The sequence below is a fragment of the Flavobacterium sp. FlaQc-30 genome, assembly GCF_044005885.1.
Classification (GTDB): Bacteria; Bacteroidota; Bacteroidia; order Flavobacteriales; family Flavobacteriaceae; genus Flavobacterium.
This window is the reverse complement of the sequence record NZ_JBIPCO010000001.1, coordinates 865,072-980,414: the sequence shown is the minus strand read 5'-3', so window position 1 is coordinate 980,414 and position 115,343 is coordinate 865,072. Positions and strand designations below refer to the sequence as shown.

Sequence of the window (115,343 nt, the reverse complement as noted above, 5' to 3'; positions counted from 1 at the left end):
GCAAACCACGCAAAGGTTCGCCTTCAAAAGAAACCTCCGCCACATCAATAATCTGCTTATAAATTGCATGAAGTGTATCAATATTATCAATGTGTTTATGCTGCGAATAATAATTAATCAGATTATTAATCACTTTAAAAACAGCATACACAAAAGTCTTAGCAATTTTTTCTTCTTCATTATCACTGCTGAAATTTTCTTTAATCAGCAGCAAAATAGCCGAGATATTTTCCAAAACCGCTATAGATCCATTCTCCCATTTCTGAAACAGTAAAGAAAACAACTTACTCGGATTTGGGTTTAGCTCTAAAATCTTGTTTAAAGTAATAAAAGTATAATTATTCTCTTTAATGATTTTCACCAAATGGTTACTATCAGCATATGGCTCAACTAACGGATGGGTTAAAATATCCAGAACATCTTTATAATAAAAAACATAACTGCCGCCTGCACGAGAAAGTGCATTAGTATGCATTTTGAAAAATTTTGCCACCAATATCTGTGACGGATTATTCTTTCCAGAATATCCCATCGTAATATTTAATGCTCCAACCGACGAAGGAAGTGCATACAAAATCGGAATTAACAGATTTTCTTCACCCAGCACAACTGCAACTTTATCAAGGCTTGCTGCGGGATTAGCAATAATTAAATCCTCAATTATACTACCAGCCAATTTAGCCTGTCCAATTGTTTTTGGAGTGCCAATAACTTGAATATTTTTAGTTTGAGAAAAATCATCTACAATCCATTCAAAAGGATGTGATTTGTAATGCTTCCAATTCTGTTTAAAACGACGAACAAAAAGTCCGGCATCATGAAATGGATCATTTAGAAATGTCTGGTCAACATCCCAGTAAATTCTCGCTTGATCTAAAGCCAAAAGATGCTGTACAATTTTTTCTTCTGCTGCATTCAAAGCATTGAACCCCGCAAAAATAAAATTATGATTCGAAATTGTATTAGAAAAATGATTCAGATTATTTACTGCTTCTCGATAAATTAAGCCCTGATAACCAATCGCTTTATTCAATAAATGGCTATAAAGCGATTCATAATACAATGGAAGAAGTTTCCAGAAATCAATATAATTTTCTAACAGTTTTGTTTTATTTTCAACTTCAATTCCCCATTTTTTAATATCCTCAATATCTTTTAAATAAGACAAAACATATGAAGGATCTAATAAATAGCGATCAATTTCATTAAAATCCTGTAGAAGCGTTTTAGCCCAATTTGCAAAAAGCTCAAAAGATTGTTGATTTTGCTTTTCTGTTATAGACAAATAGACTTCATAAAACTCAAACAATAGCTCTATTGCATCTATAGAACGGATTGACGCAACGTCTTGAACAAAATCTTCAATGCTAATAATATTGGGAGAAAGAATTGTTTTTTGAGTTTCTTTTTTAAGCGCTTCGATTAAAAAAACCTTAGCTCTCTTGTTGGGTAAAATAATAGTAGTTTCCGCAAGTTTATCAGAATAATCTTGAATTACAACCGCTGCTATTTTTTCTAGAAAAGAAGTATTTATCATTTGATAAAAATAAAAAAAGCCATTCAATTAAGAATGGCTTTTCATATTTATTTAGAAAGTAAATTAGATTTTACCTTGGTATTTAGAACCAATGTGTCTAATTTCTGTTCTTCTGTTTTGTGCTTTACCTGCAGCAGTTTTGTTACTTGCAACTGGTTGAGTAGCTCCGAATCCTTTAGACTCTAAGTTTTCTGGATTAACACCTCTTTGAACTAAAGCATCTAATACAGCTTTTGCTCTTTCTTCAGAAAGTTTTTGATTCAATTTAGCAGAACCTGTGCTATCTGTGTGTCCTTCAATAGAGAATTTCGCGTTTGGATAGTTTTTAAGGATTTCTTTAATTGCATCTAATCTAGCCGGAGTTTCTTTGTCTCCTGTTTTGAAAGTAGCTTTACCTGAGTTGAAGTAAACTGCTCTTGCTTGAACTTTAAGATCTTCTAAAGCTTCAGTTGTAACTTCAGGACATCCTCTGTTTGAAGCAGGACCGTATACTGTAGGACAATCGTCATCTTTATCAGCAACACCATCTTTGTCAGCGTCTAAGAAAGGACAACCACCGTTTTCTTTTGGACCAGCAACTGTAGGACATTTGTCATCTTTATCAGCAATACCGTCTCCGTCTGTATCAGGACAACCTTTTAAAGCAGCTAAACCAGCAACATCTGGACAAGCATCATCTTTATCAGCAATTCCGTCTCCGTCAGTATCAGGACATCCGTTTAATGCAGCTAAACCAAATACATCTGGACAAGCGTCAGAAGCATCAACAATTCCGTCTCCGTCAGTATCAGGACATCCGTTGAATTGTTTTAAACCAGCAACATCTGGACAAGCGTCATCTTTATCGTAGATTCCGTCTCCGTCAGTATCTTTACCTCCGAATTTGAAAACTAGACCTGCAGTGTGTTGAAAAACAGATCTATCATAAGCTTTATCCTCATTAGCAGCTACAGCCCATTTGTATTTTGTAGCTAACTCAAGACCAATAGCATCTGTAAACCAGAAAGTAACACCAGCACCTGGGTTAACAGTTCCAAAACTGTTATCTCCAAAGAAAGTGTAACCACCACCTACAGATAACGAAGGATCAATCACTTTAGATTTGATTAATTCTTGGAAGCTGTATTTAATAGTAGCATCAATTCCGTAGTACATTAAGTCACCAGGATTAGTTACAACATTTCCTCTTCCATCGTGTCCTACTGCATTTGGAGCAAAAGTTACCAATTTATCAATTTTGTTTACAGATCCTTGTAAACCAACAGAGAAACCTTTACCTACATATCTATTTACACCAATGTAAGATAATGAAGGAAGAATGTTCCAATTGTCTTTTACAGCGAATGGCTGAGAAAAGTGTTGATCAAAGAAACCACTCCCTGAATTAGAACTAGTTCTTGTATCAACTGCATTAACTCCAAATGAGATCGCCCATGGATTGTTACTGTCTTGTGCGTGAGAACTTAAACCCATCGCCATCATCACAGCAACTAAAAGTTTGTTAAGATGTTTCATACTTAATTTTTTTAATTACAATTTAGTTAATTACAAGCAAAAGTAACACCAAATTTTTTAAATACAAAATCAAATGTTAAAAAAAACCTACAAAAATTTCCCGAATGTGGTAATTATATAACTTTTAACATTTTTCCAACTGATATAAAGGCACTTACAGCCTTATCTAAATGTTCTTTTGTATGAGCCGCAGAAAGCTGCACTCTGATTCTTGCTTTTTCTTTTGGCACTACAGGGAAAAAGAAACCTATTACATATATACCTTCTTTTAAAAGCTCATCTGCCATAGTCTGCGACAATTTCGCATCATACAACATTACAGGCACAATTGCTGAATCACCATCAATTATATCAAAACCGGCATTTTTCATACCTTCCTTAAAGTAATTTGTATTCCATTCTAATTTATCTCTTAAAGAAGTATCTTTTTCTAATAGTTCGAAAACTTTAATAGAAGCTCCTACAATTGCAGGGGCAAGCGAATTTGAAAACAAATATGGTCTTGAACGCTGGCGCAGCAATTCAACAATTTCTTTTTTAGCTGTAGTATATCCTCCCATAGCGCCACCAAGAGCTTTTCCAAGGGTTCCTGTAATAATATCTACACGCCCCATTACTCCTTTTGCTTCAAGAGTTCCCTTTCCGGTTGCTCCAATAAAACCAGCAGCATGACATTCATCTACCATAACCATTGCATCGTATTTATCAGCTAGATCACAAATTTTATCTAGAGGCGCCACTAAACCATCCATAGAGAAGACTCCATCTGTAACGATTAATTTAAAACGAGCACCAGCCTCGTTTGCTTTAATTAACTGTTGCTCCAAGTCATTCATATTATTGTTCTCATAGCGGTAGCGCGCTGCTTTACACAAACGAACTCCATCAATAATAGAAGCGTGATTTAAACTATCAGAAATAATCGCATCGTTTTCTCCTAATAAAGGTTCGAAAACACCACCATTAGCATCAAAGGCTGCTGCATATAATATAGTATCTTCTGTACCATAAAAATCAGCAATCTTTTTTTCTAGTGTTTTATGAATATCTTGCGTTCCACAAATAAAACGAACTGATGACATTCCGAAACCATGAGTATCCATAGCGTCTTTCGCCGCTTGAATCACCTCTGGATGCGAAGAAAGTCCTAAATAATTATTCGCGCAGAAGTTCAAAACTTTCTCTCCTGTCGAAATAGTTATTTCTGCATCTTGCGCAGAAGTTATAATACGTTCCTTCTTAAAAATTCCGTTTTCTTCAATAACCTGCAATTCTTTTTGCAGGTGTTCTTTAATTTTACCGTACATTTCTATTTATTTAAAACGTTAAAAATTAACACTATAAGCCATTTTTGACCGTATAATTCTTTAACATCTGATTAATATTTTCACAAATTTACTACATCGATTTCGGTTCCTATATACACCAAAGCCTTTTTTAACACTTTATACCCTAAATCTTCTACTGCGTCATGATACTCCTGAATTTGAAGCTTATACTTTGAATTAACCGCTCCTGTTTTATAATCCAATAAAAATGCCTTTTTATCTTTTGTCAAAACGATTCGATCTGGCTTCAATATCTTCCCTTCTTTCTGGACAATCGTCTGCTCGTTTAAAATATGATTTTCACCATCAAAACAAACACTTAATTCTGGATGATTAACAATTTCTAAAAGCGTTTTCAAAACTGCTTCCCGCTGCTCAATTGTAATTAATCCATTTTCCATTGATTTTGTGACTGCTAAATCAATATCTGACCTGTCTTTTACAAAAGCCAAGATTTCGTGCACAATATTCCCATACGATATTGCTTCCTGCTGATGAGTTCCCCACATAAGCGCTTCTCTCTGAGCAATCTTAATATTTTTAGGATTCAGAACCTCTTTTACAATCGGAATTGTTTTTACCAAATCGGCAGCTTTTGACGATATCGAAAGTTTTGTTTTGCTTCCAAATTCATATTCCAATTTCTCAGACTCATAAACTCCTTCATGAATTAGGTATTTTATAAAATAGGAAGCCATATTATTAGGCCACTCTCCATCTTTTCTTTCTTTTAAAGATTGCGAAATAACATACAATTGTTCTTCTGCACGTGTTAACGCAACATACAAGACATTTATATTATCTAATAATTCTTCTTGCTTCTTTTCATTAAAAACAGCCGAAGCACTCTCTCCAAAACCTTCAACCGCACTGCTATTATCAACCAAAGCTCTTGGAACTCCCAAATCTTCTGCTTCAGTATCAAGCCATAATTTATCTTTTGGTTTTCGATTATAATCTTCTTCCGCAAATGGCATAATTACAACCGGAAACTCTAAACCTTTAGATTTATGAATCGTCATAATACGAACTGCATTATTTCCTTCTGGAGAGGGAATACTAAATTTCTCAGAATTCTTTTCCCAGTAATTTAAAAAATCAGCAATTCCAGCCTGATTTCTAATATCTCTTTCTAGAACAATATCAAGAAAAAACTGCACATAAGCATTTCCCTCAGATGGAAGAATAAATTTTGAGATAATTATCTCTATAGCTTCGTAAAGTGATTTTTTGCGAATATTTTCAAAAGAAAGTGAAACATCAAAAGTCAAAAGCCATTTCTCAAAATCAGATTCACTTTTATGAGCCATTCCTTGAGCAATAAAATCATGTATTGGCATTTCAACACTCAAAGTATTCCCTAAGAAATGAAGAAAATGTGCTTTTGATTCCAAATCTCTGCTATTGTTCAAATACTTCAATAAATGAACAATCAATCTAACTTCTGTTGCATTTTGAATCATCAAGGTTTCTGATGACAAAAGCGGAATTCGCTGTTCTGTTAGATAATTTGCAATTGCTACTCCCTGACCTCTTTTTCGAGTTAAAATAACAATATCTTTATATTCAAATCCTTCTTGTACAACTTTTCGAATTGTATTTAATGTTTCCAAAACATACAAATCAGATTTTTCAACAGCATCTTCTTCCTCCGCTTCATTTTTTTCAATTATTGGCAGAAAAGAAATATTTACATATCCGCCTTTTTTTGAATTTGTATTTTGAAAACTATGATTTTCATACAAATCTTTATAATCTAAGTTTGAAAACTCACTAGAGATGAGTTTAAAAAAAGTATTATTAAACTCAATAACCTCGCTATAACTTCTATAGTTTGTATTTAAGTGTTTAATTTCCTTATCTGGATTATTAAAAGGATTTGAATCTTTGCTTAATTCAATAAACTGTTCTGCCTTCCCGCCTCTCCATCTATAGATTGACTGTTTTGGATCGCCAACAATCATCAAAGTTCCTTTGTTCCCTAAATCATCTTGACCAGAAAGCGCATTATCAATTAATGGAATTAAATTTTGCCATTGCATTTCTGAGGTATCCTGAAACTCATCAATAAAAAAATGACGATAACGTTCTCCTAATCGTTCATATATAAAAGGTGCGGGCTGATTCTGAATTTCTCGATGAATAATAGCATTAAATTCAGAAATGGACAAAATATTTTGTTCTGCCTGAATCTTCGCCAATTCATTACTAACTGTATTAAGCAATGATAAAGGTGTAATATTTTTCAAGAACGCTTTATAAAAATCTCTTTTCTCAAAGTTCTTATAAATCTTCTTTAAAATATTCAGTAATTCTGGAATCAAGTTTTCTATTACTACTTTATCTTTTGCCGTTTTATTGATTGCAATATCATCAAACTCATGAAAAGTTTTATTTCTTGGATTAAACTTTCCATCACGAATACTTTCAAGATGATTTGGAAATGTCCCTCTTGAAAAAGATTTCAAATCAATACTATTTCCGTCCAGTAACGAAAGTGCTTCTATCGCAAATTGTTCATTTTCTGACTCTAAATCCTTGCACAAAGCAAGCATTTTCTTTTTTATCTCAACAAACTCTTCTATTGTTTTGTCATTAAAGTGCAAAATCTCATTTCGATTATTCTCATTCAAAACCAAACGTCCTGTTTCTAGAATTTCACGAGAAACATCCCAGCTTTTATCATCATCTGTCTTCTCCATCGTGAAGTCGATCAGTAATTTGGTCAGCGTTTCATCTTGACCAGCTTGAGCAATAATTGCATCGACTGCCTCAACCAATAAATTCTCTGTATCGAGCGTAACTTCAAAAGTCATTGGCAGATTTAGATCATGAGCAAAAGCCCTAATCACTTTATGAGTAAATTTATCTATGGTAGAAATATCAAAAGCTGCATAATTATGAATTAAGTGCTTTATAATATTTTGAGATTTTACTTTAATTTGAATAATTGAAAGCCCTGTTTCTCGAGACAAATCTTCCATTAAATCAACTGCTTTTGCAGAAGGCTCTTCTTTTGCAAATTCAGACAAACTCCCAACAATACGGCTTTTCATTTCATGAACCGCTTTGTTGGTAAATGTTATTGCAAGAATATTTCGATAAGCATCATTTTTTGGGGACGAAAGAATAATTTTGAGATATTCTTTAACTAAAGTATAGGTCTTCCCTGATCCTGCAGAGGCATCATAAATAGAGAAAGACGGACTTTGCATAAGTTTAAGCTTTTGTATGGTAAAAATAGCACAATAATATTAAATCCCAATAATGAAAAATTCCAAATTCCAATATTTACCTGCAATGAATGCCTCAAATATTGGAATTTGGAATTTTACTATTTTGAAATATTTATGCGTGTTTTGGGAATGCTCTTTTATTAAAAACTAATAATATTCCAACTCCTGTAGAGATAGCCATATCGGCAACATTAAAAATGGCATTAAAAAACATAAAATGTTTTCCGCCAAAAACGGGTATCCAAGAAGGCAGATTACCCTCCCAAATTGGGAAATAAAACATATCAACTACTAAACCATGAAACCATGTTCCATATGGTTCAGGCGAGAAAATTGTTGCTAAACTATGCGTGCTGTCGTCAAAAATTACTCCATAAAAAACAGAATCAATAATATTACCAGCTGCTCCAGCAAATATTAATGCGATAGAAACAATCAAATAAGTAGAATGGCGTTTTTTTATAGCATCAGAAAGCCACCATCCAATTCCGAATACGGCAAAAATTCTAAAAACGGTTAAGATTAATTTTCCGTATTCTCCTGGTATTTTTGTTCCCCATGCCATTCCTTCATTTTCTATAAAATGAATTCTAAACCAATCAAAAATCACAACTTCTTCGCCTAAAACAAAGTTTGTTTTTACATAGATTTTTGAAAGCTGATCGACAATTAAAACTAAAAATATAAGGAAATACGCTTTTCGTAATGACATTTTAAGAAATTTTGATGGGCAAAAATAGTAATTAAATCAAAAAAAACGTCCCTAAAGGAACGTTAATTCTTTGCAGTAAATCTAAACCTCATCAGTTTTCATTAAACACAGTTCGAAAATCTACTTTTTTGCTGTTGCAGGACTATCAGCAAAAAAATTAGAAATAGATTTTAGCAGCCCTTTTCCTTCTGCTCCTGCGGTACTTTTTTTTGCCGCAGCTTTGCTCAAATCAGATTTAAATTTTGTTCTTAACTTCTCAAATTCCTTCATTCTGCTCTCGACGTCAGAATTTACATCCTTGAATTTCAATACTTTAGCCATAATGTAAGTTTTATAAGTAAAAAAAATAAAATAATAACGATTTGATATTACAATGATACATATTTTAATTTATATTTGTTAATAAAATTAACAATTGTTTAGTTATTACATTAAAAAAATTGCCGAACCAATGTGAAATACCACCTATTTTTAACAACATCCCTAATCCTACAAAAATATGAACGAAATCACTTCTGCATTAAATGACTTTTTAACCAGCACCAAAGCAACTGCGGCTTTAATTTTAAACGGAAAAGGAAAACTCATCACCTCCCTGAATTTAGATTATGGAGACAGTGTTGCCGCTATGAGTGCAGCAATTTTATCAATGAGCGAAAAGTTTCTTCTTGATCTAGAAAAAGGCCTTCTTAAACAACTTTATCTAAAAACCTCTGAAGGTGTAGTCATTGGAAACAAAATCAGCGGCACAAATTTCGTCATTGTGTTTTCGAAAGAAGGAAGCAATCTTGCCTTATTAATGCGTTCAACTGACGAACTATCATCAGAACTTAGTAAAAATTCCCTATTGAAATAACATAAATCTATTAACCACAAACCCAAAAACTATGAGCAACGATTTTTTAAACGTGTTTTTAAATGAAATGAAAACTAATGTAAATGGCTTTATTGCAGTATCTGTAACTGAAATTGAATCAGGATTAAGCTTTGGCAATTTAACTATTGATCCCGCTTTTGACCCAGAATTAGCCGCAGCTTATAACCTTGAAGTTGTAAAGGCTAAATTAAATGCTGTAAAAGCTTTAAACTTAAATCAAGACATTGAGGATATTCTAATTACGCTTTCAAATCAAATTCACGTTATCGACATTTCTCCTAACAAAAAATTCATGATTTATTTGGCTGCTGATGCACAAAAAGCAAATCTTGGAATGACAAGAGCGGTTTTAAGAAAACACAAAGCAGACTTAGAAAAAAATCTTGCTTAATTTTCATTATTCTTAAAATTAGAACTGTCTTAAGTTGGGCAGTTCTAATTTAAACATACTTCTTTTATCTCTGCAATTACGATTCCTACAAAAAAGGAAAACCCAAAAACAGTAACGATCTCTTTCTTTGAAAATAAATTCTTTCAAATAGATCTAAACACTAGTACTACTATTCCTCAAAAACATTAAACAAAAAAAACGCCCCTAAAAGGAGCGTTATTTTTTGGATAGATATGTTTATTATCTCTGCAAATTTTTAGCTTCGATACTCATTGTTGCATGAGGAACGATTTTAAGCCTTTCTTTGCTGATTAATTTACCTGTTACTTTGCAAATACCATATGTTTTATTTTCAACACGGAATAGCGCGTTTTTTAAATCGCGAATAAACTTTTCTTGTCTGATAGCCAACTGAGAGTTTGCTTCTTTAGACATTGTTTCACTTCCTTCTTCAAAAGCTTTAAAAGTTGGAGAAGTATCGTCTGTTCCGTTATTCAAATCATTCATATAGGCACTTTTGATCAAATCAAGATCTTCTTGTGCTTTTTTAATTTTGCTTTGTATTATTTCTTTGAACTCTGCCAAATCAGCGTCAGAGTATCTTGTAATTTCATCTATCATGGTATTTATCTTATTTTGAAATTAATATCACTGTTTTAATATCATCAAACTCAATTTCTGTGCCGTTTTCTAAAGCGTCTACAAAAACCAAGTCGTCTGTTAATGTCTCAGACTTAATATAGTCTTCATTTTTCAAAATAGCTTCTTCTAAAAGTCCATTTCGTTTAATTTGAACTTTGATCTTATCAGTAACTTCAAATCCTGAATCTTTACGGATATTCTGAATTCTGTTTACTAATTCTCTCGCAATTCCTTCATTTTTCAATTCTTCAGATATTGTAATGTCAAGCGCAACTGTAATTCCGTTTGAATTTGCAACCAGCCATCCTTCGATATCTTGCGATGTTATTTCGACGTCTTCTAGTGATAAAGTTACATTATTTCCAGAAATAACAATATCCAGCGTTCCCTGCTTATCTAACTGATTAACCTGTTCTGCCGAAAAAGCTTGTATTTCTTTGGAAATCAGACCCATATCTTTTCCAAAACGTGGTCCTAACGCCTTAAAATTAGGCTTAATTTGTTTCACTAAAATACCTGAATCATCATCTAAAAGTACGATTTCTTTCACGTTTACTTCAGCTTTTACAAGCTCAGAAATAGCTTCAATTTCAGCTCTCTGATTCTCGTCAAGTATTGGTATCATTACCTTTTGCAGCGGTTGACGTACTTTAATCATCTCCTTTTTACGAAGGGATAAAACTAAAGAAGAGATTGTCTGCGCCTTCTGCATTTTGCTTTCTAACGTTTTATTAACAAAGTTTTCGACAAATTTTGGGAATTCAGCCAAGTGAACACTAGCAAAATCCTCAGTTCCCGTCGAAGCGGTCAAATCTCGATATAATTTATCCATGAAAAAAGGAGCGACCGGAGCACTTAATTTGCTTATCGTTAATAAGCAAGTGTAAAGCGTTTGGTAAGCTGCGATTTTATCATGAGCATATTCTCCTTTCCAGAAACGACGACGACATAAACGAACATACCAGTTACTCAAATTCTCCTGAACGAATTCAGAAATAGCTCTTGTAGCTTTTGTTGGCTCATAATCTTCGTAACATTCATCAACAAACTTCACTAAAGTATTCAGCTCAGATATAATCCACTGATCAATTTCTGGTCTTTCGCTTAACGGAATTTCCGCTTCAGCGTATTTAAATCCATCGATATTAGCATATAATGAGAAGAATGAATACGTGTTATATAAAGTTCCGAAGAATTTACGACGAACCTCAGCAATTCCTTCGATATCAAATTTCAGGTTATCCCAAGGATTTGCGTTTGAAATCATGTACCAGCGTGTAGCATCAGGACCATATTCTGCAATTGTTTCAAAAGGATCTGTTGCGTTTCCTAAACGTTTCGACATTTTTTGTCCGTTTTTATCCAAAACCAAACCATTCGAAACTACATTTTTATAGGCAACTTTATCAAAAACCAAAGTTCCAATAGCGTGTAAAGTATAAAACCATCCACGAGTTTGATCAACTCCTTCTGCAATAAAATTCGCTGGAAAATCTTTATTATCGTCAATTTTATCTTTGTTTTCAAAAGGATAATGCCATTGTGCATAAGGCATTGCTCCAGAATCGAACCAAACATCAATTAAATCGCTTTCGCGCTTCATTGGCTGTCCTGAAGCTGAAACCAACGTAATTTGATCAACCACATTTTTATGCAAGTCAATTAAATCATAATTAGATTCAGACATATTTCCGATTTCAAAACCTTTGAATGGGTTTTCTTTTTGAAAACCTGCTTCAATAGATTTCTCGATCGCATTGTACAATTCTTCTACAGAACCAATAAGAACTTCTTCTTTTTTGTCTTCAGTTCTCCAAATTGGCAACGGAATTCCCCAATATCTAGAACGAGATAAGTTCCAGTCGTTAGCATTTTTAAGCCAATTTCCAAAACGTCCTTCACCAGTAGACTTAGGTTTCCAATTGATAGTTTCGTTCAGGTCGAACATTCTATCTTTTACATCGGTTACTTTAATGAACCAAGAGTCTAGAGGATAATATAATAACGGCTCATCAGTTCTCCAGCTGTGTGGATAACTGTGCACGTATTTTTCAACCTTAAAGGCTTTATTTTCTTCTTTTAATCGAATAGCAATTTCAACATCAACAGAACGCTCTGGTGCCTGACCTGCATCATAATATTCGTTTTTCACGTATTTACCAGCAAGCTCACCTACATGTGAAGTGAATTTTCCTTGTAAATCCACCAAAGGAACAGCTGTTCCATTTTCGTCTAAAACCAACATTGGCGGCACTTCCGGCTTTGCTTCTTTTGCTACTTTAGCATCATCTGCACCAAAAGTTGGAGCGGTATGCACAACTCCTGTTCCGTCTTCTGTAGTAACGAAATCTCCTGCGATTACTCTAAATGCATTTTCTGCATTTTGATATGGCAATACGTAAGGCAATAATTGCTCGTAACGAATTTCTACTAAATCAGCTCCTTTTGCTTCGGTTAAGATTTTATATGGAAGTTTTTTATCGCCGTTTTTAACATTATCAAAATCAGCATCGTCTTCACTTAAGAAAAATCCTTTTCCGAATTGTTTTCCAACTAAGTTTTTAGCTAAAACAACATTGATTGGCTCAAAAGTGTATTGATTGAATGTTTTTACTAAAACATAATCGATTTTTGGTCCAACTGTCAAAGCGGTATTTGACGGAAGCGTCCAAGGCGTTGTCGTCCAAGCCAAAATGTGAATATCCCCAAAACCTTGTAAAAAGCTTGGCAATGTTTCTGGCAAAGTTTTAAACTGCGCCACAATAGTAGTATCTGTAACATCTCTATAAGCTCCAGGCTGATTTACTTCGTGAGAAGATAATCCTGTTCCTGCTTTTGGAGAATACGGCTGGATTGTGTAACCTTTATACAACAAACCTTTATCGTAGATTTGTTTTAAAAGCCACCAAACAGATTCCATATATTTTGGTTTATAAGTTACATATGGATCTTCCATATCTACCCAATAACCCATTTTTTCGGTCAAATCATTCCATACGTCAGTATAACGCATAACGGTTTTTTTACACGCTTCGTTATATTCTTCGATAGAAATTGTCTTGCCAATATCTTCTTTTGTAATTCCTAATTCTTTCTCAGTACCTAATTCTACAGGCAAACCGTGAGTATCCCATCCGGCTTTTCTTTTTACCTGAAAACCTTTTTGAGTTTTATATCTGCAAAAAATATCTTTAATCGCACGTGCCATCACGTGGTGAATTCCCGGTAATCCATTTGCTGAAGGCGGACCTTCAAAAAATACGTAAGGTTCTGCACCTTCGCGAGTAGTTACACTCTTTTCAAATATATTTTCTTTCTTCCAAAAATCAAGAACTTCAGACGCTACAGTTGGTAAGTCAAGTCCTTTGTATTCAGTAAATTTTGTGCTCATTTTATCCTTTTCTTAAACGAGGTGCGAAAGTAAGGAATTTTGAGGGAAATAGAGAAAAGATGACGGAAAAAAGACCAATAACAGGTAATTTCACGTGGATTCCGCAAAAAAAAACAGCCTTTTGGGCTATTTAAGAGAAAACTTCCTTTAAAATCTCTAAAGATTTCGGCTTTTTGAATCCGTCTAAATGAAAACTATAGTAATCAATAATAATTTTTAGCAGCATTTGTCTTTCTAAAACATGAAAAACTTTTTGATCGTTATCAAATTTTAAATCGAGTAATTTTTTCAGCAAATTGGTTTCGTGATCAGAAAGTGTATTTCCGCCTGAAAAAAGTGTAAAAACGCCATCATTCATCTCAAAATGAGGCAGATCAACTTCTGAAACATCTGGATAAAAGCCTAGATATTTAGTAATTTCTAAAAGTAAAATTAAATGAAAATTTGAAATTTCTTCATGATGATCCAGCCAAGTCAATGCGGTTTCTAAAAATACAAAAAGCGATTCGTTTTTTTCTTCTTCTTGAATGGAATAATGAAGCATTTCTGAAAGAAACATTACCATAGTGCTTTTTACAAGATCGGTATGAATACTTTGAAAAGGAACTGCGGTTTTTATCTCTTTAAAATTTTCTAAAGTGCCTTTGTTTTTATGTACGGCTTCAATCTCTAAAATCGACAACGGCTGAAAATAAGCAATTTTCTGACTCGCTTTTCGACTGGAAAATGCATCACGCACAAAATAAGACTTCAAGCCGCTTGAAAGCGTAAAGCATTTTACGATCAGGCTTTTTTCCTGAAATTTTAAAGAGGAGATTACTATGGCTTTTGTTTTAACGAGCACTTTTATATTTTTAGATTATGAGACTTCTTAGTTATTTAGCAATTATCTAATTATCTCAATTTTCACATTATCTAATTATCATCACTTTTTTAACTTTTGTTTCTCCTCCGTCTTGCGCCGAGATAAAAACCATATACACACCAGAGGCTACTTTATATTTACCAAAAGCAGTTGTATCCCATTCTATTGTACCGCCTTCTGAAGTGGTTTCGAAAACAAGATTTCCTTCAATATCAGTAATTTTAACATTGGCTTTATCCAACAATCCAGCCACTTTTACGGTTCCTGAATAGGTTGGGCGAACTGGATTTGGATACACATAAACATTGCTCAAATCATCATTAGCTCCAGTTGCAACTCCTTTAAATGAAATCATTCCTTTGTTTGTCGCTATAAAAACTTCTCCGGTTACGCTATTAATCTTAATATCATTCACCATATTACTTGGCATTGGCGAATTATTAATAGTAAAATGATATTTTGTTTCCTGCCCGTTAGGCGAAACCATAAAAACTCCAGAATCAGCCGTTCCAATCCATTTATTATTTGATCCATCTACTGCTATAGAAGTAATAAACTGTTCATACATTAGTTCCTGAGCCAAATTATCCTCCATGATAATAATCGGATTTGCCTTTAACTGACTATCAGATTGAAAACTTCCCACGTTTGACAAAACTCTTAATCCTTTTGTAGTTCCTATCCAAAGTTGATTTTTAGTATCTATTATCACAGATCTCACATCTGCAGACGACAAATTTCCTGCATCGACACCAAATGTCATTTTCTTGAATGTATTTGTACTCTCATTGAAAGCAATCACACCTTCGTTACTTGTCGAAATCCATTTGGTATTATTTCTATCAATAACAATATTAGCATAACTGGTTGTTTCGGCATTATTCAAAATTGAGCTGGTTGCGTAACTCTGCCATTGACCGTTGGCTTTCAAAACCTTCAGTCCATTTTTAATCCTGCTGTTTGTTATCCAGAGATTTCCGGTTTTATCAAATGCAGTTCCATTTATACGAACATCTTTATAATTTGGCCCTTCATAAGTTATACTTTCCAGGCCGCTGTTTTTTTCGTTATATAAAAAACTAGGAACATCATCTTCTACCCGAAGCAAACCCGAGAAAAAAGAACTTGCATAAACTTGCTTTTCATTTTTAGGATTTACAATAATTCTTGTTATAGATTTTGCATCATATACTTGAGAATACGGAATATTCAGCCAATTGGAAGATGCGTATTTACTAATTCCGTAACTATCTAAATCGTACGGATTGTAATAAGTATCATAATCTCCATAAACTGCCCAAAGCACATTTGGCATAACATCTAATGAAAAAATATTATTTCTAAAAGGCCCCGCCGGCGTATTATTTACAAAAACTCCAGCACTGCTGAGCGAAGAAGTCATCAATCCTTTATCTTTTGTTCCAATATATAATAAATCTCCGACCGCTGTGGCGCAAGTAAAAACTAAACTGTTATCTAAAACCTGAGCATTTGAAATCTGACGACTTAAAACCATCTGATTATTATAAACATATACTGTGTTAGGGATTGTAATAAATAAATTGTGGTTTACTGCCCGCATATCAGAGGATGGCTGTGGAAGCTGTAAAAAACCAATAAAACTAATTGAATTATAGCGATGAATATAACCCGAAGCGTTAATTGCTATCAGCTCTGAATCTAAAGCTTCAACACTTGACCAATCGCCGGTATTTACAACAGTCCATTGATTAAAATCATTTAAATTAGCACTTGCTGCATCTGCTTTTCTAATTCCTGAGGAAGTGGCAGCAAAAATAAAACCGTTAAAAAAAGTAGTTTGCTTTACGCTTATTTCAGCACCATTGTCTCCTATAAAATAAGTATCTCCAAACTGCAATGTCGCCAAATTGAACTGTACAATTCCAAAATCGCACGCAACATAGAGCAATCCGTTATGCTCCATTATATGATTGATCTTTTTTAGATTAGAAGGAAGCTGTTTGTTTATAATATCGACTTTCTTTGTTATGCTTCCGTCAGTTTCATTAATAATAGTCATTAAACCATTTTCGTAACCAATGATTGTTTTTTTGAAAGCTTCACTATGATAAACTGCAGAAATTGTTTGTCCAGAAAGACCATCGACGGTTGTTTTTGTCTTCAATACATTTGAAGCGGTGTTTTTAAAAAACAATGCATTTTCTGACGCGGCAAAAACTGTATTTAAAGACTCTGAAATATCTTTAATTTCATTGAAGGAAAAATAACCCTGCCATGACAATTGACTTTGCGCAAAACCAAATTGAAACAAAGTCAAAAACAAAATGTATAGCGCCTTTCTTGTCATTATTACTATATTCAGATAGACAAATATACTATAAACAAGTACATTTAATTTTTGTTGCTGCACAAAAAAAATGCTCTCGATTCATCCTGAAAGACAAATGAGAGCATTTTTCAATTGTAATTAATCTTACACTACACCTTGAGCAAGCATAGCATCGGCAACTTTAACAAATCCGGCAATGTTAGCTCCTTTTACATAGTTTACATAACCATCTTCTTCTGCACCGTATTTTTTACATTGGTTGTGAATTCCCACCATGATATCTTTCAATCTCAAATCTACTTCTTCACTTGTCCAGTTCAAACGAATTGAGTTTTGTGTCATTTCTAATCCAGACGCTGCAACTCCACCAGCATTCGCTGCTTTTCCTGGAGCAAAAAGTACTTTATTATCTAAGAACAATTTAATAGCATCTAAAGTCGAAGGCATGTTTGCCGCTTCAGTTACACATAAAACACCGTTATCGATAAGTTTCTGAGCATCTTCTCCATTCAATTCATTTTGAGTAGCACAAGGAATAGCGATATCCACTTTTACTTCCCAAGGGCTTTTTCCTTTATGGAAAACAGCATTTGGATATTTCTCTAAATATCTTTCGGCTCTATTATCTCCACTTGCTCTCATTTCGACCATATGATCGATTTTCTCTCCAGAGATTCCTTCTTCATCATAAATATAACCATCAGGACCAGAAATAGTAACTAGTTTACCTCCTAATTCGTTTATTTTTAAGGCAACTCCCCAAGCTACGTTTCCAAATCCAGAAATAGCAACTCTTTTACCTTTAATATCATGCCCAATAGTTCTAAGCATTTGATCTGTAAAGTAAACAACTCCGTAACCTGTAGCTTCTGGTCTAATTAAAGAACCACCATAAGCAATTCCTTTTCCAGTTAAAACTCCAGTAAACTCATTTCTAATTCTTTTGTATTGACCAAAAAGGTAACCAATTTCTCTTGCTCCAACACCAATATCACCAGCAGGGACATCTAAGTCTGGACCAATATGACGACATAATTCAGTCATAAATGATTGACAGAAACGCATGATCTCTCCATCAGATTTTCCTTCAGGATCAAAATCAGAACCTCCTTTTCCACCACCCATTGGCAGTGTTGTCAAACTATTTTTAAAAACCTGTTCGAAGGCCAAGAATTTCAAAACAGATAAGTTTACTGTGTGATGAAATCTAATTCCTCCTTTGTAAGGTCCAATTGCAGAATTCATTTGAATTCTAAAACCTCTATTTACAATTATTTCTCCTTTGTCGTCAACCCAAGGAACTCTAAAAATTATAGATCTTTCCGGCTCAGCAATTCTAAGAAGTAAATTTTTTCCGTCATACTTCTTGCGTTCTGCGATAAATGGGATTACGGTTTCTGCAAATTCTCTAACCGCTTGAAGAAATTCTGGCTCATTTGGATTTTTTGACTCAACTTGAGCCATAAATTCATTTATTTTTTGTTCCATTTTTTTAAATAAATTATTCAAATAATAGTTTAACTTTTAACCCTTTAAAATAAGAAAATACGTTTTAAGAAAACGTTTTCGTTACAACTGACAAAGATACATCAAAATGATCATGCATTGTTATTTTTTTTCGTTTTTGAAGAAGAATTGTGTTATTTCTAAACAAACAATCAAATACAATTTTTCCCTTTCGAATTTACATCCAATTGCAGTACTTAAAGTTAGAAAATTAAGTGTTTTGTTACCAATTTTCTAATAGAAGATCATAATATTTTGAATAGATCACGTTTTTTATATATTTACTCAATATTTGAAAGCCTTAAAAATGTGTAAACGCCTATATTTCATTATTTTCGCCTTGCTTGGAATTTCAACAATAAATGCGCAGTCATCTCTTGCACATGAAATAGGAATTATGTTTGGCCCCGTAACTTTTCAATCAGATTATGGTGAGCGAAACAACTTTGACACAAACGCTGGTAATACAGGTTTTGGCATAGGAATCATTCACTTTCTCAACTTTTCATCAAATAATAACAAAGAGCATTTTTTTTCAGAACACTTCAAAGTGCGCACTGAGTTTTCATTCACTAAAACCAATCTTCATCATTTTGGCAAATGGGTTAGTAAAAATCCTCCAACATTAGGAGTCCAAAGACTTAAAGCCATGAGCGGAAGTACAAGCACGATTAATCTTGGACCGCAATTAGAGTTTTCTCCTTTTATGAAAGTTCACGATTACGAAAATAGTCCTGGAAGTTTAAGCCCTTATGTAAGTTTAGGTTTTCTTGTCAGCTATTACTCAACCAAAACAAAATCTGGTTTAGGTGAATTGGGAACTATTGAAACTACACCCTTAAAATACTTAACTCCTTCTGATGGTCGTGAACATGGCTATTCAAGCGAAAGTAATTTAGTCTTATCAGCAACTGCTGCTGCAGGCATTCATTATAAATTAACCAGAATGAGCGATTTAATGCTTGAAGCACGTTTTCAAGCCTTTAATTCTGACTGGGTCGATGGTTTAAATCCAAACAAAGACATCTACAAAGAAAACAAATCAAACGATTGGCAAGTCTGGTTTAATGCGGGATACATTTATTATCTAGATTTCTAAAAAAATAGGAATAAAAAAATCCCAAATTCCAATCTTAATTATTCTGGAATTTGGGATTTTTTATTTGAAGATTTAACCTTTATGCTAAAGCTTGTTCTAGATCGGCAATTAAATCTTCGGCATCTTCAATACCTACGCTTAATCGAACTAAATCATCTGTAATACCAACTTCGGCTCTTTTATCAGCTGGAATAGAAGCATGTGTCATTAAAGCTGGATGATTCGCCAAAGACTCTACTCCTCCCAAAGATTCTGCAAGAGTGAAAACTTTTAATTTTTCTAGAAATGCAATAGAATCTTCTTTTTTACCTGATTTAAAAGTAAAAGAAACCATTCCGCCAAAAGCCTTCATTTGTTTCTTAGCGATTTCGTGAAACGGATGGCTTTTTAATCCTGGATAATAAACAGTATCAATTTTTGGATGATTGCTTAAAAACTCCACCACTTTTTCGCCGTTTTCACAATGTCTCTGCACTCTTAATGAAAGTGTTTTAATTCCTCTTAAAACTAAAAAACTATCCATTGGTCCAAGTGTAGCACCAGTTGCAAATTGTTGAAAATGCAATTGATCTCCCAAAGCCTCATCTTTTACAATTAAAGCGCCGGCAATAACATCAGAATGTCCGCCTAAATATTTTGTAGCAGAATGCATAACGATATCCGCCCCTAAATCAAGAGGTTTTTGCAAATAAGGCGTTGCAAAAGTATTATCTACAGCAAACAAAATTTTATTCTCTTTTGTGATTTTGGCTACTTCCTCAATATCTGCTAATTTCATCAACGGATTTGTAGGTGTTTCTACCCAAACCAATTTTGTGTTTTCATTAATTAATGACTTCAATTTTTCAATATCTGTCATATCTACAAAATGAAATTTAATTCCAGAATCTTTATAAATACGAGAAAACATTCTGTATGTTCCTCCATATAAATCATCCATTGCTATAATTTCATCTCCCGCTTTAAACGATCTTAAAATACAATCTGTCGCAGCTAAACCTGATGAAAAAGCTAAACCGCGAGTACCGTTTTCAATACTTGCCAATGCATTTTCTAAAGCGCTTCGAGTTGGGTTTGACGCTCGGCTATATTCATAATCAGCCAAAGGTTTTCCTGGGCTTGTTTGAATAAAAGTTGAAGTTTGATACACCGGAGGCATAACAGCTCCCGTACTTGGATCATGATGCTGACCACCGTGTATTACCTTAGTATTGAATTTCATATTGTTATAAATTTTAGATCTTTATTTACAGCACAAATTTACCGTTTAATTTATTTTATCGTGACACAACTTCTTACCTTTGTATTTAATTAACACTTATTGATATGAAACATTGTTCTTTTTTAATCTTTTTGTGTTTGATTTTTATAAGCTGCAATAAAGGACTTTCATTTGAAAATGAAACGTTTGAAGAAAAATCAACTATTCCGTGCAAAAATGACTGCCCAAAAATCAGCATCGATATTCCGATAGCAAAAAATAGTTCGCTTGCAGCTGATAGCATCAACAAAAAAGTTTTTGCGGTGGTAAAAGAAATCATTTATTTTGGAGAAGACTCTATAAAAGTGAATGACTATAAATCATTGTCTAAATCTTTTATTACATCCTATGAAGAAATGCATCAAAAATTCCCAAACGACACTTTTGGCTGGGAAGGAAAAATAACTGGAAATATAGAATTTGAATCAGATCAAATTTTAAACATTAAAATAGACCATTATACTTTTACTGGAGGCGCACATGGTTATCAAGGATTTCGATCTTTACTTTTTAATTTAAAAACGGGCAAAACCATTTTTAACAATCAGCTTTTTAAAAATGAAGCAGCATTTCTGGCTTTCGCCGAAAAGGAATTCAGAACTCAATATAACATTCCGCAAAAATCAAATATAAACGCAACAGGATTAATGTTTGAAAACGACAAATTTCATTTGCCTCAAAACATTTTCTATACAGACAAAGGCTTGCTTCTTTACTATAATTCATACGAAGCCGCATCTTACGCCGATGGCCCAAAAAAGATTTTGTTTCCTTATGATAAAGTCAGTAAATATTTGAAATTTCAATAATTCATACAAACAGGCTTAAACTAGACGCACTGCAGTGCGTCTCTCCAGAAAAAACCTTAGAACCTCAGTATCTCAGTACCTTAGCACCTTATCTACTGAACGTCGTATTTCATTTTACGCAAAACACGCAAGGCTTCTTTAAAAGACAAATACACTTGCCCAAAAGGTTTCAACAATAATTTAGCATCTATCAGTTTTTGTTTAGCCTCTTCGAAACCATTCAAATAACAAATCATAAAAGTCGAAGGAAGATTTTCCAGATCTTTTAATTCCCGCTCTGATAAAGCAATGCCTTTTTGCAATTTTTGAAGTAATGCCATATTCGAGTTATAAATATGGTAAAGCATTTTCCTGTTGAATTCTGGAGGCTGAAAAAGTATTTCACGATCAATTTTATAGTAGCCATTATCAAAAAAATGGATAGTTTGCTTTTCTAAAGGATAATAACTCGTTTTATCGTTTAACCCAAGCGGCACATACTCTGTTATTGTAAAACTATCATCGTCGTAAACAATCGTAACAACATCTTGCGCTGAGTAGAACAGCTTAATTTGTTCGTTGATTAATTCAATATCAACTCGAGACAAGAATGTTTTATCTCTAGATTTTTTAGGAACACCAGCCCAGCAAATCACAAATAATTCTTTAAAAACGTAATATTTAGGCGACATGTCTTTGTGCCTAAAATTCATAAAATCAATTACACCATCCAGCGTATATTGAATGCTATTTCGAGAACTATTTTCTATACCAATTACGGTTTCTGTATTTTGATAATTTTTTTCAACTTCTTCACTAATTTCTAAAGGAATCGAATTACTACCACGCCTCACAAAAATACTGTTAGCAAGAATGGTGTGAATTCCTTTTTTAAAATACGAAATTTTGCTTTTAGGTTTAATCGTAACCAATCCAACTACTTTATCTTTTGGAAGATTTGGAAACGGCACGTTTTCGTACTGTATTTTAGGAGGGTTTTCAAGGAAAGCATTTACAAGGTTTTGAATACGGCTGTCATCAAAAAAGTCGTCTCCTACAATCTCATTATCATGATCTTCGACACCAACAACAATATAAGAATTATTGGTTGGATTTGAATTTGACAAAGCACAAATATGCTTCAAAAACTTGCCCTTTCCTTCTCTGGAATGTAAATTCAACTGCCTTTTTTTATCATAAAAACTGCTCTCGTCATTGTGAGCAAGTAGGTTTTTTATTAAAAGGCGTTTATTGATCATTCTTTTTAGATTATTAGACTAGCTTAGACATATTAGACTTCTTAGATTTTTACCGTAATAAACTTCAAATCTAAGAAGTCTAAGTTAGTCTAAAAAATCTAAATTAGTCTCTTTTAACAATAGTCGAAGAGGCTTGCGCTGTACTCATCACAACCAAATCGGCAATATTTACATGATATGGTCTTGAAACTACAAAATGAATAATATCTGCGATATCTTCTGCCTGCAGCGGATCAAAACCTTTGTAAACGTTTGAAGCTCTTTCGGCATCTCCTTTAAAACGTACTTCACTAAATTCTGTTTCTACCATTCCGGGATGAATAGCTCCCACTCTAATTCCAAACGGATTTAAGTCAATTCGCATTCCAGCTGTGATAGCATCAACGGCGTGTTTGGTTCCGCAATACACATTCCCATTCGGATAAACTTCTTTTGCAGCGGTTGAACCAATATTTATGATATGACCCGATTGTTTTGCTGTCATTTTCGGAATTACAGCTTTTGAAACATACAAAAGTCCTTTTACATTTATATCAATCATGGCATCCCAATCGTCTAAATCTCCTGTTTGAATTGGATCTAAACCGTGCGCATTTCCTGCATTGTTAATCAAAATATCAATATCTGAAAAATCTGCAGGAAGAGATTCTATTTTTTTAAGAACATCACTTTTATCACGAACATCAAAAGAAAGCGAATGCACTTCGGTAAAAACAGAAAGTTCTTTTTCTAATTCTTCTAAACGTTCTTTACGTCTGCCGCAAAGAATAATTTTATAGCTATTTTTTGCTAGAATTTGAGCGGTTGCTTTTCCTATTCCGCTTGTCGCTCCAGTAATTAGGGCTGTTTTTTTCATTTTATGTTTTTTCATTTTGCTACAGATTTAAATGATTTAAATGATTTTTTAATCTCTGAAAATCCTTTTAATCTGTGGTAAAATATTCTAATTCTTATTTTTCCAAATCTCCAAATTCAAAACCATATTAAGCGCCGTCCAAGTTTCACCTTCTACTTCTCTTATTAGCTTTTTATCTGGATTTATACTGAATCCTACTTTTTCGTAACATTTTATAGCGCCAATATTAAAATCAAAAACATTCAATTCGATATGTCGCTCTTTTCGGTTTTCAAAAATGAACTTCAACAATAAAATCAACATTTGCTCACCAACACCTTTCCCTCTTTGATTTTTATCAATGACAAGAATTCGTCCCAGTTTTGCAGAATCATCTCTAAAATAAATTTCAGAATGTCCTATCGTAGTATCCTCAGAAGTATTTACAACTCTAAAAGCAATTCTGTTTTCATCAGAAAGCGTTTTATCAATTTGCTCTTCCGTTAACGGAAAAGTAAATTCTGGTCCACCAAACTGCATTAATTCTTTTGCATTTTTAATAGAATTGATCAATTCTGGATAAAACTCTTTAGTAAACTTTTCTAGTCGAATCATTTCAGAATATATCGATTAAGGCACATCATCACCCATGCTTTCAGTCCAAATTGCAAACCAGTCTTCTTTATCCATATCCAGTTCAACAGCTTTCATTAACGCTTGAATTCTGGCAATGTTTACTGTTCCAGCAATTGGAATAACTCCTGATGGATGTTTTAAAATCCAAGCTAGTAAAAGTGTATCAGAACCAAAACCATATTTCTGAACTAAATCTGCCAATAATTTTTTCAAACGACGCGTTTTTTTCGTGTCTTCTCTAAATACTGTTCCAAGCGGATTCCATGATAACGGACGGATTCCGTGTGTTTGCATATAATCTAAACTTCCATCAACCATTGCTTCATAATGAGTTGCCGAAAATTGAACCTGATTGTAACTTACTTCCGTTTTCTGACGGATCAATTCTGTTTGAGAGCTGGTGAAATTTGAAAGTCCAAAATCAACAATTTTTCCTTCTGCTTTTAATTTTTCAACAGCTTCCGCAATTTCGTCAGCCTGCATTAATGGGCTTGGTCTGTGCAATAAAAACACATCAACAAAATCTGTTTTTAATTTTTTAAGAGATTCTTCGACAGACCAAATAATATATTCTTTAGAATAATCGTAATGTTTGATTTTGTTAGTACGGCTTTCAGCAATCATCTGAATACCGCATTTAGTAATTAATTGTAGTTTTTCACGCGAAATTTTGCTGGCTTTAAAAGCCTTTCCAAAATCGGCTTCAGTAGTGTAGCCTCCATAAATATCGGCATGATCAAAAGTGGTGATTTTATTTTCGACACAAATTTGTATCATATTCTCCATCTCTTTAGTTGTTAGGTTTTTATCCCAAACTCCCCAATTCATAGTGCCCGAAATAATAGGCGATAATGCTGTTTTACTCATGGTTTTATTGTATTATTTTTGCTAATATGTATGCTTTTTAAAAGCATAATCATCAAAGTTCTTAAAAATATAAAAATAGATTCACAATTCGTCCTTAAAATTAGAACTTTGGTCGAAGTTTTAACCATTCTTTAACATCTTACTTCTCAAAAAATAGTCAATTTGCACTCTCAAAATTCAGGCATAAAAATCAAGGTTTTAAAAATATTTATATGGAAGAAAATACAACGACTTTAGACATTAGAGCGATAAATGAAAAAATTGAGAGAGAAAGCGCTTTTATAGACCTTCTTACAATGGAAATGAACAAAGTTATTGTGGGTCAGAAACATATGGTCGAGCGTTTGCTGATTGGTCTTTTAGGTCAAGGACATATTTTGCTTGAAGGAGTACCTGGATTAGCAAAGACATTGGCAATAAATACTTTGTCTCAAGCAGTTCAAGGATCTTTCAGCCGTATCCAGTTTACCCCTGACTTATTGCCTGCCGATGTTATCGGAACGATGATTTACAACATTAAAGCAAACGAATTTTCTATTAAAAAAGGGCCAATCTTTGCTAATTTCGTACTTGCCGATGAGATTAACCGTGCTCCTGCAAAAGTACAATCTGCTCTTTTAGAAGCAATGCAGGAAAAGCAAGTTACTATTGGTGACACCACTTTCAAACTAGACCGTCCGTTTTTAGTATTAGCAACTCAAAACCCTGTTGAACAAGAAGGAACTTATCAGCTTCCTGAAGCACAGGTTGACCGTTTTATGCTTAAAACAGTAATTGATTATCCAAAAATCGACGAAGAGCGTTTTGTAATTCGTCAAAACTTAAAAGGATCTTACGAAAAAGTAAATCCTGTAGTTTCTGTAGAACAAATTTTACGTGCGCAAGAAGCAGTTCGTGAAGTTTATATGGATGAAAAAATCGAAAAATACATCTTAGATATCATCTTTGCTACTCGTTATCCAGAGAAATACAAACTTGCCGATTTAAAACCTCTTATCAGTTTTGGAGCGTCTCCGCGTGGAAGTATCAATTTAGCTAATGCAGCAAAATGTTACGCTTTCATCAAACGTCGTGGATATGTAATTCCAGAAGATGTTCGTGCAGTTGTACATGATGTTTTACGTCATAGAGTTGGAATAACTTATGAAGCTGAAGCTGAAAACATTACTTCTGTAGACATTATCAACAAAATCGTAAACGAGATTGAAGTACCTTAAAAAAAGTGCTCAGTGTTCAGGTTTTTAGTATTCAGTTACAACTGATACTTTAATCCTTGAACACTAAAATAAAGAAAGACCTTTTAGAATTTGAACTTAACTGAACACTTTCTAACTGATCACTGAACACTAATAAAAAATGGATACAAAAGAGCTTTTAAAAAAAGTACGGAAAATAGAAATCAAAACTAAAAGACTGAGTAATCATATCTTTTCGGGAGAGTACCATTCTTCATTTAAAGGGCGCGGAATGACTTTTAGCGAGGTGCGCCAATACCAATATGGCGATGATATTCGTAATATAGATTGGAATGTTACCGCACGCTATAATGAAGCCCACGTAAAAGTTTTTGAAGAAGAACGCGAATTAACCATGGTTTTAATGGTTGATATTTCGGGCTCTGAAGGTTTTGGATCTAAAAGTCAGTTTAAAAAAGACATCGTCACCGAAATTGCGGCAACGATGGCTTTTTCGGCTACACAAAATAATGACAAAATTGGTTTAATCCTTTTTTCTGATAATGTAGAATTGTATATTCCGCCAAAAAAAGGACGCTCACACGTATTGAGAATCATTCGTGAATTGATCGAGTTTGAACCAAAAAGTCAAAAAACTGATATTGCTCAAGCTTTAAAATTTTTATCGGGAACTCAGAAAAAGAAAGCAATTGTTTTTATGATTTCTGATTTCATGTCTGAAAATTATGAGCAGACTTTAAAAATTGCTTCTAAAAAACACGACATTACAGGAGTTAGAGTATATGACCTGCGTGAAGAAAAAATTCCAAATTTAGGAATGGTCACAATGCTAGATGCCGAAACTGGTAAAATTCAATTGGTAGATACCGGTTCAAAAACCGTGCGAATGAATTACGAGAAACATTACCTTGAAAGAGTTAATTATTTTAAAGAAATCTTTAGCAAATCTGGTGCTGGTGTTGTAAACACAAGAGTTGACGAAAATTATGTAACCAAATTATTAGGTTATTTTAAATCAAGATAATTTAGATTATTAGACTTCTTAGATTGTTAGAATATTAGATTTCAAACAAGATTGAAGAATAAAAACATCAACAAAAATCCGCTTAAATCTGCGTCATCTGTGTACCATTTTTAAGCTTTCGTTTTAGACTAAAATCTGAAATCAAAAATCAAATGAAATTAAAGTTTTACATATTTTTATTTTTACTTACTTCGACTATTTTCGCTCAGCAAAAACAAGTTGAAACAAGTATTGATACTACAAAAAATAAAATTGGAGCCGAATTTAAGCTGACTCTTAAAACAACTGTAAATTCGAATTCGAAAGTAGTTTTCCCTAAGCTAAAAAAAATTGGTGCTCTAGAAGTAATTCAATCGTACCCAATTGATACTGTTAAGAAAAATGACACTTACGAGTTAATCAAAAAATATGGCTTAACACAATTTGATTCAGGAAAGTATGTAATTCCTAGTGTTCAGATTCTAATCGACAAAAAACCTTATTTATCAGATTCTATTAAAGTAGAAGTTGCCAATGTAAAAGTGGATACGCTGCAGCAAAAAATGTATGACATCAAAGACATTTCGACTGTTGACAACGGCATTGGAGATTGGTGGAAATATGTTTTAGCATTGATTATCATTTTAGGAATTGGTGCTTTTGTATACTGGTATGTTAAAAAACATCAGAAAAAGAAAATCGAAGAAGAAGTTTATAAAACTCCAATTGAAAAAGCGACTAGTTTATTAAACAATCTAGAACAAAAAGAACTGGTTCAAAAAGGAGAAATTAAAGAATATTATAGTGAACTAACTGATATTGCTCGTAATTACATTGAAGAAGCCATTCATATTCCTGCAATGGAAAGCACAACTTCTGAATTAATTCAGGCAATTAGAACTGCTTCAACTAAAAAGAAAATGGCTTTAACGCCTGAAACAGTTGAAAATCTGGAACGTGTATTGCGTCAGGCTGATTTAGTAAAATTTGCAAAATCTAAACCGCTGGATTTTGAAATTACTGATGACAGAAATAAAATTCAAAAAGTAATTCTAACACTGGACAATGCTATTCCAACAGAAGTTCCAGCTGAAGAAGAAGATCAATTATTGAATGAAGCTCAAAAGCAAAAACAAATTCAGCTTCAATTAAAAAAACAAAGAAACAAACGTATTGCAATTGCAGCTGGTTCAGTTGTTTTTTTACTATTCGCAACAACAACTTTCTTTATTGCTACAAAAGGTTTTGCATACGTAAAAGACAATATTATTGGGCATCCGTCTAAAGAATTATTAGAAGGAGAATGGGTAAAAAGTGAATACGGAAATCCGGGCGTTATTATTGAAACTCCAAAGGTTTTAAAACGTATGGATGCTTTAAAAGCACTTCCGAAAGAAACAATGGCTTTGATAAAGGAAATGCAGCTTTTTGCGTATGGCAGTATGATTGATAATTTTTATGTTGCTGTTTCTACCACACAATTTAAAACGCCAACTGAAATCGATTTATCAAAAGCTTTAGAAGGAAGTCTAAAAGTAATCGAACTGCAAGGAGGTCAAAACATAATCGTTAAGCAAGAAGATTTCCAAACCAATCAAGGAATTCAAGGCGTAAAAGGTTACGGAACAATGAGTATTTTAAATCCGACGACTAAAACTAGTACAAAAGCATATTACGAAATCTTGTTGTTTAAACAAGATCAAGGATTACAGCAGATAGTTATTTTACACGAGGAGGGCGATACGTATGCTAACGACATCACAACCCGAATTTTAAATTCTGTTGAACTTAAAAAGGCAAGTAACTAATGAACAATAAGATCACTTTTTTAAATCCAGAATTTTTTTGGTTATTTCTATTAATTCCAATCGCTATTGCTTGGTTTTTTTGGAAAAGAAATCAGCAGTCGGCTACATTAAAAATGAGCTCGACAGCAGGTTTTAAAAACAGCGAATCGTTATTAACAAAATTAAAACCTTTTCTATACGTTTTTAGAATCATTGCTTTATGTTCTTTAATTATTGCTCTCGCAAGACCAAGAACGGTAGATATCAGCAATCAAACAAAAACGACAAAAGGAATTGATATTGTAATGGCAATTGACGTATCTGGAAGTATGCTTGCAAAAGATTTAAAGCCAAATCGTATGGAAGCTTTAAAAAGAGTTGCTGCAGATTTTGTTGAAGAAAGACCAAACGACAGAATTGGTTTAGTATTATATGCTTCTGAAGCGTATACTAAAACACCTGTTACAAGCGACAAACCAATTATTCTTGAAGCAATAAAAGGAATTCGATATGATACGGTTCTGCAAGACGGAACTGGAATTGGAATGGGTTTAGCAACTGCCGTAAATCGTCTTAAAGATAGTAAAGCAAAAAGCAGAGTTGTTATTTTAATGACTGATGGTGTTAATAATGCTGGTTTTATTGAACCAGAAACTGCTGCTGATATTGCCAAACAATATGGCATAAAAGTATACACGATTGGTATTGGAACAAACGGAATGGCAGAATCTCCTTATGCTTACGCACCAAACGGAGGTTTTTTATTCAAAATGCAAAAGGTTGAAATCGACGAAAGATTAATGAAAAATATCGCTCGAAAAACAGATGGAACTTATTTTAGAGCAACAAGCAACGACAAGTTAGCCGAAATATACAATGCAATTAACAAACTAGAAACAACGGAAATCCAAGAATTAAAATTCTATGATTACGACGAAAAATATAGAGGTTTTGTTTTACTAGCTGCCTTTTTACTATTGTTAGAAGTTGGTTTAAGAAACACGGTTTATAGAAGCTTTATTTAAAGAAATTCGAATAAAAATCTCGATAATACAGGGATTGGAATTTTAAAAATTATATGGAATTAGACGAAAAAAAATATTTATATCTCTTATTACTACTCCCAATTGTGGCGTGTATATTTCTTTTCAATATGTATTGGAAAAGAAAAAAACAACTCGAGTTTGGTGATTTAGAAATGGTAAAAAAATTAAGCCCGGAGCGATCTGTTTTTAAACCTATATTAAAAATATCGATCTTGCTTTTGGCATTAGCGTTTTTAATTATCGGTTTGGTAAATCCAAAAATAGGAACCAAAATGGAAACCGTAAAACGCGAAGGTATTGATATTGTTTTTGCTGTTGACGTTTCTAAAAGTATGCTTGCAGAAGACGTTGCGCCTAATCGTTTAGACAAAAGTAAACAACTCGTTTCGCAGATTATTAATTCTCTAGGAAACGACAGAATTGGTATTGTTGCTTATGCCGGAAGTGCCTTTCCAGTTTTACCAATCACATCTGATTACAGTGTTGCAAAAATGTTCTTGCAAAGTATGAGTCCTGACATGGTTTCATCACAAGGAACATCTCTTGACGAAGCAATTCGATTATCAGCTAAATATTTTGATGAAAAGAGCAAAACCAGTAAGCTTTTGATTTTAATTTCTGATGGTGAAGATCATTCAGAAGGAGCTTCACTTGCTGCTGAAGAAGCCAACAAAATAGGAATGAAAATTATTACTGTTGGTGTTGGAACAGAAAAAGGAGGAACAATTCCGTTAAAAGAAAACGGCGTAGTTCGCAGCTATCAAAAAGATCAAAACGGAGAAACTGTTATTACTAAACTTAATCAAGAAGGCTTAAAAACTATTGCAAAAGCAACAAAAGGAGGCTATGTTTACGGCGGTAATACAAAAGAGGTTTTAGAATATATCAAAAATGCTTTAAATAACATTCAAAAAACAGAGTTTGAATCTACGCAAATGGCGGATTTTCAATCACAGTTTCAATGGTTCATCGGATTTGCTTTCTTGCTGTTGTTCGTAGACATTTTCCTTTTAGAAAGAAAAACCAATTGGATTAAAGAGTTGAATTTATTTAACGAGAAAAAATAAAGATTCCGCTTAAAACTCGGAACAAAAAATAAAAACATTAGAATGAAAAATTTACTTCTTTATATTTTACTAACGTTTTCTTTGGCAGTTTCTGCACAGGAAAAAGATAAGACATTGCCTAGTGCCAATGAGGAATATAAGCAGAATAAATTTGTTGATGCCGAAGCTAATTACAGAATCTCTGCCTCAAAATTTCCTAAGCGCGCAGTAGCTCCTTATAATCTTGGAAACTCGATTTACAAACAAAATCAAGTTTCTGAAGCTAAATATGCTTTTGCAAATGCTATAAAAAATGCCAAAACAAGACCAGAAAAACATAAAGCTTTTCATAATCTTGGAAACGTTTTCATGAAAGAGAAAAATTATACGCAGGCAGTTGAAGCTTACAAAGAAGCTTTACGCAACGATCCTACAGATGATGAAACGCGTTATAATTATGCATTGGCGAAGCAAAAATTAAAAGAAAATCCGCCTAAAAACGACAAGAACAAAGACAAGGATAAGGATAAAAAGAACGACAAGAAAGACGATCAAAAGAAAGACGGCGATAATAAAGATAAAAAGGACGGTAAAGACGATCAGAAAAAAGACGACAAAGGAGATAAAGACAAGGATAAAAAAGATGGTAAAAACGATCCGAAGAAAGACGACAAGTCCGACAATAACGGAGAGCCAAAACCAATGCCGGGCGGAATCTCAAAAGAACGCGTTCAAAACTTATTAGATGCTGTAAACAATGAAGAGAAGAAAATTCAAGATAAAGTTAACGCACAAAAGGTAAAATCTAATCCTAAAAAACCAGAGAAAGACTGGTAGAATTTTTAGTTCAATCGTTTAATCGTCGAATCGTTTAATAATAAAACGAGCAAACGAATAAACGATTTAACAGTTAAACCAACAACGATTAAAAAATTAAATGAAAAGATATTTAATTCTATTACTATTCACTTTTCAAGGGCTTTTGGCTCAAGTTCAATTTGAAGCCAGAGTAAGCAAAAATACACTTGGACTAAACGAAAGACTTCGCGTTGATTTCATCATGAATGTTGACGGAGATAATTTCGACCAGCCTTCTTTTGACGGTTTTAAACTTGTTGCGGGACCTAGTCAGCAAATAAGCCAATCGTGGGTAAATGGACGAAGTTCTTTTCAAAAAATATACTCTTACATTTTACAGCCGGCTCAAAAAGGATCTGTTATAATCAAGCAGGCTGCGATCGAATACAATGGGCAGATTTACAAAACTAATCCCATAAAAGTTACTGTAACCAATGCAGTTGCACAAGAAAGAGATCCTAACGACAGACCTCAAGGTTCTGGAAATGAATTATTGCAATTAGTAGCAGAAGTTTCTAAAACAAATCCGTACTTAAATGAACCTATTACAGTGGTTTACAAATTGTACTTTAACGGAATTGGTGTTACTGGTTTTAAAGAAGTTGCAAAACCTAAATACAATGATTTCTGGAATCAGAATATAGAAGTTAAACAATTAGCAATTGAAGAAGGTAATTTTCAAGGACAAAGATGCTATTTTGTTGTTTTAAAGAAAACCATTTTATATCCTCAAAAATCTGGAAAATTAACGATCGAACCTTTCTCTCTAGATATTGGCGTGCAATTACCAACAAATCGTCGTGACATGTTTGGTCAGATGATTATAACCGAAGATAATAAAATTGTCTCTGCGGGAGCAAGAACTATAAATGTAAAACCACTTCCAGAAACTGGTAAACCTGAAAGTTTTACTGGAGCAGTAGGTAAATTTAATTTTACAGTTACTCCAACAAAAACAACTTTGAAAAGTGACGAAAGTCTTGATTTAATGGTAAGCGCAACCGGAAACGGAAATATGAAATTGTTTACTTTACCTAAACCAGTTGTACCAAATGCGTTAGAAATGTACGACCCGGTTCATGATGAAAAAGTTACAACATCATTATCTGGCATGTCTGGAAAAATATCCGACAAATACACCATAGTTCCTCAATACAAAGGAAAATATGCTATTAAACCGATGACATTCTCTTATTTTGATCTTAGTTCTGGTTCGTATAGAACAATAACGACAAAAGAGATTATGATTGATGTTTTAGACGGTCCAACATTAGCCGAAGCAAATCCATCAACGGCTTCTAAAAATGTTATTGCAGAAAAAGAGCAGTTTAAATACAACAAAACAAAAACCATATTAGTACCAATTGCTAAAAATGATTTTTACGGTTCAAACTTGTATTATACTTTGTTATTCCTTCCTTTTGCCATTATACCAATTATTATTCTTGCTAAGAAAAGAAAAGAAGCAATAGATGGCGACGTGACAGGTAACAGAATTAGAATGAACAATAAGCTTGCTAAAAAATACTTATCGCAAGCCAAAAAACAGCTTAACAACAAAGAAGCTTTCTATATCGCATTAGAAAAAGCAATGCATAATTTCTTAAAGGCGAAACTGCATATTGAAACCTCAGAAATGAGCAAAGCCAATATTCAAGAATTGCTGTTATCTAGAAATGCAAATCCAGAAGCTGTTCAAGATTTCATTAACTTGACCGAAAACTGTGAATTTGCTCGTTATGCGCCAGCATCAAGCGCTTCTATTCAGCAAGATTATGATAAAGCAGTTTTAATTATTTCGGCACTAGAAAAGCAGATTGTTTAAATATAACATCAAACTCGAAAGGTTTTAAAACCAATTCAGGTTCAAAGAAAATAAAAATGAAAAATATAGTATATCTATTTTTATTAATCACGCAGGTCTTTTTTGCTCAAAGCGCCTTTGATAAAGGAAACGCTTTGTATCAAAAAGGACAGTATCAGCAAGCAGCTGACGTTTTCGAAAACATCGTTAAAGAAGACAAACAAGAATCGGCAGAGGTTTATTATAATCTTGCAAACTGTTATTACAAGCTAAATAAAGTAGCGCCTTCTATCTATAATTACGAAAAGGCATTAGTTTTAAATCCTCATCACCCGGAAGCTTTAAACAACTTAAAATTCGCTAAAAAAAGAACAATTGATGAAATTAAAGAAGTGCCAAAAGTAGGTTTCGCAAAACTAATTCAAAACTTTACTGGAATTTTTGATTATGACACTTGGGCTAAAATCTCTGTTGCCATTTCATTTGTGTTTCTATTATGTTTTATTGGATACTACTTTTCGCAGCTTACAATTAGCAAAAGAATTTATTTTATCGGAATGTTTATTTTTTTAGTTGCATTACTTCTAAGTGTTTCAGCAGGAATGTCTGAGAAGAATCATTTTGACAACGATCGTCCTGCAATTGTTTTTGCAGAATTAAGCGAAGTTCGAAGCGAACCTCAAAAAGCAGGTTCTCCAGTAATTTTACTGCATGAAGGAGCAAAAGTTTATGTAATCGAGACTGTTGGAAAATGGAAAAAAATCGAATTAACTGACGGTCAAGAAGGCTGGATTGATGCTTCGACTATCAAGGAAGTGAAGTAGACTCTCAACAGAATGCAAATTATAATCTCATTTTAAATTACATTCGAATGCTCAAAAAACTTGTTTTAACGCTATTACTTACTTTCTCTCTTAACCTCTTTGCCCAAGAAGAAAAAGAAGAAATATTTGATATAGATAGTCGTCAAAAAGAAGTGTTTTTAAACGCTGAGACAGCTTTAAAAGATCAAGAACTCAACCGAGCGTATGCCTTTTTTTCTTTAGCCCAAAATTTCGGTTCTAATAAAGAGATAAAGGATCTTTCTTTAAAAAAATCAGATTCGTTAAAAGTTATTTTACGAACAAATTTAACCAAAGAAATTACTGGTAATTGGAAACTGATAACTGCCGAATCATGGGCCATGAGAGAACCTTCAGACAGCGTAGTTGCAAAAATGATTACTATAAATCCTGATCAAATACTGTTTTATGAACTATATCCCAAAACTAAAAAGTGGAGTTTGATTAAAACCGAAAAACTAGTTTTTACAGACAAACCAAACATGTCTTCTGATCCTCTATACATATCTTATTCAAACAAAGATGTTTGGTCTTATTACATAGATAAAACTTCTGGAGGATTGATTGCGTATTTCATCGGGCAAGAGCATAATACTGGTATTTCAGAAATAATTTGCGGCAATACAAAAATAGAATACTTTAAATTGCAATAACTTTTACTAAAATAAAAAATCCCAAATTCCAAGATGAAGAATTGGAGTTTTATTCCACCTTATAAGTGATATAAGTAAACATTAGCTTATTCAAACATATAGTCTTAAATTTTCTTATATCACTTATATGGTTTACAATCAAAAAGTATAAACTTTCTCAGGCGTAACGCAGTAATCCAATCTCACATCAGATTCAAAAACATCATCAATTTGATCTGCTGCTTCAAAAAACGAAAGTCCTATTTTAATGGTTTCGGGTTTACAAGCCGCAAGGAATTTATCATAGAAGCCTTTCCCGTAGCCAATTCTGTTTCCAAAATGATCAAAAGCTAAAAGCGGTACAAAAACCACATCAATAGTTTGAGTTGGAACCTCAAGTCCATTTACAGGCTCAGGAATATTATATTCGTTTTTTTTGATTTTGGTATTATCCGTCAATAAAAAATGAGTCATTCCACGGGTTTCAAAATCGCTTTTAGAAATCACGATTTCCTTGTCTTTTCCAGAAAGCAAATGCAGAATAAATTCAGTATCGACTTCTTTATGCTCTACAATTGGAAGAAAAACATGATAATATGTTTTATCCCAAATAGGCAATTGGATCAAATTATTGGCAATAGCCAGACTTTTTTCTTCAATATCATCTGCCGAAAGTTCTTTTCGAAGATTTTTATAATGTATGCGTAATTCCTTTTTATTCGTCGGCATTTTCAGGTAAAGTTTTAGACATATGATAAATAGCATCACCTTCATATACAATTGGCGAATGATTGGCGTTTATAACAAATCCTTCGTGAGGAGCTTTTACCTTTTGTTCAAATTTACCAAACGGATCTGTAATTATCGCCAAAATAGTTCCCTTAGTCACAAACTTTCCAATCAGGTTATAATCATGAAGCAAACCAGAGCATTTGGCTCTAAGCCAAACTGAATTTTTAATATAAATGGATGGCTCTTCGGCTTTTTCAACGATGTGTTTAGGATCAAGCATTTTTAGGTAATGCAAAAGACGTTTCACTCCCATTACACCTTCGTTTGCAATAGCATCATTTATATCCAGCGATTTTCCGCCTTCAAAAAGCAGCATTTTAATATTGGCTTTTTCGCAGGTATTTCTAAAAGAACCGTTGATATTTTTAGAATATAAAGTAAAAGGCGCATTAAAAACATCTGCCAGAATTTTCAACTCGGGATTATTCTCTGTAACTCTAATTTGCGGCGCATTAAAACGACTTGCTCCGCCTGCATGAAAATCGACAGCATAATCAATAATAGGCAAAATTTCGGCCACAATATGATACGCAAATCGGCTGGCAAGCGATCCTTTTTTACTTCCGGGAAAAACTCTGTTTAAATCCCTACCGTCAGGAAACTCACGAGATTTATTTACAAAACCATACATATTGATAATCGGAATACAAATAATGGTACCTCTTGCTGGACGATTAATTTTTTTACTGATAATCTGGCGAACAACTTCAACTCCATTTATTTCATCGCCATGAATTCCTGCCGAGAATAAAACAACAGGCCCTTCATGTTTTGAACGACGAACAATAACTGGAATATTAAGTTTTGTAGTAGTATGTAATCGAGCAATCTCAACATTTATGGTTCTGCTTTCTCCGGGTAGAATTGCTTCACCAAAAATCACCAAAGGCTTACTATTTTTCATATTTAATAATAAAAGCTAAATATAGAAATTATATTTTAAATTTATATCTTTGATTTTTAACACTTAAATTCTTAACATACAATCTATTCAAAACCTAAAAAAAGAAATGAAAAAAGTATTAGTTTTATTTAGTGCATTAGCCATGTTGGTTTCCTGCCAAAGTAAAGAAGAGAAAATGAAAGAAGCAGAAGCGGATGGAAACGAAGCTGTTGCTGTTAAATCAAAATTAATAGAAGGTGCAGGAAAAGCACTTCAAGAAGAAGGAAAAGAAGCCGCTAAAAGTGCATCAAAAGGAATTGGCGATGTAATAAAAGGCATCAATTCAGGAATGAGCGAAAGCATCAATACCTCAAAAGTAATTTCTGATCCTGCTTTTAAAACCAATTTTGAAGAATGTAAAGCAGAGAAAATTTACGGTGCTGACAGTGACAAACAAAAGAAAGTAACGATTTATCTGATTGCTAAAAAAGACTTTAAAGGCGATGTTTTACTAAAAGCTTTTGATGCTGATAAAAAAGAAATCGGCAGAAGCAAATTAGAAGTTTCTATAAAAAAAGATGATGCAAAATATGTAGATTTCTCATTTGATGAAAGAACACATTTACTGCAAACAGAATACTTTACAATTAAGTAATAGTACCACCCTAAAAAAGCGTCCGTTTCTTAAATAAAACGGGCGTTTTTTCTTTAAGAAAACTAAAAGAATTATTTAATTTAAGCGCAAAAGTTTAAATTTGTTCTATGCAGACTCCTCTCGAACTTCAAATTCTAACTTTACCAGATAATCCGGGCGTTTATCAATATTATGATAAAGACGGAAAGATTTTATATGTTGGCAAAGCCAAAAACTTAAAAAAAAGAGTTTCATCTTATTTCAATAAAATTCACGATACAGCCAAAACAAATGTTTTAGTAAAAAAAATCGTTACCATAAAACACATTGTGGTTCCTACTGAAACGGATGCTCTTTTATTAGAAAATAATCTAATAAAAACATTACAGCCAAGATATAATGTTTTGCTTCGTGATGATAAAAGTTATCCTTGGATTTGTATAAAAAAAGAACCTTTTTCGAGAATATTTTCGACCAGAAGAATGGTCAAAGACGGCTCAGAATATTTTGGTCCTTATACCAGTTTCAAAACAGTACACACTATTCTTGATCTTATCAAAGAATTATATCCGCTCCGAACCTGCAATTACGACTTAAGTAAATCTAATATTGATTCCGGTAAATTTAAAGTCTGCCTTGAATATCATATTGGCAATTGCAAAGGACCTTGCGAAGGTTTAGAATCATTAGAAGAATATCAAAAACAAGTCGATGCAATTCGTGAAATTCTTAAAGGAAATTTCAAAGAAAGTATCAAAGGCTTTAAACGATTAATGATTGAATATGCCCAAGAATTACGTTTTGAAGAAGCACAGAAAATAAAAGAGAAAATAGAAGTTCTAGAAAACTATCAATCAAAATCGACAATTGTAAATCCAAAGATTACCAACATCGATGTATTTTCGATTGTGTCTGATGAAAGTGCCGCTTTTGTGAACTTTCTGCAAATTTCGCACGGATCGATTATTCGTTCGCACACTTTAGAAATGAAAAAGAAGCTTGACGAAAGCGACGAAGAGCTTTTAGAACTTGCTATTGTTGAACTTCGCGAACGTTTTCAGCTTTTATCAAAAGAAGTAATTGTTCCGTTTGAAATAGATTTAGGCGAAAACATCAAAACAACAGTTCCGCAGCTTGGCGATAAAAAACAGATTTTAGATCTATCAATTCGAAATGCCAAATTTTACCGAATTGAACAATTAAAACAATTACAAATTGTAGATCCTGATCGACATACAAATCGAATCATGGCGCAAATGCAGAAAGATTTACGACTTCCCTCAGAGCCGCGCCATATCGAATGTTTTGATAACTCGAATATTCAGGGAACAAATCCTGTTGCTGCCTGTGTAGTTTTTAAAGATGGGAAACCAAGTAAAAAAGATTATCGCCACTTTAATGTAAAAACGGTCGAAGGTCCGGACGATTTTGCCTCAATGACCGAAATTGTATATCGTCGTTACAAAAGAGTATTAGAGGAAAATGAGCCAATGCCGCAATTAATTATTATTGACGGTGGAAAAGGTCAGTTATCTGCCGCTTTAAAAAGCATTGACGAATTGGGTTTACGCGGAAAAGTTGCTATTATCGGGATTGCAAAACGTTTAGAAGAACTATTTTATCCCGGAGATTCAATTCCGTTATATCTCGATAAAAAATCAGAAACACTCAAAGTGATTCAGCAATTACGAAACGAAGCGCACCGATTCGGAATCACTTTTCACAGAGATAAACGCAGCAAAGCAGCTCTTAATTCCTCAGTCGAAAGTATTCCAGGTATTGGCGAAAAAACCATGCTTACGTTAATACAACATTTTAAAAGTGTTAAAAGATTGAAATTAGCATCAGAAAAAGAAATATCTGCCGTTGTAGGGGTTTCTAAAGCCAAAAAAATTGTCGACTTTTACAAAACGAACTAGTAAATTCATATGCGCCCAAACCAGCTGTCAATTTTAAATACTCGGTTAAAAGGATTTTTTTCCGATCCCAACAAGGGAGCTTCTTGGGCCGCTCTTTTTTGGCAGGAAAAAACAATCTTTTCGTTTTCGCAGTTTTCTATTTCCTTCTGGAGTACAGCATTAGTTTTTTCACTTTTATTACTGACTCCACAAAAATCTATTTCACAAGAAAATAAAAGAGACAGTATTAAAAAACCAAAAATTGGATTAGTATTAAGCGGCGGCGGTGCCAAAGGTTTTGCACATATTGGAGTTTTAAAAGTACTGGAAGAAGCCGGAATCAAAATTGATTATATTGGCGGAACCAGTATGGGATCTGTAATTGGCGGACTTTATGCTTCTGGTTACAATGCTTCGCAAATTGACTCTATTTTCAAGAAAACAAATTTCGACGAATTAATAAACGATTATATTCCGCGTTCTTCAAAAAACTTCTACGGCAAGAAAAACGACGAATTGTATGCTATTGTTTTACCATTCAGTAATTTTAAAATTGGTATTCCTGAAGCACTTTCAAAAGGAATGTACAATTACAATTTACTGAGCAGTTTAACTCGTAATGTTCGTCATGTTCGCGATTTCAACAAACTTCCAACTCCGTTTTTATGCATTGGAACTAATATTGAAACCGGCGAAGAAGTATTGCTTAACAAAGGAAATCTAGTTCAAGCCATGATGGCGAGTGCTGCTTTTCCTTCGTTATTTACACCTGTCGAAATCGACGGAAATTTATTAGTCGACGGAGGTGTTGTAAACAATTACCCTATAAAAGAAGTTCGTAATCTTGGCGCCGACATTATTATTGGTGTCGATGTTCAGGATGATTTATTGAATAGAAAAAATCTAAAAAACGCCACTCGAATCTTGGTTCAGATTACCAATCTGCAATCAATTGAAAAAATGAAAAGTAAAGTAAAAGATACTGACATTTATATCAAACCTGATATTCGCGATTATGGTGTAATCTCATTTGACAAGGGAGAAGAAATTATCCGAAAAGGAGAAGAAGCTTCTTTTGCGGTTTACGAAAAAATTAAATCGCTGGTAAACGAAGATAATTTTTATAAAAAACCAAAACTAAAACTTGCCTCAGATACACTTGAAATCGCCGAGATAAACAGTGACAATCTCGAGAATTACACAAAGGAATATATTCGTGGTAAATTACGCTTCAAACCAGGAAGTACGATCACCTATGCTGATCTTAAAACTGGAATCAACAATTTAAATGCTACTCAAAACTTTAGCACTATATCCTATTGTTTAGAGCCCAATGGAGAAAAAAATGACAATTTAGATCTTGTATTAAAAGAAAACCCAACACAGACTTATTTAAAACTTGGTCTTCATTATGATGGTTTGTACAAGAGCGGTATATTATTAAATCTTACTCATAAAAAAACATTCTTAAAAAATGACATTACTTCGCTCGATGTCATTTTAGGCGATAATTTTAGATACGATTTCAACTATTATGTCGAAAATGGATTTAATATAAGTTTTGGATTTCGCTCTAGATTAAATCAATTTAACCGAAATGTAACGACAAACATAAGTACTCTAACAGCACAAAATCCGAATGTAAATCTTATTAATGTCGATTTTATGGATTTAAGCAATCAAGCTTATTTTCAAACCATTTTTGTACAGAAATTTTTAATGGGCGGCGGACTTGAATATAAATATCTTAAAATAAGCTCTCCAACACTAGCAAATATTGACAATGTAATTGACAAAAGCAGTTATCTAAGTGCTTTCGCCTATCTAAAATACGATTCATTTGATGACAAATATTACCCAAATTCAGGATTGTATTTCTCGACAGATCTCCAAACTTATTTAGCATCTTCAAATTATACTAATTTGTTTAAACCATTTTCGATGGCAAAAGCTCAGGTTTCGTACGTAAATACGATCTTCAAAAAGCTTACATTTAAAATAGATGCCGATGCTGGTTTAACGTTTGGAAACGACAGCGTACCATTTTTCGATTATATTTTAGGAGGATATGGATATAACAAAATAAATAATTTCAATTATTTTTACGGCTATGATTTTCTAAGTATTGCAGGAAACAGCTTTATAAAAACCGGAATTACACTCGATTATGAGATTTTCAAAAAAAATCACGTAAATCTTTCGGCCAATTATGCCAATTTGGGCGATGATATATTTAGTACAGTCGACTGGATTTCAATGCCAAAATATTCTGGTTATGCAGTAGGTTACGGACTAGAAACCATTATTGGCCCAATCGAAATTAAACAATCATGGTCGCCCGAAATGTCAAAAAGTTTCACTTGGTTTAGTATAGGTTTTTTATTTTAATTTCGATTTTTTCGAAATATTTTATGTTATAAATAATATAATATGTAATTTTGATCAATAAAAATTACGACATTTGTTATAATGAAAACTAAATGGACAGGTTTATTAGAGTATCTTCAATTCCTCATCAAGAGAAATCCTGAATGAAGCTATCGAATTGAGATAATTAGTCAATACTAATGTTGACTTGATTATCTGTTCACACAATTCACAATTTTCGAATTATCTAATTAATTTTAAAATTATCTAATTGAAAAGCCATGCCATTATACCATAAACTTGGAGATTTTCCTCAAAAGAGACACACCCAATTCGAAAAACCAAACGGAGGTTTTTACTATGAACAATTATTTGGAACCGAAGGTTTTCACGGACATTCGTCACTATCTTATCATGTTCACAGACCAACGCAGGTAAAAGAAATTTTAAATTCCTATTCGGTTGAACCAAAAATTGCAATCGGAAAAAACATAAAATCACTTCTTTTTAAAGGTTTTGAATTAAAACCTGAAAATGACTTTTTAGACAGCCGAAAAGCAATGTTAGTCAACAAAGACTGTATCATTGGTTTGGCTGCACCGAAAAAATCACTTCGAAATTATTTCTATAAAAATGCCGATGCCGATGAAATGCTTTTCATTCATAGAGGAAAAGGAAAATTAAGAACCATGTTAGGAAATATTCCGTTTGAATATGGCGATTATTTGATTATTCCGCGTGGTATTATTTATCAAATTGATTTTGAAACAGAAGACAACCGACTATTTTATGTAGAATCTTATTCTCCATTTTATACTCCAAAACGATATAAAAACCAATCAGGTCAGCATTTAGAGCACTCTCCATTTTGTGAGCGTGATTTTATTTTGCCAAACGAATTGGAAACCTACGACGAAAAAGGAGATTTTTTAATTAAGATTAAAAAAGAAGGCATGATTCACGAAGTGGTTTATGCTACACATCCATTTGATGTTGTGGGCTGGGACGGATACAACTTCCCTTACGGATTTTCAATTCACAATTTCGAACCTATAACCGGGCGTGTTCACCAACCGCCGCCGGTACATCAAACTTTTGAAACAGCAACTTTTGTTGTTTGTTCATTCTGCCCAAGACTTTACGATTATCACCCAAAAGCCATTCCAGCGCCATACAATCACAGCAATATAGATTCTGACGAAGTTTTATATTATGTCGATGGCGATTTTATGAGCCGTAACAATATTGAGCAGGGACATATCACTTTACACCCAAAAGGAATTCCACACGGTCCAGCACCAGGCGCTATGGAACGCAGTATTGGTCATAAAGAAACTCAGGAATTAGCCGTTATGGTTGATACTTTCAGACCTTTAATGGTTACTGAAGAAGCTATGGGTCTTGATGATGGTCAGTACTACAAGTCTTGGTGTGAATAAATTTTACTTTCGATCTAACCGCAAAGTCCGCAAGGATTTTACGCAAAGATCGCTACAAAAAACTTTGCGAACCTTGCGTTTTACTTAGCGTCTTTGCGGTAAAAAATTAACCTAAACACAACATTTCGGAAAAATCAATTAAACGATTAACCGATTAAACAAATAAACATCATGAGTAAAGAAGTTAAATCAGTAGAATACGGATTAGAGAAAATATTTGAAGGAGCACAAGATTTCCTTCCATTATTAGGAACAGATTATGTAGAATTTTATGTAGGGAATGCAAAACAATCTGCGCATTATTATAAAACCGCTTTCGGATATCAGTCATTAGCTTATGCCGGATTAGAAACTGGAGTAAAAGACAGAGCATCTTATGTTCTAAAACAAGATAAAATCAGAATTGTTTTAACTACACCATTAACGGCAGATTCTCCAATAAACGAACATCTTAAAAAACATGGTGACGGCGTAAAAGTGGCAGCACTTTGGGTTGAAGATGCTACAAAATCTTACGAAGAAACGATGAAACGCGGCGCACGTTCTTTTATGGAACCAACCGTAGAAGAAGATGAATTTGGTCAAGTTGTCCGTTCTGGAATTTATACTTACGGAGAAACTGTTCACATTTTTGTAGAAAGAAAAAACTACAACGGTGTTTTCTTGCCAGGTTATAAAGAATGGAAATCAGATTACAATCCAGAACCAACAGGATTAAAATATATTGATCACATGGTTGGAAATGTGGGATGGAACGAAATGAATACTTGGGTAAAATTCTATGAAGACGTTATGGGATTCGTGAATTTCTTATCTTTTGATGACAAACAAATTACTACAGAATATTCTGCATTGATGAGTAAGGTAATGTCAAACGGAAACGGAAGAATTAAATTCCCGATTAACGAACCTGCGGAAGGAAAGAAAAAATCGCAAATTGAAGAATATTTAGATTTTTATGGCGGGCCAGGGATTCAGCATATCGCTATCGCTACAGATGACATCATCAAAACCGTATCACAACTAAGAGCACGCGGTGTTGAATTTTTATCAGCTCCTCCGCATACTTATTACCAAGCAATTCCTGAAAGATTGGGAGTTCATATGGATATGATGAAAGAAGATATCAATGAAATTGAAAATTTAGCGATCATGGTCGATGCCGACGAAGATGGTTACCTTTTACAGATATTTACAAAGCCAGTTCAAGACAGACCAACGCTTTTCTTTGAAATTATTCAAAGAATGGGTGCAAAAGGGTTTGGTGCAGGTAACTTTAAGGCTCTGTTTGAGTCAATTGAGAGAGAGCAAGAATTGAGAGGAACTTTGTAAAATTGCATTATTTTTACATTATGCAAAAAAATTCTCTGTAAAATGATGATTTTTATGCAAATGTTATGTTAAACTTACTATTTGCTATTTTTTTTATGCACTTTGTATCTATCTTTGCACTCGCAAATCAAGAAGGGGTGGTTTCCTTCTAATTTGATATAAATTTCATAATTTATAGTTTTTTGGTTAGTTAATAGCATAAAAACTCAGTCATTCCTTGACTGAGTTTTTTTGTTTTGGTACATTTGGAATAGAATTTGCATTTATTTACCTTTATTATGAAATGTAAAAATTGTACTATGAAAAAGTTCGTCCTCATTATATTGATTATAACGTCATTTAGTTTTGACACTCAAAAAGAAGACGCTTTTGATACTGGAGAATACTTCAAATTCAGAATTCATTACGGAATTGTAAATGCCGGATACGCGACTCTTGAGATTAAAGACGCTACAATAAACAACAAAAAAGTACATCACGCCATAGGAAAAGGCTACACAACCGGAATGTCAAAATTCTTTTTTAAAGTCGAAGACTTATACGAAAGCTACTTTGACAAAGAAACCGGAAGCCCATATCGCTATGTTCGCAAAATTGACGAAGGCGGTTACACTAAAAATCAAGAAGGTTTTTTTAATCTGCCCGATAACAAAGTTTTGGTAAAAGATTACAAACGAAAAACCGAAAAAACAATTGTAGTTACTGATAATGTGCAAGATATTGTTTCGTCTTTTTATTATTTAAGAAACCATCCAAATATCGATAAACTAAAATCAGGAGAATCCATTACAATTGATATGTTTTTTGATGATGAAATCACAAAATTTAAGTTAAAATATGTAGGCCGTCAAGATATTACGACTAAATTTGGAACCGTTTCAACAATGGTTTTCAAACCTCTCGTACAAACTGGAAGAGTCTTTAAAGAAAAGGAAAGCTTAACACTCTGGATAACAGACGACGACAACAAAGTACCAATCAGAATCAAAGCAGATCTTGCCGTTGGATCTCTAAAAGCAGATCTTGATGAATATAAAGGATTAAAAAATCCGCTTAAAGTTAAAAAGAAATGAACCTAACTGATCATTCAGAATCAATTTTAAAAGAAATTGACCTTAAATTTCAAGCCATAAATCAAAAAACTGATGTTCAGTTAGAAGGTTTGCTTTGGTCAAAACCAATTACATATTGGGATTATATACAAACTGATGCTCTTTTAAATTTACAAATACAACGCACCACACTTCCTGACGAAATGGTTTTCATCATGTATCATCAGGTGAACGAATTAATCTTCAAAATGATCTTGTGGGAAATCGATCAAATCGCTGATACAGAAAACATTCAAGCCGATTTTTTCAACGAAAGACTTTCAAGAATTACACGATATTTTGACATGCTTACGAATTCGTTCAGTATTATGGAGAACGGTATGGAAGTAGATCAATACATGAAATTTAGAAATACACTTACTCCTGCCAGCGGTTTTCAAAGTGCACAATATAGAATGATCGAATTTGCATCTACAGATGTTATTAATTTAACAGACCGCAGATACAAAGCAAATTTTGACGAAAACACTGATCTTGAAACAAGTTTTGAGCATTTGTATTGGCAGGCGGCAGGAAAAGATTATCAAACTGGCGAAAAATCTTATTTACTAAATGAATTTGAAAAAAAATATAAAGATCAGTTTTTAAGACAAATGACTTCGTTTAAAACGAAAAACATTTGGCAGAAATTCTCTCAACTACCTGTCGAAGATCAACAAAATAGTGATTTAATTGCAGCAATGCGCCACTACGACAAAACCGTAAATATTACTTGGGTAATGCAGCATTTAAATACTGCAAGAAAATACATCTTAGAAAGCGGAAAAGGAACGGGAGAAGCAACAGGCGGAAGCGACTGGCAAAAATATATGCACCCAAAATACCAACGACGCATCTTTTTTCCTAAATTGTGGACCGAAGATGAATTGTCTAACTGGGGGAACGAATAAACTACTTTAGTTTCCCAAAAAATTTAAAAGTTTGAAAAAAGCATTCGTAATTATAATAGTATTATTTTCAATATTTTCATGCAATAAAACCGCCGAAAAGGTTGAAACAAAAACTATTAAACCAAAAACTAAAAAAGTAGAATTTGGTTTTAATTATGCTGATTTCAATGTTGTTAATGATACTATCGAAAAAGGAGATTCTTTTGGTTCAATAATTCAAGGTCAAAATATTGGCGACAAACAAGTTCACAATATTGTCGAACAAGTAAAAGATTCTTTTAATGTAAGATCAATTCGCTACAACAAACCCTTTACTTTACTTAGAGCTAAAAATAAAACGAATAAATTACAAGTATTTATTTATCAGCCGGATGCATTGTCTTATTATGTAATTGACTTAAGAGACAGTATCGCAAAAGCATATAAAAAAGTAAAACCGGTTACTTTAAAACGTAAAATTATTGGCGGTGTTTTAAAAAGTTCACTATCTGAAACTCTTGGAAACGAGAGTGTAGAAACTGCACTTGCCAGCAGAATTACAAAAGTGTTCTCTTGGTCTATTGACTTCTTTAAACTAAAAAAAGGAGATCGTTACGGACTAATTTTCACAGAACGTTTTATCAATGGCAAAACTTATGATGGTGTCGAAGAACTAGAAGCTGCTTTTTTTGAATATAAAGGCAAAATCGTTTATGCATTTCCATTTGAAAGAGATACCACTTCAGGAAAAATTGAATATTATGATGACGAGGGAAAAACGTTAAAAAACTTTTTCTTAAAAACACCAATCAAATTCAGCCGAATTACTTCTCGCTTTACTGCGAATAGATTCCATCCCGTACAGCATACTTGGAAAGCACACAAAGGAACAGATTATGCAGCGCCAACTGGAACTCCAATTTCAACAACTGCATCAGGAGTTGTCGAAGCAACAGGATACACAGCAGGAAACGGAAATTTTGTAAAAGTAAAACACAACGGAACTTACTCTACTCAATACTTACACATGTCGCGAATTTTAGTTCGACGCGGACAGCGTGTTACACAAGGACAAACTATTGGATTAGTAGGAAGCACAGGACTTGCAACTGGACCTCACGTTTGTTACCGATTCTGGAAGAATGGCGTTCAGGTAGATGCACTTCGACTTAATTTACCAACTGGTGAATCTTTGACTGGAAATGACAGAACTCGTTTCATGAAACAAATCGAACCTTTGAAAAGAGAATTGGACAGTATTGGTAATTTGTAAATTTATCAAATAGAAAACATGAAAAATGCTCGGATTAAAGCAATTTACAATGAAACTTTTTCAGGTTTAAAACTGTTTTACAGAGATACAAATTTACCCGAAAACTTAATTTTGAATTACAAGATCGGACAGATCATTCAGGAAAAAGGTTTTACCGATATGACTTCAATTGGCGGTGGTCTTTTTGGAAATTTTAGATATTTAATTGCCAGCGCTCATCCTAAAGATTTATCAAAATTCAATCCTGATTCAGCAAAAATTGGACATTTTTTACTAGATTCGATTGCTTATTTTAAAGTTTTGGACATTCAAAAAATCGATGACAAAACACAGGTTTTTCTTTTAAATATTCCTGATACTTCAATTTCACTATTTAAAAATTCTTCATCAAATCTTGAAGAAGAAATTATTGAAAAGGCAAGAAAAAAATTCAGCGCCAAAATCAATTCACCCTTAATCCCTGAATTACAAACCGAAAACTGGAAAGAAAGAACTAAGTCTCCAATTGGAATGAGTGATAATGGCGAATTATTTTTTGATGATTCTAAGATTAAAACAGAACCTTTAAAAAGAATAGAAATTAATACCGCCGAGAAAACTATTACTATTAACAAAAAACCTTGGTGGAAGATTTGGTAAAACTTTAATTCAAAAAACATCATTTTATCAAATCACAAGATTAATTAATGAAAAGAATACTATTTGCATTCTCATCGACAATAATACTCGGATGTTCTAATCCAAAGATTTTCATTTTAAAGGATACAAATGAAAACAAATATTACGCATCAGAATTAATCAATAATGCTTTTAAAAATGATCAAATTGATGAATCTCCTCTAATCGTAATAAACGGAATTCCATTTAAATACAACAAACAGCAAGACACCATTTTATTACCGTTGAAAAAATCAGAGATCATAAATTTGGATTTTTTAAACAAGAACAGCAGTCGCATAATATATAACGAAAAAGAAAATGATGGCGCTGTCATAATAACAGCAAAAATTAAAAATTAAAAGCACTAATCTCATAAATCGTTTTCGTAACTATTTGTTATATAATCCCGAACCACTGCCCTTTTAAAAGTTATTTCAGTATTTTTGTGTTTCTAAAAAAAACTAAACTTCAATAAAAATACAAATGGCTTTAAACACAACAAACCCAACCGGGACTGAAGCGTGGAAAAATCTGCAAAACCACTATAACGCAATTCACGAAACTACAATACAAGAATTATTTCAACAAGATAATGCTCGTGCTGCAAAATTTAACTTACAATGGAATGACTTTTTAGTTGATTATTCTAAAAACAATATCAACCAAGAAACTATTTCATTATTATTAGAATTAGCAAATTCTATTGGATTAAAAGATGCAATTGCTCAATATTTTGGCGGAGCAATCATTAATCAAACTGAAAACCGAGCTGTCTTACATACTGCTTTGCGTGCTCCAGAATCGGCAGTTATAAAAGTTGATGGAGAAAATGTAATTCCTGAAGTTTACAAAGTAAAAAACAAAATCAAAAACTTTACAGAGGAAGTAATTTCTGGACAAAGAAAAGGTTTTACTGGAAAAGCTTTTACTGATATTGTAAATATTGGAATTGGAGGCTCAGATCTTGGACCTGTTATGGCTGTTGAAGCTTTACAATTTTACAAAAATCACTTAAAAACACATTTCGTTTCAAATGTTGACGGCGATCACGTAAACGAGATAATCAAAAAATTAAACCCAGAAACTACACTTTTCTTAATCGTTTCTAAAACTTTTACCACTCAAGAAACTTTATCAAATTCTGAAACTATCAAAGAATGGTTTTTAAAATCAGCTTCACAAGAAGATATTGCAAAACACTTCGTGGCAGTTTCAACGAATATTCAAAAGGTAACAGAATTTGGAATTAATCCTGACAACATTTTCCCAATGTGGGATTGGGTTGGAGGAAGATTTTCTTTATGGAGTGCTGTTGGTTTGAGTATTGCCTTAGCAATTGGTTTTGATAACTACAACCAATTATTAGTTGGTGCAAACGAAATGGACGATCATTTCAAATCAACAGAGTTCGACGAGAACATCCCTGTTATTTTAGGATTGTTAAGTGTTTGGTACAACAACTTCTTTGGTGCCGAAAGTGAAGCTTTGATTCCTTACACACAATATCTATCAAAACTAGCTCCTTACTTACAGCAGGCAACTATGGAAAGTAACGGAAAAAGTGTTGGCCGTGACGGAAAACCAGTTAACTACCAAACTGGAACAATTATTTGGGGAGAACCAGGAACAAATTCGCAGCATGCTTTCTTTCAATTAATTCACCAAGGAACAAAATTAATCCCAACGGATTTTATTGGATTCGTAAAGCCACTTTACGGAAATGAAGATCATCATGATAAATTAATGTCAAACTTTTTCGCCCAAACAGAAGCTTTAATGAACGGAAAAACTCCTACACAAGTTCAAGCTGAATTTGACAAACAAGAACTTCCTGCAGAAAAAGCGTCTTACTTATTGCCATTTAAAGTTTTTACAGGAAACAAACCAACCAATACAATCTTAATTCAAAAATTAACTCCTAAAAGCTTAGGATCATTAATTGCTTTATATGAACATAAGATTTTTGTTCAAGGTGTTATCTGGAATATTTTCAGCTTTGACCAATGGGGAGTTGAATTAGGAAAACAACTGGCAAACTCTATTTTAGATGAAATTAACTCTAAAACAGTAAAAAATCACGACAGTTCAACTACATTTTTATTGAACCACTTTTTGAAGAATAAATAAAACCTTAAAAAATAGAGTTTTATAACCTCCTGAAACGCCTTAAATTAACAAAATTTAAGGCGTTTTTTCGCATAAACAACCAGCAAAACGGCAGTTCACCGTAAAAATTTGCAAGTTTAACACTACACAACCGAACACATTCTTACGATTTTAACAAAAAACAGGCGTGTAAAATCAAAAAAACGTTGTTTTATGCAAACAAAAAAGAAAAAATCATTTTAATGCGCAACAAATTTTATAAAACTTACTTTTCTTAACATTTTGATAACACTATCTGATTTAATTGTTATAATTTTGCCAAAAACAAATAACAAAAACAACAAATGAAGAAAATGAAAAATTGGTTACTTACAGGACTATTTTTTATGGTAGTTTCAACTGTATTCTCTCAGGGAAAAATTACTGGTACTATTACTGATGGTATAGTTTCATTACCAGGAGCTAATGTAGTTATCAAAGGTTCTACAACATCAACATCTACTGATTTTGATGGAAAATTTACTATTGATTCGCCTACAGCTGCTGGAGAATTATACATCACTTACTTAGGTTACAACAACTTAACAGTAAAATTCACAGTTTCTAAAGGAGCTACAACTAACTTAGGAAAAATTGTTTTAGAATCTGATTCTAATCAATTAGAAGAAATTGTAGTAATGGGTAAAGGAATTATCGATTTAGCTAAAGATAGAAAAACTCCTATCGCAGTTTCTACTATTAAAGCTGCTGAAATTCAAGCTAAAATAGGTACTGCAGACATTACACAAACAATGGTAAACACTCCATCTGTTTATGTTGCTGGTCAATCTGGAGGTTACGGAGATTCAAGAATCAGTGTTCGTGGATTTGCTCAAGATAACACCGCTTTCTTATTAAACGGTCAACCAATCAACGGTATGGAAGACGGTAAAGTATACTGGTCTAACTGGTCTGGTTTATCTGATATCGCAAATGCTGTACAAATTCAAAGAGGTTTAGGATCTTCAAAATTAGCAATCTCTTCTGTAGGAGGTACTGTAAACTTTATTACAAAAGCTACTGAAAAAAATGAAGGTGGTTTTGTTTCTTTAGGAGTTGCAAATGATAATTACTTCAAAACTACTGCTGCTTACAACACAGGTATGAGCAAAAGCGGATGGGGAACAAGTGTAATGTTATCTCACTGGCAAGGTGACGGATACAATGACGGAACAAAAGGTGAAGGACAAACTTACTTTATTTCTGTTGGATATAAAGCTAATGACAAACACAGTTTCAACTTCTTGTTAACTGGTGCTCCACAATGGCACGATCAAAACTTTACAAAGTCTATTGACAGCTATTTAAAATACGGAAGAAAGTACAACAATAACTGGGGTACTCAAAACGGAGAATACAAATCTGAAAGAACAAACTACTACCACAAACCAGTTGCTAACATAAACTGGGATTATGATATTAGTGACAAAACACAACTTTCTACCGTATTATACGGATCTTGGGGAAGAGGTGGAGGAACTGGAAGCTACGGTACTAAACCAGCTACTGCTGCAGGAGGTCAAATAAATTTTGATGGTATCTTTGCAAGCAATCAAGCTATTATTAACGGTAAAGGAAATGCTGACGGTAGAAGTACAAATGGTGCTTACGTAATTAGAGCTAGTGTTAATAACCACGCTTGGTACGGTTTAGTATCTAACTTAAAAAACCAACTTACTGACAATTTAGCTTTAAATGTTGGTCTTGACTTAAGAACATACAAAGGAACTCACTTCAGACAAGTTTCTGACTTCATGGGATTGTCAAGCTGGACTGATACAAGAAACCTTAAAGATGGTAATAGTAACCCAAGCGGTACTATGAAAAGTAACTATGTTACAGAATCTGGAAGAGCATTGCCTTGGCCTGCAACTTTCAACACAATTGCAGAAGATCAAAGAATTGATTACGATTACGGAGAAACTATTTCTTACGGTGGTGTATTTAGCCAGTTAGAATATTCAAAAGATAACTTTTCTGCATTCTTCCAAGGATCGCTTTCAAACCAATCTCACAGTAGAGTTGATAGATTCGATTACTTACCACAATACCAAGATTCTAAAAAAGTTAACAACGTAGGTTACAACGTAAAAGGAGGAACTAGCTACAAAATTGCTGAACAACATACAATTTATGCAAATGCTGGTTACTACAGCCGTCAACCTTACCACGATAACATCTATTTGAACTTTACAAATGCGGTAAACCCATTAACTAAAAACGAAAAAATATTTGGTCTTGAAGCTGGATATACTTTCGCTTCAAAAATAGTAACTGCAAGTGTTAATGCTTACAGAACTTCTTGGAAAGACAGAGTTACAACTACATCTACTACTGCTACTGCTGCTGATATTATTAAATATCCATCTTTACAATTAGGTGATTTAATTTACAAAACTAACGAAGGTGTTGAGCAGGTTCACACTGGTGTAGAGTTAGATTTCGTTGCAAAACCAACTCACAATCTTAACTTAACAGGATTCTTATCAGTTGGAGACTGGCAATATAAAGGTAATACAGTAACTACAACTAGAGACGAAAGCTTATCTACTTTAGACAAAGTTCAACAAGATGTTGACGGTGGAAAAGTTGGAGATGGTGCTCAAGTAACATACGGTTTAGGTTTCAGATATGAATTCGTTAAAAACCTTTCTATCGATGCTGACTGGAGATATTATGACAAATTATACTCAAATGTTGGTGCCGTAAAAAACAACTTAGAATTACCAAGCTACGATTTAGTTGACTCAGGTATCTCATACAAATTGTTTATTGGAAAAGGAAAACACGATTCTATCGGATTCAGAGTTAATGTTAACAACGTATTTGATGAAGTTTATTTGTCTGAATTGACTACAGCTACAGCTGTAACACCAACTTCAAACAACTACAAAGGAATTAACGTTGCAAACACAGGATACTTTGGTTTAGGAAGAACTTGGAACTTTAGCTTACGCTACAATTTCTAATAAAGAACCAAACTAAATAAGAAAAAACGGCATTGACTTTTAAGTTTAATGCCGTTTTTTATTGCCCATTTTTGTTATATTTGTTTCAATAAAAATTTAATTTATGTACCATTTTTTACAAAAATTTCACTCAGGTTGGGCCTATTTAGCACTATTGCTTTTAGCAATTGCAGTAATAAATGCTATTATCGGATTCTCTTCTAAAAAAGAATTTACAGCAAAAGATCGCAAGATTTCTTTATTTGCTTTAATCGGAACTCATACACAATTGTTGATTGGTTTAATCCTTTATTTTGTGTCTCCGTTAGGAAAAGCAGCTTTTGGACAAATGTCTAATGCTGAACTTAGATTAACTTCTTTAGAGCATCCGCTGATCAATATTATCGCCATCGTTTTAATTACTATTGGATGGTCAAAACATAAAAAGCTAATCAACAGCGAAGCAAAATTTAAAACATTTGCTATATTTTACGGATTAGGATTATTACTTATTTTAAGTAGAATTCCATGGAACCTTTGGTTCTAAAAACACCAATTAAAGCCCTAGAAAAATAGGGCTTTTTTTATCTCGGCATATTATTTGTACAAACTCCCCCAAGTCTGAAAAAAAATAAATCATGAGTAAAAAGAATATCATACTTACCACATTTGCAATAACTTTTTTAAGTTGCTTTACCTACATTATAAGCCAAACAAAACCAGTAATTGAACAAAAATCAACTCAAGATACTGTAAAAAACAACAGACCCAGCATAATTGCTATGCCAACCGATTCTGTTTTTACAGACAAAGGCTTAAAATTAAAATTATACAAAAAAACAGCTCACGCATCCTACTATGCGGATCGTTTTAACGGTAGAAAAACAGCTGATGGAAGCAGATTCAGCAACAGTAAATATACTGCTGCGCATAAAAAACTTCCTTTTGGAACAAGAGTTAAAGTAACTAATGAAGCCAACGGAAAATTTGTAATTGTAAAAATTACAGATCGCGGTCCATTCGTAAAAACTCGTGAAATCGACCTTTCAAAACGGGCCTTTATGGAAATCACCAAAAATAAAGGTGCTGGCGCGATGAAAGTTACAATCGAAACAATAATAGAATAAAAAAATCCCGCTCAAGGCGGGATTTTTTTATTATACAAACTTCTTAATACTCATCATAACTCCCGTATGAAGTCCTTCATGATAATTATTAAAATCCAAAGCCCCTTCAATATTCTTTAAAGTGTAACCTATACTTGTACTGTACTCCATGTAGTTAACAAAAATACCTTTCTCAAAATCGCTTTCAACTTGTTTTAAAGTTGACAAAAGAAGCCTTTTAATATCATCAACCTCATCTTGAGAAACATCACCTTCTGGCTTAGTTCCTTTTTTATACTTTGCCATAAACTCTTCAGAAATATTTCCCGGTAAACCTGACAATTTATAAACTAAAGCTTGTTGAACAGATAAACAATGCCCCGCATTCCAAATTAAATTATTACTAAATCCTTCTGGAATTTTGTTTAATTGTTCTAATGTATAATTATCTAAAATCTTCAAAATAACTTCCCTAATGGTTTTCTGTACATTAAAAACTGATTTCATAAATATTTTTTTTTTTATAAAATTAATGATTTTTAAGTTTTAAATGATTTTTCTTTGCAGTCTAACAAACTTGTAAAAAAAATGAACAAAATATATTATTTAGCTTCTTGCGACACTTGCCGAAAAATCATTAAAAGTTTACCAGAAAATCATAATTTAGTTTTTCAAGACATCAGACAAAACCCGATTACCGAAACGGAACTTGAGGAAATGTATACGCTTTCTGGAAGCTATGAAGCATTATTCAGTAAAAAAGCACAATTGTACAAGTCAATGGATTTAAAAAACAAATCGTTGACTGAAGCCGATTTCAAAAAGTACATTTTAGAACACTACACTTTCTTAAGTCGTCCCGTTTTTATTATTGACGGAAAAATTTACATCGGCAACAGCCAAAAAAATATTGCAGAAGTTATAAAAGTTTTGAGCTAGGATTTTTTCCTCGTTTATACAATTACACAGATTATTGAATTACAGCGCAAGACTTCAAACTTTTAGTTATCTTTGCGCCTTTATACTCAATTATATGATACAATCTATGACAGGGTTCGGCAAAGCTTCTTTGCAATTGCCTACAAAAAAAATTACCGTTGAAGTAAAGTCCTTAAATAGCAAAGGTTTAGATTTAAACGTAAGAATGCCGTCGCTTTATCGCGAAATGGAACTAGGTTTAAGAACTCAAATCGCAGCAAAACTGGAAAGAGGTAAAATTGATTTCGGAATTTATATCGAAAGCACCTCTGAACAAACTTCAACAAAAGTAAATGTACCTGTCGTAAAAAACTACATTGCCCAATTAAAAGAGGTTTATCCTGATGCAGATGAAACTGAGTTAATGAAAATGGCTGTTCGTATGCCAGATACATTAAAAACAGAACGCGAAGAAATCGACGAAAACGACTGGGAACAAATTCAAGTTATTATTGACGAAGCGCTTCAAAACATTCTTGGTTTTAGAAAAGATGAAGGAGAATCTCTTGAAAAGGAATTCAACTTAAGAATTGGTAATATTCGTCAATATATGAATGACGCTTTGGCATTAGATCCAGAACGTGTTCAAGCCATTAAAGATCGTTTACAAACTGCAATTTCAGAATTACAAGTTAATGTTGATGAAAATCGTTTTGAGCAGGAATTAATCTACTACTTAGAAAAGTTGGATATAACCGAAGAGAAAGTGCGTTTAACGAACCATTTAGACTATTTCTTAGAAACTTTAAATGGAAATGAAGCCAACGGTCGAAAACTAGGCTTTATTACTCAAGAAATGGGTCGTGAAATCAACACTATGGGTTCAAAATCAAATCACGCACAAATGCAAAAGCTGGTTGTGATGATGAAAGATGAATTAGAAAAGATTAAAGAACAGGTTTTGAATGTACTTTAAAAGCCGTAAGCTTTAAGCTTTAAGCTATAAGCTATAGGCAACAAAAAATACCGCACAAATATTAAAGCTTAAAGCATATTGCTTAAAGCCTAAAGCATACACAATGAACAAAGGAAAATTAATTGTTTTTTCAGCACCTTCAGGATCGGGAAAAACAACTATAGTAAAACATTTACTAAGGAAAGAAGATTTAAACTTAGAATTTTCGATCTCGGCAGCTTCTCGCGACCCACGCGGAGAAGAAGAACACGGAAAAGATTATTATTTTATTTCGTTAGAACAATTCAAAAAACATATTAAGGCCGAAGAATTCCTGGAATGGGAAGAAGTTTATCGCGATAATTTTTACGGCACATTAAAGTCGGAAATTGAGCGTATTTGGGCTTTAGGAAAAAATGTAATATTTGACATTGATGTTGCGGGCGGATTACGTATCAAACATAAATTTCCAGAACAAACTTTAGCCGTTTTCGTAAAACCTCCAAGTGTCGATGAACTAAAACGCCGATTAAAACAACGTTCTACTGAAAGTGACGATAAAATTAATATGCGAATTGCAAAAGCATCTGTCGAATTAGCTACAGCACCTCAATTTGACACTATTATAAAAAACTACGATTTAGATACTGCAAAAGAAGAAGCATATCAATTGGTAAAAGAATTCATTAATAAGTAATTTATTCCGCCAAAATTCAAAAAGCAAAAGCACAAAGATTCACAAAGTACATTTAAAACTTTGTGAATCTTTGTGCTATCTTAGCGAATTTCTGTGAAACTCTAAAAAATGAAAATAGGACTTTACTTCGGAACGTATAACCCCATTCATGTTGGTCATTTGATCATTGCCAATCACATGGCTGAGTTTGCAGATTTAGATCAGATTTGGATGGTTGTTACCCCTCATAATCCGCTAAAAAAGAAAGCAACCCTACTCGATGATCATCACCGTTTGCAAATGGTCTTTCTAGCGACGGAAAACTATCCTAAAATCAAACCTTCAGATATTGAGTTTAAACTGCCGCAGCCTAATTATACAATCGTTACGTTAGCGCATTTACAAGAAAAATACCCAAGTCATGAATTCTCTTTGATTATGGGCGAAGACAATCTAAAAACGCTTCATAAATGGAGAAACTACGAGGTGATTCTCGAAAACCATGATATTTATGTTTACCCGCGCATCTCTGATGAGCCAGAAAACACCGAATTAAAATCACATCCAAAAATTCATGTAATTGATGCTCCTATTGTAGAAATTTCATCAACTTTTATTCGAAACAACATTAAAGAAGGCAAAAACATTCAGCCTTTACTGCCTCCAAAAGTTTGGGAATATATCGATCACAATAATTTATATAAAAAATAAAAAATCATTTTACATACGATCTTGTCATTTCGAGGAACGAGAAATCACACTCGAAAATGCACAAAGTATGGCAACTTTAGGAACGAAATTTCGTATGTGATTTTTAGGTTGAAATGACAAATAGAACACAAAAAAAAGCCTGAATTTAAAATTCAGGCTTTCTTTTTATTTGTCAGTTCCTAGTTAACCGTTACACTTCTCTTTGGAACAGATGTACATTCTTGACCATCTTTTTTAACCGTAACCTCTGCCTTAGCTTCATACGTTCCAGCAGCAGCATAAGTATGAGAAACATCTTTTCCAGTTGCTGTACTACCATCGCCAAATGTCCATTTTACAGAAACTAAGGTTCCTGTTCCGCTGTAACCAACTGAATAATTCATTATCTTAGGATTATTAGCATCTGTCGAATTATGCAATTTAACAAAAATTGACTCTGCTAAGCAATCTACTATCGCCTCGCTATCACTCTTACTGCAAGAATTACTCATAAAAACAGCTGCAATAAGAACTAACGCTGATACAAACTTTTTCATTTTTGAAAATTTTAGTGGTTTATGCATCAAAATTATTGTTTTAAACAACAAAAACAAATGATTTAAATCATAATCTGTTACCAAAAAACAATTTTAGTTCTTTTGAAATAATCTCAAAAAGCGCATTTAAATTATTGTTTTTGGGCGCTAGTAAATACACATATTCTTCTGGAACGTGAAAACTATTCCACACTAACTGTAGCTTATTTTCTTTAATAAAACTTCTTGCGTTACAATTCCACGTTACCGCCACTCCTTCATTTTTAGACAAAAGTCGCAGCATTTCAGATTCTGAAGGAATAATATAATTAGGAACCATTGAAGGTCTTTTTTTATTAAAAGCATGGAGCCAAAATAATTTTATATACGGAATTCGGGCATCATGGCTGTACCATTTTTGACCATTCAACCATTGTTCTATCTCAACAAAATTATCTGCTTTTAATCTCTGACGAAATTCTGTTATATCTAAAGTTGTTGGCGCAACCACTATTAATTTAATTTTTCCAACAATTTCATAAGTAGTATCAAAAGTGTCGAACCTTTTTGTGGTAATTGCAAAATCAAGTTTTTTAGAATCGACTAATGCAAAAAGTTCGTCGTTCTCTGCAAAAGTAAAATCGATCAAATCAAACTTTGAAATTAAGAGATTCCCTATACACTCAAAATGGTGTTTTGAAATTCCAACAGAAATTAATCGGTTAGCATCTTCAGCTTTAGCTCTAAAACCAGCCTCGACACTTTCGAGCCTGTCCAGCGCATCTATAATCAAATTATTCAGTAACTTAGCATATTCCGTTGGCTCTACTCCTTTTGATTTTCGATTAAATAATTTATTCCCAACATGAGCTTCGAGCATAGAAATTTGCTGACTAACGGCCGGCTGACTCATAAATAATTCCTTTGCAGCCACCGAAAAATTGCCGTTTTTATAAACAGCCTTAAAAGTTCTGTACCATTCTAGATTTACCATGACATAAATTTATTTATAACAAACATAGTTTATTTTATTTTTACTAATATCACTTAAGCTGTAAATTTGTTCAAAATTTAATATTATGAAGAAAATAACTTTACTCGCAATAATTGCATTTACGGCTGTAAGCATTTCGGCTGTTGCTCAAAAATCAAATAAAAAAGAGATGAAAAAAGTATTATTTGTTGTTACCAGTAATGATAAGCTGGGCAATACAGGAGAAAAAACTGGATTTTGGTCAGAAGAATTTGCTGCACCATATTATGAGTTATTAGATCAGGGAGTCGAAATCACAATTGCTTCTCCTCTTGGCGGACAACCTCCAATTGATCCTAAAAGTGCCGATCCGTCATCAGCAACAGAAGACACAAAACGTTTTGATGCCGATAAGGTTTTACAAGAAAAGCTAAAAAACACTTTAAAACTTTCGACTGTTAATCAAAAAGATTATGATGCCGTTTTTTACCCTGGAGGTCATGGACCACTTTGGGATTTAGTTGAAGATAGAAATTCTATCTCCTTAATCGAGTCGTTTTATACACACAACAAACCTGTTGCTTTTGTATGTCATGCGCCAGCTGTTTTGAAAAACGTAAAAGTAAAAGGCGAATATTTAGTAAAAGGCAAAAAAATAACTGGATTTACTAATGATGAAGAAGAAGCTGTTGGTTTAACTAAAGTTGTTCCGTTTTTATTGGAAGATGCTTTATCATCAAATGGAGGGATTTTTTCAAAAGGACCAAACTGGCAGCCATATGCGGTTGAAGACGGACTTTTAATTACAGGTCAAAATCCTGCATCGTCTAAACTGGTAGCCGGCAAATTATTACAAAAAATTAAATAAGATGCTGAGGGACTGAGATGCTAAGACTCTAAAGTTCTTCTCTTAGGAACTAAAAAAAGCTAACGTCTCATAAGCAAATTGACAAATAAAAAAATTAACCAAGATGTTAAGATCTTGAATCCACTAAGAAAAAACCTTAGAGCCTCAGAATCTTAGCATCTTAGAACCTTAAAAAAAAATGCTAAACTTTGAATTATACAATCCGACGAATTTAATTTTCGGAAAAGGACAAATTGAAAAACTATCAACTCTAGTTCCAAAAGAGGCTAAAATTCTTTTGGCTTACGGAGGGGGAAGTATTTTTAAAAATGGTGTTTACGATCAAGTAATCGCAAACTTAAAGGGTTTTGAAATTGTGGAATTTGGCGGAATCGAACCAAATCCAAGATTTGAAACTTTAATGAAGGCAGTTGACGTTATTAAAACTGAAAAAATTAATTTTATTCTTGCCGTTGGCGGAGGATCAGTAATTGATGGTGTAAAATTTATCTCGGCAGCTGTAAATTTTGATGGAAATCCGATTGTTATTCTGCAAAAAAGAATCTTAATTACAGAAAATGCCATGCCTTTTGGAACTGTTTTAACGCTTCCAGCGACTGGAAGCGAAATGAATTCAGGTTCTGTTGTAACTATCGAATCTACTCAGGAAAAACTGGCTTTTGGCGGAAGCGCAATGTTCCCAAAATTCTCTATTTGCGACCCAACGGTTATCGCTTCTTTACCAAAAAGACAAATTCAAAATGGTGTTGTTGATGCTTACACGCACGTAATGGAACAATACTTAACCTATCCGCATGAAGGTTTTTTACAAGACCGAATTGCTGAGGGAATTTTACAGACTTTAATTGAAATAGGTCCAAAAGTGGTTGAAAATCCAACTGATTATGCATTAGCTTCAAACTTTATGTGGAGTTGTACTATGGCGTTGAACGGATTAATTCAAAAAGGCGTTCCTCAAGATTGGGCAACTCATATGATAGGACATGAATTAACTGCACTTTACGGAATTGATCATGCAAGAACTTTAGCTATTATTGGCCCAAGTTTATACAACGTAATGTTTGAGACTAAAAAAGGCAAACTGGCACAATATGGCCGACGTATTTTTAATCTTTCAGGATCTGATGATGAAGTGGCAAAAGAAGCAATTAATAAAACGGTAGAATTTTTCCATACAATGGGAATGGACACAAAACTATCTCAATACACAGAAAATTATAGTAATACTGCCGATTTCATCGTAAATCGTTTTGACGAAAGAGGTTGGAAAGGTCTAGGAGAAAATCAATTAATAACTTTAGACAAAGTAAAATCTATTGTTGAACTTAGTTATTAATTGATCAGTAAAAATCAACTGTAAGTGCTAAAAAATGAGTACTAGCAACTAATAAAAAAAGGCGTTCTTAACTAGTTTAAGAGCGCCTTTTTAAAATACTAAAACAAAACTAACTAACTCAATTCTTGCTAAACTCATTAAATTCTAATTTATAAACAGTTACAACGTAAGGATTTTATTTTTATTGTGTTTCTCAAAAAATATTTTTTACTTTAATTGAAAACTGCTGAAAACCATTGCTATTATATACAAGCAAATAAATTTCTTAAATCAGATTTTGTATTATTACTACTTTATTAAGTACTTTTGTTTTAAATTATTAAAATAATGAGTGAAAAGTTAAAATTTGCAGTAATTGGAGGAGGAAGCTGGGCAACGGCAATTGCAAAAATGTTGTGCGTTAATCTTTCAGAAATTGCGTGGTATATGCGTAATGAATCTGCGATCGAACATATTCAGAAATACAAACACAATCCAAATTACCTAAGCTCTGTTGAGTTTGACACTAACAAGCTTAAACTAACCAGCAATATAAATGAAGCGATCGAATATGCAGATTACATCATTTTTGCTATCCCATCTGCTTTTTTAGATGCCGAATTAAAAAACATGACGGTTTCTTTATCTGATAAAATTATTTTTTCAGCAATTAAAGGTATCGTTCCTGAAACAAGTTTAATTGTTGGCGAGCATTTTCATATTCAATACGATATTCCATATTACAACATAGGAGTTATTACAGGTCCTTGTCATGCTGAAGAAGTGGCATTAGAAAGACTTTCTTATCTGACAATTGCTTGCGGTGATCCCGAAAAAGCTTCTACTGTAGCAAAATCTCTTTCAGGAAATTATATTAAAGCTAAAATTTCAGACGACATTATCGGAACTGAATACGCAGCAATGCTTAAAAACATTTACGCAATTGCCGCCGGAATTGCACATGGTTTAGGTTATGGCGACAATTTCCAATCGGTCATGATGAGTAACGGAATTCGCGAAATGAAAAAATTCATTCGTAAAGTGCATAAAATGAAACGCAACATTAATGATTCTGCTTATTTGGGCGATTTATTAGTTACAGGATATTCTATTTTTTCAAGAAATAGGATGTTCGGAAATATGATTGGAAAAGGATATACAGTAAAAAGCGCCATGATGGAAATGAGCATGGTTGCCGAAGGTTATTACGCCACAAAAAGTGCTTATAAACTAAATCAAGGTTACGGCGCAAAAACACCAATTATAGACGCTGTTTATGCTGTTTTATACGAAGGAAAAGATGCTAAAACGGTTTTCAAGAAATTAACGGAGTCTTTGGATTAAGTATTCAGTGGTCAGTTTTTAGTGATCAGTTAAAATAAAAAAGTCCGAAAAAATATTTTTTTCGGACTTTTTTATTTTAACGCTTAGTTTCAATTTTAAACTGAATACCATGACTGGCCACTAAAAACTGACCACTGAACAACTACTTCACCATAATTCCTTCAACAAACAAAATTGGCACTTCTTCAGTATCATTTTCGTTGATTAAATTAGATTTGAAAGTAAATTTCTTATCGTACAAAGTATTTCCGATGAAAAAAGTCACCATAAATTCATTGTTCATAACCAGAAGACTTTTCTCAATCATCTCAATTTTTACTACAGAAACTGCTGGAACTTCAACAAAAGCATGACGCAAAATTGAGGTTTTTTTCATTTCTCCATCAATAGTTCCAAATGCTTTTGAAACCACCATTACGCTGTCTAAATTAAAATCGCTGTCATTTACAAGATAAGCATACCATACTTTCTCCATAAAATCGTCGCTCCATTCCTGAACCGCCGCTAAAAACACGTTTTCAACTATCGGAATTATTATATCTTTTTTCATTTTAGTCAAAAGTTTAAAAGTCGAAAGTCATAAAGTCGAAAACCTCAAAGTAATGACTTTATGACTTTCGACTTTATGACTTTTAGACTTAGAATTATATATTTGCTTTGAATTGCTCTAAGAAACGAACATCGTTTTCATAAAACATACGGATATCGCCAATTTGGTATAAAAGCATCGCAATACGCTCTACTCCCATTCCAAATGCAAAACCGTTGTATTCATCTGGATTTATATCACAGTTTTTCAAAACGTTAGGATCAACCATTCCACAACCTCCAATTTCTAACCATCCTGTACCTTTTGTAATACGATAATCAGTTTCAGTTTTTAAACCCCAATAGATATCAATTTCAGCACTTGGTTCTGTAAATGGAAAGTATGACGGACGAAGACGAATTTTAGATTTTCCGAACATTTCTTTTGTAAAATAAAGTAACGTTTGTTTCAAATCAGCAAAAGAAACATCTTTATCAATATACAATCCTTCAACTTGATGAAAAATACAGTGCGAACGAGATGAAATTGCTTCGTTACGGAATACACGTCCTGGAGAAATTGTACGAATTGGCGGTTTATGATTTTCCATATAACGCACCTGAACAGATGATGTATGCGTACGCAACAACACATCAGGATTTGTTTGGATAAAAAACGTATCTTGCATATCACGCGCCGGATGATATTCAGGCAAGTTCAATGCTGTAAAATTATGCCAGTCGTCTTCTATTTCCGGACCTTCAGAAACGTTGAAACCAATATTAGCAAAAATATCAATAATCTGATTTTTAACGATCGAAATCGGGTGGCGAGAACCAATAATTACTGGCTCTGCTGCACGTGTTAAATCTCCAAAAACTCCTTTTGTTTCTTGTTTGCTCTCCAGTTCTTCTTGAATAACGCGAACTTTTTCTTCAGCAACAGCTTTTAGAGTATTAATTACCTGTCCAAAATCTTTTTTCTGGTCGTTTGGAATGTTCTTGAACTCTGTAAAAAGTTCTTTCAACAATCCTTTACTACCTAAATATTTAATACGGAATTGCTCTAAGGATTCTTTATTTTTGTCATTAAAGGCTTTAGCTTCCTCTATATGTTCTTTTATCTTGTCTATCATTTTCCTTCAATAATTGAGAATACAAATTTAGTAAAAAAGTGAGATGTTAAGAGTGAGATGTTTGAAGTATTTTCCAAACTTCTGTCATAATTTCAAACTAAAATATAAAATCTACATTCTAATCCCGAAGCATCGGGATAAATTTTCTATTCTATTACTTCTCTTTCTAAAAAATAATTAACGATTGCTTCTTTCATTAAAACTGATTGTTCACCAGCTTTTAAAGCCGGTAATTGTTCTTTTACTGTATAATGCGGCCAGCCCTCGCCATCAAAAAAATCAAATTCATAAAACCCATAAGGCTCCAATAATCTGCAGATTGCAATGTGCATCAAATTTAATTTTTCATCTTTCTTGAACTCTCGATGAACTTTTCCGAGTTCCTGAACCCCAATTAAATAAATAATTGCATCTAAATCTAGGTCTTCGCCTTGCGAAAATTGATTTGAAAGTATATCGACGAGCTTTTCCCAACGCTCTTTTAATTGTGTATCTCTTGACATTTTATTTATGATTTTAGATCTTAGATCTCAGATTGCTGATTTAAAAAATCTAAAATCTGCAATCTGAATTCTAAAATTAGAGTTGCAAAGATAAGAACTTCAAATCCAAAGACCTCAAAAAACGAAAACTTCCGTTTTACGGGATCAAAATGTCAAGAATGTCTATGGATTTTGAAAATTAAAAACTTTACTCCTTTAAAGCTTTGCTCCTTTGAACCTAAAAAAAAGATCTATATTTGCACCTTTATTAAATCCACAGAAAACATGAGTTTTTTTGATATTATTGTTGGTGCACTTTTAGGTTTTAGCTTATACAAAGGCATTAAAAATGGGCTTTTTGTAGAAGTTGCCTCTTTTATTTCGTTGTTGTTAGGAATTTATTTAGCGATTAAATTTTCTTCTTTAATGAAAGATATAATCAGCAAACATGTGTCGTGGAATCCAAGCACAATTCAAATTACAGCTTTTATACTAACTTTTGTTTTAGTTGTAATTGGTGTTTATTTTTTAGCCAAAATCCTTACGGGAATTGCTGATTTTGCTTTTTTAGGATGGGCAAATAAATTAGGCGGAGGTTTTTTTAGGGTTTTAAAATCAATTCTTATTTTAAGTATTTTTATTGCCTTGTTTGAAAAAATTAATTTCAATAATACTTTCGCTAAAAAAGAAACTCTGGATAACTCTATTTTTTATAATCCGGTAAAAAAAGTGGCCGCTTTTGTGTATCCTTCAATCGAAAAATGGTACGAGAATTTTAAAGACAATCAGTCAGAGAATTCCTCAAAAAACAGCAATACATCACCACAGTAATCTGCTTACCGCTTTAAGTTTCTTTTTCTCCTTCTCTTAAATCATTGATTTACATATTTTTAAATTATTAAAAATATTAAATGATCAACAAGAAGAGTTATGCATTTTATTTATTTAATTTGTAAAAATTTACTTCGCAAATGAATAAAAAAGTCGAAACCTGCTCTGTTCCAAAAAGTGAACAAAATGCAATGAAAGCGATTACAATTGACTGTGTTGTGTTTGGTTTTGAAGAAGGAAGTCTAGAAGTGCTATTAGTGCAGCATGCTGAAGGAATCAGCAAAGGAAAATGGGGACTTCCGGGCGGATGGATTAATAAAAACGAAAGCACTGATACTGCTGCTCAACGTTTATTGAGTGAACTTACAGGTCTTGATAACATCTATTTGGAACAGTTAAAAGTGTTTAGCGATCCAGATCGTTTTCCGCTTCGGCGGGTTATTACTATAGGATATTATGCTCTTGTAAAAAGAGAAGATTATAATATTAAAGTTGGTTTCACCGCATCTGATGCAAAATGGTACAAAATAAACAACATTCCTGATTTAATCTACGATCATAACGAAATCCTATCTTACAGTTTACAGCACCTTCGCAGCAGAGTTCGCCATGCTCCTATTGGTTTCAATCTTCTTCCTGAAAAATTTACTTTACTGCAGTTGATGCATCTTTATGAAGAAATTCTTGGTGTTGCATTAGAAAAATCAAATTTTAGAAGAAAAATTCTTCATATGAAACTACTGCTTGAACTGGATGAAAAAGAACAAGATGTTTCGCATAGAGCTGCAAAACTTTATAAGTTTGATGACGAAATCTACAAGAAATTAACTCAAAAAGGGTTTAATTTTGAATTTTAAAGCACTTTTTAAATCTTAGCTTTTAACTATCGGGCTTCTGAATTCCAGAATCCAAAACTTTGCGCTATCTTTGCGGCTTAGTAACATACGCTAAAGCAATTGTTAGAGCGCAATTTACATTAAAAGAAATACTTAAACTCGATTAGAGAACTTATATATTACAATGAAGAAGATTCGTAATTTTTGCATTATTGCACACATTGACCACGGTAAAAGCACACTGGCAGATAGATTATTGGGTGCTACTCAAACCGTTACAGCCCGTGAAGAAAAAGCTCAATTGCTTGACAACATGGATCTGGAGCGTGAACGTGGTATTACCATAAAAAGTCACGCTATTCAAATGGAATACACTTACAAAGGTGAGGAATACATTTTGAATTTAATTGACACTCCTGGACACGTTGATTTCTCATACGAAGTTTCACGTTCAATTGCTGCCTGCGAAGGTGCACTTTTAATTGTTGATGCTGCGCAAAGTATTCAAGCACAAACTATTTCTAATTTATACTTAGCATTAGAAAATGACTTAGAAATTATTCCGGTTTTAAACAAAGTAGATTTACCAAGTGCAAATCCTGAAGAAGTGAGCGATGATATTATCGATTTGCTGGGATGTAAATTGGAAGATATTATTCATGCTTCTGGAAAAACAGGTTTTGGTGTTGAAAATATCTTAGCTGCAATTATCGAAAAAATTCCAGCTCCAAAAGGAAATCCTGAAGAACCTTTACAAGCTTTGATTTTTGACTCGGTTTACAATCCATTTCGTGGAATCGAAGTTATTTTTAGAGTTGTAAATGGTGAAATTAAAAAAGGACAAAAAATTAAATTCATGGCTACTGGCAATGAATATTTTGCGGACGAAATTGGAACTTTAAAATTAAATCAAGTTCCTAAAAATGTGGTTTCTGCTGGAGATGTTGGTTATTTGATTTCAGGAATTAAAGAAGCACGCGAAGTAAAAGTAGGTGATACTATTACAGATGCAAAAGTGCCTACAACAAATATGATTACTGGTTTTGAGGACGTAAAACCAATGGTATTTGCGGGAATTTATCCTGTTGATACTGAAGATTATGAAGATTTACGTTCTTCTATGGAAAAATTACAGCTAAACGATGCTTCGTTAGTATTTACTCCCGAAAGTTCTGCAGCGTTAGGATTTGGTTTCCGTTGCGGATTCTTAGGAATGCTTCACATGGAAATTATTCAGGAACGTTTAGAGCGTGAGTTCGATATGACTGTAATTACTACTGTTCCTAACGTTTCGTATCTGGCTTATACTAAAAAAGAACCAGAAAAAGCTTTAATTGTAAACAATCCGTCAGACTTGCCGGAACCTTCAAAACTAGACAGAGTTGAAGAACCATACATCAAAGCAACTATTATTACAAAATCTGATTTCGTAGGTAACGTAATGAGTTTATGTATTGAGAAACGTGGTGTAATTACCAATCAAACGTATTTAACTACAGAACGTGTTGAATTGAATTTTGATATGCCTTTGGCGGAAATCGTATTTGATTTTTACGATCGTTTAAAAACAGTTTCTAAAGGTTATGCTTCTTTTGATTATTCTCCTATTGGAATGAGAACTTCAAAATTGGTAAAACTGGATGTACTTTTAAATGCACAAACAGTTGATGCTCTTTCTGCTTTAATTCACGAAGATAACGCTTACAATATTGGTAAAAAAATGACCGAAAAATTACGTGAGCTGATTCCAAGACAACAGTTTGATATTCCAATTCAGGCTGCGATTGGAGCTAAAATCATCGCTCGTGAAACGATTAAAGCGCTTCGTAAAGACGTTACCGCAAAATGTTACGGTGGAGATATTTCGCGTAAGCGTAAACTTCTTGAAAAACAGAAAAAAGGTAAAAAACGTATGCGTCAAGTAGGAAACGTTGAGATTCCACAAGAAGCGTTTATGGCTGTTTTGAAATTGAATGACTAGATTTTTATTTAGAAAAAAGAATAAAGAGAATAGAATATAGATAGAAACCCGATGACTTATGTTATCGGGTTTTTCTTTTATACCAAAGTCACTATTAAAAACTAGTAATCAATTCATTACAAAAAAATCAATTAAATTCAATCCAAATAAACATATGTAAAAAGCTACAAAAACAAAAATATTAACACCCTTCGCAGAATTTTGATGCAGTTCGTCGAAATTAACACAGAATTTAACACAAAAATTATAACTTGTAATCTTACAACTTTAAAACCAGATAATTATGAAAACTAAATTTTTTATTATTTTATCGATGTTAACTTTCTCATTTGTTAATGCTCAACAAGAAGAAGTAGAGTCTGAAATGAAAACTGCAAAAGGAATCACTTTTGCGCATGGGGATATGTTTATAGAAGGTTCTATACAAATTAGCACTGGCGGCGACCAGGATTACTATGCTTTCAATCCTAAATTTGGATACTTTCTTAATAACAAATTTGCTGTTGGAGGTCAATTAAATTATTCAAGTAACAAATATGAATCAACAAATACTAAAACAAACATCTTTGGTATTGGAGGATTCGCAAGATATTATGTGCTTGAATTAGATAAAAAACGTTTCAAAGCATATGGTGAAGCCGGTCTTGGCTATGGCCGAAACAAAGTTGAAACAACTGCAGGTTCTAACGACAGCAACAGTCTTACTGCCAATATTAATGTTGGTTTAAACTATTTTTTAACCAAAAATATTGCGGTTACATTTACTCTTGCTAACATTTTATCTTACAATAGTGTTTCTCCAGAAAATGGTCCTTCATCAGATACTTTTCAATTAAACATCAACTTATTTGAAAACATTTTTGACCAACCTAAGTTTGGACTTTTGTATAAATTTTAATTCGTTTCTACGATTTACCTATAAAAGCTGTCTCAATTTGGGACAGCTTTTTTATTTCTTTAAACATCAAACCTTTGTAACTTTGAGCCTCTTAATCTTTGAACCCAAAAAAATGCTCGACGAAACTCCTAAAAGATTTGACCGAATTGTGGCTATCCTAATTCAATTACAATCAAAAAAGATTGTAAAAGCACAAGAATTGGCAGATCGATTTGATGTGAGTTTGCGAACTATTTATAGAGACATTAGAACTCTTGAAGCGTCTGGAGTTCCAATCTACAGTGAAGCTGGCGTAGGCTACGCTTTAATGGAAGGCTACAGACTTCCGCCGGTTATGTTTACGCGCGAAGAAGTAAGCAGTTTTATTGCTGCCGAAAAACTAATGCAAAAGTTTACTGATCCTGCTCTTGGAAATCATTACGCATCGGCAATGTACAAGCTGAAATCGGTTCTACGAAGTACTGATAAGGACTGGCTTTCTAATATTGAATCTAAAGTTGTAATGCAAACTGCAGAACCAATGTTTAATGATAATTCTCCAAATACTTTAGCGGTTCTTTTTGAAAGTATTGCTGAGAAAAAACAAATCCTGCTTTCATACAAAACTTTTGAAAGTGATGAAACTAATGAACGAAATATTGAACCTGTCGGCGTTTTTCACGATCATAATAATTGGTATTTTTTAGGCTATTGCCATTTGCGAAAGGATTATCGCCAATTTAGAACGGACAGAATTCAAAAAATTCAGAAAACGGACTCTAATTTTACGATCGAACATAATTCGCTTGATGCATATTTAACTAAAAACGAAACTATCCCAACTACAAAAGTCAGAATCTTAATTGACAAAAAAATATCCCGCTATTTAGGAACTGAAAAAAAATATCACGGCTTTATTTCAGAAAAAGAAGTGGATGGAAAAATCGAAATGACGTTTATGTGCAAGGATATTGAAAGTGGTTTTCCGCGCTGGTTTTTAATGTTTGGTGATTATGCCGAAATCCTAGAACCTGAAAGACTAAAAACAAGAGCTTTAGAATTATTAGAAATTAACAGACTAAGACTTTTATAAAAAAAACTCCTGAGAGAAATCTTCAGGAGTTTTTTTTTGATTTATTTCTGTTTAACAACGTTATAAAAATTATAATCTGTATTTGAAGCATCAGTAATTCCTATATTCCGTCCCATTGTAACAATCTGCCCTCTGTGATAAGTACCATGATTGATAACCTGAAGTAAATAATCAGAGATTGGAAGTTCGCACTCAAACCAAGGATTACTAATTTTAACTTCTTTAACCAAATCTTCTTCAGACAATGAATGGATAATGTCTTTCAGCTTTGCAGATGAATTTAATAGTCCCGCAAATATTTCCTCTTTCGACAATTCATTTTCTGCTTTCTTTTCTATTGGAGAAGTTTCAGAAATGATCGAAAACCAATATTCTTCTGTAGACCAGATATGATCCAATGTTTTCATAATATTTGAAAAACTAGAAGGAACTTCTGCATAAAGCAATTCATCAGATTTCGGCGAAAGCCAATTCACAAATTGTTGATTTACCCATAAATTATAATCTGCATAATTAGACATTATCTTTTTTAAACTCATAGCTGTTAATTTAGATTTTTAAAGTTAAACGAATTAAAAAGTAATCTGATTATCTTTCCCAGAAAAATGGAGGCTCAATATTTAAAGCTCGCAAATAAACGTAACCTTGCCCACGGTGATGCACTTCATTATCAATAAAATACAAAATATTCTGGATAATTGGAAATTCATATTGTCCAAATAGATTAAAGTTTTGATTAAAATCTTCTATCGACAATTTCTCCCAATATTTATTAATTTCCTCTGTTGCCTCGTCCCATTTTTCAAGATACTGTGCTTTAAAAATCAATTTTTCTGTTCCTTCTGTGTAAGGCTGAACGTCACGATTAACAATTGATTTAAGTGCTGGTGCAGCAATAGCTAAAAGTTCATCGGCTAATTTTGCAAAAGGACGCATACCTCCGATCGAGAATTCAAAAAAATCTTTTTCAGGAAAAGCCTCAATCACATGACGTGTAAGTGCGCGATGTCCTTGCCAATGTTTCAATAATTCTTCTGAAGTAATTACTTGTGCTTCTAATGTTTTCATGATTTTAGTGTTTAATATTTCTATACTTCAAAAGTAAAATGAGCCAGTGACAACAGTTTGTCAGCAGTAAAAAACAATTTTTAAATTATTTTTTTATCTAATTATAGAGATGTCCTTTAGTACATACAACATACCAGAGATCTACACGTAATTTGTACAGTAATGAGACGCACTGCCGTGCGCCTCTACAGTATAAACATGCTAGAAAAAAACTTAGAACCTTAGCCTCTCAGAATCTTAGTGTCTTTAGAAAAAACCTTTGTACCTTTGCACCTTACAAACTTTGGAACTTAAAAAAAATGATCGAAGATAAAAATCCTCAACGTACCAGTATAGCGCAATTAGGCGAGTTTGGTCTAATTGAACACTTAACCAAGAACTTTGATGTTACTCAAGAATCTACTTTAAAAAGTATAGGCGATGATGCTGCTGTTCTTGATTTCAAAGCTAAAAAGGTGGTCGTTTCTACAGATTTATTAATAGAAGGTGTGCATTTTGATTTGGCTTATATGCCTTTAAAGCATTTAGGATACAAAGCTGTTGTGGTAAATATATCTGATATTTGCGCCATGAATGCTAAACCAACGCAAATAACTGTTTCTGTAGCCGTTTCTAATCGTTTTCCACTAGAAGCCTTAGAAGAATTATTTGAAGGGATTACGCATGCCGCAAAAGAATATAAAGTAGACGTTATTGGTGGTGACACTACCTCATCGCAAAAAGGATTAATTATTAGTATAACGGCTATTGGAGAGGCTGATGAAGATGAAATCGTTTATCGTAATGGCGCTAAGCAAACTGACTTATTAGTTGTAACCGGCGATATTGGTGCAGCATATATGGGATTGCAGGTTTTGGAACGTGAAAAACAGGTTTTCCAGGTTAACCCGAACAGTCAGCCAGATTTAGACCCTTATACTTATTTGGTCGAAAGACAACTAAAACCTGAAGCACGCAAAGATGTTCGAACTCTTTTGCATGCGCTTGAAATAAAACCAACTTCGATGATTGACATTTCTGACGGCTTATCTTCAGAGATTATTCACATCTGCAAACAATCTAAAGTGGGTTGTAATTTATATGAAGATAAACTTCCTCTAGATCCGCAATTTATTTCGACTTGTGAAGAGTTTAATATTGACAGCACTACTGTTGCGATTAATGGCGGTGAAGATTATGAACTTCTTTTTACAATAGATATTAATGATTTTGATAAGATAAAAGGAAATCCAAACTTTTCAATTATTGGTCATATGGCTGATGAAAGCGAAGGAATTCATTTGGTAACTCGCGCTAATACGAAAATTGCCTTAAAAGCACGTGGCTGGGATGCTTTGAGTGAATAAATTTTAAAAAATCAAATAAAAAATTCCAAATTCTAATGTGTTTTAAGCCATTGGAATTTGGAATTTTTTGTTTCGAAATTTTATTTTTAGAAGAGTCCTTTGCTCTTTGCTTCTTTTACTAAATCATCATTTGAACCTGATTTTACTTTCAGCAGTTCCATTAAAGCAATCCTGCGTCTTTGAATTTCATTTAAAGAAATAGCAATATAATGGGGCATTTCAGAAAGTTCTGTTCCTTTTGAAAAGTGAAATAAAATCTGCTTATCAAACTCATCAATTTCTATAGAATTGTGCGGTGATTGATTTAGCATTTTTACAACTGATTGGCTATAATACTTTTCACATTTCATTACTTTATCAAACGCAAAAAGCAATTCATCAAAAGTTAAATCATTTTTTATAACTAATCCATTCGGATTAATTGTCCTGATAATGGTTTTGATTTTCAGCAATTCTGTGTACATCGTAAGCAAAACGATTTTACAATGCGGCATTTTTTTAATGATCAATTTTGCCAGATCTTCGCCAGAAAAAAGATCTTTTTCTTCATAAGCCGGCATACTGATATCTAAAAAAGCAATGTCAAACTGAGGTGTATGATCATCTTGCAATAACTCGTAAGCTGATTTACAATCGTAGGCTTGTGCAATTACAAACTCATATTCTTTGGGGTTATATCGAGTTATTGCATTCTTATATCCTTCAATAATAAAAGGATGATCATCGACAATTAATATATTGGGTTTTATTAATTCCGAAATTGGGGCATTGCTATCAGATGTCATTTTTATGTAGGTTAATTTTTTGATCTATCGGAACTTTAACAACTAGAAGTGTTCCTTCTCCTTTGGCAGATTTTATGGCGACTGTACCCTTGCATTCTGCGGCCCTATATTCTATATTATGCAAACCAATACCCTTTTTTTTACGTTTGGTATTAAATCCAACTCCATCATCCATAATTGACAATATAAGATAATCTATTTCGCTTTTAAACTCGACTTTTATGGTTTCTGCATCTGCATACTTATTACAATTTTGAAGTGCTTCTTGAACAATTCTATACAAATTAATTTTAACCGTATTGTTTACAAGCTCCCATTTTATTTGAGAATCAAAAAAAGTAACCAATTTAGAATCGTATGTATTTCTTTGATTTTCAATTAGTTTATTCAAAATTAAAACAAAATTATTGACTAGTTCTGATTTCTCTCGATTTAAATCGTGCGATATTTCTCGAATATCTTCTTCAATACTTTTTAACTCAGCCAAATATTTTTTTCGTTTCGGCGCCGCAAGGCTTTCGTCTACTTTATCTAAACTATCCAAACTAATTCGAATTCCAAACATACGTCCTAAAACACCATCATGCAATTCCTGAGCAACATTTTTCTTTTCTCGAATTCGAGTTGCTTCTATCTCATTTTGCTGCGAAATCATCAGATTATAAATGTCTTCATTTGCCACCTGCTGCTGCTGTTTAAAAAGCAGTTCTCTATTTCTTGCCTGCTGGGTTTTATAAACATAAAAAAACAAACCTAGCAATGTACAAATACTAAAAACATACACCAGGGTTTTGTTTTTTTCTTGCAAGTTCGAGTTCTGGTCTTTTATTTCATTTGTTTCATATTCGATACGAGAGAATTTTTCTCCCATTTTTCGTTCTGCTTTCAGCATTTTATCATTCAACCTGATATATTCCTTTGAATAAACCGACGCATTGGCAGGATCAACAACAGCCAATTGTTTAAGTGCATCTAACGTACTAATCAATTTTGTTGTGCCTCGGGATGAATTTAACGCTTGTTTTGCAAATTGAACGGCTCTTAAAGTATCTTTTTTTAAAGCAAAGTATTCAGACAAATGTATTTTACTAGAAACTACTCCTGATGTAAGACCTAAACTATCTCTAATTTTTAATGATTTATAAAACAAATCCGGCAAGTTGTCAAATTCTTTTAATTTGAATTTAGAATAACCTAAATTATCAAGTAAAATGGCATATAGACTTACCCTGTCTTTAAAAAGGTTTTCTTGGTTTAAACCTTTTTCAAAAAAACCTTTTGCTTCTTTGTAATTATTCCAATTTAAATATATAAAACCAATATTATTTAATGAAGCCGCCTTGTATTGAAACAATGTTGGTATTGATTTATCTTCCAAAGTCTTTAAAGCCTTGTTTTGAAACTCTAAAGCTTTTGTATATTCTCCTCTTTCATTGTACAATACTCCTAATAAATTGTAACTTTCATAATACAACTCATTTACGTTTTGCTGTTTTTTTAAACTGCTTAAGGCTTTAAAAACAGCTATTTCGCTTTCAAAAAAATCCCCCTCGTTATATTGTAGACCTGCTTTGTTTAAAATTGTTTTTGACAGATTAAAATTATCATCCAACTTCTGATAAATTTTTTCTGCTTTATAGTAATGCATGAAAGCACTATCCGAAATGGCTTGAGAAGCATAATAATCTCCCAAATAGCTGTATGCTTTTGCCATATGGACAGAATCACTAGAATTAGCTGCTCTTTCTAAAATTAACTTGGTTACTTGAAGATATGATTTCCAGTCACTTATATTGTAATATCGATTGGCAACTTTAAAAAGATTTACTTTATTAAGAGAGTCATCCTGCTGATTTAGAATTACATTTAACGCTTTTTCATTGTAATTCTTTTTAATATTTAAAGGAAGCTTATCCTCATTTGCTAATGATAGATACGTAGACAAACTATCTACTGGAGGAATTGCATTTTTAGCAAATTCTGTTTTCTTGGTACATGCCATTAAAACAAAAAATAAAAGCAATATTATTTTACGTTTTCTTTTCAATTGCGATTTAGAGTTTCACCAAAAATAGTAAAACTATAGACACAAAAAAAAAGCTGTCAAAAAATTGACAGCTTTACTATATATTATTCAAAGTTTAATTAATCTAATTTTTTATCTGTTCCAATAGATTGATTAACACTTGCAAAATTTAGATGTGAATTACTTCTTACTTGATGAAAATCAGCTTTCTTTTGTCCGCCTACAGCACCAGTTCCATCTGTATCCATTAATTGTTCTCTTACTTGATGAAAATCAGCTTTCTTCTGTCCGCCTACAGCACCAGTTCCATCTGTTTCTCCATCTCTCTCTATTGTCTGATTTTGTGCCAATAGTACTGAATTTGTTTTTGGTGTTGCAAAAGAAGTTGCTACCATTACTAAAGAAAATAATCCGAAAGTTAAAGCTGTTTTTTTCATGATTTGAGGTATTAATATTTTTAAATGATTTTTTTTTGGAGTTGTTCACTTAGTGTGAATCATGATGTAAAACTAACACCGTAATCAAAAAAAATTTATACGAAAAAACAGGTTTATGGTAGATCATGCCCAATTGATAGTCAATGAGCGTCAAATCAATGTAATCGCTTAATTGTTAGACTTCTAAATAATTTCCAGCAGTAAAATCGGCAATAATTAAGTCAACATTTGATTTATAAGTTTTTGAAAAAGGGATCTTTTTCAATGAGTTTTTTATGTAACATACTGAGTGTCCGCTATGAATTCTTGCAATGTAATTTCGATTTATAATATAACTGTTATGAATTCGAATAAACGGATACACTAAAACGTTCTCGAAATGCTTTAATGTCTTAAAAGCTGTTATCATTTCACCAGAATTTAAATAAATATCTGTTGAATTATTATCGGCTTGAAAATATGCAATATCATCGGCATTTATATAACGATGATCTCCATATGATTTAATACAGATTATAAGTGGTCTATCAAATATTTGACCCGTTTTTGTATCTGAACTAATTAACGTAGAAACCTCTTGTTTAAAAACTTTTAAGTTTAGATCTTCGGTTATTTTGTTCAGTTTCAAAACTGTTTTCAACAAGTCTACGGGTATTATTGGTTTTATTAAATAATCAAACACGCCAAATTTAATCGCATTAAAAGCTTGTTCTGTTTTTAATGTGGTAATAACAATGTGAGGAATTGTATCTAAAAACCTGTGCAATTCATTAATAAAAGCAAGCGATAAATTACTTGAACTATCCTGGGGTTCAATTTCCAGAAAAACAATTGACGGCTTATATTCTAAAACCAAATTTAAACCATCTTGATAATTAGAAGCTGAAGCCGCAAAGGACAACTCCGAAAAACCTTCAGCAATTGTTTTGGTTTTTGAAATACTCTCAGCATCATCATCAATAATTATATACGAATACTTATTCAAGATAGTTTATATTGCTTTTTCATTAATCCCTTCCAGTGCTTTCTATTTGAGATTAGAAAACAGTTTCATAAATACTTTAAGAAAAAATTATTATTTTTCATTTTATCCGCATTTAAAAATACGAATTTCAATATTTTAAGCATTTCATTGTTAATACATTACTTCAAAATGTTAACACATACTGATGAAATGCAAAAATATCCGATGAATTACATCATTTAAAATTAAAAAAATCCCAAACTCCTGCTAAGGAATTTGGGATTTATATTGTTCAGCATCCAAAGATTACATCTTCATCAACCAATTTTTCATTGAAACTTCGTTTTCAATAATACCTCTTAATTCAGAGATTTTTACACGATCTTGTTTCATTGTATCTCTATGACGAATCGTTACCGTTTCATCTTCGATCGTTTGATGATCTACTGTGATACAAAACGGAGTTCCAAGTGCATCTTGTCTTCTATAACGGCGTCCTACAGCATCTTTTTCATCATAAGAAACATTGAAATCCCATTTTAGATCTTCTATAATCTTTTTTGAAATTTCTGGTAAACCATCTTTTTTAACCAATGGTAAAACTGCTGCTTTTGTTGGCGCTAAAACTGCAGGTAATTTTAAAACTGTTCTTGACGAACCGTCTTCTAATGTTTCTTCTTGTAATGATGTTGCAAATACAGCCAAGAACATACGATCTAAACCAACTGAAGTTTCTACTACATACGGCACATAGTTTTCATTCAATTCTGGATCAAAATACTGTAGTTTTCTACCAGAATATTGTTCGTGTGCTTTTAAGTCAAAATCGGTACGAGAGTGAATTCCTTCTAATTCTTTAAATCCGAATGGAAAGTTAAATTCAATATCAGCAGCAGCATTTGCGTAATGTGCTAATTTCTCATGATCGTGAAAACGGTAATTATCTTTTCCTAAACCTAAAGATAAATGCCAGTTTAAACGTGTTTGTTTCCAATGTTCGTACCATTGCATTTCTTCGCCCGGACGCACAAAAAATTGCATTTCCATTTGTTCGAATTCACGCATACGGAAAATAAACTGTCTCGCAACAATTTCATTTCTAAAAGCTTTTCCAGTTTGTGCAATTCCAAAAGGAACTTTCATACGACCTGATTTCTGCACATTTAAAAAGTTAACAAAAATACCTTGCGCCGTTTCTGGACGTAAATACAAATCCATTGCAGACTCTGCAGAAGCTCCTAACTTTGTTCCGAACATTAAGTTAAACTGCTTAACTTCTGTCCAGTTTCTAGAACCCGTTTCAGGATCAGCAATTTCTAATTCTTCGATCAAAGCTTTTACATCTTCAAGATCGCCATTTCCTAAAGAACGTCCTAAACGCTCTCTAATTTCTCTTTCTTTAGCCAAATATTCAATTACTCGAGCATTTGTAGTTACAAATTCTTCTTCATTGAAAGCGTCTCCAAAGCGAGCTTTCGCTTTTTCGATTTCTTTTTTAGCTTTTAGATTAATCTTTTCAGCATAATCTTCAACTAAAACATCGGCTCTATATCTTTTTTTAGAATCTTTATTATCAATTAATGGATCATTGAAGGCATCAACGTGACCTGAAGCTTTCCAGGTAGTTGGGTGCATTAATATTGCTGCGTCTAAACCAACAATATTTTCATTCATCTGAACCATTGATTTCCACCAATATTCACGGATATTCTTTTTTAATTCGACACCATTTTGTGCGTAATCATACACTGCACTCAATCCATCGTATACTTCGCTTGACGGAAATATAAATCCGTACTCTTTTGCGTGCGAAACCACATTCTTAAATAAATCGTCTTGTTTTGCCATAGTAATGCAAAAATATAAAAAGTACTTATAAAAAAAAGAAAAATTAAAAAGATTGAAGTTCAAATTTCTTTATTTTTGTAACTAAATTCTTTCTATTTGTGTTTAAATTCATAATCGACCTCTTTTTCCCTAAAGTTTGCTCGGGATGCCGCTCTGTTTTAATGACTAACGAAACCGTTTTATGTACTCGTTGCCGTCATGAAATACCTCTAACTCAGTATTATTTAGACCCAAATAATGGAGCTGTAAAGAAATTTTTCGGTAAGATTGAAATTGAACATGCTTCGGCATTTGTGTACTTCAACAAAAAAGGAATCGTTCAGGAACTCATTCACAACTTAAAATACAAAGGCCATGAAGAAATTGGAGTAGTATTAGGAAAATGGTATGTTGAAGATTTAAAAGAACTGCAATTAAAAACACCTTTTGATATAGTTATTCCTGTGCCGCTGCATCCAAATAAATTTAAAGAGCGCGGCTATAATCAAGTTGCTTCTTTCGGGAAAGCACTTGCCGAAGGCTTAAAAATACCATATGACGATTCTGTTTTATATCGAACGAAGTATTCCAAAACGCAGTCAAAAAAGAATCTTTTAGGGCGATCCGAAAATATCGAAAATATATTTGATGTGATTTTAAAAGAAGAAAATCACAATAAGCATTTTTTAATTGTTGATGATGTACTCACAACTGGAGCAACTCTAGAGGCTTGTTCTCGTGCTTTATTAAAAATTGAAGGAGCAAAAATCAGCATTGCATGTATGGCAATGGCAAATTCTTAAAGAGAAATTCCAAATACTTTAATTGACTATTATTTTCTTAACTGTTCTTCTGTCTCCATCAATTACGGTAACGAGATAAATTCCAGCTGCTGCGTTTGGTAAGTGAATATTTTGATTGAAAACTCCAGAACTTTCAAAAGTGTTTTCGTAAACTTTTTTCCCTAAAATATCATGAACAAATACTTTACATCCTGTTGCTGACTCACTTTGAAACTGAATCGAAAAGCTGCCTTTATTAGGATTTGGATAAAGTGCAAAATCAATATTTTCGAAATCATCACGTCCTAAAGTAAAACTCTGTGTACAAATATTTACAGAAGCTGAATTAATTGTTCCAGACATTCCCGAAACGGCATCACGAACTCCAAATGTCCAGCTTCCTTCTGGATTTTCTCCATTAAAAACACTTAATTGATCTACAGGAATAACGATTTGTTCTGTTGTTTTACTGCAATCTAAAACAGCACCGGAATCATCAAATCGGAAAATTAAAGTTGAATTCAAACTTGGGCAGGATTTATTAAACAAACGAGCGACAGTTCCTTTTGGACTTACAATTTGAATTTCAAGGTCTGACATTCTTTCGTGTGTTACATTTACTGAAACATTTACATCTGATACTGTACCTGTGGCAGCAGGAACACTAACAGTTTTTGTTGTAAATGTAGTACCTCCCGGAATACTAAACGAACTTCCAAAACTATAAGAAGCGCAAGTGGTTGATGGCGTATAGCCTACTGCAAAAGGTTTGCTATTTATCGCATAATAAATATTAGCCGTTGGCTCAATCAATAATCGGCAATTAGTTGATGAGACAACACTTGTTGGAAGTATAATCGTTTCTGAACCATCATTTGGAGTATTTGCCGCAAGTACAATTGGAAAAGTTAAACCGCCATCTGTAGACAATTTAATATTTACCTGCGATGATCCCTGAAGTGTATTAGTATTATTAACATTCCAAGTTACAGTTTCACTTAAGCCCTGCCACCAGCTTACGTCAGTACCATTATGAGAAGAAATCGTAAATGGTCCCGCAGTAGAAACTACGTTTACTACCATAGCATCTGTATTGGTTTGTCCTGAATCTAAAGTTGAATTATCTCTGCCTGTTAAAGTAAAGTTTAATGTTCTTGGGATAGAAGAAACTGATTCCCAAGTTGTAGTGAGTCTATTGTCTAAAACATAACTCAACCTTGGCATATATCGAATTGGAGAACTATTAGGAATTACTGATCGAAACAAAGGCCCATCTGGTTTTGTTGGATAAGCAATACTTGTTGAGCCTGAAGTTGTTACTGCATTATCATTTTCTTCCCAATTGAAAGTAACGGTATCACCATCTGGGTCTGAACCACTGCCTTTTAAAACGAATGCAGTACTTATTGGAATGGTATAATCTAAACCGGCATCAATTACCGGCGGATTGTTAGTCAAGCTTGTATTGACAGGACAGCTTTTCCCTGCAAGGTTATTTTGGATCTGCAAAATACTTACATAGGCAAAATAATCATCTGAATTATCTTGTATATCATAATCCCCGCTTACTCCTGCATATCCCATTATTGTAGAACCGCTTCCAGGTTCAACATTTACATTGGTTCTTTCGGTAGAATCGTATGAAAAAGTATGACTTGCTCCTAATTGATGACCAAATTCATGTACAACAAAATCAACATCAAAAGTATCTCCTTGAGGCTTTCCATCGCCTGGAGATGTATAAGCACTTCCTTTTGCCAAAGAATCACTAGAAGTTGGATTTGTGCAAACACAGCCTATACAACCCGCATTTCCGCCTCCGCCAGAAGCGCCGAACAAATGTCCAATATCATAATTATTGTTGCCTATTACACTCGTTAAAGTAGTTTGTACTTCTTTATTCCAAGCTCCTTTAACCCCTGTTGATGCAACAGAATAGGGATCTGTCGACGCATCTGTATAAATTACGGCATCATTATTTGCAATTAAAACCAATTTCACAGCAAGATCTTTATTCAAAATCCCGTTGACTCTGGTCATTGTTGCATTCATTCCTTCTAAGGCTTTCGCTTTTGTACCGCCAAAATATGCCGTATATTCTCCTGTACAAGACAATGCTAAACGCAGGGTTTTTAAAACTTTTGTGTTTGCTGCTGTTTGTGCCGTTTTACCAAAACTAGAATTGGCAATAAGTTCGTCTGATGTTTTACAATCTAACTTAACTTTTGAAGTTTTATCTTTAGACGTAAATAAAACGTATTCAGTTTTATTCTCTGGATTTTCTTCTATAAACTCGGTAGCTTTATCTACTCTTAAAACCATTGTTTGTATTCCGCTTTCAGAAACACTGAAATGTATTCTAGCCGATTTATCATCTAATCCTTTTCCTTGATAAGCTCTAATTTCTGGATATTTGGCTTGTAATTCAGGTTCAAAATTGGAAGATTCCCAAACTTGAAATCGCTCTAAAACTCCATTTGAATTTGGGATTGTAATTTCTGCGGTATTATTTACTGCCGATTTTTCGGTTGTTTTTGCCAATTTTGAGGTTAAAAAACCAGCATTCAATTTGTAATACTGTTTACCAGAATCTAAAACGACTGTCTTTTTACTAAAAACTGAAGCAGTATTGACTTTCTGCCACAAATCATCGCTTTGAGCCTGCAATCCTGACCAACTAAAAAGTAAAAATAAGAATAGTAGAGTTTTTTTCATGGCAAGTTGTTCTTTACTACATCAAAATTAAAGGAATTAAATCAAATTCTTACTTTTAACCGACATTTAATATTTTTTAATCGACAAGTCTCACTTTTTTGTCGTCAAGGGAAACTTAATCTTCTTAAAAAAAATCAATTCGCCTAAGCCTAAAATTTAAAATAGATAGTATAAATTTGCAGCATCTTAAATTATTTGTTTTGAAGCTCTTTCATTCTATAAACGATTTTCATTCGACCAAGAAAACAATTTTAACTCTTGGTACTTTTGATGGTGTGCATATTGGTCATAAAAAAATTCTGGAACGAATTACTCAAAATACCGAAAATGGCAAATACGAAAGTTTGGTGCTTACCTTTTTTCCGCATCCAAGAATGGTTTTACAGGAGAAATCAGAAATAAAACTTTTAAACACGATTGCTGAAAAAACAAAACTTCTGGAAGCGACAGGAATCGAAAATTTAATCATTCATCCTTTCGACGAAAGTTTTTCGAGACTGACTGCTGAAGAATTTGTGCATTCGATTTTAGTAGATCAATTTCATATTCAAAAAATAATTATTGGTCACGATCATCGTTTTGGAAGAAATCGAACTGCCAATATTGATAATTTAATTGCTTATGGCGCTGAATATGGTTTTGAAGTTGAACAAATTTCAGCACAAGAAATTCAAGATGTCTCTGTAAGTTCTACTAAAATTAGAAAAGCTCTTACCGAAGGAAAAATGGATTTAGCCAATGAATATCTAGGTTATGACTATTTTTTGAGCGGTAAAATTGTAAAAGGAAAACAGTTAGGAAGAACAATTGGTTTTCCAACGGCTAATATAGAAATTGAAGAGGATTATAAATTGATTCCCAAAACTGGTGTTTATGCCGTTAAAGCTCTTATCGATCAAAAGGAGGTTTTTGGAATGATGAATATTGGTTTTAATCCAACTGTAAACGGTCAGAAACAAACTATCGAGGTGAATCTTTTTGATTTCGATGCTGATATTTATGACAAAGAAATCGAGGTTTCATTATTGCATTTCCTACGTGAAGAACAAAAGTTTGGATCGATAGATTTACTAAAAGAGCAGTTAAATCAAGATCGAATAAATGCACTGGCATTTATAAATCAATTGTAAGCAAATCTTAAGATATACTTTTCTTTAATTTTAAACCATCGTAGTTATTTTTTTAGTAAATTTGATATACAACTCTGTTTATCAAAACTTTACTATTAACTTCTTTAAAAATAACCACTATGAAACTACCTAAAGAAATAACCAACGGTTTTTTGATATTCCTCGGAATTGGCATTTACTTTTTATTGATGAATGTATTGGGTTTAGCTGATTTGTTTTACCTGCGTGTCTTAAATGTATTTTTTATTTTCTGGGGTGTAAACAGAACTATGCAAATGAATCTTCACGAGGGAGAAACGAATTTTGTATCTAATGCTGTTTCGGCAATGGCAACTTCAGTGGTTGGTGTTGCATTGAGCGTTTTCGGATTATTAGTATATAGTTACGCAAGAGGCGGTGATGCTTATGTGAGTACACTCTCAAAAACTTTCATGTTTGGAGGAAATCCTTCTGTTCCTACTTATTGCATCTGTCTACTTTTTGAAGGGCTTGCTTCATCTGTAATTGTTACTTTATTGATGATGTTATATTGGAATAATAAATATGTTGCTGATTAATATATCAGAAAAAACATTCATTTAAAAAAACACTCTAAAATCATAAAAGCTTTAATTTGATGATTTTAGAGTGTTTCTTTTTTGAAAATAATGCACTAATATTCATTTGCAGCGTTCCCTATTGCTGATTAGGACAATTTAATTACTTTTGAAGCTTCAAAAACAATGTATTCGATGAGCATTACAAAACACAACTGGACCAAAGACGAAATAATCGCAATCTACAATAAACCTTTAATGGAATTGCTTTATGAAGCTGCGACAATTCATAGACAACAACATGATCCGAATGTAGTTCAGGTATCTACCTTACTTTCGATCAAAACGGGCGGCTGCCCTGAAGATTGTGGTTATTGCCCACAAGCTGCACGTTATAATACTGGTGTTGAAGGAAATGATTTAATGAGTGTAAGTCAGGTAAAAGCACAAGCTTTGCGTGCAAAATCAAGCGGATCTTCACGCGTTTGTATGGGAGCGGCTTGGCGAAATGTAAAAGACGGCGAAGAATTTGATCAGGTTTTAGAAATGGTTCGTACCATTAATAAACTAGATATGGAAGTTTGCTGTACTCTAGGTATGATTACTGAAAATCAGGCACAGCGTTTAGCCGAAGCTGGTTTATATGCCTACAATCACAACTTAGATACTTCTGAAGAATATTATAAAGACGTAATTTCTACGCGTGGTTTTGAAGATCGTTTGCAGACTATCGAGAATGTTCGAAAAACAAATGTTACGGTTTGCAGCGGCGGAATCATTGGTATGGGAGAAAGTATAGAGGACAGAGCTGGAATGCTAGTTGCTCTTTCTACATTAAACCCGCAGCCAGAATCTGTGCCAATTAATGCTTTGGTTGCTGTTGAGGGAACTCCAATGGAAGAGGAAAAACCAGTTGAAATTTGGGAAATGATTCGTATGGTGGCTACAACTCGAATTGTAATGCCGGAAACTCAGGTTCGTTTATCTGCTGGAAGAACCAATATGACTCGTGAAGGACAGGCAATGTGCTTTTTTGCGGGAGCAAACTCAATTTTTGCAGGTGACAAATTACTTACTACTCCAAACCCAGATGTAAACGAAGATATGAAGATGTTCGAAACATTAGGAATGGTGCCTCAAAAACCTTTTATCAAGGTAATGCAGCCTAAAACTGTTGAAGCAGCCGATTCTAAATTTACTTCATTGGGTGAAAAACCTAAATGGTCAAGACCTGGACATACTATCGAAAAAAATATTGAAGCTTCAGTTAAATCAAAAATTTAATTAACAGAGCTCAAAATCTCGATAAATATTTTTAAATTGCTTATAACTTGTGTGTTATAAGCAATTTTTTTATTTAGAAGATGGAGTTAAAACAAATCGAAAGGGTAAAAAAAATCTCTAAGGCCGATTTTATTTCCCAATATGTAAAAAAACAAATCCCAGTAGTTGTTGAGGAACTGACCGAAGATTGGCCAGCCTATAAAAATTGGAAACTTTCTTATATAAAGAAAGTCGCAGGAGATTTAATTGTGCCCTTGTACGATAATAGACCCGTTAATCATGAAGACGGTTTTAATGAAGCTCATACTAAAATGAAAATGAGCGATTATATAAATCTTCTGGAACAAAAACCAACAAATTATCGCATCTTTCTTTATAATTTAATGAAAGAAGTTCCGGCATTAAATCAAGATTTTTTATGGCCTGATATTGGCTTAAAACTTGTAAAGCAAATGCCAATGTTGTTTTTTGGCGGTGAAAACTCTAAAGTGTTCATGCATTTTGATATTGACTATTCAAATATTCTTCACTTTCATTTTCATGGAGAAAAACAATGTATGCTTTTTGCTCCTGACCAATCCAAATATATGTATAAAGTACCTCACGCTTTAATTTCGAGAGAAGATATAAATTTTGATGATCCTGATTACGAAAAATTTCCTGCTCTAAAAAATGCAAAAGGCTACATTACAAACTTAAAACATGGCGAAATGCTGTATATGCCAGAGGGTTATTGGCATTATATGAAATATTTAACTCCAGGATTTTCTATGAGCCTGCGCTCCTTTCCTAAAAACATAACCAATTTATCAAAAGCGGCTTATAATGTTTTTATCATGCGCTATTTTGATATTATGATGCGAAAGGTAAAAGGACAAAAATGGATTGATTATAAGAATGAAAAAGCAATTCAAAACACTCATGAAAAACTGCAAAAGACTTTTTGAGAAAAATTAATAAAAAACAATCTTTTGAGCTGCTGATTTTCCGCTGTCAAAAATTACATTAATTAACAATATCTGATCACTGGATTTGAAGTTTACAATCTGGTATTCTGTATTATTAATTGTTTTGTTATTGAATAACATTTTTCCTGAAACATCAAAAATTGATACTTCTTTCATAGTATCTTTTGTCGAATTTAATATTATGTTTTTTCCTTTAACCGAAACGCAAAGCGAACTGTCTTGATTCTTAAATTGATCCGCTCCTAATGTTTCAATATTATACCGAATTACAAAACGATCTAAAAAAGTTCCAGCTGTGGTTGTAAATTTATAGCTGCTTTCTAGAAGATTATGCATAACATTTTCGGTTTTGTCTTCTAAATAAACAGCGTGAGTACTCAAATCGCCATCTGCATGATCAATTGAAATTGAAAATTCGCCGGCAATTGTTGAGCTATATCCTAAAGCAACAAAATCTGATTCTGAAAAAGGCAAAGCACGCCCTTGAATTACAAGCTTTTTATCGTCAATTAAACTATAAAAATCAACAAATTGATTTCCGTCTAATGATTCCGCATCATACTTTAAATCATAAAAATTAGTAGCCTCTTCGAGATATCCAATCAAAATTTGCTTAAAAGCTCCTTTTGAATTTTGAAAATTCAACCACAATCGATGTTTCTCTGTTTTATTACTGCTTGGAAAATTTCCTGCTTTAGAAGGTTTAAAAAAAGCATTATTATTTCCTAGTATCCGCATACTGTCATTAAATTCGATCGTACCTGAAGCATTACTTGTAACAAAAAAGGACTGCCCCGAGGCTATTCTTCCATCAGGAATAGTTGTGTTTATATCGAAAGATGATGCTTCGGTACCCACTCCTCCAACCAGATTATAGGCCGCATAGTCATCTGAATTGTATTCAAAATTAGTTACTGGTGTATGATGCATCCAAAAGTAAAGTGCGCCTTTGGTTTTAAGATTGTTTTTTTTCAAAAAAACTGCAGCATCTATTGCCGATGGATAGGGATTTCCGACTAAACTAAAACTATCTGTTTCTCCCAATTCAATTTCTACTTTTCCATTATTTGGGATTCCTTTAAAAACGGCTTCATAAACTGCTCTTGATGTTATCGAAAATTCCTGCGGTCCTCTTATTGCATATCCTTTACCTAACAGCATATTATTTAAACGTGATTCTTCTTTCCAGCCCGCGGCAGTATCAAATGACAAATATTTATCAAACAATGTATTGGGCGATACATCTATTAATTTTTGATTATCGACAGGTGAAGACCAAAACGTATAGTCGTATCTTAAAATTGGTTTTGTTTTTCGATAAAGGTTAATAATCCCAGTATTTATAATACTATCGTCTGATTGATACAAACTTGCTGTATCTTCTAAAACTAATGTTCCTAAACCTGAATAAGAAAATTCTACACCTAAAGTGTTTCCGCTTAAAAGTGTCACCGTTTTGGCTGATTCAATTGTGCAGCTGCAAATATTTGCTGCAATTAAATTTGGATAACTTTCTTTAAAGAACACTTCTTTTCCGCTGGACGGGTAACCTTTTGTCCAAGAAAATCCATCCCAAATTGTTGAATCTACACAAAGTTTTAATCGTGCTGCTCGATGTTTAGAAACTCCGTTGACCGAATTAAAATCACCACCTATCAAAAGTCTATAATCGTTGGTGAAATTTAAAGTTAAAAGATTTTTATTGAGCCGCGCATCAAATGAGTTATCAAAATCGCCTGTTTTCAAGAGTCTTATTAATCGCAGTGCCTGACTGTTTTTATAAGTTCCTGAAAAGGCCCCTCCAACTAAAAGTTTATCATCTGGCTGTACCAAAATACACCGTACGTCGCCGTTACTAAAGCCTGTTCCTGCAGAAAAACTATCGTCCAGACTTCCATTGTAGTTTAAACGGATAATTCTTTTTTGTGAAGAGCCTTTAAATGTCAAAAAAGTACCACCAACAATTATTTTTCCGTCTGATTGCATTGCAAGTGCGTAGATGTGTTTATCAAAACCGGTGCCTATATTAAAACTTAAATCGACACTTCCGTCTTCATTTAGACGAACTAAATGAGGATAGGACAGTCCGTTAAAAGTGGTAAATCTGCCTGCAGCCAATATTTTCCCATCTGGCTGAATTAAAACATCTTCGATAATAGCATCTGCACCTGTACCAACATTAAAAGTAACATCTCGTGATCCATCGGGCAATAATCTTACTATTCTAGCAGCAGATAAATCGTTATTGAACCGAGTGAAGTTACCAGCCGCAATAATTTTATTGTCTGACTGTACTGCTAAAGCATAAACTTGAGCATTAAATCCAGTACCGCTATTGAAAGTATTATCTAAAGAGCCGTTTGGTAATATTCTAGCAATTCTATTAGAAACTGCGTCATTGTACTTGGCAAAATTTCCTCCAAAAACAATTTTTCCTCCTTCTTGAACTACAGCTGCTTTTATTAGTTTATCGGCTCCTGATTTACCTGTATTAAAATCCAAATCAAGCGAGCCGTCTTCTAAAAGTCGTGCAATTCGATTAACTGGTAAATTATTGAATTTGCTGAAATTACCAAAAACCATTGTTTTTAAATTTGCTAATGGCAAAATCTTTAACACTGAATTATCAAAGCCAACTCCTGCTGACAAATAACCTGTATCTTGTTCTCCATTAGAATCTGTTTTAGCTAAACCTCCTTGATTTTGCCCATCAAAAACCGCAAATGAACCGCCAATAAACCATGATCCTTCTTGATCTTCTGCTAATGCAAAAACAGAAGCTGACCCAGGACCTGCGCCCAAATCAAAGTCAGATTTTATAGTTCCGTCGGCGTTTAAAAGTACTGCTCTATTTACATCATCATTTCCATATCTGCTGGAAAAAGATCCTCCCACCATTATATTTCCTAAAAGATCTTCTTTGATTGTTTGTACTGAACCGTTATTAAAACCTAATCTTTGAAAACTTTGATCTAATGATCCATCTTCATAAATGCGAATAATTTTATTTGCGGTATTTCCATTATAAAGTGTGAAATTACCTCCTAGAAGAATTTTTCCGTCTCGTTGTACAGCAATGGCATTTACATCATCATTAAATCCAGAACCAATATTAAAACTATTATCAGCGCTTCCGTCAGAATTCAATCGAATAATCCTGTTACTTAATGTGCCATTAAATGAAATAAAATTTCCTGTAATTAAGATTTTTCCATTTGATAGGATTCTAACATTAGTAATATTGGTCGAAGATCCTGTTCCTGTCGCAAATGTTCGATCTAAGGAGCCATTTGGAAGAATTCGTGCTATGCGATTTACAGTTACATTATTGTATTTTGTAAAGCTTCCTACAATTATAATTTTTCCATCTGGCTGTTCTGCAATACTATAAATAATACCACTGCTGGCTCCCACAGAAGTGTCAAAAGTTGAATCACGGGAACCATCTGCATTTAAGCGAATTAATCTTCCTGAATTTACCGCATTATAACTTGTAAATCCTCCGCCAACTATTATTCTCCCGTCGAGCTGTAAATAAGCGGTATAAACTTTACCACTGAATCCTGAACCTACAGTAAAACTTTCATCGATTGTTCCATCTGGTTTTAAACGTATTAAAGATGGAGATGGAATTCCGTTTAGGCTGGAAAAATCACCCCCAACTATTAAATTATTATTGGGCTGCAAAAGTAAAGTTCTAACAGCACTGTCAAAACCATCACCTTTTGTACCATCATCAAATGTATTAAAAGTGGTATCCAATTTTCCTTGCTGTGCATTAATGAAAGTACAGGAGAGAAAAGAAACCCAAAACAGCAGGTAAAGTAGTTTTTTTATCAAAACCAGATGATTATTTAAAATTGTAAGAATTAACCGAAATTAAACTGTTCTGATTTTAAAAACAATACCCACTTTTAGTGATTTTTTATAATGCCTAAAAAAATGTTTTTTTCGCTGTAGGTATAAAAAATGAACACTCAAAAGTAAATTTTGAATCTTATAAACTGGGGGATTTATTTAAATTTGCTTTTGCTTTGATAGAATTTTCAAGAAAATGACTATTTGAAGCAGTAACACATAAAAAGAAAGAAAAACACATGAATTCGACCTGTACTCCGAAAGAAGCCTTACAGAAACTAGAACACTTTTGTGCTTATCAGGAGCGTTGTCATGATGAAGTTGTATCAAAACTTTATAGTTTAAAAATGACTTCTGACGAAATAGATCTTATTCTGGTTCAATTAATTGAAGGTAACTTCTTGAATGAAACACGTTTTGCGTGCAGTTTTGCCAGAGGAAAACATCGCATTAAACATTGGGGAAAACTTAGAATTACAAATGAACTGAAGTTTCGAAATATTTCCAGCACAAATATAACTCTCGCACTCAAAGAGATTTCGCAAGAAGAATATATTGAAACTTTTGAAGCTCTTTCTGAAAGATGCTGGAACGGTATACAGGAGAAAAATATATTAAAAAAGCGCAAAAAGTTCTGCGACTATATGCTTCGAAGAGGGTATGAAAGTAATCTGGTTTATGAAAAAGTAAAAGATCTTGAAAACCTTTAAACTATTTTAAGCAAAATAGTTCCTAGATATAAAAAACAAAAAAACCATTTACCTGTGATAAATGGATTTTTTTATTTTGAAGCTTTAAACTATGCTTTTTCGATTAAAATACTAACCGCATTTCCGCCAAAACCAACAGCATTAATCAAAACTTTTTTAATTGATCGGTCTTTAGTTATTGCTTTTGAAAAAGGAGTTTCGATAAAAATATCATGTTCCATCATTAAAAGCGCGAGCTCTACACTCAATATTCCAGAAGCCCCAAAAGTATGTCCGATTTTCCATTTATTAGTGGTCAACAAAGGCGGTTTTGAACCAAAAACTTTTTCAATTGCACGAAGTTCTGTCAAATCTCCTTTAATTGTTCCGGGTGCATGCATTACAATAACATCAACACTATCTAAATTGGTATCTTTTAACGCCATTTTCATAGACTTCTGAAAACAATCAGCTTCGGCAGAAATTGAGATATTATGTTCTAAAATTTCAGTTGCATAACCCACTCCCGTAACGTATGCAATAGCATTTTCTTTTTCTCCAGATTCTAAGCAGCATACTGCAGCACCTTCACCCAAAATCATGGTATTTTGTGTTTTCTCAAAATCAAAAGCAAGGTTGGGCCAAGAATCATTTTCTTGATCGATGCGTGAATATATTTTTAACGCACGCATTTGTCCAATAGTAAAATCTGTTAAAGGCGCTTCGCTGCCTCCTACCAAAAACTTATCCGCCATTCCCGATTTTAACCATGCAACACCGTTTAAAAGTGAATGTAATGCTGTTGAACAAGTTATTGAATGTGAAATTTCTGGTCCTGCACTTTGCAAATCATGTGCAATCCATGAAGAAATATTTCCTAAAGTTGTTGTAGGTGATGCTAAAGTTTGCGCTTTTCCTGTTTCTATATACTCAGCATAATGTTTTTCAAACAAATCTGTAGCTCCTCTTGAAGATCCAATATTTATACCAAAAACATCTTCGGAATTCCAACCAGCTTTTTGGACTGCCTTTCGTGAAGCCGCTAATGCAAACAAAACAGAATCGTCTAAAAATTTATATTTAGGATCTGATTCCCGTATTTGAGCAATCAATTGTTTTGAATTTGTACTTAAAGCTGCAACAAAAGTGTCTTGCTGATCTAAAAATCGTTTAATAAAACAATGTTTTCCGTCCAGATATTTATTCCAAACCTCGTCTTTATCGCTTCCTAAAGGAGAAATAGAAGAAAAGGCTGTTATGGCAATTTTTTGTGTATTCACATTATTTTATTTAACCGCAAAGTTCGCAAAAGTTTATGCAAAGTTCAACGGGTTTTAGAGTAAAAAATAAAACGATATAAGTAATATATGTTACTAAAAATGACAGCATTACTTATACAAATTTACAGAACTAAACCATTTCAATGGCTTCTTCAATTGTTTTATATACTTTTTGAAGCTGTTCGTTAGTCATGATATAAGGCGGCAATATGTAAACAATATTTCCCACGGGGCGCAGAACTACTCCGTTTTCTATGAAAAAATTATAAAGCTTTGTTCGCATCGACCCATAATAACTTTCTTCTGAATCTGATTTAATTTCAACTGCAAAAATAACTCCCAATGTTCTAGCGGTAATTACTTTTGAATGGTTTTCGATCTTCCTTTGAAATTCTAAATGACTGGCATTAATTCTTTCAATATTAGCCTGCATTTCTGCAGTCTGCAATAAATCGATACTTGCCAGCACCGCAGCACAACCTGTTGGATTTGCTGTAAAAGTATGTCCATGAAATAATGCTTTATTAATATCATCATCATAAAAGGCATCGAAAATGTCTTGTGTAAAAGTCGTAATTGCCATAGGAATAGTTCCTCCAGTTAAGGCTTTAGACAAGCAAATCATGTCTGGCTCTTCAGAAACGTAATCCATTGCAAATGTTTTTCCAGTTTTACCAAAACCAGTCATCACTTCATCTGCAATTGTCAATACCTTATTTGCTGCACAAATCTGAATTAATTTTGCCAATGCTTCTGGTTCGTACATTACCATTCCGGCTGCACCTTGTACCAATGGTTCAAATATAAAACCTGCGCAATTATGATTTTGAATTACATTCGTCAATGCATCAAAACTTATCTGTTCTTGTCCTTTTACCGGTACCGGAATTCGAACAACATCAATAAACATTCCCTGAAAAGCCTGCGTGTAAAAAGAAATTCCGCTTGCCGCCATTGCCGCAAAAGTATCGCCATGAAAAGCATTTTCAAAAGCAATTATAGTGGTACGTTTTTCATTTTTATTAAAGAAATATTGCAACGCTACTTTTATCGCAACCTCTACGGCGGTAGAACCATTATCAGAAAAAAAGATCTTCTGTTGGTTTTTGGGTAAAATTTCAATCAGCTTTTCTGCTACTTTTATGGCTGGCTCATGTGTAAAACCGCCAAACAAAACATGCTCTAGAGTTGTTAATTGCTTATAAACAGCATCGGCAATAAATTTATTACTGTGTCCAAAAGGGTTTACCCACCACGACGCAATTGCATCGATATATTCTTTGCCATTTTCATCCCATAATAAAGCGCCTTCGCCTCTAGAAATTGCAATTGGAGTTTGAGCTGTTTTGTGCTGTGTATAAGGATGCCAAAGATATTGGCTGTCTTTTTCTGTTAATGTCATTTTTAAGAAAATAGAAGAAAGAGAATAGAACAAAGACTAAACTCAATTGTTTAAGCAAAGATAGGAAAGTCTATATTCTATTTTCTATAATCTTTGCTCTATAAATGAAGCAGATTTTCTCGAAACAAATCAGCGTATTCGCGAATTACATTTTGATCAAAATAAGGTTCTTCGTCGATTCTTCCAATTAATTTAATTCCAGTTCTTTCTAGAATTATACTTTCTGTTGCTTTATTTTCGCTTCCGCTAAAGATAATTCCAGCGATTTCAAAACCTCGATTTTTAATTGCTTCAATCGTCAGCAAAGTATGATTAATGCTTCCTAGATAATGTCTTGAAACGATGACTATTTTATAATCCGGCTGCATTAAATCAATAATAGAATCTTTGTCGTTTAAAGGAACAAAAATACCTCCTGCACCTTCAATTACTAAATGATTATTGGTTTTAGGTTCTTGTATTTGTTTTAAATCGATCGTAATACCGTCAATCTCTGCTGCTAAATGCGGACTTGCAGGCGTGTTTAATTTGTAGCTGTTCTCGAATATTTGAGACTTATTATTCGAGATTTTTATTTTGATTTTATAACTGTCTGAATTATCTAAATCTCCCGCCTGAACAGGTTTCCAATAATCAGCCTCTAAGGCTTCTACAATAATAGACGATGCAATTGTTTTTCCAACATCTGTTGAAATTCCGGTAACAAATATTTTCATAGTTTTTTATTTCATAACTATTCTAAAAAGACTTTTTATTCCTAAAAAACTATAGAATAATTTCAACAAAAATACCAATAAAAACAAAACCCATCATGGCGATGGGTTTTTATTATTTCTTATTCTTCTTTTAATTCGTCTATTACTTTTCGGATTTCCTTAGCGTATTTTCCATAGGAGTAATGTACCCACCATTCTGTTAGCACACCTATAAGTAAAATCGTGATTACAAAAACAAACACAATCAATCCTAATTTCTTGTTGGCAAAACCTTCATTTAAAATCTGCAGAAAATCAGGCATTTCATAAAGAATAAATCCAAAGAAATAAATTAGAAAAAAAGGTGATAACGAAAAAGTAAATGTCTTATAAAGCTGCATATTCAGCCTGATGTCAAGATACGTTTCATACAAACTATCTTTAGTTTTCAATGCAGCCTTATCTAATCTTCTGTAAAACAAAAAAAGCTGTGTTAGATAATAAATACAAATAGCAACCAATATCCCAAATATAAAGTAATATGGCACCATTAAATTTGATGGAAACTTACTATGCAATGGCAAAAGACCTATAATCACCAAGGACAAAAACTGAATAAAGAATTCTATCCTTAAACTTTTTCTAATTCTATCCAAGGGCATACTTGCCGATTGTATTTTCTCTAAATTATTAGGAACAACAACATTATCTGTCTTTTCGCTATTCCAAGCGTTTTGTATATCGTTAAAATCCATATCCTTGATTTTTAATTATTTCTTTTAATTTTTCTTTTGCTCTGTTTAATTTCACTCTTGCATTTCCCTCTGATATTCCCAGATTCTCTCCTATTTCTTTATGAGAGAAACCTTCGAGCTGATAAAAAATGATTGCTTTATCAATTTTTTCTAGTTTTTGAACTGCTTTATAAAAATGATCTATCTGGCTTTCTTTGATATGTGAATCCCCTTCATCTTCCTTGATATTTTCAGAAGCGATTTCATATCTATCCACTTTTCGTTTTTCTTTTTTCAAGAAAACAATTGCTGTATTTACGGCAACCCGATACATCCATGTCGAAAACTGACTTTCGTTTCTAAAAGAATCATACGATTTCCAAAGCTGACAAATAATCTCCTGAAACAAATCTTGTTGATCATCATGATTATCCATGTACATCTTAGAAACTTTGTATAGTATTCCTTTATGACTTTCGATCCGATTTAAAAATTCTTGTTCTTTTTCTTTCAAAATAATACTAATTCATTACTGGTTTTACTTTGTATCCTGCCTTTCTTAACAAATTAATTACTCCTTCATCTCCAGCCAAATGTGCTGAACCAACTGCTACAAACAGTGCTTCATTTTTCATCATATCCTTCATTTTCTTCACCCAGTCACTATTTCTATCATCAAGAATATATTTTTTAGCTTTTTTACTCATTACCTTTTCATTGGCAATATCTCCATAAAGATCCATTATATTTTCATTTTTATAGTCCTTTACCATTTTTTTTGTTTGAGCTTTGCTCGCATCACCTAATGATTTGATCAGTTCAGAATCTGTGTAAGCATTAGAAAGCATATTCAACTGTCCTTTTACCGTTTCGAAACCACCTACACTTTTCTTTTCTTTCTGCGCCAAATCTGTAAAATCTGATTCGTATGATTTTAAGGTTTCACAATCAAACGTTTTAATAGTAATTAAACTCATAACTGTTGCTAAACTGTAACTGTCTACCTGCTGCACTTTTATACCTGTAGTTTTTTGTAAAATGAAATCTAATTCTGATAATTGTTCAGGCGTTAATTTTTTACTTAACAACTCTGGAGAAACTGCTAATTTTTGAGCATCTGCCATTTCATTTGGATCAGAAAAGTTGATTTCGACAATTAATTTATCTGATTTTTGAAAAGCATTCTTCGTTTTTTCTGTCAAAAAATAATCTGTTGGACAAATAGAATGAATCGTTCCGTACAAATATGATGGTTTTGATAATCCATTTCCTGAAACTTCCCATAAAAGAGAGTTTTCAAGTTTTGCAGATTTTGTTTGAGCTTGTGTTGTTCCGCCGAAAACTAATGTGATGGCTGCAATTGCTGATGTAAATAAATTTTTCATTTTTGATTGATTTTAAATTTTGATTGATTTTGAATGATTGAAACTCCTCTTTAATATTTATTATTTTTATTTCTCTTCCACCAAACTGCAGCTAAAAAAACTACCAAAATGATGCTGAGTACTTTTATTAAAAAGAAACTTATTAAACCTAAGATGAATCCTATCGAAGAAAAAAAGATAAAATCAAAGATTTTTTCGCTTATTGAAGTTGATGTTGTTTTCATAATTGTTTTGATTTATTTGATTACGACTCGTAAGTAATCAAACATTTAAAACGTTACAAAAAATTTTATTTTTTTTCAAAACATCAATAAAATAAAGGGATTGCGAACATAAAAAATTTAAAAAATGATTTCAATCAATCAAATTCAAACTTACATTTATTGCATTTATACCTGTGTTTTGAATAAATAGGAATCAAAACAAGAAGTAATGAAAGAACAAAAGCTAAAAGTGTTTTTAAATCTTTTATTGAAGTTACCATTTCTATTTCTTCGGCTCCGCAACGCGGGCATTTAATCAATTCATTATTTTCATTTAGAGAATAGGGACTGATTTCTGATAGAATTTCATTTGCTTTTTCAAAATCCTGACTTTTTACAAAAAGCTTGACACCCCCCACTGCATTGCTCCAAATAGGATTTGAGTCTACAGTATTAATGTCTCTTAAATACACATCTACACCTTCTGATTCAAGTTTACTACAGAAAACTTTAGCTTCATAGGAATACTGATAACTTCTAACTAGTTTAAAATCCTCTTCCATAATTAAAATATAAAACCGCTTAATAATTGCAGAACTTGATTAATTTCTTCTTCTGAATTATAACTATGAATACAAAAACGCAAGCGCTCTTGTCCTTCAGGAACTGTAGGCGAAAGTATTGGTTTTACATCATAACCTTTGTCCTGAAGCTGCTGCGCCAATTTTTTCACATTTTCATTCCCAGGCACAATTGCCGATTGTATTGCCGATTTACTTCGAACAAACATTGGTTTTAAACCTAGTAAGTTTTTTTGCTGATTAAAAAATATGATGTTTTGTCTTAATTTTTCAATCGTTTCTTTTTCAATATTCAATTGCTGATAAGCGGTAAAAACGGTAGAAACAGAATGTGGAGATAATCCTGTTGTATAAATAAAACTTCTGGCAAAGTTTACCAAATAATCTCTAAGATCTATACTGCCCAAAACTGAGGCGCCATGACAGCCTAAACCTTTTCCGAAAGTCATAATTCGAGCAAAGATTCGATTATGCAATTTCAAATACTGTGTTAAACCTTCACCTTTTTCGCCAAAAACACCTAAAGTATGTGCTTCATCAACTACTAAATAACAATTATATTTTTCAGACAACTCTACCAATTCTTCTAGATTTGGACTGTCGCCATCCATAGAAAAAACTGTTTCAGTAACGATATAAATATTCGTATCGGGGAATTTCAAGATCAATCGTTCGAGATCTTCAAAATCATTATGATTGAATTTATACGATTTAGCATTCGACATAAGGATTCCGTCTCTAATAGAAGCATGACTTAATTCATCATATAAAATAATATCATTTCGCTGCGGTACAGCGCTAAAAAAACCAACATTGGCATCGTAACCCGAATTAAAAATTAAAGCCGATTCAGCTTCATGAAACTGCGCAATAAAAGCTTCCGTAATTTGATATAAGGAATGATTTCCAGAAATTAATCTTGAACCCGTTGCACCGTTCTGAATAATCTCATTTTCGATTAAATAATGGTGCGAAATTTTAAAAATCGGTTCTGATTTTGAAAAACCGATATAATCATTTGACGAAAAATCGACAAGATTATTAAAACTTGGCAATTGTCGTAACGAATTATTCAGCCTTCTATTTTCAAGCTTTTGAACTAGATTTTTAGGTAATTTCATAAAAGCAAAGTTATAAAAATTGAAGTCGGTTTTAAATAATCAGCGGGTTTGATACTGATTAAAGTTTATAATTTAAATTTCAAACAATTGTTAATTGTTTTTTTGTCTAATTTTAAACTACGAACTAACTACCACTAATTTAATTATTTATTAAAAAGAAAAAAATGAAAACCATTTGCAAAAACTGTGAAACACCCAATTATCCTAACTTTAATTATTGCCCTAATTGCAGTCAGAAAATCCATTTACATCGCATAAATCCACACGAAATTTTTCACGAAGCCGTTCATTATTTTACACATGCCGACAAAGGTATTTTTCAACTCGTTAGAGATCTCACATTAAAAAGCGGCGTCGTAGCTAAGGAATATATAAATGGCAAAAGAAAAAAGTACTTCGCACCGCTTAATTTTTTTTTGCTGGTAGCAGCGGTCTTTGTTTTCATATCCAATATCCCAAAAGAAACACCTGCTATCAATATCTCACAGGAAAATACAGAGCTGAGCGCTATTTCTGATCCTATCCAAAAGGAAAAAATCATACATCTTTACGAACGAAAAGAAAAAATGGTTCATTTCATGAAAAAATATTCCAACTTAATGGCAATGATGGCTTTACCTCTTACAGCATTCTTTTTCTGGTTGTTTTATAAAAAAGAAAACTACAACTATACAGAGCATTTGGTTGCTGGAATGTATATGTTAGGCTTTTGCATATTAGTCAATACGCTTTTAATTTTGCCTATTTCTTTATTATTTCATCTATCGTCTAATTATCAAGCTTTGCTATTCCTGCTCTTTCAGCTCTTTTACTTTACGCTTTTTTATTACAGGTTTTTAAATAAAAGCACCAAACTTCAATTAGTAAAAGCCTTTTCTACAAGTGCTTTCGGAATTATCTCTTGGGGGATTATCTCAGGTCTTACTGTTAACGCCTATGTTTCTACTGGTTTTTGGGGAATATTATAATAACCATTGAGTGTAATTCAAAAAAAAATCTAACACATAGAAACATAAATTTTATATCTAAAAAAGGAGACAAAAAGAAACACTTTTCTTCCACATAGTGAAGCTATGTATTAAAAAGAAGTAAAACGCCTAATTTTCAACTGCAAAAGCTATGTTTCTATGCGTTGAAAATAATTACAGCCAACGGATTATAATAATATGAAATCATCAATCTAAACAAAAACAAAAAAGCCAAACATTTCTGTTTGGCTTTTTCTTTATTCAAAAATTGTCTTTAGTCAACTAAAACAATTACTTTATTGTCTTTCATCTCGATAGTACCAGACGTAATCTCTAATGTATAAGTCTGATCGTTTACCTTTGTGAATTTACCTACTACTTCTTTAGAAAAGTTAAAACTTGGCGCTGCAATTTTTACAGTTCCTTTTTCTAAAATAGAAACAATAGGAGCGTGATTATTCAATATTTGAAAGCTTCCATCAACTCCTGGTACAGTAACTGCTGTTACTTCTCCCGAAAATAATTTTGCTTCTGGTGATACTATTTCTAAAATCATCTTTTTTTTAGTTAATAGTTGATGGTTGATGGTTGATGGTTGCTCTCTAACAACTAACAACTAACAACTGACAACCAATTATGCTTCAGCTAACATTTTTTCTCCAGCTTCGATTGCATCTTGAATAGAACCTTTCAAGTTGAAAGCAGCTTCTGGAAGGTGATCTAACTCACCATCGATAATCATGTTGAATCCTTTGATAGTATCTTTAATATCTACTAATACTCCAGGAATACCTGTAAATTGCTCTGCTACGTGGAACGGCTGAGACAAGAAACGTTGTACACGACGTGCTCTTGATACAGAAAGTTTATCTTCTTCAGATAACTCTTCCATACCTAAAATCGCGATAATATCTTGAAGTTGTTTGTATTTTTGAAGAATCTCTTTTACTCTTTGTGCACAGTCGTAGTGCTCGTTTCCTAAAATTTGAGGAGTTAAAATTCTTGAAGTAGAATCTAACGGGTCAACCGCTGGATAAATACCAAGCTCAGCAATTTTACGAGACAATACTGTTGTAGCATCTAAGTGGGCGAAAGTTGTAGCTGGCGCCGGGTCAGTTAAGTCATCCGCAGGAACGTAAACCGCTTGTACAGATGTAATAGATCCTTTGTTTGTAGATGTAATACGCTCTTGCATAGCACCCATCTCTGTTGCCAAAGTTGGTTGGTAACCTACTGCAGATGGCATACGTCCTAAAAGTGCCGATACCTCAGAACCTGCTTGAGTAAAACGGAAGATATTATCAACGAAAAATAATACATCTTTACCTTGATCAGATCCAGCTCCATCACGGAAATACTCAGCGATAGATAATCCTGAAAGTGCCACACGTGCACGAGCTCCAGGTGGCTCATTCATTTGTCCGAAAACGAAAGTAGCTTTAGACTCTCTCATTCCTGGCATATCTACTTTAGATAAATCCCATCCTCCATTTTCCATAGAGTGCATGAAATCATCACCGTATTTAATAATTCCTGACTCTAACATCTCACGAAGTAAGTCATTTCCTTCACGTGTTCTTTCACCTACTCCTGCGAATACTGAAAGTCCACCGTGACCTTTTGCAATATTGTTAATCAACTCCTGAATCAATACTGTTTTACCAACACCAGCACCACCAAACAATCCAATTTTTCCTCCTTTTGCGTAAGGCTCGATCAAATCGATTACTTTGATACCTGTGAATAAAACTTCAGATGAAGTTGATAAATCTTCAAATTTAGGCGCTTGTCTGTGAATAGACAAACCGTTTTCTCCTGTTTTTGGCAAGTTTCCTAAACCATCAATTGCATCTCCAATTACATTGAATAATCTTCCATATACGTCTGGACCGATTGGCATTTGGATTGGATTTCCAGTTCCAACTACCTCATATCCTCTGCTTAAACCGTCTGTTGAGTCCATAGAAATGGTACGAACAGTGTTTTCACCGATGTGAGATTGTACTTCTAGAACTAACAATGTTCCGTCTTTTTTAGTGATTTCTAGTGAATCATAAATTTTTGGAAGTTCAACATCCTTACCGTTGAAAACTACGTCAACTACTGGTCCAATGATTTGAGCAACTTTTCCTATTACTTTTGACATTACTTATGTGTTTATTAAATAGCTATTTAGGTTTATCGAAAATACCTCTTTTTTCAGAGCGCAAAGATAATTTTTTAAAATATAAAATCAATTTTTTTTTCATAAAAAATAGCATGATTTTGTTTGATTCTAAAAATGAGAGCTTCAAACTCCCATTTTAAGCATTTTTTACACTAACAAAAAAAGCCGCTGCTTTTAAAAAACAAACGGCTTTTTAATTAAAAAAAATGGTTTTATGGCAATACGGCAGGATATAAAACTGGATAATTACCCACATTTACACCTTTTAAATTTGATCCGTATTTAGCATTAATTGCTTCAATGAATTTATTTGCTATAAATGCATACCCTCTTGGCGAAGGATGAACCCCATCTAAAGAAAAAGTCCCTCCAGTTACAAATGTCGATGCCATTGTAAAACTATTGGCAGAAATTCCTCCTTGATCAATTTGTTTCATAATTGCATTTGCATCTACAAAAGCTAGACCTTTAGATTCTGCAATAGATTTTATAGTTGCATTAAACGCATTTGTAGCCACTTCAAGTTCTGCAACTTCAGTTGGTATCAAAACATATTTATCCTGCAAAGGATATGTAATTCCAAAATTATTCAAAGGAGCCGGCGGAGCCATTCCTATTCCTGAATTTTCAGCTGTAGGTGCTGTTCCAATAGCCGATTGCGTAGTTAAAAGAACTAAATCAGTCTTTGTAGCTTGACGAGCCTGACCAAAAACATTACCATAAAAAGCTGCAGTCTGAGCTCCAAGTGTAGGCGTAAAAGCCGCTGTTAATTGCGCAGATAAGTTTGGAAGCGATTCGTCTTTTATCAATAATGGATTTGCTGCAGTTGTTGACAGCAAATTAATTCTTGATCCCGCTCCAAAAGCTGTCAAAGCTTGTTTTAACGGACCATATAATTGTGTATTTAATGCTGAAATAAGCGCAAGGCCTTGAGCAGCATTCCCTTTACCTATAGCAGAAGCCGTTAAAGGATTATAAGGAACGGTCTTAAAAAATGGGATTGAAGTTACATATGGAATATTTGCCACAACCCCTTTTGCTCCTCCTGAAGTTAAAGTAGTTACTAAAGCTGCGTATGTTCCATCAAAACCAACACCCGCAGCTCCAGAAGCTGGCGTAATTGGGTTCGTACCATCTCCTCCAGTAGTTGCATAACCTAAAACATCATTATTACCAATCCATAAAGAAAAGAATGTTGGTGTTTGGCTCATTGCATAAGCAAGAACAGAAGTTGTTCCATTTGGAGCAAATCGCACATAATAAGGATTTGCCGTTCCGTTTGCTAAACCAGCCGGCGCCCCATAAGTTGGAGACAACAAATGAAAACTTTTAGCGCCAGGAACACCTGTATTATTATAAGGACCCGCAGCTGCAACCGCAGGATTCATCACTTCTGTTGTTGGAGTTCCGCTTACAGGATCAACTGTCGAACTAGGATGAGTTGGAGAAACTGTAGTATTAAAATAAAGTCTCGGACCAAATGCTATATTAGGCTGTCCTCCAAAAAGCAAACCACCAATATTATCATTAGTATAAGGAATTTTAAATTCTCCTCCTCCAACAAGTTTAAATTGCTGCGCCATTATATTGGTATACGCTCCTTCTTGTCCCTTTTTAAAAAGAGCACCATCACTAAAACCAGACGTTAAAGAATTTCCTAACGCAACATATTTAGAGAAATTAGCAGAACCAGATGTTAGAGGCAATCCGTCTGACGAATCAACAACAGTTACTGCATCGTCATCACTATTACAAGCCATAAAGGTCAAAGAAACCAATAAAAGCCATTTGAAATTTTTTATCATAATTTTTATATTTTAAAATTACCTGTTTCTAAGTCACATCTTCAGAAACATAAATAACATATTTGACCTATAGTTAATAATCGATTTATGGATTAATAGTCCATGATACAAAATATTGCTGCCCGATTAATCCAGCTCCAATTACTTGATAATACTCTTTACCGCCAATATTAGCAGCTCCAAGTTTTACAACTGATTTCAACTTTGGAATTCCGTAATTTATCTGCGCATCTACTACTGTAGCAGATTTAATTGTGCCATCGGCGAAGCCTGATTGCCACTCATATTCACTATTCCATCTTCCGCTGACATTAAACCCAAAATTCTCGAACAATTTATCATTCCCAACAGACAATTTAATTCTATGTTTTGGAGTATTAAATCCTGCTTCAAAACTTGGATCTTTTGCTTGATCAAAATCAAACTGAGCATAATTATAGTTCAACCCTAATTCAAAATTTGAAATTATTTTTTTAGTAAGTCCAACTCCAAATCCTAATGAATGTATCTCTACATCTGAATTGGTATACAATTGATACACTCTATACTCTCCATTTTGAATCGCTCTTACTGATTGAACCCCCGGATCTGTAACTCCTGCCGCAAGATTTGGATTGTCTTGAGCCGTTCCGTAATAAGGAGAAATTACATTTAAATTACCAATAAAGTTGTTGTATATATTATAGTAGCCATTAATATCTATTGACATCCCTTCAAAAACAGAACGATATCCTAACTCAAAAGCTTTTACTTCTTCAGGCTTAACAAGATTAGCCCTTGTTTTTGTTAACAATGCTGCCGCTGCAATAGGATTACTTCCTGCCATCGCTGAAAAAGCACTAACAGAACTTGCCAAATACGAATTATAATAAGCATCATTACCACTCATAACTTTAGTTGGACCTCCGTTATACACCTGTCCTTCTGCACTTAAATTAAAAGTTTCATTAAATCTTGTTAAGTTATCTGGGGCAGAACCAACCAATACCGCACTTCCAATATTAAATCCGATATATTGATCTTGAGTTGATGGGTTTCTGAAACCTGTTTGAAACGAAGCTCTAATATTATGATTTTTTCTCTCTCCTCCTGAATACACTAAAGATAAACGCGGTGAATAATTACCGTCAAAGTTTTTAGATTTATCATAACGTAGAGAACCAGTAAACTTCAATCTATCTTCTAAAAATTTCTTCATCAACTGAGCATAAGCTCCGTACTCGTTATAATTAATCGGTCCATTTGCATCTGTATAAATTCTGCCATGAGAATTAAGCTCATAAGCTCTAAACGAACCTCCTACTTGAATTTCGGCAAATTTTATCAAATCTCTAAAGTTATAATTTGCATCAGAATGATAAATTTTGGAATTATCTACCAATTTCGAACCCGTACGAACATCTGGATCAGCTATAACCTGATTAAAAGCATTTTTAAACTCTGTTGTACCTGGCATAAAACGACCTGTATCAGCCGTAGCCCTTCCAGCAGCATGCGCTTGTTGCGGCGTCATACCAGCTAACGTTCCTTGAATATAGGCTCCAGCGTATTGACCAAACCAAGTATTATCATCTTTCCATTTTCTATTTACATTAAGACCTGTAAAAATCATATCATAAGATTGCCCTCCATCTTCAGATGTTGTATAACCTCTCACAAAAAAATTCTTCCCTTTAACTTCTAATTTATGCTGCTGCATAAAAAAATTATTCAAGTAATATCTATTTCCTCCTTGATAAACAGCATTACCCATACCAAACTTACTTTGCCAGATAATCTCTAATCTTTCATCTCCAAGCGGCCTGCCATGAAAAGAGAAATCAATTTTTGTGTTTCCTGCTTTATTATTAGTCAAATCAATTTCATTATACCCCGTTCTACTTACATTTGAATCTGGCAAAAGATTAGATGCTCCTGCAGGAATCAAACCCATTGCTTCTAATTTTTTACCTACTCCTTTAATATTTGTCGCAGCCTCGTCACCATAAACATTAATACCATCATAACTCGGATTAGTTCTATCAATGCCCGCTCTAGTTTTATCATCATAATTTGTTGCATACCAATCTGTAGCTTCCATATAGGTAAAGTTAGCTTTGGCTGCGAAATATTTATTAAAAGCATGCGCGAATCGAATACCAAAATCATAATACCCATTTGTACCCGCAGCCTCTTGTGAAGTCACACCATATTTAAAATAAGTTGAAATACCTTGATAAGTAAATGGACTTTTACTATTCATAAACAAAATCCCATTAAAAGCATTTGCCCCATACAAAGCAGAAGATGCTCCCGGCAGAAGCTCAACACTCTGCACATCAATTTCTGAAACCCCAATCATGTTTCCAAGCACAAAATTCAACAATGGAGACGAGTTATCCATACCATCTACTAATTGCATAAAACGTGTATTAGCAACCGAAGCAAATCCTCTAGTATTAATCGACTTAAAAGTCATACTACTCGTATTCATCTGCACCTCTTTTAAATTTTCCAATCCATCATAAAATGACGGTGAAGCCGTTTTTTTAATATCCTGAATACCCATTCTTTCAATAGTAACAGGAGACTCAAAAACACGTTCAGGTGTTCTAGACGCAGAAACAACTATTTCATCAAGTTTAGTTTCTTCATCTTTTAAGATTACATTTACTTTTTGATTTGCCGATGTAACACTAATAATTTTTGTTTCAAATCCTACCGCAGAAACCTTTATAGAAAAAGGCAGTTTAGCTTTAGTAGTCAATTTAAACGATCCGTCAAAATCAGTAGACGCACCGCTGTTTTCTCCAGCAACAACAACATTAGCACCAGGAATAGATTGTTTGTTACCATCTGTAACCGAACCTGTTATTGTATTCTGCGCAAAAGATAATCCGCTGAACAATAACATAATTAGCAAGTAGACTCTCATTGGGTTAGTTTTTTCGTTAGTATGTAGCCAAAATACACAAATATTTTAATATGCATAAAAAAACGTTAAAAAAAATTAATATTTATCATGTATTTATGTAATATTTTAACTATTTGCTAATTGAATTTATTAGAATAAAAACAAAGAAAACCTAAAGAAAAACCAATTTACTATGCATACATATTAATTTTTATCAAAAAATTGAAAAATTCACAAAAATACATATGCTCAAAAAAAATTTTGACAATAAAAAAAAGCGAGACCTAAATCTCGCTTTTTTAACATATTTAATATTTTAAAGTATCTTTATTCTACTGTAACAGATTTTGCTAAGTTACGTGGTTGATCAACATTACAACCTCTCATAACTGCAATATAGTAAGATAACAATTGTAAAGGTATTGTAGTAATAAGCGGCGACAATGCATCTGAAGTTTCTGGAATTTCGATTACATAATCTGCTAATTCACGAACTTGCGTATCACCTTTAGTTACAACAGCAATAATTTTACCGCTTCGAGATTTAATCTCTTGAATGTTACTTACAATTTTATCGTAGTGACCTTGCTTTGGAGCAATTACAATAACCGGCATATGCTCATCGATTAAAGCAATTGGACCGTGTTTCATTTCTGCTGCAGGATAACCTTCAGCATGAATATAAGAGATCTCTTTAAGCTTTAATGCTCCTTCTAGTGCTACTGGAAAATTATATCCTCTTCCTAAGTAAAGACAGTTTGGCGCATCTTTAAAAGCCGCAGCAATTTCTTTTGCACGATCATTAGTTTCTAAAGCCTCACTCACTTTTTCAGGAATTAATTCTAATTCTTGTAAATAAGCATGGAAATCAGGGTTCGACAAAGTTCCTTTTGCTTTTCCTAACTTCAAAGCAATCATCGTTAAAACCGTGATTTGAGTTGTAAATGCTTTCGTAGAAGCTACTCCAATTTCTGGTCCCGCATGCGTATAAGCCCCTGCGTGGCTTTCTCTTGAAATAGAAGAACCTACAACATTACAAACTCCAAATACAAAAGCTCCGTTTTCCTTAGCCAGCTTAATAGCCGCCATAGTATCTGCTGTTTCACCTGATTGAGAGATAGCAATTACTACATCATCTTTATTGATAATTGGGTTTCTGTATCTAAATTCAGAAGCATATTCTACCTCTACTGGAATTCTCGTAAATTCCTCAAAAATATACTCTGCCACTAAACCTGCATGCCATGAAGTTCCGCAAGCAACGATTAAAATACGCTTTGCATTCAGGAATTTCTCCAAATTATCCTCAACACCAGCCATTTGAACAATTCCTTCATTTGCATGAAGTCTTCCTCTGTACGTATCTTTAATTACACTTGGCTGCTCGTAGATTTCTTTTAGCATGAAATGGTCATAACCTCCTTTTTCAATTTGCTCCAAGTTCATTTGAAGCTCTTGAATATAAGGGTCTACTAAAGAATCATCTTTAATTTTTCTGATTTTAAGAGGCTTGTGCAACCTAATATTTGCCATTTCACCATCTTCTAAATATACTGCATTTGAAGTATACTCAATAAACGGAGAAGCATCAGAAGCAATAAAGTATTCTCCTTCACCTACTCCAATTGCCAATGGACTTCCTAGTCTTGCCGCAACAATTTCATTTGGGTTCTTTTTATCAAATACTGCTATTGCATAAGCTCCAACAACCTGATTTAAAGCCACCTGAACCGCTTTCCCAAGCTTTATATTCTCATTTTTCTGAACTTCCTCAATTAAGTTAACTAAAACTTCGGTATCTGTATCAGACTTAAAAGTATAACCTCTTTTAATCAGCTCTTCTTTTAAAGGAGCATAATTCTCGATAATACCGTTATGAATGATTACTAAATCGCCAGAATTTGAAGCATGAGGATGCGAGTTCACATCATTTGGAACACCGTGAGTTGCCCAACGAGTGTGTCCAATTCCAATATTCCCATTGATTGTAAAACCTTCTTTTGCTTTAGCTTCAAGATCTGAAACTTTACCTTTTGTTTTACAAATTTTAATTCCTGCCTCGTCATCGTATAACATAACGCCGGCACTATCATATCCTCTGTACTCAAGACGCTTTAATCCTTTTATAACAATAGGATAAGCCTCTCTATGACCGATATACCCAACAATTCCACACATATATATTTATTAATTTGGTTTCGTGTAGTAAACCTCAAGCCTCAATCTTTTATCCTCTGGTACTGAAGATTTCCCTCCATATAAAATAGTCCCAAGCGGATTCATAACTGACGCTCTTGGCGCTTGAGAGATATTCTCATTCTTATTCTTTAAAAAATTCGAAGTCGAAATCGCTATACTCTCCGTCACAACCAATCCTAAATCAACATTTTTGGCTGTTTTATCTTTTATAAGATTACGGATATGTTCTGTAATTCTAATTTTATAATTTTTTCCTCGTTTATTATCATCAAGGTTAATCATACCTCCATAAATATACTTAGCCGTTTTAGGATCCGATAACACAAGATTTCCACTTCCATCAACAAGGTAATCTACAACTGGAACATTATTAGTTAAATCGTACAAATAAACTCTTTTCGGTTCTCTAGTTCCTGTCATTTTATCTGCATCGATATTAAATACCAAATTAGCTTCGTTTACTTTCCAGTTTTTAGCTCTGATGTCTTCTAGTTTTGCGACAAAATCATTAAGCTTAATAATAGCAAGAGAACCTTGACCACCTTTCACATAAAGTCTTTCATCTCCTTCAGTTTTATTTATGTTTGCCGTTGTAATAGCATTCTGGTAATTAGCCGACTTTACATCTTGAAGCAAATTGGCATTTGCACTAGAATTTGCAGGATTTACAATTGTCATTGTAATAGTTTTATCCTCTTTCTCTGTATCAGCATCTGTTGTACTTGCCGTTTTAGCTTTATAAGTAATTACAATTTTTCCTCCTGAGAAATCCAACAAAGCCATATTACCAGGGCTTCCATCTGCTTTTTCAACACTAAAGTACAAACCTCTAAAATACTCCTGAAACAAATCTGGAGCAGAAAGCTTTGAAGCCGGAGCATTCAATATTTTTTGCTGAAAATAAGCGGTATTTAAATCCAAACGCATTTCTGGCGGAGTATAAGTTGTTGTTTCCTTTCCTGCCGCATCTGTCGTCTTATCCACATATTCTGCTGAACTAAAAAAGAATTGATCATTCTGCAGCACATTGCTTGAATTATTTAAACGAGCCCCCACTTTATACTGATTAAAAACATTGTTTTCATCTGTATAATAAAACTGCGGCAACGAAACTCCATTGCTCACATACGAACTGCGCATTTGAACACCAGATTCATAAACACTTAACTTAAGTTTTCCTTCTGCCGGCCCATAAATAGAATCTAAAGTATAAGTATGAGTTCCATCACTATTAGTCGTTTTCAGCTTCTTAAAATAAGGTATACTTAATCTCACACTTGTAATTACAGGCTCTTCACCAATAATCAATGGATACGTAGTGCTTAAATCTACCTGTGTAGCAAAATTAGCAGTCGTTGTTCCAAAAACAGGATTATCGTAAATACCTAATGCATTAACCGCTAAAACATTTGACTGTATAGGTGTAACCTCCTGATTAAAAGCTACAACATCATATTTTTCAGACTCAAGTCCAAAATGATCGTCACCAATTAAATCATCTCCAATTGCATTAAAATCTTTATCGCACGAATATAAAAGAACAACCGTAAGAGCTAAAAGTATTTTCTTAATAAAAGAAGTATTGTACATGTTTAATAATAAAGTTAAAATTTAAAGTCCCATTTCTTTATAGAAATTTGTATACGCTTCAGCGAATGCATCTTTCGTGGCGAAAGGTAAAAAAGGTTTTCCTGAAGATTCTATAAATTTTGTTAAACTTGGAGAAACGTTTTCTGAAGCAATAATTACAGCATCAGAATGCAATATACTAGCTTTTAAGATGTTCTCATAGTTAGGAACTTCTAGATCTGATACAGATTCATGCGGAACTCCGTCAAATTTTACTTTGTTAATCATCTCCATATCTAGATTCTCATCAAAAGACTGACCATAAACTGATGTTACAATTTTTGTTTCAGAGAATAAAGCTTCATTTTTATAATAGTGCTTCATATAGATTGGCAGCATAGATGCCAGCCAGCCATGTACATGAATAATATCAGGAACCCAGTTTAATTTTTTTACTGTTTCAACAACACCTTTAGCAAAAAATATAGCTCTTTCGTCATTATCAGGATACAAAACACCTTCTTCATCAGCAAAAGTTGCTTTGCGTTTAAAGTATTCATCATTATCGATAAAGTAAACCTGTATTCTCTCTTTAGGAATTGAAGCCACCTTAATAATCAATGGCATATCTAAATCATTCACTACCAAATTCATCCCTGAAAGCCTAATTACTTCGTGTAATTGATGTCTTCTCTCGTTGATATTTCCATATCTTGGCATGAAAATTCTTATCTGACCTCCTTGATCGTTAATCATTTTCGGAACGTCATAAGACATTAAAGAAACTTCATTTTCAGCCAAATAAGGCACGACTTCAGATGATACATATAATATCCTCTTATCTTTCATAAATAGTATTTTACTTAATTTTTGGTAATAAAAACGTTGCAAAATTACAAAAATTTATGCAGTTATTAACTAATATATTATGTTTGCACTAAATTTTAATAATACCGCCATGCATATTTTCTACGGCAAAGTAGCTCTGATAGCTTATTTAAAAACTATCAAAACCGCAAATTCAACTATCGGATTTGTACCAACAATGGGAGCTTTGCACCAAGGGCATCTGGCTTTAATGCAGCGATCGCTCAAAGAAAACGACGACACTGTTGTAAGCATTTTCGTAAATCCAACCCAATTCAACAATCCTGAAGATCTCGAAAAATACCCTCGAACTCTTGAAGAAGATGTAAAAAAAATGCGAGGATTAAGCGATAAAATAATTTTATACGCTCCTTCTGTAGATGATATTTATGAAGGACAAACTATTTCGCAGTCATTTGACTTTGATGGATTAGAAAATCAAATGGAAGGCAAGTTTAGACCTGGACATTTTAACGGAGTGGGAACTATTGTGAAACGTTTGTTTGAAATCGTCACTCCAACAAATGCTTATTTTGGAGAAAAAGATTTTCAGCAGCTGCAAATTGTTAAAAAACTAGTCGAAAAAAATGACTTACCTGTAAATGTTATAGGCTGTCCAATTTTTAGAGAAGATAATCTGCTTGCCATGAGTTCTAGAAATGAACGACTGACTGCAGACGAAAGAAAAGAAGCGTCAATAATTTACAAAGTTCTTACTGAAGCTAAAGAAATCTTTCAAAACGGTACTCCTGAAGAAACCATCAAATTTGTTGAAGAATCTTTTAAAGACAACAAAAGATTCGAACTCGAATATTTTGTCATTGCTGACGAATCTACATTATTATCAATCGATCATAAAATTAACGATAAAAAATACCGTGCGTTTATAGCAATATTTGTTAATTCTATAAGGTTAATAGACACCATTTCATTTAATTAAATTACCTTTGCAACATGCAAATTCAAGTTATAAAATCAAAAATTCATCGAGTTAAAGTAACTGGAGCCGATTTAAATTACATTGGCAGTATTACTATTGATGAAACTTTACTAGAAGCTTCAAATATCATTGAAGGCGAAAAAGTAGCTATCGTTAACATAAATAATGGAGAACGTTTTGAAACTTATGCCATTAAAGGAGAAAAAAATTCAGGCGAAATTACGCTGAATGGTCCTGCAGCTAGAAAAGTTCAAAAAGATGATATTATCATCATTATTTCTTATGCAACCCTAGAATTTGAAGAAGCAAAAACCTTCAAACCATGGATTATTTTCCCTAATGAAAATGACAATTCATTAACCTAGGTTTCAACCTCAAATTATATCTTATTATGCTATTTGTCAAAAATTTATTTTGCACAAATAGGACTGCTTTTGCCTAAACCCAAACAAACGCAAAAGCACAAATACTATTGCTTTTTTTTAAAATCCCAAATAAATAAAAGAGCAAATAAAAGTATTATATTGCCACACTATTTTCAATACTTTTTAATTCACTGAAATGCCACAAATCATGAAAAAAGTTTACCTACTAATTGCATTTATTTCCATTTCTGTTTTTTCGCAGAAAAAATTCGACAACATTCAATCCCTAAAACTCGGAGAAGAAAGAAGGATAACAATTGGACTTCCAGCGTCATATGAAGCTAAGCCAGACAAAAAATATCCAGTTTTATATCTTTTAGACGGCGATTATTTGTTCGACCCTTTTTCTGGAGCCGTAAGTTATGGTACTTATTGGGATGATATTCCAGAAATGATCATAATCGGGATTCATCAAAACAAAGATGAGGAACGTTACGACGACACAACAATTGATCAAAACGAAGGGTTGCCATTTGAAAAAGGCGCAAAGTTTTTTGAATTTATAGGAGCCGAATTAATTCCTTATATTGAAAAAAAATACAGAACCTCGCCTTTTAGAATTATTGCAGGACATGATGTAACGGCGAGTTTTGCCAATTTTTATTTATATAAAGAAAACCCGCTTTTCAGTGCGTATATTTGTCTAAGTCCAGAATTGGCTCCAAAAATGGAAGTACGTATTGCCGAAAAGTTTGCCAAAATACAAAAACCAATTTTCTACTATCTTTCTGCAGGAGAAGGAGACATAAAAAAAATTAAAGAACCAATAGAAAAACTAGACAACAATATTAAAATCGCAAATAATCCGTTAGTAAATTATAAATACGAATTATTTAAAAACGCCACTCACTATACCGAAGTTTTACATTCGATTCCGAGTGCGTTATATCAGATTTTTGAAGTTTACAGACCAATAAATTCTGCAGAATACGCAAACAAAATCGCTGTACTTGAAACAGGTTATGCTGATTATTTAGAAAAAAAATACAATACAATGTCAGAAGTTTTAGGCGTTCAGATTCCAGTTCGAATGAGCGACTTTAAAGTGATTGAAAATATAATCTTGAAAAAGAACGCATACGACGAACTAGGAAAAATGGCCGAAATAGGAAATGTAAATTATCCAAAAGCAATGCTTGGAGAATATGAACTAGGCTTAATGTATGAAAAAATGGGCGATGCAAAACACGCCTCAAAAAAATATCAAAACGCTTCTCAAATGGAACCTATCGGCGATTTGAACAAGGATTTAATGTATGAGAAGATGGACGAAATGAACGCACTTACTAAAAAAAGTAAATAATGTCAAAAGTTAAAACTTCCTTTTTCTGCCAAAATTGCGGCACCCAATATTCAAAATGGCAAGGTCAATGCAATGCGTGCAAAGAATGGAATACTATTGCTGAAGAAATTATTCAGAAACAGGAAAAAGTAGCTTGGAAAAGCGAACCAACTTCAACAGGCAAAGCGCCAAGACCTTTAAAAATAAACGAAATCGACTCGGCTCAGGAAATTCGCATGAACACTACTGACGGCGAATTAAATCGTGTTTTGGGCGGCGGAATCGTTCCAGGTTCTTTAACTCTTTTGGGCGGCGAACCAGGAATCGGGAAAAGTACACTTTTACTTCAAATCTCACTAAAATTACCGTATAAAACTTTATATGTTTCTGGAGAAGAAAGTCAGAAACAAATAAAAATGCGCGCCGAAAGGATAACACCAAACAGCGATAACTGTTATATCCTTACAGAAACAAAAACGCAGAATATCTTTAAACAAATCGAAGCAATTCAGCCTGAAATTGTAATCATCGATTCGATTCAGACTTTACATACTGATTATATCGAATCAACGGCAGGAAGTATTTCTCAAATTAGAGAAACCACTGCAGAATTAATCAAATTTGCTAAAGAAACCAATACTCCAGTTATTTTAATAGGACATATTACAAAGGACGGAAATATTGCGGGACCAAAAATTCTGGAGCATATGGTGGATACTGTTCTTCAATTTGAAGGCGACAGAAACCACGTTTACCGAATTTTGCGTTCGCTTAAAAACCGTTTTGGCTCGACGGCCGAATTGGGAATTTATGAAATGCTTGGTAGCGGTTTACGAGAAGTAAGCAATCCGTCAGAAATATTGATTTCGCACAAAGACGAAGAATTATCAGGAACTGCGATTGCCACAACACTCGAAGGCATGCGTCCGCTTATGATAGAAATTCAATCACTTGTAAGCACAGCAGTTTATGGAACTCCGCAAAGAAGCACAACAGGCTACAATGCTAAAAGATTAAACATGATTTTGGCGGTTTTAGAAAAAAGAGCAGGATTTCGTTTGGGCGCAAAAGACGTTTTCTTAAATGTAACGGGCGGAATTTCTGTTGATGATCCTGCAATTGATCTTGCTGTTGTTGCTGCGATTTTATCTTCAAACGAAGACATTCCAGTTGGAAAAGGTTTTTGCTTTGCCGGCGAAGTAGGACTTTCTGGAGAAATTCGCCCTGTAAATCGTGTTGATCAGCGTATTCAGGAAGCCGAAAAACTAGGTTTTGATACTATTTTTGTTTCTAAATACAATAAAATCACTTTAAAAAACACTGGAATTAAAATTGAACTTGTTGCTAAAATTGAAGATGTTGCCAGTATTCTTTTTGGGTAATTTTTTTCGCCGCGAATTCCACAAATTAAACACGAATTTTTGTTTAATTTTAAAATCTAAATTTAGACATTTCCTAAATTCGAGAAATTAGTACAATTTGTAGCTGAAAAAACAACACTTCATTCTAATAGTTCTAAATTCTTTCGAAAACTGCTGATATGAATTTTCCAAAACAAAAAATATACAAAGCCCTAAAAATACTAGCCATTATATTGGTTTTGCTTTGCATCGGATTGTACTTTTTTCGCAACTCGCTTCTAAAA

The 115,343-nt window shown here is 33.3% G+C and carries 101 protein-coding genes (2 of these 101 only partly in view); 52 read left to right on the top strand and 49 right to left on the bottom strand.

The window, feature by feature from the left end; all coding sequences use genetic code 11:
* The 6 genes from ACHRV0_RS04300 to ACHRV0_RS04275 all read right to left on the bottom strand — a co-directional run.
* Positions 1–1,537, bottom strand: the 5' portion of a protein-coding gene (locus ACHRV0_RS04300) for a PD-(D/E)XK nuclease family protein (RefSeq protein ID WP_395440014.1). 1,229 nt of this gene lie to the left of the window's left edge; only the first 1,537 of its 2,766 coding nucleotides appear in the window; it begins with the start codon at positions 1,535–1,537; its stop codon lies off the left edge, out of view.
* A gap of 63 nt (positions 1,538–1,600) precedes the next feature.
* Entirely contained in the window at positions 1,601–3,052 is a 1,452-nt protein-coding gene (locus tag ACHRV0_RS04295; RefSeq protein WP_395440013.1) for an OmpA family protein, read from the bottom strand.
* Positions 3,053–3,165: 113 nt separating this feature from the next.
* Positions 3,166–4,359: a glycine C-acetyltransferase gene (kbl, locus tag ACHRV0_RS04290; RefSeq protein ID WP_395440012.1), complete on the bottom strand. Its 1,194-nt coding sequence runs from the start codon at positions 4,357–4,359 to the stop codon at positions 3,166–3,168.
* 80 nt (positions 4,360–4,439) lie between these two features.
* The gene (locus ACHRV0_RS04285) at positions 4,440–7,595 is read right to left on the bottom strand and encodes a UvrD-helicase domain-containing protein (RefSeq protein WP_395440011.1); all 3,156 of its coding nucleotides are present in this window, start codon (positions 7,593–7,595) and stop codon (positions 4,440–4,442) included.
* 133 nt (positions 7,596–7,728) lie between these two features.
* Positions 7,729–8,328 (bottom strand): lipoprotein signal peptidase, encoded by a 600-nt coding sequence (locus tag ACHRV0_RS04280; protein ID WP_089053283.1) that lies wholly within the window; start codon positions 8,326–8,328, stop codon positions 7,729–7,731.
* Between the two features lie 120 nt (positions 8,329–8,448).
* Entirely contained in the window at positions 8,449–8,649 is a 201-nt protein-coding gene (locus ACHRV0_RS04275) for a hypothetical protein (RefSeq protein WP_089057100.1), read from the bottom strand.
* A 178-nt stretch (positions 8,650–8,827) separates the two neighbouring features.
* Between ACHRV0_RS04275 and ACHRV0_RS04270 the strand changes: the two genes are divergently transcribed.
* The gene (locus ACHRV0_RS04270) at positions 8,828–9,184 is read left to right on the top strand and encodes a roadblock/LC7 domain-containing protein (protein ID WP_089057101.1); all 357 of its coding nucleotides are present in this window, start codon (positions 8,828–8,830) and stop codon (positions 9,182–9,184) included.
* A gap of 31 nt (positions 9,185–9,215) precedes the next feature.
* A complete protein-coding gene (locus tag ACHRV0_RS04265; RefSeq protein ID WP_089053286.1) occupies positions 9,216–9,596 on the top strand; it encodes a hypothetical protein in 381 nt (126 codons plus the stop codon).
* Positions 9,597–9,836: 240 nt separating this feature from the next.
* On the opposite strand, the gene ACHRV0_RS04260 is transcribed toward ACHRV0_RS04265, so the two are convergent.
* The 5 genes from ACHRV0_RS04260 to gdhA all read right to left on the bottom strand — a co-directional run bounded on the left by ACHRV0_RS04260 (position 9,837) and on the right by gdhA (position 18,293).
* Entirely contained in the window at positions 9,837–10,217 is a 381-nt protein-coding gene (locus ACHRV0_RS04260; RefSeq protein ID WP_089053287.1) for a TraR/DksA C4-type zinc finger protein, read from the bottom strand.
* A 10-nt stretch (positions 10,218–10,227) separates the two neighbouring features.
* Positions 10,228–13,629: an isoleucine--tRNA ligase gene (gene ileS, locus ACHRV0_RS04255; protein ID WP_395440010.1), complete on the bottom strand. Its 3,402-nt coding sequence runs from the start codon at positions 13,627–13,629 to the stop codon at positions 10,228–10,230.
* A 130-nt stretch (positions 13,630–13,759) separates the two neighbouring features.
* Positions 13,760–14,473 (bottom strand): DNA repair protein RecO, encoded by a 714-nt coding sequence (recO, locus tag ACHRV0_RS04250; RefSeq protein ID WP_395440009.1) that lies wholly within the window; start codon positions 14,471–14,473, stop codon positions 13,760–13,762.
* A gap of 67 nt (positions 14,474–14,540) precedes the next feature.
* Positions 14,541–16,823, bottom strand: a complete 2,283-nt coding sequence (locus ACHRV0_RS04245) for a T9SS type A sorting domain-containing protein (RefSeq protein ID WP_395440008.1) — start codon at positions 16,821–16,823, stop codon at positions 14,541–14,543.
* A gap of 126 nt (positions 16,824–16,949) precedes the next feature.
* Positions 16,950–18,293 (bottom strand): NADP-specific glutamate dehydrogenase, encoded by a 1,344-nt coding sequence (gene gdhA / locus ACHRV0_RS04240; RefSeq protein ID WP_129023375.1) that lies wholly within the window; start codon positions 18,291–18,293, stop codon positions 16,950–16,952.
* Positions 18,294–18,618: 325 nt separating this feature from the next.
* Here gdhA and ACHRV0_RS04235 point away from each other — a divergent pair, with 325 nt between their 5' ends.
* Positions 18,619–19,410, top strand: a complete 792-nt coding sequence (locus ACHRV0_RS04235) for a THC0290_0291 family protein (protein ID WP_395440007.1) — start codon at positions 18,619–18,621, stop codon at positions 19,408–19,410.
* Positions 19,411–19,489: 79 nt separating this feature from the next.
* Here ACHRV0_RS04235 and ACHRV0_RS04230 read toward each other — a convergent pair whose 3' ends face one another.
* Entirely contained in the window at positions 19,490–20,632 is a 1,143-nt protein-coding gene (locus ACHRV0_RS04230) for a cystathionine gamma-synthase (RefSeq protein ID WP_089053293.1), read from the bottom strand.
* A 104-nt stretch (positions 20,633–20,736) separates the two neighbouring features.
* Between ACHRV0_RS04230 and ACHRV0_RS04225 the strand changes: the two genes are divergently transcribed.
* Positions 20,737–21,480 carry a DUF3298 and DUF4163 domain-containing protein gene (locus tag ACHRV0_RS04225; protein ID WP_129023373.1) on the top strand — a complete coding sequence of 248 codons (744 nt, stop codon included), beginning with the start codon at positions 20,737–20,739 and terminating at the stop codon, positions 21,478–21,480.
* Between the two features lie 92 nt (positions 21,481–21,572).
* Here ACHRV0_RS04225 and ACHRV0_RS04220 read toward each other — a convergent pair whose 3' ends face one another.
* From ACHRV0_RS04220 to ACHRV0_RS04205, 4 genes are all read right to left on the bottom strand, one after another.
* Positions 21,573–22,718, bottom strand: a complete 1,146-nt coding sequence (locus tag ACHRV0_RS04220) for an ATP-binding protein (RefSeq protein WP_089053295.1) — start codon at positions 22,716–22,718, stop codon at positions 21,573–21,575.
* A 103-nt stretch (positions 22,719–22,821) separates the two neighbouring features.
* Complete coding sequence (locus ACHRV0_RS04215; protein ID WP_395440134.1) at positions 22,822–23,574, bottom strand: SDR family NAD(P)-dependent oxidoreductase; 753 nt, start codon at positions 23,572–23,574, stop codon at positions 22,822–22,824.
* A gap of 87 nt (positions 23,575–23,661) precedes the next feature.
* The gene (locus ACHRV0_RS04210; RefSeq protein WP_395440006.1) at positions 23,662–24,168 is read right to left on the bottom strand and encodes a GNAT family N-acetyltransferase; all 507 of its coding nucleotides are present in this window, start codon (positions 24,166–24,168) and stop codon (positions 23,662–23,664) included.
* Between the two features lie 15 nt (positions 24,169–24,183).
* Positions 24,184–25,056: an aldo/keto reductase family oxidoreductase gene (locus ACHRV0_RS04205; RefSeq protein WP_395440005.1), complete on the bottom strand. Its 873-nt coding sequence runs from the start codon at positions 25,054–25,056 to the stop codon at positions 24,184–24,186.
* 212 nt (positions 25,057–25,268) lie between these two features.
* Here ACHRV0_RS04205 and ACHRV0_RS04200 point away from each other — a divergent pair, with 212 nt between their 5' ends.
* The 9 genes from ACHRV0_RS04200 to ACHRV0_RS04160 all read left to right on the top strand — a co-directional run bounded on the left by ACHRV0_RS04200 (position 25,269) and on the right by ACHRV0_RS04160 (position 35,291).
* The gene (locus tag ACHRV0_RS04200) at positions 25,269–26,273 is read left to right on the top strand and encodes a MoxR family ATPase (RefSeq protein WP_017497457.1); all 1,005 of its coding nucleotides are present in this window, start codon (positions 25,269–25,271) and stop codon (positions 26,271–26,273) included.
* Between the two features lie 139 nt (positions 26,274–26,412).
* Positions 26,413–27,276, top strand: a complete 864-nt coding sequence (locus ACHRV0_RS04195; RefSeq protein WP_089053298.1) for a DUF58 domain-containing protein — start codon at positions 26,413–26,415, stop codon at positions 27,274–27,276.
* Positions 27,277–27,428: 152 nt separating this feature from the next.
* Positions 27,429–29,063 carry a hypothetical protein gene (locus ACHRV0_RS04190; RefSeq protein ID WP_395440004.1) on the top strand — a complete coding sequence of 545 codons (1,635 nt, stop codon included), beginning with the start codon at positions 27,429–27,431 and terminating at the stop codon, positions 29,061–29,063.
* The gene (locus ACHRV0_RS04185) at positions 29,063–30,067 is read left to right on the top strand and encodes a VWA domain-containing protein (RefSeq protein ID WP_089053301.1); all 1,005 of its coding nucleotides are present in this window, start codon (positions 29,063–29,065) and stop codon (positions 30,065–30,067) included. The genes ACHRV0_RS04190 and ACHRV0_RS04185 overlap by 1 nt, the downstream gene beginning before the upstream one ends.
* 53 nt (positions 30,068–30,120) lie before the next feature.
* Positions 30,121–31,155 (top strand): VWA domain-containing protein, encoded by a 1,035-nt coding sequence (locus tag ACHRV0_RS04180; protein ID WP_395440003.1) that lies wholly within the window; start codon positions 30,121–30,123, stop codon positions 31,153–31,155.
* A gap of 42 nt (positions 31,156–31,197) precedes the next feature.
* A complete protein-coding gene (locus ACHRV0_RS04175) occupies positions 31,198–31,971 on the top strand; it encodes a tetratricopeptide repeat protein (protein ID WP_395440002.1) in 774 nt (257 codons plus the stop codon).
* A gap of 100 nt (positions 31,972–32,071) precedes the next feature.
* Positions 32,072–33,817, top strand: coding sequence for a BatD family protein (locus ACHRV0_RS04170; protein ID WP_395440001.1), 1,746 nt, complete (start codon positions 32,072–32,074; stop codon positions 33,815–33,817).
* Positions 33,818–33,873: 56 nt separating this feature from the next.
* Entirely contained in the window at positions 33,874–34,620 is a 747-nt protein-coding gene (locus tag ACHRV0_RS04165) for a tetratricopeptide repeat protein (protein ID WP_395440000.1), read from the top strand.
* Between the two features lie 47 nt (positions 34,621–34,667).
* Positions 34,668–35,291, top strand: a complete 624-nt coding sequence (locus ACHRV0_RS04160) for a hypothetical protein (protein WP_395439999.1) — start codon at positions 34,668–34,670, stop codon at positions 35,289–35,291.
* Positions 35,292–35,429: 138 nt separating this feature from the next.
* Here ACHRV0_RS04160 and ACHRV0_RS04155 read toward each other — a convergent pair whose 3' ends face one another.
* A complete protein-coding gene (locus tag ACHRV0_RS04155) occupies positions 35,430–35,999 on the bottom strand; it encodes a 5-formyltetrahydrofolate cyclo-ligase (RefSeq protein ID WP_395439998.1) in 570 nt (189 codons plus the stop codon).
* Positions 35,986–36,966, bottom strand: a complete 981-nt coding sequence (locus tag ACHRV0_RS04150) for a succinylglutamate desuccinylase/aspartoacylase family protein (protein WP_395439997.1) — start codon at positions 36,964–36,966, stop codon at positions 35,986–35,988. The genes ACHRV0_RS04155 and ACHRV0_RS04150 overlap by 14 nt, the downstream gene beginning before the upstream one ends.
* Before the next feature lie 106 nt (positions 36,967–37,072).
* On the opposite strand from ACHRV0_RS04150, the gene ACHRV0_RS04145 reads away from it, so the two are divergent.
* From ACHRV0_RS04145 to ACHRV0_RS04080, 14 genes are all read left to right on the top strand, one after another.
* The gene (locus tag ACHRV0_RS04145) at positions 37,073–37,600 is read left to right on the top strand and encodes a hypothetical protein (RefSeq protein ID WP_395439996.1); all 528 of its coding nucleotides are present in this window, start codon (positions 37,073–37,075) and stop codon (positions 37,598–37,600) included.
* A 107-nt stretch (positions 37,601–37,707) separates the two neighbouring features.
* Positions 37,708–39,498 (top strand): excinuclease ABC subunit UvrC, encoded by a 1,791-nt coding sequence (gene uvrC, locus ACHRV0_RS04140; protein WP_395439995.1) that lies wholly within the window; start codon positions 37,708–37,710, stop codon positions 39,496–39,498.
* Positions 39,499–39,507: 9 nt separating this feature from the next.
* The gene (locus ACHRV0_RS04135) at positions 39,508–41,865 is read left to right on the top strand and encodes a patatin-like phospholipase family protein (RefSeq protein ID WP_395439994.1); all 2,358 of its coding nucleotides are present in this window, start codon (positions 39,508–39,510) and stop codon (positions 41,863–41,865) included.
* A 260-nt stretch (positions 41,866–42,125) separates the two neighbouring features.
* Positions 42,126–43,283, top strand: a complete 1,158-nt coding sequence (locus ACHRV0_RS04130) for a homogentisate 1,2-dioxygenase (RefSeq protein WP_395439993.1) — start codon at positions 42,126–42,128, stop codon at positions 43,281–43,283.
* Positions 43,284–43,454: 171 nt separating this feature from the next.
* A complete protein-coding gene (hppD, locus tag ACHRV0_RS04125) occupies positions 43,455–44,615 on the top strand; it encodes a 4-hydroxyphenylpyruvate dioxygenase (protein WP_395439992.1) in 1,161 nt (386 codons plus the stop codon).
* Positions 44,616–44,914: 299 nt separating this feature from the next.
* Positions 44,915–45,688, top strand: a complete 774-nt coding sequence (locus ACHRV0_RS04120) for a DUF3108 domain-containing protein (RefSeq protein WP_395439991.1) — start codon at positions 44,915–44,917, stop codon at positions 45,686–45,688.
* The gene (locus tag ACHRV0_RS04115) at positions 45,685–46,617 is read left to right on the top strand and encodes a tryptophan 2,3-dioxygenase family protein (protein WP_129023356.1); all 933 of its coding nucleotides are present in this window, start codon (positions 45,685–45,687) and stop codon (positions 46,615–46,617) included. Before ACHRV0_RS04120 ends, ACHRV0_RS04115 begins: the two co-directional genes overlap by 4 nt.
* 31 nt (positions 46,618–46,648) lie before the next feature.
* Entirely contained in the window at positions 46,649–47,869 is a 1,221-nt protein-coding gene (locus ACHRV0_RS04110) for a peptidoglycan DD-metalloendopeptidase family protein (protein WP_089053315.1), read from the top strand.
* 18 nt (positions 47,870–47,887) lie between these two features.
* Positions 47,888–48,508: a hypothetical protein gene (locus tag ACHRV0_RS04105; protein ID WP_395439990.1), complete on the top strand. Its 621-nt coding sequence runs from the start codon at positions 47,888–47,890 to the stop codon at positions 48,506–48,508.
* A gap of 47 nt (positions 48,509–48,555) precedes the next feature.
* Complete coding sequence (locus ACHRV0_RS04100) at positions 48,556–48,888, top strand: hypothetical protein (RefSeq protein ID WP_129023354.1); 333 nt, start codon at positions 48,556–48,558, stop codon at positions 48,886–48,888.
* A 124-nt stretch (positions 48,889–49,012) separates the two neighbouring features.
* On the top strand, positions 49,013–50,656 hold the full coding sequence (gene pgi, locus ACHRV0_RS04095; protein ID WP_395439989.1) for a glucose-6-phosphate isomerase: 1,644 nt from the start codon (positions 49,013–49,015) through the stop codon (positions 50,654–50,656).
* Positions 50,657–50,988: 332 nt separating this feature from the next.
* Entirely contained in the window at positions 50,989–53,643 is a 2,655-nt protein-coding gene (locus ACHRV0_RS04090; protein ID WP_371414511.1) for a TonB-dependent receptor, read from the top strand.
* 103 nt (positions 53,644–53,746) lie between these two features.
* On the top strand, positions 53,747–54,169 hold the full coding sequence (locus tag ACHRV0_RS04085) for a hypothetical protein (protein ID WP_089057133.1): 423 nt from the start codon (positions 53,747–53,749) through the stop codon (positions 54,167–54,169).
* Between the two features lie 91 nt (positions 54,170–54,260).
* On the top strand, positions 54,261–54,749 hold the full coding sequence (locus ACHRV0_RS04080; protein WP_099717978.1) for a septal ring lytic transglycosylase RlpA family protein: 489 nt from the start codon (positions 54,261–54,263) through the stop codon (positions 54,747–54,749).
* 30 nt (positions 54,750–54,779) lie between these two features.
* Here the strand turns inward: ACHRV0_RS04080 and ACHRV0_RS04075 are convergent, their stop codons facing one another.
* The gene (locus tag ACHRV0_RS04075) at positions 54,780–55,235 is read right to left on the bottom strand and encodes a DinB family protein (protein ID WP_395439988.1); all 456 of its coding nucleotides are present in this window, start codon (positions 55,233–55,235) and stop codon (positions 54,780–54,782) included.
* Positions 55,236–55,316: 81 nt separating this feature from the next.
* Between ACHRV0_RS04075 and ACHRV0_RS04070 the strand changes: the two genes are divergently transcribed.
* From ACHRV0_RS04070 to nadD, 4 genes are all read left to right on the top strand, one after another.
* On the top strand, positions 55,317–55,667 hold the full coding sequence (locus ACHRV0_RS04070; protein WP_129023350.1) for an arsenate reductase family protein: 351 nt from the start codon (positions 55,317–55,319) through the stop codon (positions 55,665–55,667).
* A gap of 94 nt (positions 55,668–55,761) precedes the next feature.
* Positions 55,762–56,622, top strand: coding sequence for a YicC/YloC family endoribonuclease (locus ACHRV0_RS04065; protein ID WP_089053324.1), 861 nt, complete (start codon positions 55,762–55,764; stop codon positions 56,620–56,622).
* A 103-nt stretch (positions 56,623–56,725) separates the two neighbouring features.
* Positions 56,726–57,298, top strand: a complete 573-nt coding sequence (gene gmk / locus ACHRV0_RS04060) for a guanylate kinase (RefSeq protein ID WP_395439987.1) — start codon at positions 56,726–56,728, stop codon at positions 57,296–57,298.
* Positions 57,299–57,406: 108 nt separating this feature from the next.
* The gene (nadD, locus tag ACHRV0_RS04055; protein WP_395439986.1) at positions 57,407–57,988 is read left to right on the top strand and encodes a nicotinate (nicotinamide) nucleotide adenylyltransferase; all 582 of its coding nucleotides are present in this window, start codon (positions 57,407–57,409) and stop codon (positions 57,986–57,988) included.
* 179 nt (positions 57,989–58,167) lie between these two features.
* Here the strand turns inward: nadD and ACHRV0_RS04050 are convergent, their stop codons facing one another.
* Both ACHRV0_RS04050 and ACHRV0_RS04045 read right to left on the bottom strand, forming a co-directional pair.
* Positions 58,168–58,524: a PKD domain-containing protein gene (locus ACHRV0_RS04050; RefSeq protein WP_395439985.1), complete on the bottom strand. Its 357-nt coding sequence runs from the start codon at positions 58,522–58,524 to the stop codon at positions 58,168–58,170.
* Positions 58,525–58,591: 67 nt separating this feature from the next.
* Positions 58,592–59,497: a LysR family transcriptional regulator gene (locus ACHRV0_RS04045; protein ID WP_395439984.1), complete on the bottom strand. Its 906-nt coding sequence runs from the start codon at positions 59,495–59,497 to the stop codon at positions 58,592–58,594.
* A gap of 85 nt (positions 59,498–59,582) precedes the next feature.
* On the opposite strand from ACHRV0_RS04045, the gene ACHRV0_RS04040 reads away from it, so the two are divergent.
* From ACHRV0_RS04040 to ACHRV0_RS04030, 3 genes are all read left to right on the top strand, one after another.
* Positions 59,583–60,344, top strand: a complete 762-nt coding sequence (locus ACHRV0_RS04040; RefSeq protein WP_395439983.1) for a type 1 glutamine amidotransferase domain-containing protein — start codon at positions 59,583–59,585, stop codon at positions 60,342–60,344.
* Positions 60,345–60,522: 178 nt separating this feature from the next.
* Positions 60,523–61,680 (top strand): iron-containing alcohol dehydrogenase, encoded by a 1,158-nt coding sequence (locus ACHRV0_RS04035; protein WP_395439982.1) that lies wholly within the window; start codon positions 60,523–60,525, stop codon positions 61,678–61,680.
* Positions 61,681–62,007: 327 nt separating this feature from the next.
* Positions 62,008–63,003: an NAD(P)H-dependent glycerol-3-phosphate dehydrogenase gene (locus tag ACHRV0_RS04030; protein WP_395439981.1), complete on the top strand. Its 996-nt coding sequence runs from the start codon at positions 62,008–62,010 to the stop codon at positions 63,001–63,003.
* Between the two features lie 142 nt (positions 63,004–63,145).
* Here the strand turns inward: ACHRV0_RS04030 and ACHRV0_RS04025 are convergent, their stop codons facing one another.
* The 3 genes from ACHRV0_RS04025 to ACHRV0_RS04015 form a co-directional block, all read right to left on the bottom strand.
* The gene (locus ACHRV0_RS04025) at positions 63,146–63,553 is read right to left on the bottom strand and encodes a hypothetical protein (RefSeq protein WP_089053331.1); all 408 of its coding nucleotides are present in this window, start codon (positions 63,551–63,553) and stop codon (positions 63,146–63,148) included.
* A gap of 94 nt (positions 63,554–63,647) precedes the next feature.
* Complete coding sequence (locus ACHRV0_RS04020) at positions 63,648–64,667, bottom strand: phenylalanine--tRNA ligase subunit alpha (protein WP_089053332.1); 1,020 nt, start codon at positions 64,665–64,667, stop codon at positions 63,648–63,650.
* A gap of 146 nt (positions 64,668–64,813) precedes the next feature.
* Positions 64,814–65,170, bottom strand: a complete 357-nt coding sequence (locus ACHRV0_RS04015) for a hypothetical protein (RefSeq protein WP_395439980.1) — start codon at positions 65,168–65,170, stop codon at positions 64,814–64,816.
* Positions 65,171–65,434: 264 nt separating this feature from the next.
* Here ACHRV0_RS04015 and ACHRV0_RS04010 point away from each other — a divergent pair, with 264 nt between their 5' ends.
* The 5 genes from ACHRV0_RS04010 (at position 65,435) to ACHRV0_RS03990 (ending at position 70,767) form a co-directional block, all read left to right on the top strand.
* Complete coding sequence (locus ACHRV0_RS04010) at positions 65,435–65,980, top strand: CvpA family protein (protein ID WP_395439979.1); 546 nt, start codon at positions 65,435–65,437, stop codon at positions 65,978–65,980.
* Between the two features lie 140 nt (positions 65,981–66,120).
* The gene (locus ACHRV0_RS04005) at positions 66,121–66,837 is read left to right on the top strand and encodes an NUDIX domain-containing protein (protein WP_129026246.1); all 717 of its coding nucleotides are present in this window, start codon (positions 66,121–66,123) and stop codon (positions 66,835–66,837) included.
* Positions 66,838–67,000: 163 nt separating this feature from the next.
* The gene (lepA, locus tag ACHRV0_RS04000; protein WP_129026244.1) at positions 67,001–68,797 is read left to right on the top strand and encodes a translation elongation factor 4; all 1,797 of its coding nucleotides are present in this window, start codon (positions 67,001–67,003) and stop codon (positions 68,795–68,797) included.
* Positions 68,798–69,080: 283 nt separating this feature from the next.
* Positions 69,081–69,695 (top strand): outer membrane beta-barrel protein, encoded by a 615-nt coding sequence (locus ACHRV0_RS03995; RefSeq protein WP_395439978.1) that lies wholly within the window; start codon positions 69,081–69,083, stop codon positions 69,693–69,695.
* Positions 69,696–69,807: 112 nt separating this feature from the next.
* Complete coding sequence (locus tag ACHRV0_RS03990) at positions 69,808–70,767, top strand: helix-turn-helix transcriptional regulator (protein WP_395439977.1); 960 nt, start codon at positions 69,808–69,810, stop codon at positions 70,765–70,767.
* A 41-nt stretch (positions 70,768–70,808) separates the two neighbouring features.
* On the opposite strand, the gene ACHRV0_RS03985 is transcribed toward ACHRV0_RS03990, so the two are convergent.
* Complete coding sequence (locus ACHRV0_RS03985; RefSeq protein ID WP_395439976.1) at positions 70,809–71,306, bottom strand: DinB family protein; 498 nt, start codon at positions 71,304–71,306, stop codon at positions 70,809–70,811.
* Between the two features lie 49 nt (positions 71,307–71,355).
* Positions 71,356–71,835 (bottom strand): DinB family protein, encoded by a 480-nt coding sequence (locus ACHRV0_RS03980; protein WP_129023685.1) that lies wholly within the window; start codon positions 71,833–71,835, stop codon positions 71,356–71,358.
* 299 nt (positions 71,836–72,134) lie between these two features.
* Between ACHRV0_RS03980 and thiL the strand changes: the two genes are divergently transcribed.
* A complete protein-coding gene (thiL, locus tag ACHRV0_RS03975) occupies positions 72,135–73,181 on the top strand; it encodes a thiamine-phosphate kinase (protein WP_395439975.1) in 1,047 nt (348 codons plus the stop codon).
* A gap of 86 nt (positions 73,182–73,267) precedes the next feature.
* Here the strand turns inward: thiL and ACHRV0_RS03970 are convergent, their stop codons facing one another.
* The 5 genes from ACHRV0_RS03970 to ACHRV0_RS03950 all read right to left on the bottom strand — a co-directional run bounded on the left by ACHRV0_RS03970 (position 73,268) and on the right by ACHRV0_RS03950 (position 79,241).
* Complete coding sequence (locus ACHRV0_RS03970; RefSeq protein ID WP_395439974.1) at positions 73,268–73,966, bottom strand: response regulator transcription factor; 699 nt, start codon at positions 73,964–73,966, stop codon at positions 73,268–73,270.
* Positions 73,956–75,968, bottom strand: coding sequence for an ATP-binding protein (locus tag ACHRV0_RS03965; RefSeq protein WP_395439973.1), 2,013 nt, complete (start codon positions 75,966–75,968; stop codon positions 73,956–73,958). Before ACHRV0_RS03965 ends, ACHRV0_RS03970 begins: the two co-directional genes overlap by 11 nt.
* Before the next feature lie 143 nt (positions 75,969–76,111).
* Entirely contained in the window at positions 76,112–76,429 is a 318-nt protein-coding gene (locus tag ACHRV0_RS03960) for a hypothetical protein (RefSeq protein WP_089053344.1), read from the bottom strand.
* 175 nt (positions 76,430–76,604) lie between these two features.
* Positions 76,605–77,414 carry a LytR/AlgR family response regulator transcription factor gene (locus ACHRV0_RS03955; protein ID WP_395439972.1) on the bottom strand — a complete coding sequence of 270 codons (810 nt, stop codon included), beginning with the start codon at positions 77,412–77,414 and terminating at the stop codon, positions 76,605–76,607.
* 285 nt (positions 77,415–77,699) lie between these two features.
* Positions 77,700–79,241 (bottom strand): glycine--tRNA ligase, encoded by a 1,542-nt coding sequence (locus ACHRV0_RS03950; protein WP_129023690.1) that lies wholly within the window; start codon positions 79,239–79,241, stop codon positions 77,700–77,702.
* Positions 79,242–79,402: 161 nt separating this feature from the next.
* Between ACHRV0_RS03950 and ACHRV0_RS03945 the strand changes: the two genes are divergently transcribed.
* Positions 79,403–80,023, top strand: a complete 621-nt coding sequence (locus ACHRV0_RS03945) for a ComF family protein (protein WP_395440133.1) — start codon at positions 79,403–79,405, stop codon at positions 80,021–80,023.
* An 18-nt stretch (positions 80,024–80,041) separates the two neighbouring features.
* Here ACHRV0_RS03945 and ACHRV0_RS03940 read toward each other — a convergent pair whose 3' ends face one another.
* Positions 80,042–82,717 carry a reprolysin-like metallopeptidase gene (locus tag ACHRV0_RS03940; RefSeq protein ID WP_395439971.1) on the bottom strand — a complete coding sequence of 892 codons (2,676 nt, stop codon included), beginning with the start codon at positions 82,715–82,717 and terminating at the stop codon, positions 80,042–80,044.
* A 200-nt stretch (positions 82,718–82,917) separates the two neighbouring features.
* Here ACHRV0_RS03940 and ACHRV0_RS03935 point away from each other — a divergent pair, with 200 nt between their 5' ends.
* The 4 genes from ACHRV0_RS03935 to ACHRV0_RS03920 all read left to right on the top strand — a co-directional run bounded on the left by ACHRV0_RS03935 (position 82,918) and on the right by ACHRV0_RS03920 (position 86,614).
* Entirely contained in the window at positions 82,918–83,847 is a 930-nt protein-coding gene (locus ACHRV0_RS03935; protein WP_129023692.1) for a bifunctional riboflavin kinase/FAD synthetase, read from the top strand.
* Between the two features lie 119 nt (positions 83,848–83,966).
* Entirely contained in the window at positions 83,967–84,404 is a 438-nt protein-coding gene (locus tag ACHRV0_RS03930) for a hypothetical protein (RefSeq protein ID WP_089053350.1), read from the top strand.
* A gap of 174 nt (positions 84,405–84,578) precedes the next feature.
* On the top strand, positions 84,579–85,667 hold the full coding sequence (gene bioB, locus ACHRV0_RS03925) for a biotin synthase BioB (RefSeq protein ID WP_395439970.1): 1,089 nt from the start codon (positions 84,579–84,581) through the stop codon (positions 85,665–85,667).
* Positions 85,668–85,747: 80 nt separating this feature from the next.
* Complete coding sequence (locus ACHRV0_RS03920) at positions 85,748–86,614, top strand: cupin-like domain-containing protein (RefSeq protein ID WP_129023694.1); 867 nt, start codon at positions 85,748–85,750, stop codon at positions 86,612–86,614.
* 6 nt (positions 86,615–86,620) lie between these two features.
* On the opposite strand, the gene ACHRV0_RS03915 is transcribed toward ACHRV0_RS03920, so the two are convergent.
* Positions 86,621–90,475, bottom strand: coding sequence for a T9SS sorting signal type C domain-containing protein (locus ACHRV0_RS03915; protein ID WP_395439969.1), 3,855 nt, complete (start codon positions 90,473–90,475; stop codon positions 86,621–86,623).
* Between the two features lie 257 nt (positions 90,476–90,732).
* Here ACHRV0_RS03915 and ACHRV0_RS03910 point away from each other — a divergent pair, with 257 nt between their 5' ends.
* On the top strand, positions 90,733–91,203 hold the full coding sequence (locus tag ACHRV0_RS03910) for a regulatory protein RecX (protein ID WP_089053353.1): 471 nt from the start codon (positions 90,733–90,735) through the stop codon (positions 91,201–91,203).
* Between the two features lie 89 nt (positions 91,204–91,292).
* On the opposite strand, the gene ACHRV0_RS03905 is transcribed toward ACHRV0_RS03910, so the two are convergent.
* The 9 genes from ACHRV0_RS03905 to ACHRV0_RS03865 all read right to left on the bottom strand — a co-directional run bounded on the left by ACHRV0_RS03905 (position 91,293) and on the right by ACHRV0_RS03865 (position 98,583).
* Complete coding sequence (locus tag ACHRV0_RS03905; protein ID WP_395439968.1) at positions 91,293–92,462, bottom strand: beta-ketoacyl synthase N-terminal-like domain-containing protein; 1,170 nt, start codon at positions 92,460–92,462, stop codon at positions 91,293–91,295.
* Positions 92,463–92,592: 130 nt separating this feature from the next.
* Complete coding sequence (gene bioA / locus ACHRV0_RS03900) at positions 92,593–93,864, bottom strand: adenosylmethionine--8-amino-7-oxononanoate transaminase (protein ID WP_395439967.1); 1,272 nt, start codon at positions 93,862–93,864, stop codon at positions 92,593–92,595.
* A gap of 98 nt (positions 93,865–93,962) precedes the next feature.
* Positions 93,963–94,580 (bottom strand): dethiobiotin synthase, encoded by a 618-nt coding sequence (gene bioD / locus ACHRV0_RS03895; protein WP_395439966.1) that lies wholly within the window; start codon positions 94,578–94,580, stop codon positions 93,963–93,965.
* Positions 94,581–94,699: 119 nt separating this feature from the next.
* Positions 94,700–95,314 (bottom strand): hypothetical protein, encoded by a 615-nt coding sequence (locus ACHRV0_RS03890; protein ID WP_129023699.1) that lies wholly within the window; start codon positions 95,312–95,314, stop codon positions 94,700–94,702.
* The gene (locus tag ACHRV0_RS03885) at positions 95,304–95,807 is read right to left on the bottom strand and encodes an RNA polymerase sigma factor (RefSeq protein WP_395439965.1); all 504 of its coding nucleotides are present in this window, start codon (positions 95,805–95,807) and stop codon (positions 95,304–95,306) included. Before ACHRV0_RS03885 ends, ACHRV0_RS03890 begins: the two co-directional genes overlap by 11 nt.
* 7 nt (positions 95,808–95,814) lie before the next feature.
* On the bottom strand, positions 95,815–96,678 hold the full coding sequence (locus ACHRV0_RS03880) for a TraB/GumN family protein (RefSeq protein ID WP_395439964.1): 864 nt from the start codon (positions 96,676–96,678) through the stop codon (positions 95,815–95,817).
* A 50-nt stretch (positions 96,679–96,728) separates the two neighbouring features.
* The gene (locus ACHRV0_RS03875; RefSeq protein WP_395439963.1) at positions 96,729–96,902 is read right to left on the bottom strand and encodes a hypothetical protein; all 174 of its coding nucleotides are present in this window, start codon (positions 96,900–96,902) and stop codon (positions 96,729–96,731) included.
* Positions 96,903–97,036: 134 nt separating this feature from the next.
* Positions 97,037–97,444, bottom strand: a complete 408-nt coding sequence (locus ACHRV0_RS03870; RefSeq protein ID WP_395439962.1) for a DUF2007 domain-containing protein — start codon at positions 97,442–97,444, stop codon at positions 97,037–97,039.
* A gap of 2 nt (positions 97,445–97,446) precedes the next feature.
* The gene (locus tag ACHRV0_RS03865; protein WP_395439961.1) at positions 97,447–98,583 is read right to left on the bottom strand and encodes an aminotransferase class I/II-fold pyridoxal phosphate-dependent enzyme; all 1,137 of its coding nucleotides are present in this window, start codon (positions 98,581–98,583) and stop codon (positions 97,447–97,449) included.
* 164 nt (positions 98,584–98,747) lie between these two features.
* On the opposite strand from ACHRV0_RS03865, the gene ACHRV0_RS03860 reads away from it, so the two are divergent.
* A complete protein-coding gene (locus tag ACHRV0_RS03860) occupies positions 98,748–99,551 on the top strand; it encodes a DUF3667 domain-containing protein (protein WP_395439960.1) in 804 nt (267 codons plus the stop codon).
* 274 nt (positions 99,552–99,825) lie between these two features.
* Here the strand turns inward: ACHRV0_RS03860 and ACHRV0_RS03855 are convergent, their stop codons facing one another.
* The 7 genes from ACHRV0_RS03855 to ACHRV0_RS03825 all read right to left on the bottom strand — a co-directional run bounded on the left by ACHRV0_RS03855 (position 99,826) and on the right by ACHRV0_RS03825 (position 111,033).
* Positions 99,826–100,107: a F0F1 ATP synthase subunit epsilon gene (locus ACHRV0_RS03855; protein WP_129023705.1), complete on the bottom strand. Its 282-nt coding sequence runs from the start codon at positions 100,105–100,107 to the stop codon at positions 99,826–99,828.
* A gap of 78 nt (positions 100,108–100,185) precedes the next feature.
* A complete protein-coding gene (gene atpD / locus ACHRV0_RS03850; RefSeq protein WP_089053364.1) occupies positions 100,186–101,697 on the bottom strand; it encodes a F0F1 ATP synthase subunit beta in 1,512 nt (503 codons plus the stop codon).
* A 233-nt stretch (positions 101,698–101,930) separates the two neighbouring features.
* Positions 101,931–103,523: a G-D-S-L family lipolytic protein gene (locus ACHRV0_RS03845; RefSeq protein WP_395439959.1), complete on the bottom strand. Its 1,593-nt coding sequence runs from the start codon at positions 103,521–103,523 to the stop codon at positions 101,931–101,933.
* Between the two features lie 85 nt (positions 103,524–103,608).
* On the bottom strand, positions 103,609–106,437 hold the full coding sequence (locus tag ACHRV0_RS03840; RefSeq protein WP_395439958.1) for a TonB-dependent receptor domain-containing protein: 2,829 nt from the start codon (positions 106,435–106,437) through the stop codon (positions 103,609–103,611).
* Between the two features lie 306 nt (positions 106,438–106,743).
* Positions 106,744–108,594 (bottom strand): glutamine--fructose-6-phosphate transaminase (isomerizing), encoded by a 1,851-nt coding sequence (gene glmS / locus ACHRV0_RS03835; RefSeq protein WP_395439957.1) that lies wholly within the window; start codon positions 108,592–108,594, stop codon positions 106,744–106,746.
* 9 nt (positions 108,595–108,603) lie between these two features.
* Positions 108,604–110,205: a DUF4270 domain-containing protein gene (locus tag ACHRV0_RS03830; protein ID WP_129023709.1), complete on the bottom strand. Its 1,602-nt coding sequence runs from the start codon at positions 110,203–110,205 to the stop codon at positions 108,604–108,606.
* Positions 110,206–110,226: 21 nt separating this feature from the next.
* Positions 110,227–111,033 carry a glycogen/starch synthase gene (locus tag ACHRV0_RS03825; protein ID WP_089053369.1) on the bottom strand — a complete coding sequence of 269 codons (807 nt, stop codon included), beginning with the start codon at positions 111,031–111,033 and terminating at the stop codon, positions 110,227–110,229.
* Positions 111,034–111,112: 79 nt separating this feature from the next.
* Between ACHRV0_RS03825 and panC the strand changes: the two genes are divergently transcribed.
* The 5 genes from panC to ACHRV0_RS03800 all read left to right on the top strand — a co-directional run.
* Positions 111,113–111,991, top strand: coding sequence for a pantoate--beta-alanine ligase (panC, locus tag ACHRV0_RS03820; protein ID WP_395439956.1), 879 nt, complete (start codon positions 111,113–111,115; stop codon positions 111,989–111,991).
* Between the two features lie 14 nt (positions 111,992–112,005).
* Positions 112,006–112,356 (top strand): aspartate 1-decarboxylase, encoded by a 351-nt coding sequence (panD, locus tag ACHRV0_RS03815; RefSeq protein ID WP_017495920.1) that lies wholly within the window; start codon positions 112,006–112,008, stop codon positions 112,354–112,356.
* 208 nt (positions 112,357–112,564) lie between these two features.
* Positions 112,565–113,719, top strand: a complete 1,155-nt coding sequence (locus tag ACHRV0_RS03810) for an alpha/beta hydrolase (protein ID WP_395439955.1) — start codon at positions 112,565–112,567, stop codon at positions 113,717–113,719.
* The gene (radA, locus tag ACHRV0_RS03805) at positions 113,719–115,080 is read left to right on the top strand and encodes a DNA repair protein RadA (RefSeq protein WP_089053372.1); all 1,362 of its coding nucleotides are present in this window, start codon (positions 113,719–113,721) and stop codon (positions 115,078–115,080) included. Before ACHRV0_RS03810 ends, radA begins: the two co-directional genes overlap by 1 nt.
* A gap of 158 nt (positions 115,081–115,238) precedes the next feature.
* Positions 115,239–115,343, top strand: partial view of a transglycosylase domain-containing protein gene (locus ACHRV0_RS03800; protein ID WP_395439954.1) — the start only. The gene runs 1,860 nt beyond the window's last position; only the first 105 of its 1,965 coding nucleotides appear in the window; its start codon is at positions 115,239–115,241; its stop codon lies off the right edge, out of view.

Bases quoted from the DNA above. Each gene is read 5' to 3' on its own strand.
- ACHRV0_RS04295 (WP_395440013.1), bottom strand. From the start codon at position 3,052: ATGAAACATCTTAACAAACTTTTAGTTGCTGTGATGATGGCGATGGGT.
- kbl (WP_395440012.1), bottom strand. From the start codon at position 4,359: ATGTACGGTAAAATTAAAGAACACCTGCAAAAAGAATTGCAGGTTATT.
- ACHRV0_RS04285 (WP_395440011.1), bottom strand. From the start codon at position 7,595: ATGCAAAGTCCGTCTTTCTCTATTTATGATGCCTCTGCAGGATCAGGG.
- ACHRV0_RS04280 (WP_089053283.1), bottom strand. From the start codon at position 8,328: ATGTCATTACGAAAAGCGTATTTCCTTATATTTTTAGTTTTAATTGTC.
- ACHRV0_RS04275 (WP_089057100.1), bottom strand. From the start codon at position 8,649: ATGGCTAAAGTATTGAAATTCAAGGATGTAAATTCTGACGTCGAGAGC.
- ACHRV0_RS04270 (WP_089057101.1), top strand. From the start codon at position 8,828: ATGAACGAAATCACTTCTGCATTAAATGACTTTTTAACCAGCACCAAA.
- ACHRV0_RS04265 (WP_089053286.1), top strand. From the start codon at position 9,216: ATGAGCAACGATTTTTTAAACGTGTTTTTAAATGAAATGAAAACTAAT.
- ACHRV0_RS04260 (WP_089053287.1), bottom strand. From the start codon at position 10,217: ATGATAGATGAAATTACAAGATACTCTGACGCTGATTTGGCAGAGTTC.
- ileS (WP_395440010.1), bottom strand. From the start codon at position 13,629: ATGAGCACAAAATTTACTGAATACAAAGGACTTGACTTACCAACTGTA.
- ACHRV0_RS04245 (WP_395440008.1), bottom strand. From the start codon at position 16,823: ATGACAAGAAAGGCGCTATACATTTTGTTTTTGACTTTGTTTCAATTT.
- gdhA (WP_129023375.1), bottom strand. From the start codon at position 18,293: ATGGAACAAAAAATAAATGAATTTATGGCTCAAGTTGAGTCAAAAAAT.
- ACHRV0_RS04235 (WP_395440007.1), top strand. From the start codon at position 18,619: ATGTGTAAACGCCTATATTTCATTATTTTCGCCTTGCTTGGAATTTCA.
- ACHRV0_RS04230 (WP_089053293.1), bottom strand. From the start codon at position 20,632: ATGAAATTCAATACTAAGGTAATACACGGTGGTCAGCATCATGATCCA.
- ACHRV0_RS04225 (WP_129023373.1), top strand. From the start codon at position 20,737: ATGAAACATTGTTCTTTTTTAATCTTTTTGTGTTTGATTTTTATAAGC.
- ACHRV0_RS04220 (WP_089053295.1), bottom strand. From the start codon at position 22,718: ATGATCAATAAACGCCTTTTAATAAAAAACCTACTTGCTCACAATGAC.
- ACHRV0_RS04215 (WP_395440134.1), bottom strand. From the start codon at position 23,574: ATGAAAAAAACAGCCCTAATTACTGGAGCGACAAGCGGAATAGGAAAA.
- ACHRV0_RS04210 (WP_395440006.1), bottom strand. From the start codon at position 24,168: ATGATTCGACTAGAAAAGTTTACTAAAGAGTTTTATCCAGAATTGATC.
- ACHRV0_RS04205 (WP_395440005.1), bottom strand. From the start codon at position 25,056: ATGAGTAAAACAGCATTATCGCCTATTATTTCGGGCACTATGAATTGG.
- ACHRV0_RS04200 (WP_017497457.1), top strand. From the start codon at position 25,269: ATGGAAGAAAATACAACGACTTTAGACATTAGAGCGATAAATGAAAAA.
- ACHRV0_RS04195 (WP_089053298.1), top strand. From the start codon at position 26,413: ATGGATACAAAAGAGCTTTTAAAAAAAGTACGGAAAATAGAAATCAAA.
- ACHRV0_RS04190 (WP_395440004.1), top strand. From the start codon at position 27,429: ATGAAATTAAAGTTTTACATATTTTTATTTTTACTTACTTCGACTATT.
- ACHRV0_RS04185 (WP_089053301.1), top strand. From the start codon at position 29,063: ATGAACAATAAGATCACTTTTTTAAATCCAGAATTTTTTTGGTTATTT.
- ACHRV0_RS04180 (WP_395440003.1), top strand. From the start codon at position 30,121: ATGGAATTAGACGAAAAAAAATATTTATATCTCTTATTACTACTCCCA.
- ACHRV0_RS04175 (WP_395440002.1), top strand. From the start codon at position 31,198: ATGAAAAATTTACTTCTTTATATTTTACTAACGTTTTCTTTGGCAGTT.
- ACHRV0_RS04170 (WP_395440001.1), top strand. From the start codon at position 32,072: ATGAAAAGATATTTAATTCTATTACTATTCACTTTTCAAGGGCTTTTG.
- ACHRV0_RS04165 (WP_395440000.1), top strand. From the start codon at position 33,874: ATGAAAAATATAGTATATCTATTTTTATTAATCACGCAGGTCTTTTTT.
- ACHRV0_RS04160 (WP_395439999.1), top strand. From the start codon at position 34,668: ATGCTCAAAAAACTTGTTTTAACGCTATTACTTACTTTCTCTCTTAAC.
- ACHRV0_RS04155 (WP_395439998.1), bottom strand. From the start codon at position 35,999: ATGCCGACGAATAAAAAGGAATTACGCATACATTATAAAAATCTTCGA.
- ACHRV0_RS04150 (WP_395439997.1), bottom strand. From the start codon at position 36,966: ATGAAAAATAGTAAGCCTTTGGTGATTTTTGGTGAAGCAATTCTACCC.
- ACHRV0_RS04145 (WP_395439996.1), top strand. From the start codon at position 37,073: ATGAAAAAAGTATTAGTTTTATTTAGTGCATTAGCCATGTTGGTTTCC.
- uvrC (WP_395439995.1), top strand. From the start codon at position 37,708: ATGCAGACTCCTCTCGAACTTCAAATTCTAACTTTACCAGATAATCCG.
- ACHRV0_RS04135 (WP_395439994.1), top strand. From the start codon at position 39,508: ATGCGCCCAAACCAGCTGTCAATTTTAAATACTCGGTTAAAAGGATTT.
- ACHRV0_RS04130 (WP_395439993.1), top strand. From the start codon at position 42,126: ATGCCATTATACCATAAACTTGGAGATTTTCCTCAAAAGAGACACACC.
- hppD (WP_395439992.1), top strand. From the start codon at position 43,455: ATGAGTAAAGAAGTTAAATCAGTAGAATACGGATTAGAGAAAATATTT.
- ACHRV0_RS04120 (WP_395439991.1), top strand. From the start codon at position 44,915: ATGAAAAAGTTCGTCCTCATTATATTGATTATAACGTCATTTAGTTTT.
- ACHRV0_RS04115 (WP_129023356.1), top strand. From the start codon at position 45,685: ATGAACCTAACTGATCATTCAGAATCAATTTTAAAAGAAATTGACCTT.
- ACHRV0_RS04105 (WP_395439990.1), top strand. From the start codon at position 47,888: ATGAAAAATGCTCGGATTAAAGCAATTTACAATGAAACTTTTTCAGGT.
- ACHRV0_RS04100 (WP_129023354.1), top strand. From the start codon at position 48,556: ATGAAAAGAATACTATTTGCATTCTCATCGACAATAATACTCGGATGT.
- pgi (WP_395439989.1), top strand. From the start codon at position 49,013: ATGGCTTTAAACACAACAAACCCAACCGGGACTGAAGCGTGGAAAAAT.
- ACHRV0_RS04090 (WP_371414511.1), top strand. From the start codon at position 50,989: ATGAAAAATTGGTTACTTACAGGACTATTTTTTATGGTAGTTTCAACT.
- ACHRV0_RS04085 (WP_089057133.1), top strand. From the start codon at position 53,747: ATGTACCATTTTTTACAAAAATTTCACTCAGGTTGGGCCTATTTAGCA.
- ACHRV0_RS04080 (WP_099717978.1), top strand. From the start codon at position 54,261: ATGAGTAAAAAGAATATCATACTTACCACATTTGCAATAACTTTTTTA.
- ACHRV0_RS04075 (WP_395439988.1), bottom strand. From the start codon at position 55,235: ATGAAATCAGTTTTTAATGTACAGAAAACCATTAGGGAAGTTATTTTG.
- ACHRV0_RS04070 (WP_129023350.1), top strand. From the start codon at position 55,317: ATGAACAAAATATATTATTTAGCTTCTTGCGACACTTGCCGAAAAATC.
- ACHRV0_RS04065 (WP_089053324.1), top strand. From the start codon at position 55,762: ATGATACAATCTATGACAGGGTTCGGCAAAGCTTCTTTGCAATTGCCT.
- gmk (WP_395439987.1), top strand. From the start codon at position 56,726: ATGAACAAAGGAAAATTAATTGTTTTTTCAGCACCTTCAGGATCGGGA.
- nadD (WP_395439986.1), top strand. From the start codon at position 57,407: ATGAAAATAGGACTTTACTTCGGAACGTATAACCCCATTCATGTTGGT.
- ACHRV0_RS04050 (WP_395439985.1), bottom strand. From the start codon at position 58,524: ATGAAAAAGTTTGTATCAGCGTTAGTTCTTATTGCAGCTGTTTTTATG.
- ACHRV0_RS04045 (WP_395439984.1), bottom strand. From the start codon at position 59,497: ATGGTAAATCTAGAATGGTACAGAACTTTTAAGGCTGTTTATAAAAAC.
- ACHRV0_RS04040 (WP_395439983.1), top strand. From the start codon at position 59,583: ATGAAGAAAATAACTTTACTCGCAATAATTGCATTTACGGCTGTAAGC.
- ACHRV0_RS04035 (WP_395439982.1), top strand. From the start codon at position 60,523: ATGCTAAACTTTGAATTATACAATCCGACGAATTTAATTTTCGGAAAA.
- ACHRV0_RS04030 (WP_395439981.1), top strand. From the start codon at position 62,008: ATGAGTGAAAAGTTAAAATTTGCAGTAATTGGAGGAGGAAGCTGGGCA.
- ACHRV0_RS04025 (WP_089053331.1), bottom strand. From the start codon at position 63,553: ATGAAAAAAGATATAATAATTCCGATAGTTGAAAACGTGTTTTTAGCG.
- ACHRV0_RS04020 (WP_089053332.1), bottom strand. From the start codon at position 64,667: ATGATAGACAAGATAAAAGAACATATAGAGGAAGCTAAAGCCTTTAAT.
- ACHRV0_RS04015 (WP_395439980.1), bottom strand. From the start codon at position 65,170: ATGTCAAGAGATACACAATTAAAAGAGCGTTGGGAAAAGCTCGTCGAT.
- ACHRV0_RS04010 (WP_395439979.1), top strand. From the start codon at position 65,435: ATGAGTTTTTTTGATATTATTGTTGGTGCACTTTTAGGTTTTAGCTTA.
- ACHRV0_RS04005 (WP_129026246.1), top strand. From the start codon at position 66,121: ATGAATAAAAAAGTCGAAACCTGCTCTGTTCCAAAAAGTGAACAAAAT.
- lepA (WP_129026244.1), top strand. From the start codon at position 67,001: ATGAAGAAGATTCGTAATTTTTGCATTATTGCACACATTGACCACGGT.
- ACHRV0_RS03995 (WP_395439978.1), top strand. From the start codon at position 69,081: ATGAAAACTAAATTTTTTATTATTTTATCGATGTTAACTTTCTCATTT.
- ACHRV0_RS03990 (WP_395439977.1), top strand. From the start codon at position 69,808: ATGCTCGACGAAACTCCTAAAAGATTTGACCGAATTGTGGCTATCCTA.
- ACHRV0_RS03985 (WP_395439976.1), bottom strand. From the start codon at position 71,306: ATGAGTTTAAAAAAGATAATGTCTAATTATGCAGATTATAATTTATGG.
- ACHRV0_RS03980 (WP_129023685.1), bottom strand. From the start codon at position 71,835: ATGAAAACATTAGAAGCACAAGTAATTACTTCAGAAGAATTATTGAAA.
- thiL (WP_395439975.1), top strand. From the start codon at position 72,135: ATGATCGAAGATAAAAATCCTCAACGTACCAGTATAGCGCAATTAGGC.
- ACHRV0_RS03970 (WP_395439974.1), bottom strand. From the start codon at position 73,966: ATGACATCTGATAGCAATGCCCCAATTTCGGAATTAATAAAACCCAAT.
- ACHRV0_RS03965 (WP_395439973.1), bottom strand. From the start codon at position 75,968: ATGGCATGTACCAAGAAAACAGAATTTGCTAAAAATGCAATTCCTCCA.
- ACHRV0_RS03960 (WP_089053344.1), bottom strand. From the start codon at position 76,429: ATGAAAAAAACAGCTTTAACTTTCGGATTATTTTCTTTAGTAATGGTA.
- ACHRV0_RS03950 (WP_129023690.1), bottom strand. From the start codon at position 79,241: ATGGCAAAACAAGACGATTTATTTAAGAATGTGGTTTCGCACGCAAAA.
- ACHRV0_RS03945 (WP_395440133.1), top strand. From the start codon at position 79,403: ATGACTAACGAAACCGTTTTATGTACTCGTTGCCGTCATGAAATACCT.
- ACHRV0_RS03940 (WP_395439971.1), bottom strand. From the start codon at position 82,717: ATGAAAAAAACTCTACTATTCTTATTTTTACTTTTTAGTTGGTCAGGA.
- ACHRV0_RS03930 (WP_089053350.1), top strand. From the start codon at position 83,967: ATGAAACTACCTAAAGAAATAACCAACGGTTTTTTGATATTCCTCGGA.
- bioB (WP_395439970.1), top strand. From the start codon at position 84,579: ATGAGCATTACAAAACACAACTGGACCAAAGACGAAATAATCGCAATC.
- ACHRV0_RS03920 (WP_129023694.1), top strand. From the start codon at position 85,748: ATGGAGTTAAAACAAATCGAAAGGGTAAAAAAAATCTCTAAGGCCGAT.
- ACHRV0_RS03910 (WP_089053353.1), top strand. From the start codon at position 90,733: ATGAATTCGACCTGTACTCCGAAAGAAGCCTTACAGAAACTAGAACAC.
- bioA (WP_395439967.1), bottom strand. From the start codon at position 93,864: ATGACATTAACAGAAAAAGACAGCCAATATCTTTGGCATCCTTATACA.
- bioD (WP_395439966.1), bottom strand. From the start codon at position 94,580: ATGAAAATATTTGTTACCGGAATTTCAACAGATGTTGGAAAAACAATT.
- ACHRV0_RS03890 (WP_129023699.1), bottom strand. From the start codon at position 95,314: ATGGATTTTAACGATATACAAAACGCTTGGAATAGCGAAAAGACAGAT.
- ACHRV0_RS03880 (WP_395439964.1), bottom strand. From the start codon at position 96,678: ATGAAAAATTTATTTACATCAGCAATTGCAGCCATCACATTAGTTTTC.
- ACHRV0_RS03875 (WP_395439963.1), bottom strand. From the start codon at position 96,902: ATGAAAACAACATCAACTTCAATAAGCGAAAAAATCTTTGATTTTATC.
- ACHRV0_RS03870 (WP_395439962.1), bottom strand. From the start codon at position 97,444: ATGGAAGAGGATTTTAAACTAGTTAGAAGTTATCAGTATTCCTATGAA.
- ACHRV0_RS03865 (WP_395439961.1), bottom strand. From the start codon at position 98,583: ATGAAATTACCTAAAAATCTAGTTCAAAAGCTTGAAAATAGAAGGCTG.
- ACHRV0_RS03860 (WP_395439960.1), top strand. From the start codon at position 98,748: ATGAAAACCATTTGCAAAAACTGTGAAACACCCAATTATCCTAACTTT.
- ACHRV0_RS03855 (WP_129023705.1), bottom strand. From the start codon at position 100,107: ATGATTTTAGAAATAGTATCACCAGAAGCAAAATTATTTTCGGGAGAA.
- atpD (WP_089053364.1), bottom strand. From the start codon at position 101,697: ATGTCAAAAGTAATAGGAAAAGTTGCTCAAATCATTGGACCAGTAGTT.
- ACHRV0_RS03845 (WP_395439959.1), bottom strand. From the start codon at position 103,523: ATGATAAAAAATTTCAAATGGCTTTTATTGGTTTCTTTGACCTTTATG.
- ACHRV0_RS03840 (WP_395439958.1), bottom strand. From the start codon at position 106,437: ATGAGAGTCTACTTGCTAATTATGTTATTGTTCAGCGGATTATCTTTT.
- glmS (WP_395439957.1), bottom strand. From the start codon at position 108,594: ATGTGTGGAATTGTTGGGTATATCGGTCATAGAGAGGCTTATCCTATT.
- ACHRV0_RS03830 (WP_129023709.1), bottom strand. From the start codon at position 110,205: ATGTACAATACTTCTTTTATTAAGAAAATACTTTTAGCTCTTACGGTT.
- ACHRV0_RS03825 (WP_089053369.1), bottom strand. From the start codon at position 111,033: ATGAAAGATAAGAGGATATTATATGTATCATCTGAAGTCGTGCCTTAT.
- panC (WP_395439956.1), top strand. From the start codon at position 111,113: ATGTTTGCACTAAATTTTAATAATACCGCCATGCATATTTTCTACGGC.
- panD (WP_017495920.1), top strand. From the start codon at position 112,006: ATGCAAATTCAAGTTATAAAATCAAAAATTCATCGAGTTAAAGTAACT.
- ACHRV0_RS03810 (WP_395439955.1), top strand. From the start codon at position 112,565: ATGAAAAAAGTTTACCTACTAATTGCATTTATTTCCATTTCTGTTTTT.
- radA (WP_089053372.1), top strand. From the start codon at position 113,719: ATGTCAAAAGTTAAAACTTCCTTTTTCTGCCAAAATTGCGGCACCCAA.